This window comes from Kribbella rubisoli (assembly GCF_004217145.1).
Taxonomy (GTDB): Bacteria; Actinomycetota; Actinomycetes; order Propionibacteriales; family Kribbellaceae; genus Kribbella; species Kribbella rubisoli.
Genome location: NZ_SHKR01000016.1, coordinates 285410 through 396754, shown reverse-complemented (window position 1 = coordinate 396754; position 111345 = coordinate 285410). Strand labels below are relative to the sequence as shown.

At 67.7% G+C, this 111345-nt stretch carries 123 protein-coding genes (3 of these 123 cut by a window edge); 67 read left to right on the top strand and 56 right to left on the bottom strand.

The genetic code is table 11. The features are described from left to right. Positions 1-17, top strand: the end of a protein-coding gene (locus EV645_RS34580) for an AraC family transcriptional regulator (protein WP_130448276.1). Its footprint begins 889 nt before the window's first position; 17 of the gene's 906 nt are visible here — the last part of the coding sequence; its start codon lies beyond the left edge, outside the window; its stop codon occupies positions 15-17. On the opposite strand, the gene EV645_RS34575 is transcribed toward EV645_RS34580, so the two are convergent. Continuing rightward, on the bottom strand, positions 1-687 hold the 5' portion of the coding sequence (locus EV645_RS34575) for a TetR/AcrR family transcriptional regulator (RefSeq protein ID WP_130448275.1). It extends 9 nt beyond the left edge of the window; 687 of the gene's 696 nt are visible here — the first part of the coding sequence; its start codon is at positions 685-687; the stop codon falls past the left edge of the window. The genes EV645_RS34580 and EV645_RS34575 overlap by 26 nt on opposite strands. A gap of 96 nt (positions 688-783) precedes the next feature. On the opposite strand from EV645_RS34575, the gene EV645_RS34570 reads away from it, so the two are divergent. Continuing rightward, positions 784-1986: an FAD-dependent monooxygenase gene (locus EV645_RS34570; protein ID WP_130448274.1), complete on the top strand. Its 1203-nt coding sequence runs from the start codon at positions 784-786 to the stop codon at positions 1984-1986. On the opposite strand, the gene EV645_RS34565 is transcribed toward EV645_RS34570, so the two are convergent. Beyond that, positions 1954-2412, bottom strand: a complete 459-nt coding sequence (locus tag EV645_RS34565; RefSeq protein WP_130448273.1) for a PGPGW domain-containing protein — start codon at positions 2410-2412, stop codon at positions 1954-1956. The two genes, EV645_RS34570 and EV645_RS34565, sit on opposite strands and share 33 nt — an antisense overlap. A gap of 20 nt (positions 2413-2432) precedes the next feature. Beyond that, positions 2433-4499: a peptidoglycan DD-metalloendopeptidase family protein gene (locus EV645_RS34560; RefSeq protein ID WP_242000840.1), complete on the bottom strand. Its 2067-nt coding sequence runs from the start codon at positions 4497-4499 to the stop codon at positions 2433-2435. A 155-nt stretch (positions 4500-4654) separates the two neighbouring features. Between EV645_RS34560 and lpdA the strand changes: the two genes are divergently transcribed. Next, the gene (gene lpdA, locus EV645_RS34555; RefSeq protein ID WP_130448271.1) at positions 4655-6052 is read left to right on the top strand and encodes a dihydrolipoyl dehydrogenase; all 1398 of its coding nucleotides are present in this window, start codon (positions 4655-4657) and stop codon (positions 6050-6052) included. 67 nt (positions 6053-6119) lie between these two features. Here lpdA and EV645_RS34550 read toward each other — a convergent pair whose 3' ends face one another. From EV645_RS34550 to EV645_RS34530, 5 genes are read right to left on the bottom strand one after another with little or no spacing between them, the layout of a single operon-like run. Beyond that, positions 6120-6461 carry a cupin domain-containing protein gene (locus EV645_RS34550; protein WP_130448270.1) on the bottom strand — a complete coding sequence of 114 codons (342 nt, stop codon included), beginning with the start codon at positions 6459-6461 and terminating at the stop codon, positions 6120-6122. Positions 6462-6476: 15 nt separating this feature from the next. Further along, positions 6477-6884: a tRNA (N6-threonylcarbamoyladenosine(37)-N6)-methyltransferase TrmO gene (gene tsaA / locus EV645_RS34545; RefSeq protein WP_130448269.1), complete on the bottom strand. Its 408-nt coding sequence runs from the start codon at positions 6882-6884 to the stop codon at positions 6477-6479. Next, the gene (locus tag EV645_RS34540; RefSeq protein ID WP_130448268.1) at positions 6881-7633 is read right to left on the bottom strand and encodes a metallophosphoesterase; all 753 of its coding nucleotides are present in this window, start codon (positions 7631-7633) and stop codon (positions 6881-6883) included. Before EV645_RS34540 ends, tsaA begins: the two co-directional genes overlap by 4 nt. 16 nt (positions 7634-7649) lie before the next feature. Then, positions 7650-8408 carry a metallophosphoesterase gene (locus EV645_RS34535; protein WP_130448267.1) on the bottom strand — a complete coding sequence of 253 codons (759 nt, stop codon included), beginning with the start codon at positions 8406-8408 and terminating at the stop codon, positions 7650-7652. 39 nt (positions 8409-8447) lie between these two features. After that, positions 8448-9965: a PstS family phosphate ABC transporter substrate-binding protein gene (locus EV645_RS34530; RefSeq protein WP_157997229.1), complete on the bottom strand. Its 1518-nt coding sequence runs from the start codon at positions 9963-9965 to the stop codon at positions 8448-8450. Between the two features lie 108 nt (positions 9966-10073). Here EV645_RS34530 and EV645_RS34525 point away from each other — a divergent pair, with 108 nt between their 5' ends. From EV645_RS34525 to EV645_RS34510, 4 genes are all read left to right on the top strand, one after another. Beyond that, on the top strand, positions 10074-11432 hold the full coding sequence (locus EV645_RS34525) for a dihydrolipoyl dehydrogenase family protein (protein WP_130448265.1): 1359 nt from the start codon (positions 10074-10076) through the stop codon (positions 11430-11432). A gap of 45 nt (positions 11433-11477) precedes the next feature. Further along, on the top strand, positions 11478-12497 hold the full coding sequence (locus EV645_RS34520) for an energy-coupling factor ABC transporter permease (protein ID WP_130448264.1): 1020 nt from the start codon (positions 11478-11480) through the stop codon (positions 12495-12497). An 85-nt stretch (positions 12498-12582) separates the two neighbouring features. Then, positions 12583-13341: a cobalt ECF transporter T component CbiQ gene (gene cbiQ / locus EV645_RS34515; RefSeq protein WP_130448263.1), complete on the top strand. Its 759-nt coding sequence runs from the start codon at positions 12583-12585 to the stop codon at positions 13339-13341. A gap of 28 nt (positions 13342-13369) precedes the next feature. Then, positions 13370-14140 carry an energy-coupling factor ABC transporter ATP-binding protein gene (locus tag EV645_RS34510; RefSeq protein WP_130448262.1) on the top strand — a complete coding sequence of 257 codons (771 nt, stop codon included), beginning with the start codon at positions 13370-13372 and terminating at the stop codon, positions 14138-14140. Positions 14141-14235: 95 nt separating this feature from the next. On the opposite strand, the gene EV645_RS34505 is transcribed toward EV645_RS34510, so the two are convergent. Continuing rightward, positions 14236-14928 (bottom strand): GntR family transcriptional regulator, encoded by a 693-nt coding sequence (locus tag EV645_RS34505; RefSeq protein WP_130448261.1) that lies wholly within the window; start codon positions 14926-14928, stop codon positions 14236-14238. Positions 14929-15063: 135 nt separating this feature from the next. On the opposite strand from EV645_RS34505, the gene EV645_RS34500 reads away from it, so the two are divergent. From EV645_RS34500 to EV645_RS34450, 11 genes are all read left to right on the top strand, one after another. Beyond that, positions 15064-16098, top strand: a complete 1035-nt coding sequence (locus EV645_RS34500) for an Ldh family oxidoreductase (RefSeq protein WP_130448260.1) — start codon at positions 15064-15066, stop codon at positions 16096-16098. A 31-nt stretch (positions 16099-16129) separates the two neighbouring features. Next, positions 16130-17359, top strand: a complete 1230-nt coding sequence (locus tag EV645_RS34495) for an iron-containing alcohol dehydrogenase (protein ID WP_130448259.1) — start codon at positions 16130-16132, stop codon at positions 17357-17359. 16 nt (positions 17360-17375) lie between these two features. After that, complete coding sequence (locus tag EV645_RS34490; RefSeq protein ID WP_130448258.1) at positions 17376-18803, top strand: NAD-dependent succinate-semialdehyde dehydrogenase; 1428 nt, start codon at positions 17376-17378, stop codon at positions 18801-18803. A 4-nt stretch (positions 18804-18807) separates the two neighbouring features. Next, positions 18808-19761, top strand: coding sequence for a carbohydrate ABC transporter permease (locus tag EV645_RS34485; RefSeq protein ID WP_130448257.1), 954 nt, complete (start codon positions 18808-18810; stop codon positions 19759-19761). Further along, complete coding sequence (locus EV645_RS34480; RefSeq protein WP_242000839.1) at positions 19751-20605, top strand: carbohydrate ABC transporter permease; 855 nt, start codon at positions 19751-19753, stop codon at positions 20603-20605. The genes EV645_RS34485 and EV645_RS34480 overlap by 11 nt, the downstream gene beginning before the upstream one ends. Positions 20606-20607: 2 nt before the next feature. After that, a complete protein-coding gene (locus tag EV645_RS34475) occupies positions 20608-21690 on the top strand; it encodes a mandelate racemase/muconate lactonizing enzyme family protein (protein ID WP_130448255.1) in 1083 nt (360 codons plus the stop codon). Positions 21691-21711: 21 nt separating this feature from the next. Further along, a complete protein-coding gene (locus tag EV645_RS34470) occupies positions 21712-23031 on the top strand; it encodes an ABC transporter substrate-binding protein (RefSeq protein ID WP_130448254.1) in 1320 nt (439 codons plus the stop codon). A gap of 4 nt (positions 23032-23035) precedes the next feature. After that, positions 23036-24076 carry a mandelate racemase/muconate lactonizing enzyme family protein gene (locus tag EV645_RS34465; protein ID WP_130448253.1) on the top strand — a complete coding sequence of 347 codons (1041 nt, stop codon included), beginning with the start codon at positions 23036-23038 and terminating at the stop codon, positions 24074-24076. Positions 24077-24201: 125 nt separating this feature from the next. Beyond that, a complete protein-coding gene (locus EV645_RS34460; protein WP_130448252.1) occupies positions 24202-24987 on the top strand; it encodes an SGNH/GDSL hydrolase family protein in 786 nt (261 codons plus the stop codon). Positions 24988-25131: 144 nt separating this feature from the next. Then, a complete protein-coding gene (locus EV645_RS34455) occupies positions 25132-26082 on the top strand; it encodes a winged helix DNA-binding domain-containing protein (RefSeq protein ID WP_157997228.1) in 951 nt (316 codons plus the stop codon). Positions 26083-26114: 32 nt separating this feature from the next. Next, the gene (locus EV645_RS34450) at positions 26115-26930 is read left to right on the top strand and encodes an SRPBCC family protein (protein WP_130448250.1); all 816 of its coding nucleotides are present in this window, start codon (positions 26115-26117) and stop codon (positions 26928-26930) included. Between the two features lie 23 nt (positions 26931-26953). Here the strand turns inward: EV645_RS34450 and EV645_RS34445 are convergent, their stop codons facing one another. Then, a complete protein-coding gene (locus EV645_RS34445) occupies positions 26954-27484 on the bottom strand; it encodes a MarR family winged helix-turn-helix transcriptional regulator (protein ID WP_422386660.1) in 531 nt (176 codons plus the stop codon). Between the two features lie 55 nt (positions 27485-27539). Here EV645_RS34445 and EV645_RS34440 point away from each other — a divergent pair, with 55 nt between their 5' ends. Together EV645_RS34440 and EV645_RS34435 are read left to right on the top strand one after the other, a co-directional pair. Then, complete coding sequence (locus tag EV645_RS34440) at positions 27540-28247, top strand: SDR family NAD(P)-dependent oxidoreductase (RefSeq protein ID WP_130448248.1); 708 nt, start codon at positions 27540-27542, stop codon at positions 28245-28247. A gap of 148 nt (positions 28248-28395) precedes the next feature. After that, a complete protein-coding gene (locus EV645_RS34435) occupies positions 28396-29445 on the top strand; it encodes a LacI family DNA-binding transcriptional regulator (protein ID WP_130448247.1) in 1050 nt (349 codons plus the stop codon). Between the two features lie 705 nt (positions 29446-30150). Here EV645_RS34435 and EV645_RS34430 read toward each other — a convergent pair. The 8 genes from EV645_RS34430 to EV645_RS34395 all read right to left on the bottom strand — a co-directional run bounded on the left by EV645_RS34430 (position 30151) and on the right by EV645_RS34395 (position 37156). Beyond that, a complete protein-coding gene (locus tag EV645_RS34430) occupies positions 30151-30504 on the bottom strand; it encodes a YciI family protein (protein ID WP_130448246.1) in 354 nt (117 codons plus the stop codon). A gap of 72 nt (positions 30505-30576) precedes the next feature. After that, complete coding sequence (locus EV645_RS34425; protein ID WP_130448245.1) at positions 30577-31032, bottom strand: carboxymuconolactone decarboxylase family protein; 456 nt, start codon at positions 31030-31032, stop codon at positions 30577-30579. Between the two features lie 36 nt (positions 31033-31068). Next, positions 31069-31851, bottom strand: a complete 783-nt coding sequence (locus EV645_RS34420) for a sugar phosphate isomerase/epimerase family protein (RefSeq protein WP_130448244.1) — start codon at positions 31849-31851, stop codon at positions 31069-31071. 3 nt (positions 31852-31854) lie between these two features. Then, positions 31855-32706 carry a carbohydrate ABC transporter permease gene (locus tag EV645_RS34415; RefSeq protein ID WP_130448243.1) on the bottom strand — a complete coding sequence of 284 codons (852 nt, stop codon included), beginning with the start codon at positions 32704-32706 and terminating at the stop codon, positions 31855-31857. Next, positions 32696-33640, bottom strand: coding sequence for a carbohydrate ABC transporter permease (locus EV645_RS34410; RefSeq protein ID WP_130448242.1), 945 nt, complete (start codon positions 33638-33640; stop codon positions 32696-32698). Before EV645_RS34410 ends, EV645_RS34415 begins: the two co-directional genes overlap by 11 nt. 5 nt (positions 33641-33645) lie before the next feature. Continuing rightward, complete coding sequence (locus EV645_RS34405) at positions 33646-34968, bottom strand: ABC transporter substrate-binding protein (RefSeq protein ID WP_130448241.1); 1323 nt, start codon at positions 34966-34968, stop codon at positions 33646-33648. 8 nt (positions 34969-34976) lie between these two features. Beyond that, positions 34977-36119 carry a mandelate racemase/muconate lactonizing enzyme family protein gene (locus tag EV645_RS34400; protein ID WP_130448240.1) on the bottom strand — a complete coding sequence of 381 codons (1143 nt, stop codon included), beginning with the start codon at positions 36117-36119 and terminating at the stop codon, positions 34977-34979. 11 nt (positions 36120-36130) lie between these two features. Further along, positions 36131-37156, bottom strand: coding sequence for a hydroxyacid dehydrogenase (locus EV645_RS34395; RefSeq protein ID WP_130448239.1), 1026 nt, complete (start codon positions 37154-37156; stop codon positions 36131-36133). Between the two features lie 71 nt (positions 37157-37227). Here EV645_RS34395 and EV645_RS34390 point away from each other — a divergent pair, with 71 nt between their 5' ends. From EV645_RS34390 to EV645_RS34380, 3 genes are read left to right on the top strand one after another with little or no spacing between them, the layout of a single operon-like run. Further along, positions 37228-38118, top strand: coding sequence for a LysR family transcriptional regulator (locus EV645_RS34390; RefSeq protein ID WP_130448238.1), 891 nt, complete (start codon positions 37228-37230; stop codon positions 38116-38118). A gap of 34 nt (positions 38119-38152) precedes the next feature. Further along, positions 38153-39100 (top strand): SDR family NAD(P)-dependent oxidoreductase, encoded by a 948-nt coding sequence (locus EV645_RS34385; protein ID WP_130448237.1) that lies wholly within the window; start codon positions 38153-38155, stop codon positions 39098-39100. Positions 39101-39108: 8 nt separating this feature from the next. Then, positions 39109-39873 (top strand): putative protein N(5)-glutamine methyltransferase, encoded by a 765-nt coding sequence (locus EV645_RS34380; RefSeq protein WP_242000838.1) that lies wholly within the window; start codon positions 39109-39111, stop codon positions 39871-39873. Here the strand turns inward: EV645_RS34380 and EV645_RS34375 are convergent. Both EV645_RS34375 and pyrH read right to left on the bottom strand, forming a co-directional pair. After that, positions 39858-41831, bottom strand: a complete 1974-nt coding sequence (locus EV645_RS34375) for an elongation factor G (protein WP_130448236.1) — start codon at positions 41829-41831, stop codon at positions 39858-39860. The genes EV645_RS34380 and EV645_RS34375 overlap by 16 nt on opposite strands. Positions 41832-41990: 159 nt before the next feature. After that, positions 41991-42698 (bottom strand): UMP kinase, encoded by a 708-nt coding sequence (gene pyrH, locus EV645_RS34370; protein ID WP_130448235.1) that lies wholly within the window; start codon positions 42696-42698, stop codon positions 41991-41993. 117 nt (positions 42699-42815) lie between these two features. Between pyrH and EV645_RS34365 the strand changes: the two genes are divergently transcribed. The 3 genes from EV645_RS34365 to EV645_RS34355 all read left to right on the top strand — a co-directional run bounded on the left by EV645_RS34365 (position 42816) and on the right by EV645_RS34355 (position 45439). After that, complete coding sequence (locus EV645_RS34365; RefSeq protein WP_242000837.1) at positions 42816-43583, top strand: DinB family protein; 768 nt, start codon at positions 42816-42818, stop codon at positions 43581-43583. A 26-nt stretch (positions 43584-43609) separates the two neighbouring features. Further along, a complete protein-coding gene (locus tag EV645_RS34360; protein WP_130448234.1) occupies positions 43610-44194 on the top strand; it encodes a VOC family protein in 585 nt (194 codons plus the stop codon). A 219-nt stretch (positions 44195-44413) separates the two neighbouring features. Then, complete coding sequence (locus EV645_RS34355; RefSeq protein ID WP_130448233.1) at positions 44414-45439, top strand: small ribosomal subunit Rsm22 family protein; 1026 nt, start codon at positions 44414-44416, stop codon at positions 45437-45439. On the opposite strand, the gene EV645_RS34350 is transcribed toward EV645_RS34355, so the two are convergent. From EV645_RS34350 to EV645_RS34335, 4 genes are all read right to left on the bottom strand, one after another. Continuing rightward, on the bottom strand, positions 45436-46185 hold the full coding sequence (locus tag EV645_RS34350; RefSeq protein ID WP_242000836.1) for an SDR family NAD(P)-dependent oxidoreductase: 750 nt from the start codon (positions 46183-46185) through the stop codon (positions 45436-45438). The two genes, EV645_RS34355 and EV645_RS34350, sit on opposite strands and share 4 nt — an antisense overlap. A gap of 82 nt (positions 46186-46267) precedes the next feature. After that, on the bottom strand, positions 46268-47146 hold the full coding sequence (locus EV645_RS34345; protein ID WP_130448231.1) for an AraC family transcriptional regulator: 879 nt from the start codon (positions 47144-47146) through the stop codon (positions 46268-46270). Between the two features lie 6 nt (positions 47147-47152). Beyond that, the gene (locus tag EV645_RS34340) at positions 47153-47572 is read right to left on the bottom strand and encodes a VOC family protein (protein WP_130448230.1); all 420 of its coding nucleotides are present in this window, start codon (positions 47570-47572) and stop codon (positions 47153-47155) included. A gap of 10 nt (positions 47573-47582) precedes the next feature. Beyond that, on the bottom strand, positions 47583-48518 hold the full coding sequence (locus EV645_RS34335) for a helix-turn-helix domain-containing protein (protein WP_130448229.1): 936 nt from the start codon (positions 48516-48518) through the stop codon (positions 47583-47585). Between the two features lie 71 nt (positions 48519-48589). On the opposite strand from EV645_RS34335, the gene EV645_RS34330 reads away from it, so the two are divergent. The 12 genes from EV645_RS34330 (at position 48590) to EV645_RS34280 (ending at position 58357) form a co-directional block, all read left to right on the top strand. After that, entirely contained in the window at positions 48590-49573 is a 984-nt protein-coding gene (locus EV645_RS34330) for an NAD(P)H-binding protein (protein WP_130448228.1), read from the top strand. Between the two features lie 67 nt (positions 49574-49640). Continuing rightward, entirely contained in the window at positions 49641-51212 is a 1572-nt protein-coding gene (locus EV645_RS34325) for a hypothetical protein (protein ID WP_130448227.1), read from the top strand. Positions 51213-51301: 89 nt separating this feature from the next. After that, positions 51302-52213 carry an endonuclease/exonuclease/phosphatase family protein gene (locus tag EV645_RS34320; RefSeq protein WP_157997227.1) on the top strand — a complete coding sequence of 304 codons (912 nt, stop codon included), beginning with the start codon at positions 51302-51304 and terminating at the stop codon, positions 52211-52213. Further along, the gene (locus EV645_RS34315) at positions 52210-52656 is read left to right on the top strand and encodes a DinB family protein (RefSeq protein WP_157997226.1); all 447 of its coding nucleotides are present in this window, start codon (positions 52210-52212) and stop codon (positions 52654-52656) included. The genes EV645_RS34320 and EV645_RS34315 overlap by 4 nt, the downstream gene beginning before the upstream one ends. Before the next feature lie 53 nt (positions 52657-52709). Continuing rightward, positions 52710-53477, top strand: a complete 768-nt coding sequence (locus EV645_RS34310) for a hypothetical protein (protein ID WP_130448224.1) — start codon at positions 52710-52712, stop codon at positions 53475-53477. A 44-nt stretch (positions 53478-53521) separates the two neighbouring features. Then, a complete protein-coding gene (locus tag EV645_RS34305; RefSeq protein WP_130448223.1) occupies positions 53522-53965 on the top strand; it encodes a helix-turn-helix transcriptional regulator in 444 nt (147 codons plus the stop codon). A gap of 9 nt (positions 53966-53974) precedes the next feature. Then, complete coding sequence (locus EV645_RS34300) at positions 53975-54397, top strand: VOC family protein (protein WP_130448222.1); 423 nt, start codon at positions 53975-53977, stop codon at positions 54395-54397. Between the two features lie 25 nt (positions 54398-54422). Continuing rightward, positions 54423-56783, top strand: a complete 2361-nt coding sequence (locus tag EV645_RS34295; protein ID WP_130448221.1) for an ATP-binding cassette domain-containing protein — start codon at positions 54423-54425, stop codon at positions 56781-56783. A gap of 84 nt (positions 56784-56867) precedes the next feature. After that, a complete protein-coding gene (locus EV645_RS34290) occupies positions 56868-57212 on the top strand; it encodes a VOC family protein (protein ID WP_130448220.1) in 345 nt (114 codons plus the stop codon). Next, the gene (locus EV645_RS42020; protein WP_157997225.1) at positions 57212-57355 is read left to right on the top strand and encodes a hypothetical protein; all 144 of its coding nucleotides are present in this window, start codon (positions 57212-57214) and stop codon (positions 57353-57355) included. Before EV645_RS34290 ends, EV645_RS42020 begins: the two co-directional genes overlap by 1 nt. Continuing rightward, on the top strand, positions 57352-57747 hold the full coding sequence (locus EV645_RS34285; protein WP_130448219.1) for a VOC family protein: 396 nt from the start codon (positions 57352-57354) through the stop codon (positions 57745-57747). The genes EV645_RS42020 and EV645_RS34285 overlap by 4 nt, the downstream gene beginning before the upstream one ends. After that, positions 57740-58357 (top strand): HAD family hydrolase, encoded by a 618-nt coding sequence (locus EV645_RS34280; protein WP_130448218.1) that lies wholly within the window; start codon positions 57740-57742, stop codon positions 58355-58357. Before EV645_RS34285 ends, EV645_RS34280 begins: the two co-directional genes overlap by 8 nt. On the opposite strand, the gene EV645_RS34275 is transcribed toward EV645_RS34280, so the two are convergent. Beyond that, a complete protein-coding gene (locus EV645_RS34275) occupies positions 58347-58757 on the bottom strand; it encodes an Ohr family peroxiredoxin (protein ID WP_130448217.1) in 411 nt (136 codons plus the stop codon). The two genes, EV645_RS34280 and EV645_RS34275, sit on opposite strands and share 11 nt — an antisense overlap. A 107-nt stretch (positions 58758-58864) precedes the next feature. On the opposite strand from EV645_RS34275, the gene EV645_RS34270 reads away from it, so the two are divergent. The 5 genes from EV645_RS34270 (at position 58865) to EV645_RS34250 (ending at position 63006) form a co-directional block, all read left to right on the top strand. Beyond that, the gene (locus EV645_RS34270) at positions 58865-59650 is read left to right on the top strand and encodes a helix-turn-helix domain-containing protein (protein WP_130448216.1); all 786 of its coding nucleotides are present in this window, start codon (positions 58865-58867) and stop codon (positions 59648-59650) included. A 49-nt stretch (positions 59651-59699) separates the two neighbouring features. After that, positions 59700-60158 (top strand): GNAT family N-acetyltransferase, encoded by a 459-nt coding sequence (locus EV645_RS34265; protein WP_157997224.1) that lies wholly within the window; start codon positions 59700-59702, stop codon positions 60156-60158. Positions 60159-60623: 465 nt separating this feature from the next. Further along, positions 60624-61139 carry a GNAT family N-acetyltransferase gene (locus tag EV645_RS34260; RefSeq protein ID WP_130448214.1) on the top strand — a complete coding sequence of 172 codons (516 nt, stop codon included), beginning with the start codon at positions 60624-60626 and terminating at the stop codon, positions 61137-61139. Between the two features lie 112 nt (positions 61140-61251). Next, a complete protein-coding gene (locus EV645_RS34255; protein ID WP_130448213.1) occupies positions 61252-61998 on the top strand; it encodes a class I SAM-dependent methyltransferase in 747 nt (248 codons plus the stop codon). Positions 61999-62382: 384 nt separating this feature from the next. After that, positions 62383-63006: a GNAT family N-acetyltransferase gene (locus tag EV645_RS34250; RefSeq protein ID WP_277877135.1), complete on the top strand. Its 624-nt coding sequence runs from the start codon at positions 62383-62385 to the stop codon at positions 63004-63006. Between the two features lie 333 nt (positions 63007-63339). On the opposite strand, the gene EV645_RS34240 is transcribed toward EV645_RS34250, so the two are convergent. From EV645_RS34240 to EV645_RS34220, 6 genes are all read right to left on the bottom strand, one after another. Then, positions 63340-64101, bottom strand: coding sequence for a class I SAM-dependent DNA methyltransferase (locus EV645_RS34240; protein WP_130448211.1), 762 nt, complete (start codon positions 64099-64101; stop codon positions 63340-63342). Between the two features lie 159 nt (positions 64102-64260). Further along, a complete protein-coding gene (locus tag EV645_RS34235) occupies positions 64261-64467 on the bottom strand; it encodes a hypothetical protein (protein ID WP_130448210.1) in 207 nt (68 codons plus the stop codon). A gap of 51 nt (positions 64468-64518) precedes the next feature. Continuing rightward, positions 64519-64812, bottom strand: a complete 294-nt coding sequence (locus EV645_RS34230; RefSeq protein WP_198682051.1) for a helix-turn-helix domain-containing protein — start codon at positions 64810-64812, stop codon at positions 64519-64521. Beyond that, positions 64805-64942: a hypothetical protein gene (locus tag EV645_RS42445; RefSeq protein WP_198682050.1), complete on the bottom strand. Its 138-nt coding sequence runs from the start codon at positions 64940-64942 to the stop codon at positions 64805-64807. Before EV645_RS42445 ends, EV645_RS34230 begins: the two co-directional genes overlap by 8 nt. A gap of 80 nt (positions 64943-65022) precedes the next feature. Continuing rightward, complete coding sequence (locus tag EV645_RS34225) at positions 65023-65757, bottom strand: class I SAM-dependent methyltransferase (RefSeq protein ID WP_130448209.1); 735 nt, start codon at positions 65755-65757, stop codon at positions 65023-65025. Between the two features lie 75 nt (positions 65758-65832). After that, a complete protein-coding gene (locus EV645_RS34220; protein ID WP_130448208.1) occupies positions 65833-66744 on the bottom strand; it encodes a phosphotransferase family protein in 912 nt (303 codons plus the stop codon). Between the two features lie 98 nt (positions 66745-66842). Between EV645_RS34220 and EV645_RS34215 the strand changes: the two genes are divergently transcribed. Next, complete coding sequence (locus EV645_RS34215; RefSeq protein WP_242000835.1) at positions 66843-67700, top strand: phosphotransferase enzyme family protein; 858 nt, start codon at positions 66843-66845, stop codon at positions 67698-67700. A 15-nt stretch (positions 67701-67715) separates the two neighbouring features. Here EV645_RS34215 and EV645_RS34210 read toward each other — a convergent pair whose 3' ends face one another. Both EV645_RS34210 and EV645_RS42975 read right to left on the bottom strand, forming a co-directional pair. Then, positions 67716-68492, bottom strand: coding sequence for a class I SAM-dependent methyltransferase (locus tag EV645_RS34210; RefSeq protein WP_130448488.1), 777 nt, complete (start codon positions 68490-68492; stop codon positions 67716-67718). Positions 68493-68522: 30 nt separating this feature from the next. Further along, positions 68523-69347 carry a GNAT family N-acetyltransferase gene (locus tag EV645_RS42975; RefSeq protein WP_157997222.1) on the bottom strand — a complete coding sequence of 275 codons (825 nt, stop codon included), beginning with the start codon at positions 69345-69347 and terminating at the stop codon, positions 68523-68525. 135 nt (positions 69348-69482) lie between these two features. Here EV645_RS42975 and EV645_RS34200 point away from each other — a divergent pair, with 135 nt between their 5' ends. The 3 genes from EV645_RS34200 to EV645_RS34190 all read left to right on the top strand — a co-directional run bounded on the left by EV645_RS34200 (position 69483) and on the right by EV645_RS34190 (position 71447). Beyond that, positions 69483-69821 carry a YciI family protein gene (locus tag EV645_RS34200; RefSeq protein WP_130448207.1) on the top strand — a complete coding sequence of 113 codons (339 nt, stop codon included), beginning with the start codon at positions 69483-69485 and terminating at the stop codon, positions 69819-69821. Between the two features lie 64 nt (positions 69822-69885). Further along, on the top strand, positions 69886-70209 hold the full coding sequence (locus tag EV645_RS34195; protein WP_130448206.1) for a YciI family protein: 324 nt from the start codon (positions 69886-69888) through the stop codon (positions 70207-70209). Continuing rightward, a complete protein-coding gene (locus tag EV645_RS34190) occupies positions 70206-71447 on the top strand; it encodes an RNA polymerase sigma factor (RefSeq protein WP_130448205.1) in 1242 nt (413 codons plus the stop codon). The genes EV645_RS34195 and EV645_RS34190 overlap by 4 nt, the downstream gene beginning before the upstream one ends. Here the strand turns inward: EV645_RS34190 and EV645_RS34185 are convergent. The 4 genes from EV645_RS34185 to EV645_RS34170 all read right to left on the bottom strand — a co-directional run bounded on the left by EV645_RS34185 (position 71421) and on the right by EV645_RS34170 (position 73930). Continuing rightward, the gene (locus EV645_RS34185) at positions 71421-72149 is read right to left on the bottom strand and encodes a DUF3626 domain-containing protein (protein ID WP_242000834.1); all 729 of its coding nucleotides are present in this window, start codon (positions 72147-72149) and stop codon (positions 71421-71423) included. The two genes, EV645_RS34190 and EV645_RS34185, sit on opposite strands and share 27 nt — an antisense overlap. Continuing rightward, on the bottom strand, positions 72149-72634 hold the full coding sequence (locus EV645_RS34180) for an NUDIX domain-containing protein (protein ID WP_130448203.1): 486 nt from the start codon (positions 72632-72634) through the stop codon (positions 72149-72151). The genes EV645_RS34185 and EV645_RS34180 overlap by 1 nt, the downstream gene beginning before the upstream one ends. A 5-nt stretch (positions 72635-72639) precedes the next feature. Further along, the gene (locus tag EV645_RS34175; RefSeq protein ID WP_130448202.1) at positions 72640-73035 is read right to left on the bottom strand and encodes a tautomerase family protein; all 396 of its coding nucleotides are present in this window, start codon (positions 73033-73035) and stop codon (positions 72640-72642) included. A gap of 139 nt (positions 73036-73174) precedes the next feature. After that, the gene (locus EV645_RS34170) at positions 73175-73930 is read right to left on the bottom strand and encodes an SAM-dependent methyltransferase (protein ID WP_130448201.1); all 756 of its coding nucleotides are present in this window, start codon (positions 73928-73930) and stop codon (positions 73175-73177) included. A gap of 90 nt (positions 73931-74020) precedes the next feature. On the opposite strand from EV645_RS34170, the gene EV645_RS34165 reads away from it, so the two are divergent. Then, complete coding sequence (locus EV645_RS34165) at positions 74021-74452, top strand: MarR family winged helix-turn-helix transcriptional regulator (RefSeq protein ID WP_198682048.1); 432 nt, start codon at positions 74021-74023, stop codon at positions 74450-74452. Between the two features lie 104 nt (positions 74453-74556). After that, positions 74557-75114 (top strand): cysteine hydrolase family protein, encoded by a 558-nt coding sequence (locus EV645_RS34160; RefSeq protein WP_130448200.1) that lies wholly within the window; start codon positions 74557-74559, stop codon positions 75112-75114. Here EV645_RS34160 and EV645_RS34155 read toward each other — a convergent pair. Then, positions 75111-75938: a phosphotransferase gene (locus tag EV645_RS34155; protein WP_130448199.1), complete on the bottom strand. Its 828-nt coding sequence runs from the start codon at positions 75936-75938 to the stop codon at positions 75111-75113. The genes EV645_RS34160 and EV645_RS34155 overlap by 4 nt on opposite strands. A gap of 70 nt (positions 75939-76008) precedes the next feature. Between EV645_RS34155 and EV645_RS34150 the strand changes: the two genes are divergently transcribed. Further along, positions 76009-76941, top strand: a complete 933-nt coding sequence (locus tag EV645_RS34150; RefSeq protein ID WP_130448198.1) for an aldo/keto reductase — start codon at positions 76009-76011, stop codon at positions 76939-76941. A 42-nt stretch (positions 76942-76983) separates the two neighbouring features. On the opposite strand, the gene EV645_RS34145 is transcribed toward EV645_RS34150, so the two are convergent. The 4 genes from EV645_RS34145 to EV645_RS34130 form a co-directional block, all read right to left on the bottom strand. Beyond that, positions 76984-77532 (bottom strand): isochorismatase family protein, encoded by a 549-nt coding sequence (locus EV645_RS34145; protein ID WP_130448197.1) that lies wholly within the window; start codon positions 77530-77532, stop codon positions 76984-76986. A gap of 73 nt (positions 77533-77605) precedes the next feature. Beyond that, positions 77606-77896: a DUF1905 domain-containing protein gene (locus EV645_RS34140; RefSeq protein ID WP_130448196.1), complete on the bottom strand. Its 291-nt coding sequence runs from the start codon at positions 77894-77896 to the stop codon at positions 77606-77608. Then, entirely contained in the window at positions 77896-78606 is a 711-nt protein-coding gene (locus EV645_RS34135) for an alpha/beta fold hydrolase (protein WP_130448195.1), read from the bottom strand. The genes EV645_RS34140 and EV645_RS34135 overlap by 1 nt, the downstream gene beginning before the upstream one ends. Continuing rightward, positions 78606-79553 carry a helix-turn-helix transcriptional regulator gene (locus EV645_RS34130; RefSeq protein ID WP_130448194.1) on the bottom strand — a complete coding sequence of 316 codons (948 nt, stop codon included), beginning with the start codon at positions 79551-79553 and terminating at the stop codon, positions 78606-78608. Before EV645_RS34130 ends, EV645_RS34135 begins: the two co-directional genes overlap by 1 nt. 108 nt (positions 79554-79661) lie before the next feature. Between EV645_RS34130 and EV645_RS34125 the strand changes: the two genes are divergently transcribed. Beyond that, positions 79662-80609 (top strand): helix-turn-helix transcriptional regulator, encoded by a 948-nt coding sequence (locus tag EV645_RS34125; protein WP_130448193.1) that lies wholly within the window; start codon positions 79662-79664, stop codon positions 80607-80609. Here EV645_RS34125 and EV645_RS34120 read toward each other — a convergent pair. Then, positions 80591-81025 carry a GNAT family N-acetyltransferase gene (locus EV645_RS34120; protein WP_130448192.1) on the bottom strand — a complete coding sequence of 145 codons (435 nt, stop codon included), beginning with the start codon at positions 81023-81025 and terminating at the stop codon, positions 80591-80593. The two genes, EV645_RS34125 and EV645_RS34120, sit on opposite strands and share 19 nt — an antisense overlap. 95 nt (positions 81026-81120) lie before the next feature. Between EV645_RS34120 and EV645_RS34115 the strand changes: the two genes are divergently transcribed. Continuing rightward, entirely contained in the window at positions 81121-82023 is a 903-nt protein-coding gene (locus EV645_RS34115; protein ID WP_130448191.1) for an LppU/SCO3897 family protein, read from the top strand. A gap of 4 nt (positions 82024-82027) precedes the next feature. On the opposite strand, the gene EV645_RS34110 is transcribed toward EV645_RS34115, so the two are convergent. Together EV645_RS34110 and EV645_RS34105 are read right to left on the bottom strand one after the other, a co-directional pair. Further along, positions 82028-82453 (bottom strand): nucleoside deaminase, encoded by a 426-nt coding sequence (locus tag EV645_RS34110; RefSeq protein ID WP_130448190.1) that lies wholly within the window; start codon positions 82451-82453, stop codon positions 82028-82030. Further along, positions 82443-83291: an LLM class flavin-dependent oxidoreductase gene (locus tag EV645_RS34105; RefSeq protein ID WP_130448189.1), complete on the bottom strand. Its 849-nt coding sequence runs from the start codon at positions 83289-83291 to the stop codon at positions 82443-82445. Before EV645_RS34105 ends, EV645_RS34110 begins: the two co-directional genes overlap by 11 nt. A gap of 92 nt (positions 83292-83383) precedes the next feature. On the opposite strand from EV645_RS34105, the gene EV645_RS34100 reads away from it, so the two are divergent. From EV645_RS34100 to EV645_RS34090, 3 genes are read left to right on the top strand one after another with little or no spacing between them, the layout of a single operon-like run. Then, complete coding sequence (locus EV645_RS34100) at positions 83384-83851, top strand: Lrp/AsnC family transcriptional regulator (RefSeq protein ID WP_130448188.1); 468 nt, start codon at positions 83384-83386, stop codon at positions 83849-83851. A gap of 12 nt (positions 83852-83863) precedes the next feature. Further along, positions 83864-84703 (top strand): hypothetical protein, encoded by an 840-nt coding sequence (locus EV645_RS34095; protein WP_242000833.1) that lies wholly within the window; start codon positions 83864-83866, stop codon positions 84701-84703. Next, a complete protein-coding gene (locus tag EV645_RS34090) occupies positions 84700-85485 on the top strand; it encodes an SDR family oxidoreductase (protein WP_130448187.1) in 786 nt (261 codons plus the stop codon). The genes EV645_RS34095 and EV645_RS34090 overlap by 4 nt, the downstream gene beginning before the upstream one ends. Positions 85486-85600: 115 nt before the next feature. Here EV645_RS34090 and EV645_RS34085 read toward each other — a convergent pair whose 3' ends face one another. Continuing rightward, entirely contained in the window at positions 85601-86044 is a 444-nt protein-coding gene (locus EV645_RS34085; protein WP_130448186.1) for a MarR family transcriptional regulator, read from the bottom strand. Positions 86045-86112: 68 nt separating this feature from the next. Between EV645_RS34085 and EV645_RS34080 the strand changes: the two genes are divergently transcribed. Beyond that, positions 86113-86907 carry an alpha/beta fold hydrolase gene (locus EV645_RS34080; protein WP_130448185.1) on the top strand — a complete coding sequence of 265 codons (795 nt, stop codon included), beginning with the start codon at positions 86113-86115 and terminating at the stop codon, positions 86905-86907. Here the strand turns inward: EV645_RS34080 and EV645_RS34075 are convergent. After that, on the bottom strand, positions 86897-87325 hold the full coding sequence (locus EV645_RS34075; RefSeq protein WP_130448184.1) for an OsmC family protein: 429 nt from the start codon (positions 87323-87325) through the stop codon (positions 86897-86899). The genes EV645_RS34080 and EV645_RS34075 overlap by 11 nt on opposite strands. 31 nt (positions 87326-87356) lie before the next feature. Next, complete coding sequence (locus tag EV645_RS34070; RefSeq protein ID WP_130448183.1) at positions 87357-88007, bottom strand: SDR family oxidoreductase; 651 nt, start codon at positions 88005-88007, stop codon at positions 87357-87359. Between the two features lie 17 nt (positions 88008-88024). Between EV645_RS34070 and EV645_RS34065 the strand changes: the two genes are divergently transcribed. After that, a complete protein-coding gene (locus EV645_RS34065) occupies positions 88025-88804 on the top strand; it encodes an alpha/beta fold hydrolase (protein ID WP_130448182.1) in 780 nt (259 codons plus the stop codon). Here the strand turns inward: EV645_RS34065 and EV645_RS34060 are convergent. After that, positions 88772-90655 carry a propionyl-CoA synthetase gene (locus tag EV645_RS34060; protein WP_130448181.1) on the bottom strand — a complete coding sequence of 628 codons (1884 nt, stop codon included), beginning with the start codon at positions 90653-90655 and terminating at the stop codon, positions 88772-88774. The two genes, EV645_RS34065 and EV645_RS34060, sit on opposite strands and share 33 nt — an antisense overlap. 50 nt (positions 90656-90705) lie before the next feature. Here EV645_RS34060 and EV645_RS34055 point away from each other — a divergent pair, with 50 nt between their 5' ends. After that, on the top strand, positions 90706-91626 hold the full coding sequence (locus tag EV645_RS34055; protein WP_130448180.1) for a threonine/serine dehydratase: 921 nt from the start codon (positions 90706-90708) through the stop codon (positions 91624-91626). Here the strand turns inward: EV645_RS34055 and EV645_RS34050 are convergent. Next, complete coding sequence (locus tag EV645_RS34050; RefSeq protein WP_130448179.1) at positions 91619-92224, bottom strand: rhomboid family intramembrane serine protease; 606 nt, start codon at positions 92222-92224, stop codon at positions 91619-91621. The two genes, EV645_RS34055 and EV645_RS34050, sit on opposite strands and share 8 nt — an antisense overlap. Positions 92225-92342: 118 nt before the next feature. Here EV645_RS34050 and EV645_RS34045 point away from each other — a divergent pair, with 118 nt between their 5' ends. Then, a complete protein-coding gene (locus tag EV645_RS34045) occupies positions 92343-93542 on the top strand; it encodes a Cmx/CmrA family chloramphenicol efflux MFS transporter (protein ID WP_130448178.1) in 1200 nt (399 codons plus the stop codon). On the opposite strand, the gene EV645_RS34040 is transcribed toward EV645_RS34045, so the two are convergent. Beyond that, a complete protein-coding gene (locus EV645_RS34040; RefSeq protein WP_130448177.1) occupies positions 93484-94890 on the bottom strand; it encodes an APC family permease in 1407 nt (468 codons plus the stop codon). The genes EV645_RS34045 and EV645_RS34040 overlap by 59 nt on opposite strands. A 244-nt stretch (positions 94891-95134) precedes the next feature. On the opposite strand from EV645_RS34040, the gene EV645_RS34035 reads away from it, so the two are divergent. Next, the gene (locus EV645_RS34035; protein ID WP_130448176.1) at positions 95135-96082 is read left to right on the top strand and encodes a helix-turn-helix domain-containing protein; all 948 of its coding nucleotides are present in this window, start codon (positions 95135-95137) and stop codon (positions 96080-96082) included. On the opposite strand, the gene EV645_RS34030 is transcribed toward EV645_RS34035, so the two are convergent. The 3 genes from EV645_RS34030 to EV645_RS34020 form a co-directional block, all read right to left on the bottom strand. Beyond that, positions 96079-96708 carry an HNH endonuclease family protein gene (locus EV645_RS34030; protein WP_130448175.1) on the bottom strand — a complete coding sequence of 210 codons (630 nt, stop codon included), beginning with the start codon at positions 96706-96708 and terminating at the stop codon, positions 96079-96081. The genes EV645_RS34035 and EV645_RS34030 overlap by 4 nt on opposite strands. Before the next feature lie 109 nt (positions 96709-96817). Continuing rightward, positions 96818-97579, bottom strand: a complete 762-nt coding sequence (locus tag EV645_RS34025; RefSeq protein WP_130448174.1) for a YaaA family protein — start codon at positions 97577-97579, stop codon at positions 96818-96820. A gap of 115 nt (positions 97580-97694) precedes the next feature. Beyond that, positions 97695-98639, bottom strand: coding sequence for an aldo/keto reductase (locus EV645_RS34020; RefSeq protein WP_198682047.1), 945 nt, complete (start codon positions 98637-98639; stop codon positions 97695-97697). A 34-nt stretch (positions 98640-98673) separates the two neighbouring features. On the opposite strand from EV645_RS34020, the gene pepN reads away from it, so the two are divergent. From pepN to EV645_RS34005, 3 genes are all read left to right on the top strand, one after another. Further along, positions 98674-101130 (top strand): aminopeptidase N, encoded by a 2457-nt coding sequence (gene pepN / locus EV645_RS34015; RefSeq protein WP_130448173.1) that lies wholly within the window; start codon positions 98674-98676, stop codon positions 101128-101130. 187 nt (positions 101131-101317) lie between these two features. Next, positions 101318-102670: a septation protein SepH gene (sepH, locus tag EV645_RS34010; RefSeq protein ID WP_130448172.1), complete on the top strand. Its 1353-nt coding sequence runs from the start codon at positions 101318-101320 to the stop codon at positions 102668-102670. 194 nt (positions 102671-102864) lie between these two features. Beyond that, positions 102865-103278 (top strand): hypothetical protein, encoded by a 414-nt coding sequence (locus EV645_RS34005; RefSeq protein WP_130448171.1) that lies wholly within the window; start codon positions 102865-102867, stop codon positions 103276-103278. A 133-nt stretch (positions 103279-103411) separates the two neighbouring features. Here the strand turns inward: EV645_RS34005 and EV645_RS34000 are convergent, their stop codons facing one another. Continuing rightward, entirely contained in the window at positions 103412-103795 is a 384-nt protein-coding gene (locus tag EV645_RS34000; RefSeq protein WP_130448170.1) for a winged helix-turn-helix transcriptional regulator, read from the bottom strand. Positions 103796-103851: 56 nt separating this feature from the next. On the opposite strand from EV645_RS34000, the gene EV645_RS33995 reads away from it, so the two are divergent. Continuing rightward, on the top strand, positions 103852-104649 hold the full coding sequence (locus tag EV645_RS33995) for an NAD(P)H-binding protein (protein WP_130448169.1): 798 nt from the start codon (positions 103852-103854) through the stop codon (positions 104647-104649). On the opposite strand, the gene EV645_RS33990 is transcribed toward EV645_RS33995, so the two are convergent. Continuing rightward, positions 104621-105187: a TetR/AcrR family transcriptional regulator gene (locus EV645_RS33990; RefSeq protein ID WP_130448168.1), complete on the bottom strand. Its 567-nt coding sequence runs from the start codon at positions 105185-105187 to the stop codon at positions 104621-104623. The genes EV645_RS33995 and EV645_RS33990 overlap by 29 nt on opposite strands. Before the next feature lie 95 nt (positions 105188-105282). Between EV645_RS33990 and EV645_RS33985 the strand changes: the two genes are divergently transcribed. The 3 genes from EV645_RS33985 to EV645_RS33975 all read left to right on the top strand — a co-directional run. Further along, a complete protein-coding gene (locus EV645_RS33985) occupies positions 105283-106653 on the top strand; it encodes an MDR family MFS transporter (protein WP_130448167.1) in 1371 nt (456 codons plus the stop codon). 77 nt (positions 106654-106730) lie between these two features. Continuing rightward, positions 106731-110525, top strand: a complete 3795-nt coding sequence (locus EV645_RS33980; protein WP_130448166.1) for a discoidin domain-containing protein — start codon at positions 106731-106733, stop codon at positions 110523-110525. 7 nt (positions 110526-110532) lie between these two features. After that, on the top strand, positions 110533-111345 hold the 5' portion of the coding sequence (locus EV645_RS33975; protein ID WP_130448165.1) for a Gfo/Idh/MocA family protein. The gene runs 276 nt beyond the window's last position; only the first 813 of its 1089 coding nucleotides appear in the window; the start codon lies at positions 110533-110535; the stop codon falls past the right edge of the window.

Here is a 111345-nt window from a genome sequence, read left to right as displayed (position 1 = left end):
CACCTTCCTACCGTTGATCAGGAGCTCGAGACCGTCCAGGATCCGCTGCAGACCGAACTCCAGCCCCTGGTTCTCGCTGCCGGCCGCCGTCCGCATCGCAGTGGTCAGGTGCGGAAAGCGCTCAGCCTCGGTGGCGAGGATCTGGGCCAGCGACTCCTGCATGTCCTCTTCGGTGAGGCCTGTGGTGTGACCGGGGAACGTCGTGGACTGCTGGGCGATGTTCCGGACGTGGCTGGTGATGACCAGGATCGAGTCCAGCTGCTCGCCGCCGGTCAGGCCGGTGCCGGTGAGCGCTGCCAGGCCGCGCTCGATCCAGGTGAGCTCGTTCGGTCCGAGCAGGCGGCGGCCGACGGTCGACAGCAGCAGCCACGGATGGCGCATGAAGCCGTCGTACAGATCCATGGTCCAGGTGTAGAGCGCCTCGCGCCACGGTAGGTCCGGGCGGTCCGGTGGGGCGCCCATGGCCAGGTCGCTCATGACTGCGATCAGTTCGGTCTTGCCGGGAACGTACCGGTAGAGCGCCATCTTCGTCACCGGCAGCTCGCCGGCGATCCGCTGCATCGAGACGGCGTCGAGGCCCTCCGCGTCGGCGATCCGGATGCCCGCCTCGGCGATCCCGGCCAGCGTCACTGCCGGCTTCGGGCCGCGGCTCGGCGGCGCGGGCTTGCTCCAGAGCAGCTCAGACATCCTTCGATCCTTTTCGAACTGAAACCGACTTGAACTGTGTCTACCATACACTTTACTGTGTCCGGCAGACACAATTACTGCTCAGGAGGTCGAAGGATGAAGGTTCTGGTATCGGGTGCGAGCGTGGCGGGGCCGTCGGCGGCGCTCTGGCTCGGTCGGGCGGGGCATGACGTGACGGTGGTCGAGATCGCCCCGGCGCTGCGGCAGGGCGGGTACGCCGTGGACTTCCGCGGCGAGGTGTTCACGACGGTTCTGGACCGGATGGGGGTGCTGTCGGACCTGCGCTCGCTGCAGACCGGCGGCAACGCGATGCGGTTCGTCGACGCGTCGGGCCGCCAGCTCATGCGGTTGCCGGCCGAGTTCGCCGGCGGGGAGCTGGAGGTACTGCGGGCAGACCTGTCGCGGGTCCTGTACGAGCACAGCCGGGCGCAGGCGACGTACCGCTTCGGAGACTCGATCGCGAGTCTGAAGGAGCACGCGGACGGCGTGGATGTGCGGTTCGAGAGCGGGCTCGAGGACACGTACGACCTGGTCATCGGGGCTGACGGCATGCACTCCGTCGTACGGCGGCTGGCGTGGCCGAAGGAGCGGGTGGTCGAGCGCCACCTGAACTACTACGTGGGCGGCTGGGAGGTCCCGAACACGCTGGGGATCAGTGGGGACACCCTGATGTACAACGTGCCGGGGAAGCTGGCGAGCGTCGGCGCGGACCGTCGCGACCCGGGGTTGGCGCAGACGCTGTTCGTGTTCAAGTCGAAGGAGCTGACCTACGACCGCCGCGATCTCGACCAGCAGAAGGCGATCCTGCGCGCGCAGTACACCGGTCTGGGCTGGCATGTGCCGGAGCTGCTGAAGGGGTTGCCGGCGGCAACGGAGTTGTACTTCGACTCGATCAGCCGGGTGAGCGTGGATCGCTGGTCCACCGACCGGATCGTGCTGCTCGGCGACGCGGGGTACGGCGCGACGTTCGGAGCCCTCGGGACGGGTACGGCGGTCGTTGGCGCCTACGTGCTCGCGGGGGAGTTGGCCCAGGCAGGCAACAACTTCCGTACTGCGTTCGACCGGTACGAGGCGCGGCTGCGCAAGTCGGTGTCGGCGACCCAGGACGGTAGCCGCGCTGGGTCGTTCATGGCGCCGGCCACCCGGTTCGGGCTGACGGCGCGGAACCGGATCCTCGACATCCCGTTCTTCAACAACCAGATGATCAAGATGGCGCAGAAGATGAGCGAACTGATCGAGCTGCCGGACTACTCGATCGGCGCGGGCTCAGGGCAGGAGGGGAAGCTTGTACAGGAATGACTCCCACGAGTCGGGCAGCCAGCCCGGGACGCCGAGCACGGCCATGTAGAGCCAGATCGCGACGAGCACGCAGAGGAGCAGCGCGAGGGTCCCGAGCGTCTTCAGCCAGGCGGGCTGCTTGCCGGTCCAGGCGGTGAGTGCCTTCACCCAGTCCTTGACGCGGTACAGCAGCCGCTGGGCCCACTCGAACTCGCTGGCCAGCACGGCGAGGCCGGCGATGAACAGCGGGATCCCGCCCGGGCCCGGCAGCCAGCCGGTCAGCGGTGCGGCGATGATCAGCAGACCGCCGAGGACGCCCACGCCGATCCGGTAGAACAGCAGCTTGCGTGGATTCTGGCGAATCCTCCTCCGCCACTCCCACCGGTCGTCCGCAGCATCCAACGTGATGTTGTGATCGGTGCGGTCGGGACTCTCATGCTCGGCCACAACGCCAGCCTACCGGGCAGCTACGAACTGGCCGGGTTGCCGAACTCCCAGTGCCACGGCTCTTCGCGGCTGCCGCCCTGCTCGGCCCAGCCCGGGTGGACCCAGCCGTACGACGGGGCGTGCGACTTCATCCACTGGTATTGGGTGGTGTTGTACTTGTCGATCCCGCCGCAGAGGTCGACGGCCACGCCCCAGCCATGGTTGGAGGTGCCGGGGAGGGCAGCCAGTGACGGCTTGCGCGCGTACAGGTCCACCTGGGACGCGTACGAGCGGTAGGAGTCGGTGATGCACAGCGACTTGCCGAACCGGGCGCGGTAGGCGCTGGAGAGTTGCAGGTACGCCGCGGAGGCGTCGCAGCGGAGCATGTGCCCGCCGCCGATCCCGCACAGCTTGCTCGCCGGGATCATGCCGTTGCTGTAGCCACCCCAGCCGGTGCTCGCCGAACCGGTCGCCAGGAACGGCATCGGGTTGACCGGCTCGCCGCCCAGCCGGACCTCGAAGTGAAGGTGCGGGCCGGTCGTGTTGCCCTCGCTGCCGACGGCACCGATCTGCTGTCCGGCTGTCACTTGCTGTCCGCTGGTCACATCGATCCGGCTCAGGTGCGCGTACAACGTCTCCAGACCGTTCCCGTGGTCGATGCGCACCAGGTTGCCGGCCCATGCGGGGTGCTCCACCGAGACCACGCCGGACGTCACCGCGCGGACCGTCGTACCGACCGGGGCGGGGAAGTCCTGGCCGGTGTGCAAGCCGGTCGACCACATCGACCCGGACTGACCGAACGGCGTACCGATCTCGTAGGTGCCGTCCGGCAGCGGCCACGTCCAGTCGCCCGAGCCGACGTTGTACGACGTCGCGGTGTTGCCGCATCGGAACGCGTACGCGTCGGACGTCCCCACCGGGGCGACCTGCGGCTTCGCAGGCGCGCCGAGGGTCGGACGGAGCGCGGCGTACAGGTTGTCGGGGACGGCGGTGACGACGACCGAGCCCTTGGCCTCGTCGGCGGCGATCATCTCGCCGTTGTCGAGAGCGATGCCGATGTGGACGAGGCCGAGCGACTTGCTGCCCATCACGAGCAGGTCGCCCGGCTGGATCCAGGCGTTGGGGACGGCCTGGTAGTCGGGGTACACCTTGCCGACCAGGTTCGGCAGTGTCGTGTACGGCTGCCACGCGACCCGGGCGGCGCCGAGGCATCCGTATTTGTCCGGTCCGGTCGCTGCCACGCCGTACGGCTTGCCGACGAGGCTGAAGGCCTGGTTGACCGCGCGGATGGTCTCGGCGGACATCACCCGCACGGTGCGGCCGGCGACCGCTGCGGACGCGACACCCGGGACCGGCGTACCTCGGCGGGTCAGCGGCGCGAGTCCGGCGGGGAGCTTGGCCGGGTTCTTGAGCACGGCGGCTGCCGGGGGAGTGATCTTCGCGGACGTCAGCTCGGTCAGGTACGTCTGCCAGCGCGCGAGTGCCTGCTGGTTGCGGACCAGCTGCAGCTGCTTGGACAGCGCGGAGGCGACGTCCAAGTCGGCGGTCTGGTCGGCCATCGCCGCTGACGCATCCGCTGCCTTCTGCTGCACCTGCTTGTTCAGGTCCTGCGCCTTGGCGGCGGCGTCGTTCGCGGCTTGCCGCTTGGTGGTCGCCTCGGACTTGAGCCGAATCGACTCGGACTCGGCCTCCATCGCCGTCCGGTACTGCGAGACCTGCGTGCTGCCGAGCTGCGTGATGGCGGTCTGCCGGTCGGCGATCTCCTGCAGGTTCTCCGCGACCGGGGCGAGGGACCAGAGCATCGACTCGGTGCCCATGACGGTCGGGATGCCCAACTGGTACGCCTGCGCGGTCAGGAGGCCGAGCTGGCGGCGCTCCTCGTCGGCTTTGCCCTTGGAGACCGTTGCGGTGGCCTCCGCCTTCTTCGCGGCCGCTTCGGCGGTCTGCGCGTCCTTCAGCGCCTTGGTGTAGGCGATGGTCGCCTTGGCGAAGTCGGCCTGGACGGCGGCGGCCTCGGCCTGGAGCTGTTCGAGGGACCGGTTGACGTCGGTCACGGAGGCGGGTGGCGGAGGGGTGGGGTCGTCGGCGTACGCCGGCAGTGCGACCACTGCCAGCAGTGTGCCGAAAGCCGCGAATCGCAACCCCCGACGTCTCCCCAGATCCATCGGACCCCCATGCGGAATGTTCCCCGTGCAGCCTCACGCGCACCCCTAGAGTACCCGGGACACGGACCCTGCTGGGGCGACCTATTAAAGTTCACTGCATGGCCTCGCACTTTGACGTTGTTGTCCTCGGCGCGGGTCCGGGTGGGTACGTCGCGGCGATCCGCGCAGCCCAGCTCGGCCTCAAGACCGCCATCATCGAGAAGAAGTACTGGGGCGGTGTCTGCCTGAACGTCGGCTGTATCCCGTCCAAGGCGCTGCTGCGGAACGCCGAGCTGTCGCATATCTTCCGGACGGAGGCGAAGACCTTCGGCATCAGCGGCGAGGTGACCTTCGACTTCCCGACCGCGGTGCAGCGCAGCCGCAAGGTCGCGGACGGCCGGGTCAAGGGCGTCCACTTCCTGATGAAGAAGAACAACATCACCGAGTTCGACGGCTGGGGCTCGTTCACCGACGCCAACACCCTCGACGTGACGCTGAACGACGGCTCGTCGGAGACCGTCACGTTCGACAACTGCATCCTGGCCACCGGCGCGACCACCAAGCTGCTGCCGGGCACCCAGCTGAGCGACCGCGTGGTGACCTACGAGGAGCAGATCCTCACCGAGGAACTGCCCGGCTCGATCGTGATCGCCGGCGCCGGCGCGATCGGTGTCGAGTTCGCGTACGTGCTGGCGAACTACGGCGTGAAGGTGACGATCGTCGAGTTCCTCGACCGGGTCGTCCCGCTCGAGGACATCGAGGTTTCCAAGGAACTCGCCAAGGCGTACAAGAAGCTCGGCGTCGACGTGCTGACCGGCACGCGGGTCGACTCGATCGACGACTCCGGCGACAAGGTCACGGTCACCGTCACCGGCAAGGACGGCGCCCAGAAGACCCTGGAGGCCGACAAGGTCCTGCAGGCGATCGGGTTCCAGCCGCGGGTCGACGGCTACGGCCTGGACAAGATCGGCGTCCAGCTGACCGAGCGCGGCGCGATCGGCATCGACGGCTTCTGCCGGACGAACGTGCCGAACATCTTCGCCATCGGCGACGTGACCGCGAAGCTGATGCTCGCGCACGCGGCCGAGGCGATGGGTGTGATCGCGGCCGAGACCATCGCCGGGCACGAGACGATGGAGCTCGACTACAAGATGATCCCGCGGGCGACGTTCTGCCAGCCGCAGATCGCCAGCTTCGGGTGGACCGAGGAAGAGGCCCGGCTGGAGGGCTTCGACGTCAAGGTCGCCAAGTTCCCGTTCACCGCGAACGGCAAGGCCCACGGCCTCGGCGACCCGACCGGTTTCGTGAAGGTCATCAGCGACGCCAAGTACGGCGAACTGCTCGGCGCACACCTGATCGGCCCCGAGGTCACCGAGCTCCTGCCCGAGCTGACGCTGGCCCAGAAGTGGGACCTCACCACCAAGGAACTGGCCCGCAACGTCCACGCCCACCCCACCCTGAGCGAAGCCCTCCAAGAGGCGTTCCACGGCCTCGAAGGCCACATGATCAACTTCTGATCGGGCTGATCGGGCTGATCGGGCTGATCGGGCGCCGGCGGGGGTTGCTCCCGCCGGCGCCCGATGTCTATTCGCCGACGATGTCGACCGAGATCTCCACGGCGGGCACAGTTCCTCTGTTCTCCAGCCAGTGCAGGGTCTTGCGGTCCTCGGGCCAGCCCACTCCTGGGCCGTAGTCCGTCGATACTCCGTCCCGATGGTCTGTGATCGTGCCCTCCAGGACGTACACGGTCCCCGGTCTTCCCACGTGGTCGTGGACCGGCCCGAACACCCCTCCCGGTGCGATCGTCACCATGCGCATGCGGAGCCGGCGTCCCTCCATCCCGGGAAGCTCCGGACCCAGATCAACGGTGGTCAGGTCCTGTACCGAGACGCCCCGACTCTCCGGCGCCACCTCTTCACCACTCATCCTGCTTTCCTTCCCTCAGCGGTCGGTGATGTCGCCTATGACTGGTTTGACGTCGACGATCGGGGTGCCGTCGAGGGCTTCGAGGTTGTTGACGTGGAGGCGGAGGTTGTCGACAGCCAGGACGGTTACTCGGTGGAGGCCTAGGGGGTTGGGGCGGTCGGGGGAGCGGGTGCTGAAGACGCCTGTGGGTGGACGGGATGGGTCGCTGCGCGGGTGGACCTTCTGTACGGCGCGGTCGGCTCGGTCGAACCAGGTGATGAGGATGAGCTCGTCGCCGGTCTTCACGTCGGCGAGCGCGTCGCGGACCGACTCGTCGAAGACGATCCACGCGTCGGGAGCGCCTTCGTCACCCTGGCGTGGAGCGGCCGCCAGGTCGCGGAGGCTCGACTCGACCCGGGCTACCTGCTGGAGTTCGAAAGTCATCGCGGGTACCTGTAGATCGTTTGGAGGGGTTCACCCGGAGTGTGGGCGTGGAACGCCAGCCCGGGGTGGGCGGTGGGATCTACGACGCTGCCGGTGGTCGCCTTGGAGGGTTCGAAGGGGAGCGGGACGGTCGAGCGGATGCCGGGCGCGCCGCGGACCGTATGGCCGGCGAACGAGGTGACGATCGCGTTGTGCACGTGGCCGGTGAGGATCGCCGTGATCGACTTGCCGGTGAGGACCTCGGCCAGCGCGTCCTGCTCTTCCAGCATCCACTGGTCCATCACCGGGTGGTGCAGCGCAAGCGGTGGATGATGCATCGCGACGAACACCGGCCCGTCGAACGGCTCCCGAAGTACGCCGTCCAGCCAGACCAGCGAGTCCTTCGACAGCAGACCATGACCCGCGCCCGGGACCGTGCTGTCGACCAGGACGAAGCGGGCGATCCCGACCTCGCGTGCCTGGTGGATCGGGTGACCGTCGCCGGGCGACTCGACCAGAGATGCGAGCTGTGCCCGGAGCGGCGCGCTGACGTCGTGGTTGCCGGGCAGGACCAGCACGGGTACGTCGAAGGCCAGCTCGCCGGCGAGTTCGGCGTACTCCGCCTCCAGCCCGTGATCGGCGAGATCCCCGCTCACCAGCACGACGTCGACCGACGAAGCCCGGACGTACGACGTGATCAGCCGGAGCCGTGATCGCGCCTCCTCCGAGCCGTCGAGATGCGGGTCACTGAGGTGCGCGATCACGTACATGTCAGCACAGTACTGGTCAGGCTGGGTGGCGGAAGAGGGTCTGGAGCGGAGCGCCCGGGTTGTAGATGTGGAGTGCCAGGCCGGGGTGCGCCGTGGTGTTGTCGACGAGCCCGCCGCCCGGAGCCGGAGGCTCGAAGGGAAGCGGCGGGGTCGAGCGAACGCCTGGCGCAACCAGGAACGGCAGCCCCGCGAACGTGGTCGCCAGACCGTTGTGCACATGCCCGGCGAGGATGGCGGTGATCGGCTTGCCGCGGAGAACGGCCTCGAGCTCCGGCCCGGAGCGCAGCAGCCACTGGTCGAGGACAGGGTGGTTCAGCGGGAACGGCGGATGGTGGAACGCCACGAACAGCGGACCGTCGACCGGCTCAGCCAGTACGCCGTCGAGCCAGGCGAGCGACTCCGCCGACAGCAGCCCGTGGTCCTCACCCGGCACCGACGTGTCCAGCAGCACGAATCGCGCCCCGCCGACATCGTGCAGCTGGTGCACCGGATGCCCCTCACCCGCCGACTCGACGAACGACGCGAGTCCGGCGCGCAGGGGAGCGCTGACGTCGTGGTTGCCCGGGAGCACCAGCACGGGCACATCCAGCTTCAGCTCCGCGGCGAGCTCGGCGTACTCGGACTCCAGCCCGTGGTCCGCGAGGTCGCCGCTGACCAGCACGACGTCGACCGGCCGTCGGAACTCGCGCAGGTACGACGTGAGCTTCTGCAGCCGCGACCGCGCCTGCTCGGAGCCGTCGAGATGGGGGTCACTGAGGTGCGCGATGACGTACATGGCTGAAATTATCTGCCGAATCGTCCCGGCCCGCTGGCATTATCCACAAAACCCCGCCGGCAGATCGCCGCACGGAACAAGGTCACCCCGGTCGAGCACGGGACGCGCCTGCGTCGAGCGCAGGTAGTCGAGGAACGCGGCCGTCAGCGACTTCGTTGCCGGTGCCTTGTACGTGTAAGCGTGCTCGACTTCCCAGAACTTGTACGAGCGGTCGGCCACCTTGGACGTGTCCGGTACTACGCCGTCGATCGTCACCGGCGTGAGCTGCGGGTACTTCCGGGCGCTACCCAGTTCGGCGTACCCGATCGCGCCGTCGATCTCGTTCACCCGGGTCAGCAGCTCCTCCGTCGTGCCGACCTCACAGCGGTGGTACGACGTTGTCGCGGCGTCGTCGTCCCGTCGGCAGTCGTCCGAGGTGATGCCCAGCTCCTGGTCGCCGCCGAGCACCTTCTCGCGGAACACCAGCCGTGAGCCGGAGGCCGGGCCGACGCGGCTGACCATCCGGATCGGCAGGTTCCGCCCGCCGACCTGCGACCAGTTGGTGACCTTGCCGTTGTAGATGTCGCGCAGTTGGGCCGTGGTCAGGCCGTTCACATCCGCGGCCCGGTTGACGACGACAGCGAACACGACGACCGCGACCGCCTCGCCGCTCAGGCCGGGTGCGTCGACAGCCGGCCCGTCGGACATCGCGATCACCTTGCTCGCCGCGCTCCCGTCCTTGGCACCCAGCGCGCTCAGATCGCTGACACCGCTGCGACTGCCGTTGGCGGCGATCGTGATGTCCGCGTTCGAGCACTCCGCGACGTACGCGCTGCGCAGCTCGGTCATGGTCGGCTCGACCGCCGTGGATCCGATCACCCGCAGCTCGCCCGACGCGCAGTTCCGCGGCGGCTGCAGCACGTCGACGAGGAAGAACGCGACGAGCGCGCCCACCAGCACCAGCGTCGTCGCGCCGAAGATCAATGTCCGCCGGCCCGGGCCGCGCGGCCGCGGTTCGTGGTAAACGCCGCCGTTGGCCCCGCCGGCCAGGTAGCCGGAGTGCGTGACGTCCTTGCCCTTGCCCGACAGCACGAGCAGGAACTTGAAGTGGTCGCCGCGGTTGATCGCGAGCTTCGGCACCGTGACCGCATCTTTGTCGACGTACTCCGCCGGCTTCATATCGGCCTCGAGCAGCTCACCGATGTCCGGCGGGTGTGACTCGACCACCTTCATCCGGACGATCTTGCGGCCCGGGAAGGTGAACTTCACCGCGCCCTGCATGTCCTTCGCCTCGATATCGGTGCCGGTGTTGTCCACCCGCAGCAGCACGATGCTCGGGTCGTGGACCGCCTTGCCCTGGTGGACGACCTCGATGTCGACCATTTCCTTGGCGCGGTTCTGCCGGGGGTGCACCCCGATCTGCGCGTCCACCTGGACCCGGTAGACGAGCCGCTTGCGGCGCCACACGTACCGGTCGAGCAGCCACACGATCGCGGTACCGATCAGCGTGACAAGGGCGATGACCGTCTCGATGTTGATGCTGCCGAAACCAGAGAAATCGAACAACCTTGTCCTCACTTCTACGAGTACAGGACGCTAGTGCCCGGCGGTGAACGGCCGCTTACGCAGTGATGACGCGCCGGGGGGAGACTTGGCCGGGTCCGATCGCTCTGCAAGATTGTGCGCATGGGTGAACAGGTTGACGTGGTCGTGGTGGGGCTCGGAGTCGGCGGCGAGGAGACGGCCGGCCGGTTGGCGCAGGCCGGCCTGCGGGTGATCGGCATCGAGTCGCGGCTGGTGGGCGGCGAATGCCCGTACTACGGGTGCATCCCGAGCAAGATGATGATCCGGGCCGCGAACCTGATCGCCGAGACCAGGCGGGTCGAGGGCATGGCCGGTACGTCGACGGTGCAGCCGGACTGGACTCCGGTGGCCAAGCGCATCCGCGAGGAGGCGACCGACACCTGGAACGACCAGGTCGCGGTCGACCGGCTGGTGAACAAGGGCGCGACCGTGATCAAGGACCGCGCGAGGATCACCGGACCGGGCACGGTCCAGGCCGGCGACCGCGAGTTCGACGCGACCCGCGGCATCGTGATCGCGACCGGCACGATCCCGTCCGTCCCGCCGATCGACGGCCTCGCCGGTACGCCGTACTGGACGAACCGGGAGGCGATCGAGGTCGAGGTGCTGCCCGCTTCACTGCTCGTCCTCGGCGGCGGCGCGATCGGGATGGAGCTGGCCCAGGTGTTCGCCCGCTTCGGGGTGAAGGTGACCGTGATCGAAGGCGCCGACGAGGTGCTGGCGATGGAGGAGCCGGAGTCCGGGGTCCTCGCGCGTGAGGCGCTGGAGCGCGACGGCGTGAGGTTCCTGCTCGGCGCGCACGCCAAGCACGTCGCGTACGCCGGAGACACGTTCACCGTCACGCTCGAGAACGGGGCGTCGGCCACCGGCGAGAAGTTGCTGGTGGCAACGGGTCGCCGGATCGCGACGGCCGACCTCGGGCTGGAGAAGGTCGGGCTCGACCCGAAGGCCCGCCGGATCGAGGTCGACGAGCACGTCCGGGCCGGCGACAAGGTGTGGGCGATCGGCGACGTCACCGGCGTCGGCGTCTTCACCCACAACGCGATGTACCAGGCCGACATCGCGGTCCGCGACATCCTGCAGGAGCCGGACGCGCCGACCGCGAGCTACCACGCGATGCCGCGGGTGACGTTCACCGACCCGGAGATCGGCGCGGTCGGGATGACCGAGCAGCAGGCCCGGGACAAGGGGCTGAACGTGCGGACCGGATCGACCCCGATCCCGGCGTCGACGCGCGGCTGGATCCACAAGGCCGGCAACGAAGGGTTCATCAAGGTCGTGATGGACGCCGACCGCGGGGTGCTGGTCGGCGCGACGAGCGCGGGGCCGACCGGTGGCGAGGTGCTCAGTGCACTCGCGGTCGCCGTACATGCCGCCGTACCTGTGCACACGCTGCGACAGATGATCTACGCATACCCGACGTTCCACCGTGCGATCGGGGAAGCACTCAAAGCGTTGTAAGACAGCTTGTTGCGAATCAGTCGCAACTAGATCAAGAATGTGCGTGTGCATGTTCCTGATGGCTTCTTCAACGCGCCCACGTCCGTCGCCACCGGCCTGATCGCGGCCGGGGCGGTCGGCTTCAGCCTGCAGAGGGCGAGCCGGGAGCTTCGTGAGACCGGTCCGGCGCTGGCCGGTCTGACGGCAGCGTTCGTGTTCGCGGTGCAGATGGTGAACTTCCCGGTCGGCGCCGGGACGAGCGGTCACCTGCTGGGTGGTGCGCTCGCGGCCGCGCTGGTCGGCCCGTGGACCGCCGTGCTGGTGATGGCGACTGTGCTGCTTGTGCAGGGGTTGCTGTTCGCAGACGGCGGTCTGACCGCGCTGGGGACGAACATCACGCTGATGGGGCTGATCACGGTCCTGGTCGGGTACTTCCTGACGCGGGCGCTGCTGAAGGTGATGCCCCGGCGGGTGGGCAGCGTCGTACCGGCGGCGACGGTCGGTGCGCTCGTGTCGGTGCCGGTCGCGGCGCTGGCTTTCACCGGGCTGTACGCGATCGGCGGCGCGGTCGACATCCCGCTCGGGAAGCTCGCGACGGCAATGGTCGGCTGGCACATCCTGGTCGGGATCGGCGAGGCGGTCATCACCGCAGCCGTGCTGAGCGCGGTCGTCGCGACCCGGCCGGACCTGGTGTACGCCGCCCGGCACCTTCAGCAGGACCTCGTCCTGGTCGACGCGGACGGCAACACCTCGACGGTGTCCCCGGACAAGCCGATCGCCGCGAAGCCGGCCGGGCGGTCGCTCGGGATCGGCATCGCGGTCACGCTCGTGGTTGCCGGCGGGCTGAGTCTGTTCGCGAGCGCTCATCCGGACGGGCTGGAGTTCGTCGGCGCCAAGCTCGGATTCGACGGCGCCGCGAAGGACTCGGCTGTCGCGGCCAGCCCGCTCGCCGACTACGGCGTCCACGGGATCGGGAACGCGCAGGTGTCCGGCGCGCTGGCGGGGATCATCGGCGTACTGGTGACGATCGTCGTCGGCCTGGCGATCGCGAAGCTCGCCTCGCTGCGCGCGAACAAGGCATCGTGACGGTACTGATGCCGCGACTCCGTCCCGGCGGGTCACGGGACTGTTGCTCCCGGTCTTCCCTCGTCAATCCAGACCGGGAGGCCCCGTGACCGGCGACGGCCTCCTCGTCGCGGTGGACAGCCCGGTCCACCGGATCCCGGCGCAGGTGAAGCTGGTCGCCCTCTTCGTCTTCGTACTCGCCGTGGTGTCGACACCGGCCGCCGTCTTCTGGGCCTTCGGTGTGTACGCCGGGATGCTCGTGGCTGCTGTTGCCGTGGCCAAGGTGCCGGCTCCCGTGGTCTCGAGGCGGCTCGCGGTGGAGACGCCGTTCATCGTGTTCGCGTTGCTGCTGCCGTTCGTGGCGACCGGTCCCCAGGTGTCCGTGCTGGGTCTGGAGTTGTCGCAGTCGGGTGTGCTCGGCGCGTGGAATGTGCTGGCGAAGGGGACCCTCGGGGTGATCGCAGCGATCTTGCTGTCGGCAACAACCGCGCCGCGGGAGCTGCTGGCCGGGTTGGAGCGGTTGCGGTTGCCTGCGACGCTCGTGGCGATCTTGTCGTTCATGGTCCGCTATCTGAGCGTCGTGTCGGATGATCTGCACCGGATGCGCGTCGCTCGCGAGTCCCGCGGATACATGGGCGGCCGGGTCGGTCATCTGAAGGCGGTGGCTGGGGGAGTGGGGGCTTTGTTCGTGCGCAGCTTCGAACGCGGGGAGCGGGTGCATCTGGCGATGCGGTCGCGTGGCTACACCGGGCGGATGCCGCTGCTGAGCGTGCAAGGTGCATCGCGCGGGCAGTGGATGCACGGGGTCGCGATCTCGGTGGTCGCGGTCGTTGTCGCGGTTGCGGCGAGGATGGTGAGCTCGTGAGTGCTCAAGCGATGAGGGTGGTCCGGCAGTGAGCGGTCCCGCGATTCAGGTCGAGCGGCTGGTGTTCGCCTACCCGGACGGGCGGCAGGCACTGTTCGGCGTCGACTTCACGGTCGAACGCGGCGAACGGGTCGCGCTGCTCGGGCCGAACGGCGCCGGCAAGACGACCCTGGTCCTGCACCTGAACGGCATCCTCGGCTCGGTTGCCGGTGGCACCGGAAGCGGCCGCATCCAGATCGGTGGGACCGGCCTGCACCGTGAGCACCTCGGCGAGATCCGCCGGAAGGTCGGACTGGTCTTCCAGGACCCGGACGATCAGCTCTTCATGCCGACCGTCCGCGACGACGTCGCCTTCGGTCCCGCCAACCTCGGCCTGCGCGGCGCCGAGCTCGACGATCGGGTGCACGAGGCGCTGGTCCAGGTCGGGATGCAGGACCATGCCGACCTGGCTCCGCATCACCTGTCGTTCGGCCAACGCCGCCGCGTCGCGGTCGCGACGGTGCTGGCGATGCGTCCCGAGGTCCTGGTCCTCGACGAACCGTCCAGCAACCTCGACCCCGCCGCCCGCCGCGAGCTGGCGGACATCCTCGCCGGGCTGGACGTGACGCTGCTGATGATCACGCACGACCTCCCGTACGCGCTGCAGCTCTGCGAGCGCAGCCTGCTGATGGACGACGGCCGCATCGTCGCCGACGGCAAGACCCGCGACCTGCTGGGCGACGCCGAGCTCATGCGGGCCCACCGCCTGGAGCTCCCCTACGGCTTCAACCCGCACTCGGTCCCCGGTCCCGAACGCTGACCGCGCGTCCCGCTGGCGGGTTGTTTGCTCGATGGGCAGCTGCAACGTGGCAGCGGTGCAACAACCCGCTATCGGCGGGTTTGTGGAGCGGCCGGTCAGGTAGGGGGTGGCTGGGGGGTGGGGGTTTCGAAGGCTGAGCGGAGACGCCCACGAGAGGCGGTCAGGTGGGCGTGCATGGCTCGGTCCGCCGACTGGGTGTCGCGTTGGCGGATGGCTGTGACGATCAGGTCGTGCTCGTCCAGCGCGTCCTCGGTGACCCTCGAGTCGCGGAGGAGACGGAACAGCTGCAGGTGGCAGTGGAGCTTGGCGAAGATCTCGCCGAAGTAGCTGTTGCCGGTCGCCGCGATCACGGCTTCGTGGAAGTCGGCGTCGGCCCGGGCGAAGGCGCCGTACGACATCGTGCCGGCCTGGTAGCTGCCGCGCATCTCGGATGCGATCTGCGCGAGTTGCTCGACCTCGTCGCCGCGGTGCCGGCCGGCCGCGAGGCCTGAACAGTACGGCTCGATCAGGAACCGGGCCTCGAACAGATCCTCGAACCGCTGCGGCGTCAGCTTGGGTGTGGCGGAATATCCGATCAGATGCGTTTTGGTGACCAGGTCCTCGGCCTCGAGCCGGTTCAGCGACTCCCTGACCGGGGTCTGGGAGACCCCGAGCCGGCGGCTGAGCTCGTCGACGCGGATCCGTTCGCCCGGCTGGATCTGGCCATCCAGCAGGAACTCCTGCAGTCGCTCGTAGACGACGTCACTCATCCGGGGCCGTCCGGAACGCTCCGTGGTGCGCTGGCTCATCTGGTGTCCATCCGTCGGCAGAAAATCATGGATCCGTATTCACAGACCATTGCGAATCGTATCCGATCTGATCTAGCCTCCCAAGACATCGGGCGATGAATACGAATGCAGCGACTCCACCCTGGGATGGTCGACATGCACACAGATCTGCTCACGGCCCAAGCACTGGCCGAACGACTCCTGATCACCGCCGGCGTGCCGACGGACGCGGCGGCCCAGCAGGCCGAGCTCCTTGTCGTCGCCGAGGCGAAGGGGATGCCGTCACACGGTCTGCTGCGTCTGCCGCGACTGCTGCGGCGGTTGGCGAACGGCACCGCGAGCCCGACCCGCAGCGGCTGTCACACGTGGATGAGCCCCTGCTACCTGTCTGTCGACGGTCAGCAAGGACTCGGCCCGGTGGTCGCGGTCCGCGCGTTGGAAGCGATCATCCCGGCAGCCGAGCAGTACGGCGTCGCGGTCTGCTCGATCACGAACAACAACCACCTCGGCATGCTCGGGTACTACGCCGGCCGCATGGCCGACCGTGGCCTGGTCTGCCTCGGCATCACCACCAGCGAGGCGCTCGTGCACCCGTGGGGCGGCACCGAGGCGATGCTCGGTACCAACCCGCTGGCGCTCGCGGTCCCGGCGCGGCCGCCGCTCGTGCTGGACATGGCCACCTCGCAGATCTCGATGGGCAAGGTGCATGACCACGCGCTGCGCGACGTACCGCTGGAGCCGGGCTGGGCTTTGGATGCCGGCGGCAACGAGACTGTCGACCCGGTGGCGGCCAAGGACGGATCGATCGCGCCGTTCGGGGGAGCGAAGGGGTACGGCCTCGGGCTCGGTCTGGGCGCGATGGTCACCTTCCTCACCGGCGCGGCGTACGGCACCGCGGTCGGCGGCACGCTGGACGACGACCACCTGAGCAACAAGGGCGACCTGTTCATCCTGCTGAGCGGCGGCCGCCACTCCGCGACGGACTACCTCGATCAGGTACGCCGCAGCCGCCGGGCCGACCCGGACACGCCGGTCGCGGTGCCCGGTGACGGCGCCCGCGCGCGGTACCAGGAGTCGGTTGCCGATGGCATCGAGATCGCCGACGACCTGTGGCGCGAGCTGACCCGGCTGGACACAGCACGGGACACAGCACGGGATACCGCCCGCCGCGAAGCCGTTCTGGCCGACTGATCCCGCCCAACGACCGGACAAGGACACCACTATGACGATCACCGCCCCTGCCTTCGGCGTGCAACGAGCACCGCGCACGGTTGTCTTCGGCGCCGGCCAGCGCGCTCTGCTCGGTCGCCACGCCGCGGAGTACGGCAGCTCAGCCCTCGTCTGCACCGATCAGCGACTGGCCGCGTCGCCCGAGTTCGCACAGCTGCTCACCGATCTCGAGGACAACGGCCTCGAGGTTCATGTCTGGAGCGACACCTCCCCGGAGCTGCCGACGTCCGACATCGACGCCTGCTTCGACGCGATGGAGTACGCCGGCATCGACGTGGTCATCGGGATCGGCGGCGGCAGCTGCATGGACCTCGCGAAGGCTGTCGCGCTGATGCTCACCCACGGCGGCCCGATCGATCAGTACTACGGGGAGAACGCCGTACCGAGCCCGGTGCTCCCGATCATCGCCGTACCGACCACCGGAGGCACCGGCTCGGAAGTCACGCCGGTCTGCGTCCTGAGCGACAGCCGGCGTGAACTCAAGGCCGGCATCTCCTCGCCGTACCTGATCCCGTCGGTGGCGATCTGCGACCCCGAGCTGACGTACTCCTGCCCTCCCAGCCTCACGGCGAGCGCCGGAGCCGACGCGGTCTCGCACCTGGTCGAGTCGTTCACCGCGATCCAGCGCCCGCCGTCGGCACTCGCCGAGGGTCGCGTGTTCATCGGCAAGAACGTCATCAGCGACTCCTACGCCCGCTGGGGTCTCGGGCTCCTCGCGACCGCACTCCCGATCGCGTTCGAGCACCCGGACGACCAGGAGGCGCGATCCGCGGTCATGCTCGCCGCGAATGCCGGCGGCTACGCGCTGGGAGTGGCCGGCACCGCGGCCGCGCACGCGCTGCAGTACCCGCTCGGAGCCCTGACCCATACCCCGCACGGCGTCGGAGTCGGCGTACTCCTGCCGTACGTCATGCGCTACAACGCGCCCGCTCGCGTCGAAGAGTTCGCCGAGATCGCCAGGCTCTTCGGCGTACCGAAAGCAGGTAACACCCAGCAGCAGGCCCTCGCGGGTATCGAGGCCGTCGACGCGCTGCTGGACCGGATCGGCATCCCGCCGACCTTGAAAGAGCTCGGCCTCGCCGAGGACCAGCTCGAGTACGTCGCCGAACTGGGCCTGCGATCGGCCCGGCTGATCGACAACAACCCCCGCCCGCTCGATGTCGACGCGCTGCTCGAGATCACTCGCGCCGCGTACGCCGGCGACCGAACCGACCCGTTCTGAAACCCGGAGCCATCAGATGACTTCTCCGCACGATCTGTTCATCGACGGACAGTGGCGCCCGGCCGCCGACGGCCGGCGCTTCCCAGTCCACGATCCCGCCGACGGGTCCGAGCTGGCCCAGTTCGCCGCGGCCACCGAGGCAGACTGCCTCGCCGCTGTCGACGCGGCCGCCGACGCGCTGGCCGGTTGGTCGGCCACCCCGCCGCGGCAGCGCTCCGAGCTGCTCCGCGCGACCTTCGACGTACTGACCGAGGAACGTGAGCAGCTCGCCGCTCTCATCACCGCCGAGAACGGCAAGGCGTACGCCGACGCGATCGGCGAGGCGGCGTACGCGACCGAGTTCTTCCGCTGGTTCGCCGAGGAGGCGGTCCGGATCGGCGGCGACTTCCGTCTCTCACCGTCCGGCGACAAGACCATCGTCGTACGCCGGGATCCGATCGGCGTATCGATTCTCGTCACGCCGTGGAACTTCCCGGCCGCGATGGCCACCCGCAAGATCGCGCCCGCTCTGGCGGCCGGCTGCTCCGTAGTACTGAAGCCGGCCAGCCAGACCCCGCTCACCGCGGCGTACGTCGTCGACGTCCTGCGACGCGTCGGCGTACCGGCCGGTGTCGTCAACCTGGTGACGCCGGTGCCGGCCGGCCCCGCGGTGAGCGCGATGCTGCACCATCCCGCCGTACGCAAGCTGTCGTTCACCGGCTCTACCGAGGTCGGACGGGTACTGCTGCACGAGGCGGCCGACCAGGTCGTCAGCTCGTCGATGGAGCTCGGCGGAAACGCACCGTTCGTGGTCCTGCCCGGCGCCGACCTGGACGCCGCGGTCGAGGGCGCGATGGTCGCGAAGATGCGCAACGGCGGTTCGGCCTGTACGGCGGCCAACCGGTTCTACGTCCACGACTCGCTGGTCGACGAGTTCAGCACCCGCATCACCGCGGCGATGAAGGCGGTCACGATGGGACCGGGCGCCGACCGGTCGAACGAGCTCGGTGCTCTGGTCTCGCCGGAGGAGCGCGACAAGGTCGCCGGGCTGGTCGACCGGGCCGTTGCCGAGGGCGCCAATCTGGCCCTTGGCGGTGAGACGTCGAGCGGTGGCGCGTTCTACCCGCCGACAGTCCTCACCGACGTCAAGCACGGCAGCGAGATCAACCAGACCGAGATCTTCGGACCGGTCACCGCGATCGTCGGTTTCAGCGAGGTCGACGAGGCCGTCGCGATGGCGAACGACACGATCTACGGCCTGATCTCCTACGTGTACGGCGATCCCGCGCAGGCGCTCGCGGTCGCGCAGCGGATCGACTCCGGCATGGTCGCGGTCAACCGGGGCGTGCTCAGCGACCCGGCGGCGCCGTTCGGCGGGACCAAGCAGTCCGGCCTCGGCCGGGAAGGCAGCTCCGAGGGGATCCTCGAATTCCTCGAGGAGAAGTACATCGGAATCGAGGTGTAAGGCGATGGCGAACGCCGTACTGCCCACTGTGTCACCGCCGTCGGTCGACGGTCCGTCGGCGACGCGCAAGCGCCCGAAGCAGAAGCCGAAGCGGCAGAACCTGGCCGGCTGGCTGTTCGTCGGCCCGGTGATCTTCGGGGTCCTCTTCTTCCAGCTCGCCCCGGTTGCAGCCTCCCTGGTGGTGTCGCTGACCAACTGGACCGGGCTGAACTCGCCGAAGTTCCTCGGCCTGGGCAACTACAAGGAGCTGTTCACCGCCGACGACACGTTCTGGCCTTCGCTGAAGAACACCGTGATCTTCACCGTGGTCGTCGTCGTACTGACGATCTTCATCGGCCTCGGACTCGCTGTCCTGTGCAACCAGAAGATCAAGGGCATCGGCATCTTCCGGACGCTGTACTACTCGCCCGCGGTCACCAACGTCGTCGCGATCGGCTTCGTCTGGTTCTGGCTGTACAACCCGGACAGCGGCCTTTTCAACTCCACGCTGAAGACGATCGGCATCCACGGGCCGGCCTGGCTGTCCGATACCAAGACCGCGCTGATCGCGGTGATGATCGTCGCGCTCTGGCAGGGCGTGGGTTACCCGATGGTGATTCTGCTGGCCGGCTTGCAGAGCATCGACCAGTCGCTGATCGAGGCGGCGACAGTGGACGGAGCCTCGGCCTGGCGGCGCTTCTGGTCGGTTGTCTTCCCGCTGCTGACGCCGAGCCTGTTCTTCCTCACGATCACGCAGTTCATCACCTCGTTCCAGGTGTTCGGGATCATCTACGTGATGACGTCCGGCGGTCCGAACAACGCCACTTCGGTGTTCATCTTCCAGATCTACGAAGCCGCCTTCGGGCACGGCCGGCTGGGATATGCCTCCGCGATGGGCTGGGTGCTGTTCGTCATCGTCGGTGTCGTCACCGCGATCCAGTGGAGGATGGAGAAGCGGTGGGTGCACTATGACAACTGAGGCCATCCGCGTCTTCAACCGCCCGCCCCGGCACATCCCGCGCCGCGTCGTGCTGATCGTCGTCCTGCTGTTCTTCGCGGTGGTGTTCGCGATGCCGCTGCTCTGGATGATCAGCGCCTCGCTCAAGCCGGAGAACGAAGTACTGCAGTCGCCGCCGACCTTCATCCCGTCGGAGTTCCAGTGGGGCAACTACTCGCAAGCCGGCCACGGCCTGCTGCCGTTCTTCCTGAACAGCTGCAAGCTCGCGGCGCTGAACGTCGGCTTCCTGCTGCTCTTCGCCTCGCTGGCCGGGTACGGATTCGCCCGGCTGAACTTCGCCTTCAAGAACCTCGCCTTCGCACTGTTGTTGTCGACGGCAATGATCCCGGGCATCGTCTACCTGGTTCCGCAGTACATGCTGTTCCGCCAGATGGGCTGGATCGACACCCACTACCCGCTCTGGGTCCCGAACGTGCTGACGCCGGTGTTCGGCACGTTCCTGCTCCGGCAGGCGTTCCGCGGCATACCGATCGAGCTGGAGGAGGCCGCCAAGCTCGACGGCGCGTCGATCTTCGGCACCTTCTGGCGGATCATGCTGCCGCAGGTCAAGCCGGCCCTGGCCGCGGTCGGCGCACTGACCTTCATGGGCTCCTGGAACGACCTCTTCGGCCCGCTGATCTTCCTCAACTCGACGCGGTTGCAGACCATGCCGATCGCGCTCGCGCTGTTCAAGGGTGAGTACTTCACCCAGACCAACCTCATGATGGCCGCCGCGACGCTGACGATCCTGCCGCCGCTGCTGCTGTTCCTGCTGGCCCAGAAGTACTTCGTCCAGGGCATCACGATGTCCGGCCTGAAAGGATAAGTATGCGGATCACGAACATCGAGTCGATCATCCTGCTCGACAAGCTGCACATCGTGAAGGTGCACACCGACGAGGGCCTGGTCGGTGTCGGCGAGGTCAGCCCGATGAACGCCCACGTCTCGCACAGCGTCGTCGAGCAGGCGCTGGCGCCGCTGCTCATCGGCGAGGAGGCGACCGATATCGAGCGGCTGTGGCGCCGGCTCTACACCAAGCCGTACAAGCTCGGTCCCGGCGGCGCACAGCTGAACGCGATCGCGGGGATCGACATCGCGCTGTGGGATCTGCTCGGCAAGGCGGCCGGGCTGCCGACGTACCAGCTCCTCGGCGGCAAGTACCGGCAGAGCGCGAAGGTCTACGCGAGCTCGATGTCGCGCAGCATGACACCGGACCAGGAGGCCGAGCGCGCACAGTCCTTCCAGGAGAAGGGCTTCCACGGCTACAAGATCCACTCCTCGACGCCGTGGATGCACGACGACGGCTTCGACCAGACCATCGCGACCGTGACCGCGGTGCGCAAGCTCGTCGGGGACGACTTCCCGATCCTGGTCGACGTCAACAACGCGTATTACGAACACACCGCGATCAAGCTGGCCCACGCGCTGGAGGACCTCGGCGTGTGGCATTTCGAGGAACCGCTCGCCGCCCACGACTATGCGGCGTACGGACGGCTGGCCGACGCGGTCGACATCCCGATCGCGGCGGGCGAGCAGGAGTACACCACCTGGCAGTTCCGGGACCTGATCCTGGACGGCAAGGTCGACATCCTGCAGCCCGACGTCATCAAGTGCGGCGGTATCACCGAGTTCAAGAAGATCGCGGTGCTCGCCGACACGTTCACCAAACCGATCACGGTGCACAACACGCAACAGACGATCGGTACGTCGGCACACGCGCACCTGTGGGTCAGTACGCCGTCGTGCGTCTACCCGCAGGAGTACAACATCGAGCACAACCCGATCCTCGACGACGTACCGATCTGGAAGAACCCGCTCGTCCCGGTGAACGGCGAGATCACGCCGTGGGACCTGCCCGGCCTGGGCATCGAGCTGGACGACGACGCGGTCGCCAAACTGCGGACCAATTAACTTCAGAGAACAGGAACGACCATGCCCGCATCAGAGATCTCCCGTCGGTCGGTACTCCGGGCCCTCGGCATCGGCGGCGGCGCGCTCGCCGCCGGACTCCCACTCGCCGCTTGCGGCAGCAACGGCAGCGGGGGAGGTGGAGGCGGTGGTAACGCCTCCTGGATGACCTGGGACACCGAGAGCGGTACCCCGATGTACACGATGGCCCAGAACTGGGCCAAGCAGGCCGGCAAGACCCTCGACATCCAGTCGATCCCCGGTGACGACTACGACACCAAGCTCCGGACCGTGCTGTCGTCCGGGGCGGCCCCGACCGCGATCCGGATCAACGACGACTACGTCCGCGGGTACTACGCGGAGGGCTCGCTGCTCGACCTGCGCCCGTACCTGGAGAAGGACGGGATCAAGCCGGAGGACTACTTCCCGGTCGCCTACAACTTCGCCAAGCAGCCCGACGGCGCGCACGCCGCCTGGCCGATCATGACCAACCCCGGCATCCTCTACTGCAACACCGACGCGTTCGCCGAGGCCGGTGTCGAGCTGCCACCGAAGGACTGGGCGAAGAGCGGCTGGACCTGGGACGACTTCCTCGAGGCAGCCAAGAAGCTCACCAAGCCCAACGGTGAGCGCTGGGGTGCGCTGGTCTTCCCCGACAGCTCGCTCGAGACTGTCTTCCCGACCAGCAACGGCGGCGACGGCATCTACTCCAAGGACGCGACCCGGTTCACGCTGGCAGAGCCGCAGGGCACTGAGGCGATCCAGTGGGTCGCCGACCTGTCGCTCAAGCACAAGGTGCACCCGGACTTCGCGACTGTGACGGCCGGCAAGCAGACGCCGAACTGGGCGTTGGCCCAGCTCGGGACCGGCAAGGTCGCGATGCTGCTCGGGCTCACCAGCGGCGTCCCGTACCTGCGCAGCAACGCGAAGGTGAAGTGGGACATCTTCCCGACCCCGATGAAGGTCAGCCGGACCACCGTCAACACGCTCACCGTGCTCGCGATCCCCAAGGCGTCGAAGGACCCCGACACCGCGTGGAGCTTCCTGAAGTACGCCGTCGGCGCGGAGTCCGCGAAGCTGCTCGCGCAGTCGCGCGGGTTCATGCCGGTGGCGAAGAGCTCGTCGGCGCTGTTCGTGCCCGACGACAAGGCGCCGTCGAACCTTGCGCTGGTGACGCAGGCGCTCGGCAGCGCGGTGAACGAGAACTTCAGCCGCTACATCGAACGTGCCCGGACCATCTACCGGCCGGTGCTCGACGACGTGTGGAGCGGTAAGAAGACCGCCGAAGCGGCGCTGGGCGGAGTCAAGCAAAAGGTCGAAGACGTTCTCGCAGGCAAGGGATGACTGGATGAAGATCACCGATATCAGCGTCGAAGTCACCTCCGAACCGAAGGAACACGCGGTCCGCGACGCGATCCAGTTGCTGGACCGCAACGGCCGCACCCGCGTGCAGATCGACACCGACGAGGGCGTGAGCGGCGTCAGTACGACGTACTTCGGTCGCGTCGCGAGCTCGCCCGCGGTGCTGGCCCATCTGATCACCGACCAGTTGGCGCCGGTGATCGTGGGCGAGGATCCCACGATGATCCGTGGGATCCGGACGAAGCTCCAGACACTGACCGATTACCAGGGGACCGCCGGGCTGTCGTCGTACGGCATCTCGGCGATCGACCTGGCGTTGTGGGACCTGCTCGGCAAGTCGCTCGACGTCCCGGTGTGGAAGCTGCTCGGGGCGCAGCGGTCCGCGATTCCGACGTACGCGATGGTCGGCTGGCTGGAGCTGGACGTCGCGGGGCTGGAGAGCGTGTCCGCGAAGGCGATGGAGCAGGGTTTCCGCGGCGTGAAGATGAAGGTCGGCGGCGGGCCGCTCACCGAGGACGTGCAGCGGATCAAGGCGGTCCGGAACATCATCGGGCCGGACGCGCCGCTGATGGTCGACGCGAACCAGGCCTTCGGGTACTCCGAGGCGCTGCGCCGCGGCCGGGTCTACGAAGAGCTCGACTGCCGGTGGTTCGAGGAGCCGCTGCCGGCCGGGGACACCGACGCTCATGTGCGGCTGGCCGAGAAGCTCGACATCCCGATCGCAACGGGGGAGAACCGGTACGGGCAGGCAGCCTTCCGGGACTTGATCGCACGGGGCGGCGTCGGCGTCGTACAGCCAGATCTGCGGCGGGCCGGTGGGTTGACCGACTGTCTGGAGATCGGGTTGATGGCGGCCGGGTTCGGGGTGCCGTACGCGTCGCACGGAGGTGGAGCCCACATCCACGTGCTCGCGGCATTGCCGAACACGATCTACGTGGAGAGCGGACTGCTGCCTTCCGGCGTTCAGCTGGAAGACGGGTGTTATCCGTTGCCGACCGGACCCGGGTTGTCCTCCTGGAACGGCTAGAAGGTCACCGGCACCGGGAATCTACGGTGAATTTGTTACCAGGACCTTGTGTGTTACTCGCCAGTCAGCGAAGGTGACGTTGAGTACTTCAGTCGCCACCCCTCGCTTACAAAGGCGGTCCGCCCATGAAGTCCATCGCCAGTCTGCTGTCCGCTGCGGCCCTCGGCGCAGCGATGCTTCTCAGCCCGGGAGTCGCGCACGCGGCGGCTCCGAATTACGTCGCACTCGGTGACTCGTACGCCTCCGGTGTCGGGACCCGCACCTACATCTCGAGTAGCGGGTCCTGCCAGCGGTCCACCAAGGCGTACTCGTACATCGATGCGGCACGGATCGGCGCCAACCTGACGTTCGTGGCCTGCTCCGGAGCGAAGGTCGCCGACGTCACTGCGAACCAGCTGCCGTCGGTGACCGGCTCGACCAACATCGTCTCGGTCCAGGTCGGCGGCAACGACGCCGGCTTCTCGTCGGTCATCACCGAGTGCGCGAAGCCGTCGTGGCTCGGCGACTGCACCAGCGCGGTGGCCGGCGCCCAGACGATCATCAACAACACGCTGCCCGGCCGGCTGAACACGCTGTACTCCTCGATCAGGAGCCGCGCCGCGTCGGCGCAGGTCGTGGTCGTCGGCTACCCGCGACTGTTCAACGGCACCGATTGCAACGCCGGCACGTTCTTCAGCCCCGACGAGATGACCCGGCTGAACGCGACCGCCGACCTGCTCAACTCCAAACTCGCGGCCTCGGCGAGCGCGGCCGGGTTCACGTTCGTCAACCCGACGACGAAGTTCATCGGTCACTCTGTGTGCGGCAGCCCGGAGTGGATCAACGGCCTGTCGAACCCGATCAGCGAGTCGTACCACCCGAACGTCACCGGCCAGGCGGCGTTCGCCGATCTGGTCCAGCCGGCCCTCTGACCGGCGCTTTTGCGGTGCCGCCCCGGTGCGAACCGGGGCGGTTTCGTATTTCGGGGTGCGGACTCGTCCGGTTCGTGGTGTCATGCTGGGGTGGCGCAGAGGTCTGTTGACTGGTTACTGGCGGCCAGGATGCAGGCGAACTGTTTGGCGCGTCCGGTGAACGAGGCCGGCCCCGGAGGGGTGGCCGACGTCGTACGCCGGACGGGGGGCCTCCAGGCGCAGACCTGGCGCGGAGCCGCGTACGCCGTACGCGCCCGATCGACCGCGACCACGCTCGCCGACGTCACGCACGCCCAGGAGACCGACCGCTCGGTCGTCCGCGGCTGGTTCATGCGCGGCACGCTGCAGCTCGTCGCGGTGGAGGACGCGGGTCCGCTGCTGGGCATGCTGGGTCCGAAGCTGATCAAGGACACAGAACGCCGGTACGGCGAACTCGGCCTGCCCGCGGGCGTCCGCGCTCGCGCGGCCGACGTACTCGAAGAGCACCTGCTGGCGAACGGTCCGTCCAACCGCGCGGAGCTCGCCGACGTACTGGTCGCGGCCGGACTGATCACGGAGCCGAAGGGGCAGGCTGTCTACGCGCTGATCCGGTACGCCGGGCTGCTCGGCCGGGTGTGTTACGGGCCGGGGGAGACGTGGGTCGCCGTACGCGATTGGCTCGGAAAGCCTCTCGAGCTGTCCGGCGACGTGGAGGATCTGGCCCGCCGCTACCTGACTGCCTACGGCCCAGCGACCGCCCGCGACTTCGCGACCTGGTCCGGCCTGCCGGTGCCTGCCGCCCGCCGGGCCGTCGAGGCGGTCGCGACGAAGTCCTTCGAAGTCGATTCCGAGGTGCTGGCTGCGGTCGACGATCTGCCTGGCTGTCGTGAGGTCCGGATGCTGGGGGAGTTCGACGCGTATCTCCTCGGCTATCAGAACCGCTTCCAGCAACTGCCCGCCGCGATCTTCCCCGGCGGCGGCATGCTCCGCCCGGCCATCATCGAAGCCGGCCGGGCAATCGGCTCCTGGACGCACGCCGACCTGTCGGTGGACGTGTTCGACGGTCGGCCGGACCTCTCCGCCGAACTGAAGGACCTGGCTCGCTTCGCCGGTTGATCGTATATGCCGGACCGGGTATATATAGAGGCATGACCGAGACGCTGAGCTCTGAGAACGGCCGGACCGTCCTGCGGATGCGGCGAGACCTGCGGCATCCGGCAGAGAAGGTCTGGCGAGCAATCACCGACCCGACCCAGCTGGCCGGATGGTTCCCGGCGGCCGTCGAGCTGGACCTCAGGCTCGACGGGCCGGTCAAGTTCACGTTCGAAGAAGACCCCGGCGCTCCCGTCGACGAGCAGAGCAGGGGCGTCATCCGCGCATACGAACCGCCTCACCTGATCGAGTACACGTGGGGCGTGGAGGTCCTCCGCTGGGAACTTCAGTCCACCCCGGCCGGCTGCACCCTTCAGTTGACGGCCACCTACGACGACCGCGCCGGCTCGGCCAGCTTCTCCGGCGGCTGGACCCTCTGCTTCGACGCCCTCGAGCGGGTCCTGGGCGACACCGTCCCAGAACGCGACTACCGCGAACTCCATGAACACTTCGCGAAGGTCTTCGGCCTCGATCAGGGCGCTGTCTCCGAAGACGGTGAGCTGCGCTTCGAGCGCCAACTGACGCAGCCGAAGGAGGCAGTGTGGAAGCTGCTGGCCGGCGCGCAGCCCGCGGCCGTCGGCAGTCCGCCGCCGGACGGCTTCGTTGCCAAGGGCATCGATGCCGGGCCGGTCGGCGAACTCGAGGAGCCGGTCCGCCTCAGCTACGGCTCGACCGGCGGCGTTGTGACGTGGGCACTGCGCGATGGCAACGGCGGCGCCCGGCTGGTGCTGACCCAGACAGGCGCCACGGCGGAAGACCTCGCTGCCTGGCGCGACCTGATCGAATCCCTCGCCACTCAACTGGTCCACTAGCTAACGGGCTGCTGCACAGGTCTTCAGTCAGTCGTTGCTTTGGTGACTTCATCCAGGAGGGTTTGGAGTTGGCCGGCTAGTTGGGCGCGGGTGGTGGGGGAGAGGGAGGCGACGAGTTCGGATTCGCGGGTGAGGACCTGGTCGACGGTTCGTTCGATGAGGTCGTGGCCGGCGGGGGTGAGTGCGACCAGCACCGCGCGGGTCCCGTCGTCGGCACCTCGGCGGGTGACGAGTCCACTGTCTTCGGCGCGGGCGACGCGCTGGGAGATCGCGCCGGCGGTGACGAGGGTGCGGCGGGACAGCTCGCGGGTGGTGACTTCGTACGGCGAGCCCGCGCGCCGCAGCACGCTCAGCAGATCGAGCGTCGCCGGATCGACGCCGGCATCCGCGAGCACCCGCCGCCGATCGTCCGCGAACAGCTTGGCCAGCCTCCACAGCGGAGTGACGATCTCGATCGAGTCCGTCGGCGTGCCGGGGCGTTCACGCTGCCAAGCACGGGCGATCTCCGCGGCGGGGTACGGACTCGGGGAGTCGAGCGGGTAGTTGTCGGCCACGAGAACCATGCTACGTTTAGACCTAAACATTTAGACCTAAACGTGAGGTGTCGGGATGAGGACGATCGTGGTGACCGGGGGAGCGACCGGGATCGGGCGGGCGACCGCGGAGCGGTTCCGGGCGGACGGCGACGAGGTGGTGATCACCGGACGGCGTGCCGACGTACTCGAGAAGACCGCGGCCGACCTCGGGGTCAGGGGAGTGGTGTGCGACGCGACGGACCCGGCGCAGATCGAGCGACTGATCCGTGAGTTGCCCGAGCAGGTCGACGTGCTCGTGAACAACGCCGGCGGCAACACCGACTTCGGCCGGCCGGACGGGGATCTCGAGCAGCTGAAGGCCAACTGGCTCGCCAACCTCGAGGCGAACCTGATCAGCGCCGTCCTCACAACCACCGCCCTCGCCCCGCGACTCACCACCGCGGTCGTCCACCTGGGCTCGATCGCCGGCGCCCGCGGACCCGGTTCGTACGGCGCTTCCAAGGCCGCGCTGGCGATGTGGAACGCCGACATCGCCGCCGAGCTCGGCCCGCGCGGAATCACCTCGAACGTCGTCGCCCCCGGCTTCACCGCGGACACCGAGTTCTTCCAGGGCCGCCTGACCGACCAGCGCCGCCAGACGTTGCTCCAGGCAACATTAACCAAACGCGAAGGCCAGGTGGAGGACATCGCCGGCACGATCCACTTCCTCGCCTCACCGGCCGCCCGGCACCTCACCGGACAGGTCCTGCACGTGAACGGCGGCGCCCTGACGACGAGATAGATGTGCAATCTCGACAGGATGTGTCGGTGAGATTTGGCGTCGCGCGCCCCGGGCTGAGCGTCGGGAGTACGCGCCGAGGCGGAGACCTCCTGTCGAGATGGCGATCCACGCTGCGTGACAACGTGTGCCAGGTGTGACAATGGGCGACATGCGTCCCACCGTCAAAGATGTCGCCAAGCTGGCCGGGGTGTCGCCGAAGACGGTGTCGAACGTGATCAACGGCGTCGTCTTCGTGCGACCCGAGACCCGCGCCCGGGTGGAGAGCGCCCTGGCCGAGCTCGACTACGTGCCGAACATGAGTGCCCGCGGCCTGCGCAACGGCCGCTCCGGCATGATCGCCCTCGCGCTGCCCGACCTGCTCCGGCCGTACTCCGCCGAGATCGTCCACCTGGTCGTCGAGCTGGCCCACGAGCGCGGCTGGGGTGTGCAGATCGAGCAGACCGCGGCCGAGCCCAAGCGCGAGTTCGAGCTGATCTCGAAGGCTCGTGCGTACCTGGTCGACGGCCTGATCCTCAACCCGGTCAACCTCGACGACAGCGCGGTGATGTCGGCCGGTCCGCTGCCGCCGGTCGTGCTGATCGGCGACGTCGACCAGGACGTCGTGAGCCAGGTCGCGATCGACAACGTCGCTGCCGCGCGCGATATGACCAAACACCTGCTGTCCCGCGGCTGCCGCCGGATCGCAGTCGTCGGTACGCCGGAAATCCCGCGCGGATCATCCGGCGCCGGCGTACTCGCGGGCTCCGCCGAAGGCCCCGGTACGGCGGCATCGCGGCTCAGGACGACCGGCTATCACCAGGCGCTCGAGGAGGCCGGCGTACCGATCGATCCAGCGCTTGAAATCAGCCTCGACCGCTGGCGTCCGGAGGGCGCGGCGACCGTCGTCGGTAAGTACCTCGCGGACCATGAGCTCCCCGATGCTTTCTTCTGCTTCACCGACTCGCTCGCCTCGGGCGCCCTGTCCGCGCTCTGGGAGGCGGGCATCGCCGTACCGCGGCAGACGCTGGTCGCCGGGTTCGACAACATCCTCGAGAGCCGGTTCATGATCCCGCCACTGACCACGATCGACTTCGACCGGCGCGAGTTCGTCGCGTCCGCGTTGGACCTGCTCGCCGAACGGATGTCCGACAAGGACGCGCCGCCACGCAGGGTGATGATCCCCCACCGCATCATCGAGCGAACCAGCACCGAACGCTAACACCGTAGCTGGGGCAAACGTTGGTTGTTCGCCGCGATCAAGGCATTGCTACCAGTGGCTTCGGTGGTCGGTAGTTGCCTGCAGCACAAGGCGTGGACAAAAGTTTCGGTACGCGGGATTCCGATCACGATCTCTTGAAAACGTCGTCACTCTCAGCAAGGGTTGCCTGATCACTTCCGCGTCGTTTCCGGGTGCGGGGAGGACGGGGAGTGTGCGGTCATGTGACCGCGTCCACCGCCACTCGGGGACAGTTCACGATGAGAAGGGGGAAGTGTGTCAGCGATGAGAAGGCTCGCCGAGCAGTGCCGTGATGTGAGGAGTCACGGCAATGCAGGGCTCGGCCGAGCCGCGATCCAACCGGCGGTCTGCACCGGCATCCACGAGGTGACCTCGTCGATCAGCCCAGTGCGACCGCGACGCGTGGCGATGCTCAGATTGAGCAACGGAATGACGACCACGCTGCGACTCGGCGAGGGTGTCACGCTGCCTGCGCCTGGTAGCACTGTTTTCGTCCAAGGTGGCCGGGGCATGGGTGACCAGCCTGCCTCAGGTGGGGTCATCCTCGCGTCCCGCGAGCTTGTCCGGACGTCAACGGTCTGAGTCAGTGACTCGCCGGTCTCAGGTGTCGACGCCCAGCTGAGGCCGGCAAGTTGTTCGACCTGCCCGCACCATCGAAGCCCTGCCGACCGCACCCGGCAGCGCGATCTACTCAGGGATGGGATCGATGAGTTCCCGGATCTCGATCGGTGAGTACGGCGCCTCCGGCAGCCGCGCGGCGATCTCGGCTGCCCGCTCCAGGCCTGCGCAGTCGACGACGTAGTACCCGGCCAGCACTTCCTTGGCCTCGGTGAACGGTCCGTCCGTGACCGCCGGCACCCCGTCGACCACCCTGACCACCCGCGCGTTCGCGGTGGTGAGGCCGAGGCCGTCGATGAACTCGCCGCTCGCCTCGAGCTCCGCGGTCAGCTTGCGGTGCTGTTCCATCACCTCGTCGATGCCGTTGGCGTGCAGGGTGTTCCACGTCTCGTCGTTCCCGTAGATCAGCAGCATGTATTTCATCGCTTGCCTCCATTCACCCGGGTACGTCGGAGCCCCGGACGTCTTCTCGACATCCGGGGCTCACGTTAGCGACTACCAGGTGGCACCGGCAGGCTGGCGCACGGTGGTGTTGATCCGGTTGAACATATTGGTGAGCGCGATCATCAGCACGATCGCGGACAGTTCCTTCTCGCCGAAGTGCACACTCGCCTCGGCCCAGATCTCATCACTGACCGCGGTCGGGTTGTCGGCCAGCCGGGTCGCGGCCTCCGCCATCTCGAGTGCGGCCCGCTCGGCGTCGGTGAACAGGTCGGAGTCCCGCCACGCGGCGACCTGGTGCAGCCGCTCGTCGGTCTCACCGTTCTTCAGCGCCGACTTGATCCCGCCGAACACGCACGGGGAGCAGCCGTTGATCTGGCTGGCCCGTAGGTGCACGAGCTCCAGGACCTTGCCGTCCGTTCCGGACTGGCCGATCGCCTTGTAGATGTTCTGGATCCCTTTGGTGGCGTCCGGCAGGATCTCTGCGGGGTTGGTCATCCGTGCTTGCATGGGAGGTTCTCCATCAGGTTCGTGAGTGTGTTGATTTCACTGCCTTGACGGATGCTGCGCGGCCGATGTGACAGCGAACCGCAGATCTTTTTCGAGCCGTTCCTCGACCGGTACGGCCGGATCGGAGTACTGACCTGTCAGGCAGATCGGACCGGTGTAGTTGATCTTCTGCAATGCCGCGAAGACGGCCGGCCAGTCGGCGAGTCCGTCCTCGGCCTCGACGAAGTTCGTCTTCCAGCCGCCGTCCGTGCGGAGGTAGTGGACGTTCTTGAGGTTGACGATCCCGAGCCGGTCCGCGCCGAGCTCGAGCGTCACCTCAGGATGGTCTCCGGCCAGTGCATCATGCGCCGCGTCCCACACGAGCTTGTACCGATCGGGCAGTCCTTCGAGCAGTTGCAGTACGCCGAGCGTCGACGACACGAACCGCCCGTGATGCGGCTGTACGCCGACCTGCACGTCGTACCGCTCCGTGAGTACAACGGCCTGCTCGAGCATCGCGCGGTTGCGTTGCACGGAGGCGGCGTACCCGTCGGGGCCGAGTTCGGCCATGATCCGGATCATCGGCACACCGGCCTCGGCGCAGGCGGCGAAGACCTGCTCGGATACGTCGCTGGCGACGCTGATGGGTTCGATGCCCTCGGCCCGCAATTGCGCGGTGAACTTCGGCAGCTCGGCACCGGCGTTCGCCGAGGTGACGTACGCCGTGTCGCGGACCGGGATCTCGGCGCCGCCGAAGCCGATCCCGGCAACGAGCCGGCCGAGCTCGTCGCCGGGAAGGCCGGCCCAGGGCTTGGTGAATACGGACCAGAGATAGGTCATTGTTCAGCGGCCTCCTAGACCACTCATGGTGATGCCTCGGACGAACCAGCGTTGGGTGAGGAAGAACAGGACGATCAACGGGATCGTGGTGACGGTCGCTGCCATCAGCAACAGGTTCCACTGGGTGCCGTTGGTGTCCTGGAAGACCTGCAGGCCCACCGACGCGGTACGGGTCGCGTCGCTGTTGGAGATGACGAGCGGCCAGAGCAGGTTGTTCCACTGACCGATGAACTTGAACACGGCCAGCGTCGCGATCGCCGGGACCGCGAGCGGCACGATCACGCGTACGAACGCCTGCCAGCGGTTCGCGCCGTCCAGCCGGGCGGCCTCCTCGTAGTCACGCGGGATGCCGAGGAAGAACTGCCGCAGGAGGAACACCCCGATCGCGGTGAACGCGTGCGGCAGAATCATCCCGGGCCAGGTGTCGATGCCGTGCAGCTTCGCCACCAGCACGAACTGCGGGATCAGCGTCACCTGCGACGGGATCATCAGCGTGGCCAGGTAGATGCCGAACAGCCAGGTCCGGCCGGGGAACTGCAGCCGGGCGAACGCGTACGCCGCCAGCGCAGCCGTGACTGTTTCGAGGATCGTCGTACCAGCGGCGAAGTAGATCGTGTTCAGCAGGTACTTGCCGAGCGGGACCAGTTCGAAGGCGCGGGTCAGGTTCTCCGGGTGCCAGCTGCTCGGCCAGAACGACGGCTTGGCCGCCATCGACTCCGCGTCGGACTGGAACGCGACCAGGATCATCATCACGACCGGGATCAGCGTCAGCGCGGTGACCAGGAAGCATGCGAAGACGACGAGCTTCCGCTGCAGTGCCTTGTTGGATGCCAGCGGCATCGCTTCAGTTGTCATAGTGCACCAGCCTCCGTTGGAAGAGGAACTGACCGGCGGTGATCACCACGATGAACGCGAACAGCACCAGCGACTGGGCCGCGGCGTACCCCTGGTCGTAGTTCTCGAAGCCGGTCCGGTAGATGTACATGACGAGTGTGGTGGTACGCGTGCCCGGACCGCCGTTCGTCATGATCAGTGCCTGGTCGAAGACCTGGAACGATCCGATCATCGAGGTGACGATGACGAAGAACAGGGCGGGAGAGAGCATCGGCAGGGTGATGTGGCGGAAGCTGTTCCACGGCGACGTACCGTCCACGCGGCCCGCTTCGTAAAGCTGTTGCGGGATCGCCTGGAGGCCGGCGAGGAAGACGACCATGCCGAAGCCGAAACTCTTCCAGACGCTCATCAGGATCAGCGCGGGCATCGCCCAGTTGTCGGAGATCAGCCACGCGGGTCCGCTGATGCCGAACCAGCCGAGCACGGCGTTCACCAGGCCGTCGTGCGGGATGTACAGCCAGATCCAGACGAACGCCACCGCGACCGTGATGGTTGCGTACGGCAACAGCAGGAGCGACCTGAACACGGCGACCCGGCGTACGCCCTGGTTGAGCAGCAGCGCCAGCGCGAGGCTGACGATGATCGTCAGCGGCACGCTGACCAGCGTGAAGTACGCCGTGTTGCCGAGCGCGGACCAGAACGTCGGGTCGGGGCCGAGGCGGGCGAAGTTGTGCAGGCCGGCCCAGGTGGGTGCGCTGAACAGGTTCCAGTTCAGCAATGAGATGACGCCTGCGGCAACGACCGGTCCGGCGGTGAAGATCAGGAAGCCGATCAGGCTGGGCAGGATGAACAGCCAGGCGGTGAGCGCCTCGCGGCCGCGCCAGCGAGGAGTCGGCTTCGAGGTCTGTCGGGAAGGTGCAGGAGTGGTGACCGCAGGTGCGGTATCGACGGCCATCGGGTTCACCCCTTCCTGGCGGTGGCTTGGCGGACGGTGTCGAGGTGCTGGCGCATCAGGATGTCGAGGCGCGGCGTGAGCCCGTTGATCGCGTCCGGGACGCTGACCTGGCCGAGGAACGTGCGCGGCAGGTCCTGGCCGAGCAATTGCTTGACCTGGTTCCAGTTCGTGGTGACGTCGAAGGCGTGACCGCCGGCGAGCTTGCCGGCCAGGATCTCCTGGACGATGCCGAGGTTGTCGGGCGGCGGCTGGAACGCGCTGCCGGCACTGAGCCGGGCAGGGTTGTTGCGGCCGGCCTTGGCGTAGATGTCGAGTGCGCCCGTGCTGGTCAGGGTCTTCATCAGCTTCCACGCGAGGTCGAGCTCGGCTCCTTCGCGCACCCCCGATGGAATCGCGAAGCTGGAGCCCGAGACGCGCGGCTTGCTTCCGGCCGCACCGGCCGGGAACGGGATGATGTCCCAGTCGAACTTCGCCTTCCGCGCGTTGACGACCTGCCACGGGCCGTTCTGCATGAACGCGACGTTGCCCTGCATGAAGTTCGAGAGCGAGCTCTCGGTGACCAGGTTCTTGATCGGCGGGGTGACCTGGTCCTTGACGAACAGGTCGATGACGTACTGCAAGGCCTCCATCGCTTCCGGATCACCGAGCGTGCTGCGGCTGGCGTCGTCGCTCATCACGTTGCCGCCGGCGCAGTAGATCCAGGACACCAGGTCGTCGATGGCCGGCGCGCAGGTGAAGCCGTACTGCTGCCCAGGCTTCGTGAGCTGCTTGCACAGATCGCGGAACGTTGCCCAGGACATCGGTTCGGTCCGGGACGGCAGCGGGATGCCCTGCTTGTTCAGCAGGTCCTTGTTGTAGTACATGACCGTCGGCGCGACGTCGAAGCCGATCGCGTAGGTCTTGCCGTTGAAGCTCCCGATCCGCCGGCTGGTGTCGTAGAAGTCGTCGAGCGAGAAGTCCGGGTCGGCGTCGATCAGGTCGTCGAGCGGCCGGTGCGCGCCACGGGCGGCGTACGTCGGGATCAGGGTGCCGTTGAGCGCGGTCACCAGGCTCGCCGTACCACTGACGAGTTGGAGGTCCAGCTTGGTCGGGTAGCCGGTCGACGGGGTCAGGCTGGCGACGGACTCGACCTTGAGCTGTTGCTCGACGTACTTGCCGAAGTCGTCCCAGACCTTCTTCTCGGCGGCGCTGCTGGACCACATGGACCAGGTCGCGGCGCCGGGCGGCGGGCCGGACGAGCAGCCGGCCACGGTTCCGGCCGCGGCGATCCCCAGACCGGCGAATCCGGTCATCCCGAGGAAGCCGCGGCGGGACATCAATACGGACATGGTTCTCCTCACCGGTAGAGCAGGTCGATCGACTCGGCGCGGATTCGCTCCTCGTCGACCTGAACGCCCAGTCCAGGGGCGGTGGGGACCGTTGCGACGGCCTTGGTGATGCTCAGCCCCTCGACGTACAGATCGGTCAGCAGCTCCGGCCCGTTGAGCTCGGCGGGCAGTGCGAGCTCGAGCTGACTGAACACGTGCAGCGCGGCGGCGAACGCGATTCCGCAGTCGGTCAGGCCGCTGGCGAGAATCTCGAGGCCGCCGGCGAGCGCGGTCTGGGCGGTCTTGAGCGCGTTGCGCAGTCCACCCGACTTGCAGACCTTGACCACGACCAGGTCGGCGGCGTCGAGACGGATCGCACGAGCCAGGTCCTGGGCGGAGAAGCTGCCTTCATCGATCGCGATCGGCAGGTCGATCAGCTCGCGCAACCGGGCCATCGCCAGCGTGTCCGTACTCGGCACCGGTTGCTCAATGCAATGAATCGTGTGGATGCCTGCGGTCCGGTCACGCAGCTGCCTGAGCGCGCTCGGACGATAGGACTGGTTCGCGTCGAGCCACAGCGGCTTGCCGTCGGCAACCTCCGCAACGGTCTCGATCGCAGCGGTGTCGGCATCGAGATCCCCGCCGATCTTGACCTTGTACGCCGCATAGTCCGACGACTGGATCGCGTGCTCGCGTACGGCGTCCTGATCGCCGACCCCGATCGCCGAGCAGAGCGGGATCTCGTCGTGGATCTTGCCGCCGAGCAGCGCATGCACGGGTACGCCGGCCAGCTTGCCGGCCGCGTCGTGCATCGCGACATCGATCGCGGCCCGGGCGAACGGGAAGCCGTTCGACACCGCCGGGCTCAGCCGCTTGGCCGCACGCTGATGGAACAGCTCGATGTCGAACGGCGTGAGCTCGAGCAGGATCGGCGTGAGATGCCGCCGAATCACAACTGCCATCGTTTCGGCGGTCTCGTAGCTCCAACTCGGCAGCGCGCGCTGCTCGCCCCAGCCGATGACGCCGTCCTCGGTGGTGAGCTTCACGAAGATGACCGCGCCGGCCTGGTCGGGCGCCGCGTCGGGGGAGCCGACGGCGCCGCTGCCGAGCACGAACCGGCGCGCGAACGGCACGGCGACCGGGAAGACCTCAACTTGGGTAATGCGTGACATGGCCGTTCCTCTCACGCGGCGATCGACCACGAGGCGGGATCGACGAAGCTCGGTCCGCGCGTGCCGTCGTCGAGCCACTGGAGTGCGTCCTTCAGCACGTAGCCAGCCAGCGCGAGGTGACCCTCGGCGGTGTCTCCGGCGATGTGCGGCGTCAGCAACAGGTTCTGCGCGCTCAGCACCTTCTCGTCGAACTTCGGCGGTTCGGGGTCGTAGACGTCGAGGGCCGCGTAGATCCGCCCGTCCAGCGCGTGTTCCAGCAGAGCCTCTTGGTCGATCGCCGGACCGCGCGAGGAGTTCACCACCACCGCGCCGTCCGGCAGGTTCTCGATCAGGGCGCGGGTGATCATGCCCTTCGTCTCCGGCACGTTCGGGACGTGGATGCTGAGGAACGGCCCGCTCGCGGCATCCTCGAGCGCGGCGGGACGGACGCCCAGCTCGGCGGCGCGCTCGTCGCTGAGGTACGGGTCGTAGACGGCGAGATCGCAGCCGAAGGGCTTCAGCAGGGTGATCAGCGCCCGCGCCGTACTGCTCGCGCCGATGATGCCCACCTTCGCGCCGGCCAGTTCGTGACCGCGGTACTCCGTCTGCTTCCACCCGCCGGCGCGGACGGCGCCGTCGAAGCGGGGGAGGCGGCGCGCCAGCGTGAGCATCGACGCGAGGCAGTACTCGCCGACCGACCAGGCGATCCGCGGGCCTGCCGAGAAGACCGCGACACCCTGGTCGAGGATGGCCGGGTCGATCAGATTCTTGACCGTGCCGGCCGCGTGGGCGACCACCTTCGGGCCGTTTCCGTCCGACCACAGCTCCTTGCCGAGGTGCGGCGTACCCCAGCTGGTGAGGAGGACGTCGGCGCCCTTGACCAGCTCGGGTACGGCGGCGGGGTCGAGCGCCGGCGGTTTCGCCGCGGATCCTGGGCCGGCGGCGTGCTCCGACGTTGCCCAGACCACCTCGAATCGGTCCTCGAGCAGCTGTCGGGTCGCGGCGTCGACGACATCGGCGGCACGTTCGGGCGAGAAGAGGGCGGCGAGTTTTGGCATGGAACCGACGGTAAGCGCGTTCCGTTATGCAGGTCCAAGCCCATTTCTGAATGAACCGATACCGTGTGAGCATGGATCTGTCCCTGCAGCAGCTCCGCGGGTTCGTCGCGGTCGCCGAGGAACTTCACTACGGACGCGCCGCCGAGCGCCTGAATCTGACCCAGCCGCCGCTCACCCGCCAGATCCAGGGCCTGGAGCGCACTCTGGACGTCCGTCTCTTCGACCGCACCGGCCGCGGCGTCCGACTGACCGCGGCCGGTGGGGTGTTTCTCGAGCACGCCCGCCGGGTCCTGGCCCTGCTCGAGGTCGCCCCGGAGGCGACCCGTCGTGCGGCCGACGGAACGACTGGCACGCTGCGCCTCGCGTTCACGGCGATCGGCGCGTACGCCGTACTCGCCGATTTCCTGACCATGGTCGGCAAACGCACCCCCGGAGTGACCGCCGAGCTGACCGAGCTGGTGAGCCCGGCGCAGTTCGAGGCGCTGGCGAACCTGGAGATCGATATCGGGCTCGTGCGGCCGCCGATTCCGGAGCAGTTCGAGTCGATGCTGGTGCACTCCGAGGACCTCGTGCTCGCCGTACCGGCATCCCATCCGCTGGCCGAGGGGGACGGGCCGGTCGCGCTGGTCGATGCGACCGACGACTACATCGGGTACAGCCCGGAGGGTTCGCAGTACCTGCACGACATCTGCGCGGCGATGATCGGGATGGATCGGTACGCCGTGAGCCAGCTCGCGTCGCAGGTGCCGACGATGCTCGCGCTGGTGCGGGCGGGCCTGGGGTGCGCGTTGATCCCGCGGTCGATCATGGCGATGCGCGTTGAGGGTGTGCGGTACCGCGAGCTGGATGCGGCTGACGCGCACTCGGTGACGTTGCACGCGTGCTGGAGTCCGGACAGTCCCAACCCGGCGCTGCAGCGGTTGGCGGAGTCGTTGCGGCAGGATCCGCACCTCGGGACTTGACTTTGAGTGCACTCGAATTCATAGGCTGCTGACCATGGGTGAACAGCACAAGATCGGCTCGGGGTTCGGGCACGACAGCACTGCGGACGAGGTCCTTGCCGGGATCGACCTGACCGGCAAGCTCGCGATCGTCACCGGCGGCTACTCCGGTCTCGGTCTGGCGACCACGAAGGCGCTCACTCGCGCGGGCGCGCATGTCGTGGTGCCGGCCAGGCGGCCGGACGCGGCGCGCGAGGCGCTGGCCGGCGTCGACGGTGTGGAGATCGACGAGCTGGATCTGGGTGACCTCGAGAGCGTGAAGGCGTTCGCGGACCGGTTCCTGGCACCGGGGCGGTCGGTCGACATCATGATCGACAACGCGGCGATCATGGCTTCGCCGGAGACGCGGGTCGGCCCGGGCTGGGAGGCGCAGTTCGCGACCAACCACCTCGGACACTTCGCGCTGGTGAACCGGCTGTGGCCCGCGCTCGTGGCCGACGGCGGTGCACGGGTCGTGTCGGTGTCGTCGACCGGGCACCGGCGGTCCGACATCCGGTGGGACGACCTGGAGTTCCGCAACGGGTACGAGAAATGGCAGGCGTACGGGCAGGCGAAGACGGCCAACGTGCTGTTCGCGGTCCAGCTCGATGCCCTCGGCAAGGATTCCGGCGTACGGGCGTTCGCGCTGCACCCGGGCGGCATCATGACTCCGCTGCAGCGGCACCTGACCCGCGAGGAGATGGCCGGCTACGGCTGGCTCGACGCGGACGGCAATCCGGTCGTCGGTTTCAAGACGCCGGAGCAGGGCGCGGCGACCCAAGTGTGGGCCGCGACGTCGCCGCAGCTGGACGGTCTCGGCGGTGTGTTCTGCGAGGACTGCGAGATCGCGGAGGTGTCGACCGACGACGCTCCCGGCGTACGGCCGTATGCGATCGACCCGGCCTCGGCAGCGCGGTTGTGGACGGTGTCGGCGGAGCTCACCGGAGTGAATGCTTTCGGATAATCTGTGGTGTGACCACTGTTGTTGAGCGGCTGCGCGCATCGGGGTCGGTGTTCGCCGAGGACGAGGCGGCGCTGATCGCCGAGTCCGCGAGGGACGAGTCCGAGCTGGCGGCCATGGTCGACCAGCGGGTGGCCGGGTTGCCGTTGGAGTACGTCGTGGGCTGGGCGTCGTTCTGCGGGTTGCGGATCGCCGTCGACACCGGCGTGTTCATTCCACGGCGTCGTACCGAGTTCTTGGTGGCGGAGGCGTTGCGGGTCACCGCTGCGGGGGCGGTCGTGGTCGACCTCGGCTGCGGCACGGGCGCTCTCGGCGCGGCCGTCGCTGCCCAGCGCGAGGTGACCTTGTACGCCGCCGACATCGAGCCGGCTGCGGTCGAGTGCGCGCGCCGCAACCTGCTCCCGTACGGCGGGATCGTGTCTGAGGGCGATCTGTTCTCGGCGTTGCCGGATCGGTTGCGCGGGCAGGTCGACGTACTGCTGTCGAACGTTCCGTATGTGCCGACGGACGAGATTCGCCTGCTGCCGCCGGAGGCGCGGCTCTACGAACCGCACGTCACCTTGGACGGCGGCGCGGACGGTCTGGCTGTCTTCCGGCGGGTGGCTGCCGAGGCAACGGATTGGCTGATGCCCGGCGGTCACTTCTTCGTCGAGCTGAGTGAGCGCCAGGCGCCGGTCGCGCGGGCGGTGATGGTCGAGCACGGCCTGACCGCCGAGATCGTCGAGGACGACGACCTCGGCGCGACCGTTGTGCACGGCATCTATACGCGCCGCTGAATGTGCAGCAGGTATTCGCGGCGGTGGAGCGGGTCGTGGTCGGTGCGTTGCCGTTCCGGGATCGGGCCGGTGACCGGGTGGTAGCGCTCGAATGCGGACTCCAGGACGCCTTCGCCGCGGGTGAGGGCGGGGAGTTGTTGCTCGAGTTCGTACACGGCGGCCGCGGGGATCTCCCCTTCCAAGGTTGAGGTTTCGGCGGCGAGCGCAGGCACTTGTGGGATCGCTCGGAGGCGGGCGAGAGCCGCGAGTACTGCGCGCGTGGTGTCGGTCGGGATCTCCAGCTGGAAGTGGTGCATCGGCTCGTGCACCGTCGTACCTGCCTGCTGGAGAGCCGTCATCAGGACGAGCGGCGTGAGGTTGCGGAAGTCGCCGGCCGTGCTGGACATACTCTTGTCGAACACCGCGTGGGCATGGCTCTGGCGTGCGGAGTAGCCGGAGTGCGTCATCACGACGTGCGCGTCGGGGATCTGCCAGCCGTGCACGCCCTGGTGCAGCGTTTCACGGACGGTCTCCTCGACAGCCTTGATGAACGCGTACGGCATCGAGCCGAGCTCGACCTCGAGTTCGAAACTCACGCCGGCGTTCACCGGTGCGGGCTCGACCCGCAGGCCGATGGTCGCGAGGAACGGGTTCAGGTCCTTCTTCTTGAACTCGACCGCCGCGCCGGTGCCGACGATCCGCTCGACGCAGATCGTGGTCGTCTCACGGAAGTCGACCTCGATCCCGAACTCGGTCGCCAGCGTCGTCTCGATGACCTCCTTCTGCACCTCGCCGTACAGCGACACGTAGGTCTCCTGGCGGAGGTCGTCCTGACGCAGGTTGATCAACGGGTCCTGCTCGGCGAGTTGGGTCAGCGCGACGCGCAGGTTGCCCTTGTCGGACGGCTTCCGCGCGGAGATCACCGTCTCCAGCGTGGGCGGCGCGAAGTACGCCGTTTCTTCGGAAGTTTCTGGTCGCCGGTTGGCGGAAATGTTCCGGTGATCGCCGATGCGGTCGCCGATCCGGACCTCGGCGAGACCCCAGACCTTCGCGATCCGGCCGGCCCGGACCGTGTTCGACTGCGCGGGGCCGCCGAACACCTCGAGCGCGGTGATCTTCGCTTCGTTGTCGCCGAACCGGATCCGGTCGCGGACCTGCGCCGTCCCGTCGAGCATGCGTACATAGGCGATCTTCTCGCCCGCCGGACCGCGGTCGACCTTGAACACCCTGCCGTCGAGCGGCCCGTCGGTCGTGCGGGCGCGGGGGAGCAGGTCACGGATGCCGTCGGTCAGGGCTTGCGTCCCGGCGCCGGTGATCGCGGATCCGAAGTACACCGGGTGCACCCGCGCTTGGCGGGTCTGAGCGCTGAGCGACTCGTCCAGCGCGAGCGGTTCGCCGTCGACGTACCGCTCGAGGAGATCGTCGTCGCGCTCGGTCAGGACCTCCAGGAGTGCGGTCTCCTGCAGGATCGGCTTGAACGTCGCCTCGGGTGTGCCGAGGTGGGTGGCCTCGCCCATCGGGACGATCGCCGGGGTCAGCTTCGCCGCGATCTGGCGGAGCACACCGTCGTACTGCGCACCCGGTCGGTCGAGCTTGTTGATGAAGATGAGGGTGGGGATGCGCAGGCGTTGCAGGGTCCGCATCAGTACGCGGGTCTGCGCCTGGACGCCCTCGACAGCCGAGATCACCAGGACCGCGCCGTCCAGCACGCTGAGCGCACGCTCCACCTCGGCGATGAAATCCGGGTGGCCCGGGGTGTCGATCAGGTTGACCGTCACGTCGCCGATCGCGAACGAGACGACCGCGGACTTGATCGTGATCCCGCGCTGCCGTTCGAGCGCGAGCGAGTCGGTCTGGGTGCTCCCGTCGTCGACGCTACCGACCTCGTCGATGACTCCGGCGGCGTACAGCAGCCGCTCGGTCAGGCTGGTCTTTCCGGCGTCAACATGCGCCAGGATCCCAAGATTCAGTACTTCCACGCAGCTTCATGTCCTTTGAACAGGTGACAGTCCGATCAGCAACAGACATGAAGCGAGATCGCATGACGGACTCCTTACTAGACACCTGCTCGTACGCCCCGAGTACACCAACTCAGCTCAAGCCACGACAAACCATTTAGCGCACCCCTACAACCTCCGTCACTTGATGAGGGTGCCGAGTTGGGTGCCGTTGACTATGGAGGAGGCGGCGCCGGTGCGGTCGATGTCGAAGACGTGGAGGGGGAGGTGGTGGTCGCGGGCGAGGATGAACGCGGATTGATCCATCACGCCGAGGCCGCGGTCGATGACCTCGGTGTAGGTGAGGTGGTCGAAGCGTTTGGCGTCGGGGTGCTTGTTCGGGTCGGCGTCGTACACGCCGTCGGTGCCGTTCTTAGCGACGAGTAGGGCGTCGGCCTCGAGCTCGACGGCGCGCTGGACCGACGGGTAGTCGGTCGTCGTGAACGGCTGGCCGTTGCCGCAAGCAAGGAGGACGATCGAGCCCTTCTCCAGGTGCCGCAGCGCACGAAGCCGGATGTACGGCTCGGCTAGGTTGTCGATCGGGAGCGCGGTCATCAGCCGTACGCCGTGTGCGCCGAGCGCGGCCAGCCGCCCGCGGAGCAGGACCGCGTTGATGACCGTGCCGAGCATGCCGATGTTGTCCGCCTCGACCCGGTCAATACCCCAGTCGTCGGCCCGGTTGCCGCGGAACACGTTCCCGCCGCCCACGACCACCGCGACTTGTACGCCGGTCGCACGCAACGAGATCACCTCGTTGGCGAGGTGCGTGAGCCGATCACTGTTGAAACCGAACTCGTCGGGGCCGGCGATCGCCTGCCCGGACAGCTTGAGCACGAGCCTGCGGTACATGCCGCTCCGTTCCGATCAGATGGTGTCGTCGTACCGACAACCGCCAGCAGGTCTATCACGGACCTGGGAACACCGGACGTCTTGTAGCCCCGGGAGGTCTCGCGCGAAGGTGGTCCGGTGACCGAGTCCAAGGAGTTCAAGGAGCAGGACCTGAGTGGGGTGCGGTTCGAGGACGTGCGGCTTCGCGACGCGGTGTTCGACAACGTCGACCTGACCGGTGTCACGATCCGTGGCGCTCGGGTGGTCGACGTCTCGATCGACGGGGATATCCACAACCTGCAGGTGTGGGGCGTGGACGTCGTACCGCTGATCGATGCGGAGCTCAACCGCCGGCATCCCGATCGAGCGAAGATGAGCCCGACCGACGCGGACGGTTACCGCGAGGCGTGGGAGTTGCTCGAGCGGTTGTGGGCCGAGACCGTCGAGCGTGCCCGGGCGATGCCGGAGGACTTGCTGCACGAGTCGGTCGATGGCGAGTGGTCATTCATCGAGACGCAGCGCCACCTCGTCTTCGCGACGGATGCCTGGGTACGCCGTGCCGTGCTGGGCGATCCGGCTCCGTGGGACCCGCTCGATCTGCCCCACGACGAGATGTCCGACGTACCGGGTGTTCCGCGCGATCGCGCCGTGCGGCCGTCGCTCGATGAGGTGCTCGCGTTGCGGGCCGATCGGATGGGGACCGTCCGGGAGGTGTTCGCCGGGTTGACCGATGAGCGGTTGAGCGAGCTGACCGTGCCCGTGACCGAACCGGGGTATCCGGAGTCGCAGAGCTTCGAGGTGAGCCGGTGCCTCGGCTGCATCCTGAGCGAGAATGGCATCACCGGATGTACGCCGAGCGCGATCTCGCCGTACTGCGCGAGTAGAACTGTCGGTGCTGTGTTCTAGCCTCGGGTCGGGATCGGAGGTTCGACATGGTGCTCGCCGACTGGCGGAAGATGGTGCAGGCGCAACAGGCGAGGTTCGTGACCGCCTCGTTGGCCGAAGGCGCGCGGTTCGTCCAGGCGGTCGGTGAGGCCTGCTCGGACGCCGATCAGGTGCCTGAGCTGCGGCTCGGAGCGACGTACGTCGACGTCTCCTGCCGGGACGAAGGTGTGGCGGCGCAGATCAGCGCGATCGCCGCGGACCACGGTCTCACTGCAGATCCGGCTGCCGTGGCGCAGTTGGAGATCGCGCTGGACACGGCTGACCTCGCCGAGGTCGGGCCGTTCTGGGCGGCGGTGCTTACCGGGAGCTCGGACGCGTTCAAAGGGAACGACATCATCGACCCGATGGGCCGCGTCCCGACCCTCTGGTTCCAGGGCACCTCTCCGCATTCGGCACCACGACAACGGTTCCATCTGGACCTTTGGCTGCCGCCGGAGGTCGTGCCGGATCGGATAAAGGCCGGTCTCGCCGCGGGCGGCACGGTCGTGTACGACGACGAGGCGCCGGCGTTCACCGTGCTCGCGGACCCGCAGGGCAACAAGGTCTGCTTGTGCACGTCGGAGGGCCGATAAATAGGCCGCGCGATGAGAGCGGCTCTGCTACGGTCGGGTTGAATCCTAGGAGGTGTGTGATGGCTTGCAAGGTTATCCGGTTCCGCACCATCCCCTCCTCTGCTGCCATCTGACAGCTCTTCTCCGGACCGGTTGGTGCGTCGCGGCGTCTGGCCGCGGATCACGTGCGCGCTGAGTTCACCAGCGCGTACTCCGTGCCGATCGAACCGGAGCTTCCGCATGTCCTCCGTGGACACCCAACTTCATGCTGCCCTCGCACGCGCCCTCGACGGCGTCCCGCACCACGAACTACGCCGCCGGGTCGACGCGCTCTCGCACCGCTACCGCACCGAGCAGGTCGACGACACCGCTCCCGCTGTGCGCGACCACCTCGACGCCCTTGCGTACGCCGTCATCCGCATGCCGGCGACGTTTCGCGCCCTGTACGCCGCACTCTCCGCGGCCGAGCGTCACGTAGACGCACCGTTCACCACCCACCTCGACCTCGGCGGCGGCACCGGCGCAGCCGCCTGGGCCGCCGAGTCCCTCTGGCCGCACATCACCACCGAAATCCTGGAACGCCAGCCAGCCGCCATCCACCTCGGCCAACAACTTGCCACAGGCAACCGCTGGCACTGGACCGCCGCAGACCTCCACCACTGGAGCAAACTCCCCGACCCCGACCGGAGCACGCCGGACCCCTGCGAGCCCGCCGAGTCGATCCGGTCGGCCCGGTCGGCCTGGTCGGCCCGGTCGGCCCGGTCGGTGGATCTGATCACGATCGGCTATGTGCTCAACGAGCTGTCCGCCGACACCCGGCGCCTCGTGATCCACGCCGCAACGCGGTCCGCGAAGACGATCGTCCTCGTCGAGCCCGGCACGCCGAACGGGCACCGTCGTACTCTCGACGCTCGCGACCTGCTGCTCGACCACGGGTTCCGGATCGCCGCGCCGTGCCCGCACGAAGGCCGGTGCCCGACCGACTGGTGCAACTTCGCTGCGCGCCTGCCTCGCACGGAACTTCACCGCGTGCTGAAAGACGGCACCCGCAATTACGAAGAAGAGAGGTTCAGCTATGTCGTCGCAACGCGGGCTCCGGTCCGGCCCGCGCCGGCGCGGGTGATCCGCAGGCCGGCCAGACCGAAGGGCCGCGTCATGCTCGAGCTCTGCACGTCAGCCGGCACCGCACAACAGATCATCGTGCCCAAGTCGGATGACGCCTACCGCGCCGCCCGCAGCACGAACTGGGGAGACGCCTGGACTTAGAGCTCGTAACCGCCCGAAGCCTCCACGGTCTGAGCGGTGATCCAACCGGAGTCGGGCGAGCCGAGGAACGCGATGACCTTGCCGAGGTCGTCCGACTCACCGATCCGGCCGAGCGCGGTCCGCTCGGCGATCGGGGGAATCCATTCGGGATGCTCGGAGAACGCGTCGCCACCGAGGCGGGTCCGGGTCACGCCGGGAGCAACGGCGTTGACCCGGATCCCGCGGACGCTCAGCTCCTTCGCGAGGTACCGGGTGAGCACGATCTGCGCACCCTTCACGCTCGCGTAGACCGAGTACCCGGGCGACGGCCGCGCCGACTGGAGCGCCGACGTGCTGGTCGTGTAGACGATCGAACCGTGGTCGGCGATCAGGGGGAGAAGCGTCTGCGTGAGGAAGTACGGACCCTTGAGGTGGACGTTCACCATCTGATCGAACAGTTCCTCGGTCGTCTCCTCGAACATCACCGGAGGCTGCCCGACCCCCGCGTTGCTGACGAGAAAGTCGAACGTCGTCCGATCCCACTGCGCCAGTACGTCGGTCAGCGCCGCCTTGAACTCCGCGAATGTCGACGGCCGCGACACGTCCAGCGGCAGCGCAACCGCCGTACCGCCGTCCTTCTCGATCCGCTCGACCGTGTCGAGGCCGCGTTCGCGGCTGCCGTGGTACGTGACGACGACGGCCGTACCGCGCTTCGCGAGGTCGAACGCCGCGCTCTGGCCGATGCCGGAACTTCCGCCAGTGATCACAGCTACTTGCATAATCGTGCACAACTCCTACTGAGTCAGGAACAGGTACCTCACCAGTAGACGTTCAGCAGCGGGGAAGGCGTTAGATCAATTCTGGCGTCAACTTGCCTGATCCTGCTCGATCGCGGCTCGGCGGCGTACCGAACTCGCGGCGGTACTCGCGGCTGAACTGGGACGGGCTGTCGTAGCCCACGGCGTACCCGGCGCTCGTCACGTCCTCGCCGAGACCGACCACGCGGAGCCGAGCTTCGTGCAGCCGGATCTTCTTCTGGAACTGGATCGGGGTGAGCTCGGTGACCGTGCGGAAGTGCCGGTGGAACGCCGACGTACTCATGCCGGCCATCGCGGCCAGGTCCTCGACCCGGAACGGTTCGGTGTAGTGCTTGCGGATCCAGCCGATGACGCGCGCGACGTGCGACAGGCTGCTGTCGGCGAGCCCGATCTCGCGGACCGCGGCACCCTGCGGACTGCGCAGGAGCCGCCAGAGGATTTCGCGCTGCACAAGGGGCGCGAGTACGGGTGCATCACCGGGCTCAAAGACCAGCCGGAGCAAGCGGATCATCGCGTCGACGAGTTCGGCCGACGCGTGGTCGACCGTGAGGCCGCGGACCGCGCCGCCGGGCTTCTCGCTCGCGTCGAGGAGCAGCGAGGCGATCGACTCCGGCCGCAGCTCGAGCCCGACGCCGAGACATGGCGCGTCCTTCGATGCCTCGACGAAGTGCCCCGTCACCGGCAGGTCCACGGACACGATCACGTAGTCGCCGGCGCCGTACTCAAACACCTGCTCACCGAGCGCCAGCCGCTTCCGCCCCTGCGCCACCAACGCAAACGTGGGCGACGCGAGCCCGGCCGTCGGCGGCGTCGGCGCGTCGACAACCGACAGCAGCAACCCGTCGATCGCGCCTTCACGCCCGACCGCGCCGACGATCAGCTCCCGCAACTCCGCCAAGGCCTGGTCCATGACGAGTCAGACGTGTCCGACCAGTAAACAGAACGGATGCCCCGCCGGATCCGCGAGCACGTAGAGCGGTTCGTCCTCGTCTGCTCCGCGGTCGTACAGCAACCGCGCGCCGAGCTGCTCGGCCCGCTCGCGATGCCGGTGGAGCTCCTCGAGCGACGGTACGGCGTAGTCGATGTGCAGCTGCATCGGCACCGCGGCCGACGGCCAGGTGGACGGCGTCAGCTGCTCGACCTGCTGTACGGCGAGCTGCCGGTTCCCGTCCTCGTCGACGAGCACGAGCCAGCCGGGGTCGTCCTCGGATCCGTCCACCGGCGCCTCGTCCCCGGGCCGGTACCGCAGCCCGAGGAGCGCCCGATAGAACTCCGCCAAGCCTCGCGAATCCACCGCATCCAGCGCGGTGTGCATCCGCCGTGGATAGCTGTCCATGCCGGTCACCTTACGGGCTGTGGAAGGATGTTCTGTAGGTGTTGGGCGGGACGCCTACTACCCGTTTGAACTGACGCCGAAGCGTGGTGGCGGTGCCCAGGCCGGTGGCGGTAGCTACCGATTCGATGCTGTGGTTGGTGGCCTCAAGCAACTGTTGGGCGCGCCGGACGCGTTGGGTCAGAAGCCATTGCAGTGGTGTCTGACCGGTGACCGCACGGAACTGCCGGCCTAGGTGGCGCGGGCTGGTGTTCGCACGTCGGGCCAGGTCGGTCACCGTCAGCGGCTGGTCCAACCGCTCCTGCACCCAGGCGAGCAGCTCCGCGAGCGTGTGATCGCCGCTCACCGGGACCGGCGTCGATACGAACTGTGCTTGGCCGCCGGCGCGATGCGGCGGTACGACGAGGCGCCGCGCGACCGTGTTCGCGACCGTCGCGCCGTGGTCGAGGTGGACGAGGTGGAGGCACAGGTCGACCGCGGCTGCCTTGCCGGCCGCGGTGAGGATGTTGCCGTTGTCGGTGTAGAGGACGTCGGGGTCGACGGTCGCCTCGGGATACCTGGCGCTGAGGGCGTCGGCGTGTCCCCAGTGCGTCGTTGCGCGGCGACCATCGAGCAATCCAGCCGCGCCGAGGACGAAGGCGCCGGTGCAGAGTGACGCGACTCGCGCACCCGACTCGTAGGCGGACCGCACGGCGTCGACGAGCTCGGGCGGTAGGGGTTCGTCGACGTCGGCCAGGGCGGGGACGATGACAGTGTCTGCCTGCGCGAGGAAGCCCAGGTTGTCGTCGGGCTCCACGGTGAACGGACCGACCCGGACCGATCCTGGCCCGCACAGGCGTACGTCGTACCACTCGTCGGACCCGAGCGGCGGGTTGCCGAAGATCTCGTACGCGATGCCGAGCTCGAAGTGCAGCAGGTGCCCGGCGGTCGCCAGCGCGACAGTGTGCATGTCCGAAAGTGTACGAACAGTGTCGTTCCGGACTCTCACGCTGTCTCATGCGGTACGGCGAGACTCGACGTATGAACGCTGTCGTGGTCTATGGAGCAACCGGTCACACCGGCCGGTTCGTCGTCGAGGAACTGCTGCGCCAAGGTCTGCCGGTGATCGCATCCGGCCGGAACTCGAGCGCACTCGAAGCGCTGTGGGACCTGGAGATCCGCCCGGCCTCGGTCGACGATCCGCACGCCCTCGACCAGGCGCTGAAGAACGCCGCCGCGGTGATCAACTGCGCCGGCCCGTTCGCTGCGACCGCGGACCCGATGATCGACGCAGCCATCCGCGCCAGGATCCCGTACGTCGACGTCGCCGCGGAGATCGAGGCCAACGTGTCGACGTACGCCAGGCACAGCGACACCCCGGTCGTGCCGGCGATGGCGTTCTACGGCGGCCTCGGCGACCTGCTGACGACCGCGGCGCTGGGGGAGCGGACCAGCGCCGACGAGGTGCACGTCGCCTACGGACTGACCAGTTGGCACCCGACATCCGGTACGCGCGCCGCCGGCCAGGTCTCGCACGACCGCCGCAACGGCCGCCGGCTCCGCTTCACCGACGGCGCCCTGCAGCACCACGACGACAAGCCGACCCAGGAGGACTGGACGTTCCCGGAGCCGCTCGGCCGGCGTCGTGTGATCCCGGAATTCACGATGGCCGATGTCGTCACCATCCCGAGCCACCTCGCCGTCCCCGAGGTCCGCACCTACATGACGGTCGCTGCCGCCGGCGATCTCATGGACGCGGACACTCCGGCGCCGGTCGCGGTCGACGACGCGGGCCGATCGGACCAGACGTTCATCGTCGACGTCCGGGTCCGGACCGGTGGCGAGGAGCGGCGGGCGACGGCGAGCGGGCAGGACATCTACGCGATCTCGGCCCCGCTCGCGGTGGGCGCCGTACGGCGGATCTTGGCCGGCTCCAGCCGCGTACAAGGGGTGGCGTCCGCCGGTGCGATGTTCGACGCCGCCGACTTCCTCAATGATTTACCACTCACACTCGACCTGTCGTAAATCGATTCCCCGCGGGAGAATGTAGGTCCCCTGCTGACCGCCCATCATCAGCTGGAGGCCGCCCGCCATGCCCGACATCCGTCCGTCCCGTCGTGCCGTTCTCCGCCTGGCAGCAGCCGGTGCTGTCGCCGCGACAAGCCTGACCACGCTCCCGGCGTACGCCGATGAGATCGACTACACCGCCCGTAAGACCTTCGACGACTGGGATCGCCTGTTCCAGCAAGGCGGTCCCGGTCAGCCGGACCAGCCGAACGACAACAGCAACCGTGACGGCCGATCCGGGATGCTCGCGTGGAGCCAGTCGTACGTGATGCTCGGGCTGGTCCGGATGTACGAGAAGTACCGCGACACGTATTACCTCGACCGGCTAATCGACAACGTCGACCAAGTGCTGTCGGTCCGGGACAACAAACGCGGCGTCAAGGACTATCGCGGCCGGTCGCTGCCGGCCTGGCGTGCAGACCACCCGTACACCACGGGTTACGCAACCCTTGCCGACGGCAACGGTCAGCCGCTGCTCGATCTCCGCGAGGCCCTGTCGTACGCCGAGGACACCACGATCACCGTCACGGCCGGGACGCGCCCGGACACGTTCACGGTCCAGCTCGTCAACACCTTCGTCAACCGCACGGTCACACACACGGACCTGTCCCTGGACCCGGCCAGCCCCGACTATGCGGTCAGCCGGATCTACGCGGCCGCGCCGGGATCTCTCCAGCTGACCGCCGTTGATCGCCGGGCAGTCCCACGTGCAGGCGACGTACCCCAGCTCGGCTCGTCCACGATGCACTGCGAGCCAGTGATCTTTGCCGTCCACACCGGCATGATCACGTATCCAATCGCGATCTTCGTGCGGATCGTGCTGAGCTCGCCGGCCCTGCGGCGGCGCTACCTGCGGAAGGCGCTTGAGTACCTGGTCGCCTGCCGGGAGGCGGTCGCGGTCCACGACTGGGAGTACCGCGACGGCGGATACCTGATCTGGCCGAAGACCCAGCCGCTCGCGTACGACGGATGCGAGCAGCCGCTCAATCAATCGGTCGGTCTAGGTCAGACCCTGGTCGAGCTGGCGCTGGCGACCCGCGACCGCGAGTACCCGCGGAAGGTCGCCGCGATGGGCCGGATGCTGGCCGGCCAGTTCACAGTCGACGCCGGCGACGCCTATCTGTGGCACTACTGGCCGACGGGCGGGCGCATTTACGACGGGTTCGTGAAGACCGGAGACCCCGACACCGATGTTTCGGTCTTCACCCCGTCCGGCGGCCCGGCCCGCCAGTTCGAGGACGTCAGCCATGGGGCGATCGACGTCGAGTTCGCCGTACGGGCGTTTCGTGCGCGGCTCGCGTTCACGGCGCAGGACATGGCGCGGATCGCCCGTACGTTCACCCAGAACGTCGTGACCACCGACGCGGACGGCCTGCCCGTCATCCACACCACGGTCGCCGGGACCACGGTCGGTGCGCCCTCGGTCGCGCAGCAGGCGCCGCGCTGGATGCAGGCGAACGCATGGGACCCACGGGTCCACGCGCAGTGCCTAGCCCTCTACAACCGCTACCAGCCGACTCCGGAACGCGACGGCCAGCAGGCCATCGGCTTCGGCTGGCTCCTTGCCAATGTCGCGTACCTCAACTGGGCCCGTTAGTTTCGGGCATGGCATAGCCTGGTTGAGTGGAGGGGACTGAGGTAGGGGTGGGGGGTGCTCCGTCTCGAACTTGGCGGTACGCCGGGATCGTGATCGCCGGATTGTTGCCGTGGGCATGGTTCTTGCTCCGGGACCGGTTCGGCGTGGTGACGGATGTGCTGGCGATCCTGTTGCCGCTGGCGCTGATCGTGGCGTTGCTGGTGGGTGTGCTCGGGCGCCGTCGCCGTGCGGCTGTCGCGTTCGCGGTGTCGACGCTGCTGGTCGGGATCGTCGGCACGGTCGGGCCGTGGATCCCGCACGGGTCGGGGACGGTCGATCCGAGTCGCGCCGTACGGTTCGCCGCGGCGAACATCGGCGCCGGGGAGCTCGAAGGCGCCGACAGCCTGATCGCGCAGAAGGCCGACGTACTCGTGATCTCCGAGATCGGGCAGCCGCTGACGGAGCGGTTGTCCGAGGCGTATCCGGAGCATGTGGCGGACTGGAACGGTCCGGCCGTCGGCGTCTTCAGCCGCTGGCCGATGACGGTGCTCGAACAGCCCGGGCCGGATCTTCCGGGATACGTACTCCGGGTGCATGCGCCGTCGGGCGACTTCGACCTGATCGCCGTCCACGTGCCGAAGCCTTGGTACTCGTCCGGCGGGTCGTCGTACAACGCGCCCGCAGACACGGTTCCGTACGAGACGACCGTCGCGAATCATCACCGGCTGATCGAGCAGATTGCCCTGCGGGCGGCGCGCGACGACCACCCGGTCGTGATTTCCGGCGACATGAACACGACGGACCGCGGCCGCGACTACCGCGTGCTGGCCGATCCGCTGAAGGACGCGATGCTGAACGGGTGGGGCCGGCCGTCGCAGATCGGCCGATGGGCCGCACTGTTCGTCCGGATCGACCACCTGTTCATCAAACCCGGCTGGTGCTCGGACGACACCGGCTGGTTCAAGGTGCCGAAGTCGGACCACCATGGCCTCGTCGCAACGATCGGACCGTGCAAGACGTGACCGAGCTCGAACAGCTGGTGGAGACGCTTGACGGGCTGCGGGCCGGCGTACTGAAGAAGCTGGCCGGCCTGAGCGAGGCGGACGCACGCCGCAGTACGGTCGAGTCCGGGACGAATGTGGCCGGACTGATCCAGCACCTGACCTTCGTCGAGTCGCTGTGGATCGAGGAGGTCGTGGCGGGCGGCAAGGCCTCGCGCGGCAAGCGCTCCATGCAGGTCGACCCCGACGTGTCTCTCACGACGTTGCGCGCCGAGTACAAGGCCGCCTGCGCCGCCTCCAACGACATCATCGCCAAACTCGGCGACCCCGAATGTCCGGTGACCCGCAACGGCAAGACCCACAACCTTCGCTGGGCCGTCCTCGCCGTCATCGGCGAGACCTCCCGGCACGCGGGCCACGCCGACATCATCCGCGAACAACTCGACGGCACCACCGGTCGCTGACCCACCGGCGTGACATCTTGTCGTCGCCGATCTGGGACAACCGAAGGATGCCGATGTCGCAGCCGCACGTCGAGTCAGGCTCGTACCGCAATCCGTCCGACGACGCCTGGTGGCGCCGGGCGCTCGATGCCACTGGAGCCACCATGCAGCTTCATGCCTACGAGCAGAACGGGCAAGAGGTGACCTGGTCCGACGCCGTGATGAACGCGAGCGCCGCGGCGAGTATGGGATGGCGTCAGAACAACGAACGCTGGGCCGACCTTCCGAAGGGTCCGTTGGGCAACCTGGCCGACGGGTTCGCCCAACGGCTCGCCGAGGAGTACAACCGCGACGACAACGTCGGGTACCACATCGACAACACCGACTTCCTGCCCAACGTGCGCGCGTACATGGCGCGCGGTGACATCGACCAGACTCTCGAGTCCGCGGCCACCTCGATCGTCACGTCCGCCGATCCGGGTGAGCGCGGTTCGAAACGGCACTCGCCGGACCCGGACCTGGTCGCCGAGGTGCGGAACGCGATGAGCCAGCGCCTGCTCGAGGGCCGCTACGAAAGCGCGCCCGCGGTCAGGGACGAGGAGCAGAACTTCGCCTACCGCCTCGGGTACGCGACCGCCGACGCCGGTGTGAAGGCGGTCAACGAGGGCATCGCCGCGCATCCCGACCCCGAGCTTGCGCGGAGCGTTCAGCGCGCCCTCGGGGCTCAGGCCGCGCCGCGCGTGACTGTGCCCGGCGAGCGGGCCGACGGTGCGGCCGGACGTCCGGCGAGCGGCGGGGCGGCTGCTGGTACGGCGAAAGACACGTCACCTTTGACTCGCTAGCCGGGCGGGTGACTTCGGTTGCCTGACCTGGCAGGATCTGTACCGTGAGTAGCGGAACGACCGACGAGCAGCGCCTGGCGGATCTGGCGCGGCTGCGGCGTGTGAAGGACCGGATCGACCGGGAGTACGCGCAGCCGCTGGACGTCGACGCGCTCGCCCGTGGTGCGCACATGTCGTCGGGGCATCTCAGCCGCGAGTTCAAGCGCGCTTACGGAGAGTCGCCGTACGGGTATCTGATGACGCGGCGGATCGAGCGGGCGATGATGCTGCTGCGGCGCGGCGGGATGAGTGTCACCGATGTCTGCTTCGCCGTCGGCTGCCAGTCGCTGGGCACGTTCAGCACCCGCTTCACCGAACTGGTCGGCATGCCGCCGAGTGCGTACAAGGACCGCGCCGGCGACGCGACCCTCGGCATCCCGTCGTGTGTCGCGAAACAGGTAACGCGACCGATCAGGAATCGAGAAGCATCTCCGTCGTCCGGCACGTAGTTTGACGCCATGACGAACAACGCGGACATCAAGATTCACGCCAGCTTCCTGCCGCACACCGATCCCGAAGCGTCCGTCCGCTTCTACCGCGACCTGCTCGGCTTCGAGGTCCGGATGGACGTCGGGTACGAGGGCATGCGCTGGATCACGGTCGGCCCGGTCGGTCAGCCGGACACCTCGATCGTGCTCACGCCGCCGGCCGTCGACCCCGGTCTCACCGAGGACGAGCGCCGTACCATCGCCGAGATGATGGCGAAGGGCACCTACGCGACCGTCGTGCTGCAGAGCGACGACCTCGACGGTCTGTTCGAGCGGCTGCAGGCCACCGACGCCGAGGTGATCCAGGAGCCGATGGACCAGCCGTACGGCGTCCGTGACTGCGCGTTCCGCGATCCGGCCGGCAACCACGTCCGGATCAACCAAGCCTCCTGAACCCGTCCTTCCAGAGGAGACACGCATGAGCCGCGACGAACACGTTGCCGACAGCCACGACATGATCCGGGTCACCGGGGCGCGGGTGAACAACCTGAAGGACGTCAGCGTCGAGATCCCGAAGCGCCGGCTGACCGCGTTCACCGGGGTGTCCGGGTCGGGCAAGAGCTCGCTGGTGTTCGGCACCATCGCGGCCGAGTCGCAGCGGCTGATCAACGAGACGTACAGCGCGTTCGTGCAGGGCTTCATGCCGACGCTGGCCCGCCCCGAGGTCGACGTACTCGACGGTCTGACCACCGCGATCCTCGTCGACCAGGAGCGGATGGGCGCCAACCCGCGCTCCACGGTCGGTACGGCGACCGACGCGAACGCGATGCTCCGGATCCTGTTCAGCCGGATCGCGAAACCGCATGTCGGCCCGCCCACGGCGTACTCGTTCAACGTGCCGAAGCGGACCGCGACCGGGTCGATGACCGCGGACAAGGGCGCCGGCGAGAAGAAGGTCGTCCGCGAGCAGGTGTACGCCGGCGGCATGTGCCCGCGCTGCGAGGGCATGGGCTCGGTCACCGACTTCGACCTGACCGCGCTGTACGACGAGAACAAGTCGCTGAACGAGGGCGCGCTGACGATCCCCGGCTACAGCATGGACGGCTGGTACGGGCGGATCTTCCGCGGCTCCGGGTTCTTCAACCCGGACAAGCCGATCAAGAAATACACGAAGAAGGAACTGCACGACCTGCTCCACCGGGAGCCGACCAAGATCAAGGTCGAGGGCATCAACCTCACCTACAACGGCATCATCCCGGCGATCCAGCGGTCGTTCCTGTCCAAGGACGTCGACGCGATGCAGCCGCACATCCGCGCGTTCGTCGAGCGTGCGGTGACGTTCACGACCTGCCCCGACTGCAACGGGACCAGGCTCGGCGCGGAAGCGCGGTCCTCGAAGATCAAGGGCAAGAACATCGCGGACCTGTGTGCGATGCAGATCACCGACCTGGCCGACTGGATCCGCGCGTTGAAGGAGCCCTCGGTCGCGCCGCTGCTCAAGGCGCTGGGTGAGGCGCTCGACTCGTTCGTCAACATCGGCCTCGGGTATCTGTCGCTGGAGCGTCCCGCGGGCACGCTGTCCGGCGGTGAGGCGCAGCGGACCAAGATGATCCGCCACCTCGGGTCGTCGCTGACCGACGTGACGTATGTCTTCGACGAGCCGACGATCGGGCTGCATCCGCACGACATCCAGCGGATGAACGACCTGCTGCTGCAGTTGCGCGACAAGGGCAACACCGTGCTGGTCGTGGAGCACAAGCCGGAGACGATCGCGATCGCCGACCATGTCATCGACCTCGGCCCGGGTGCCGGGTCGGGTGGTGGCGAGGTGGTGTTCGAGGGGACGCTGGACAAGCTTCGTGCCAGTGGGACGCTGACTGGACGGCACCTCGACGACCGGGCCTCGGTGAAGTCGTCGGTGCGTTCGGCGTCGGGCGCGTTGGAGGTGCGTGGAGCTTCCTTGAACAACCTGCAGGACGTGGATGTCGACGTACCGCTGGGTGTGCTGGTCGTGGTGACCGGTGTGGCCGGCTCCGGGAAGAGCTCGTTGATCCGCGGGTCGATCGCTGATCGTGAAGGGGTCGTGGCGATCGATCAGGGCGGGATCCGGGGGTCCCGGCGCAGCAACCCGGCGACGTACACCGGTCTCCTTGAGCCGATCCGGAAGGCGTTCGCGAAGGCCAACGGCGTGAAGCCTGCCCTGTTCAGTGCGAACTCCGAGGGTGCGTGTCCGGCGTGCAAGGGCGCGGGCGTGATCTACACCGAGCTCGGCGTGATGGCGACGGTCGAGTCGCCGTGTGAGGAGTGCGAGGGTCGTCGTTTCCAGGCTGCGGTGCTCGAGTACACGTTCGGTGGGAAGAACATCGCGGAGGTTCTCGCGATGCCGGTGGCGGAGGCGTTGCCGTTCTTCACCGAGGGCGACGCGCGGACTCCGGCCGCTTCGACGATCCTGGCGCGGCTGGCGGACGTCGGGCTCGGGTACGTCTCGCTCGGTCAGCCGTTGACTACGCTGTCCGGCGGCGAGCGGCAGCGGCTGAAGCTGGCGACGCACATGGGGGAGAAGGGTGGCATCTACGTACTCGACGAGCCGACCACCGGTCTGCACCTCGCCGACGTCGAGCAGCTCCTCGGCCTGCTGGACCGGCTGGTCGACGGCGGCAAGTCCGTCATCGTCATCGAGCACCATCAGGCCGTCATGGCGCACGCCGACTGGATCATCGACCTCGGCCCGGGCGCCGGCCATGACGGCGGCAAGCTCGTCTTCGAGGGCACCCCTGCAGAGCTCATCAAGAAGCCGAAGACGCTGACCGGCAAGCACCTCGCGGAGTACGTCGGATAACCGGTCAGGAATCAAGAAGCACCGGCGAGTCGGCGCGACTAACGTGACAGTCAGTAAGCGAAACCCGAATTTGGAGATGCTGAAATGACTTCCACGCAAGGCGTCAAGACGATCCTGCACCCGGTCACCGACCTCGAGAAGGCCAAGCCCGTGTACGCCGCGCTGCTCGGCATCGAGCCGATGGCTGACTCGCCGTACTACGTCGGGTTCGAGGCCGAGGGGCAGCAGATCGGCCTCGTGCCGAACAGCGACCTGACCTCGCCGACGGCCTACTGGCACGTCACCGACATCGAGGCCAAGATCGCCGACATCACCGCCGCCGGCGGCACCCTGAAGGACGCCCCGAAGGACGTCGGCGGCGGCCGCCTGGTCGCCACGCTGACCGACCCGGACGGCAACGTCCTCGGCATCCTGCAAGACCCGTCCTGATGTGCCTGATCCCCAAGCTGTACGTCGCCGCCATCTACGGCGACGTACAGCAACAGGACCCGACCGAATCAGAGGCGGTGCCTGAGGAGACTCCGGCCGACGAAGCCCTCGAACCGATCCTGGTCCTAAGCTCGCTCGTGTGATCGCCCAACTCCAGGTCAACCTGTTCTGCGCCGACGTGGATGCCTGCCTGGCCTTCTACACCCGCCTCGGCCTGACCGAAGCGTTCCGCGCACCGGCGACCGGCCCGATCCAGCACGTCGAGGTCGAAGCCGCCGGTGTCCGGATCGGCCTCACCTCCGCCCAGGTCGCGAACGACCTCGTCGGCCTGGGTGTCGCCGCGTCGAGCACTCCGTCCACCGAGGTGGTCTTCTGGTGCGAGGACGTCGACGACTTCTACGAACGCGCATTGGCCGCCGGCGCGACTCCCGTCGTACCGCCGGTTGATTCACCGGACAAGCGACTCCGGTTCGCGTGGTTTCGAGACCCGGAGGCTCATCAGCTGAAACTCGTGCAGAATCGCTCGCATGGCTGATTCGCGGGTTCGGCATGTGTTGTTCGACGCGGATGGGGTGCTGCAGGATCTGCCGGGTGGTTGGTACGCGGCGATGGAGCCGTATGTGGGGGAGCGGGCGCGGGACTTTCTGCATGAGACCTGGTCGGACGAGCTGCCGATGCTTGCGTGGGAAGGCGACTACCTGCCGGTGCTCGAAGCGTCCCTGACGCGGTACGGCGTCAGCACGCCGGCGACCGAGGTGTACGACGCGGTCTGGAAGAACATCGTGCTCATCGAGGAGTCGCTCGACATCGTGCGAGCCCTGAAGCGCGGCGGGTACGGCGTACATCTCGGGACCAACCAGGAGTGCTACCGCGGCGAGCACATGCGGACGGTCCTCGGGTACGACGATCTGTTCGACGTGAGCTGCTACTCGTACGACCTCGGCGTGGCCAAGCCGGATCCTGCGTTCTTCACCCGGGCCGCGGACCGCATCGGCGCCGACCCGTCGACGATCCTGTTCATCGACGACACCTCCCGCAACATCACCGGTGCCCGCACCGCCGGCCTCAACGCTGAGCTGTGGGACTTCACCCAGGGTCACGACACGCTGGAGGCGATCCTCGCCGAGCACGGCGTCATTCGGTGACGATCTGCACCGAGATGTTGCCCCGCACGGCGCGGGAGTACGGGCAGACGTTTTCTGTTGCTTCGAGCAACTTCTTGCCGGGCTCGCCCTGGAGGTGGTCGGGGAGTTCGACGCGCAGTACGGCGGCCAGCTCGAACCTCCCGTCAGCGGGAACGAGGCTGACCTCGGCGGTGACGGCGACGTCCGAGGCGTCGATACCCCGGGCCTGGGCGACGCGGTCGAGGCTGGTGGAGAAGCACGCGGCCCAGCCGACGGCGAAGAGCTGTTCAGGGTTGACGCCGTCGCCGGTTCCGCCCATCTCTTTGGGGAAAGCGAGCTGAACGTCGAGCTGACCGTCAGCTGTGACGGCGCGGGACTCGCGGCCGGATGAGGTTGCGACTGCTGTATAGGTGGGGTTCATGGCGTCAACGATCCGGGCGCCGGGGGAGAGGTTCAATTACCTCCTTGGTGCAGTTACCTCGCGGGTAATGGCTGGCCGGCCGCGATCCGCCGTACCCTTCAGTTGTTATGACCGTCCTGGAAGAGCCACAGACCGCCGGCGAGCTGCTGCGGTTCTGGCGGGTGCACCGGCGGCTGAGTCAGCTGGAACTGGCGCTTGACGCCGAGGTGTCGACCAAGCACCTGAGCTTCGTGGAGACGGGCCGCGCGCAACCGAGCCGTCAGCTATTGGTCCATCTTTCGAACCATCTCGACCTGCCGATCGCCGAACGCAACCGGTTGCTGCTCGCGGCCGGGTTCGCGCCGATCTACCTCGACCAGCCGTACAACTCCGAGGCCATGCAGCCGCTGCGCGAATCGCTCGGGCGGCTGCTCGACGCCCACCTGCCCAACCCGGCGCTCATCGTCGACGGGCTGTGGAACCTGATCGACGCGAACGCCGCCGCGTCGCTGCTGTGGGCCGGCGTGGACCCCGAACTTCTGAAGCCACCGATGAACATGCTGCGTCTCTCGGTGCATCCAGGCGGCCTGCCGAGCATCTCCTCGATGACGGCTGCCTGCAGTCTGCCGCTCATCCACCAACTGAAACGCCGCAGCCGCGAGACCGCCGACGATGCGCTGGCCGAACTGCTGGACGAGGTCGAGCCCTACCTACCCGACGCCCCGCCGACGGCCCCGGCTCAGCAGCCGATGGTCACCCTCGATCTCAAGACTCGCCTGGGACCGGTCCGTCTCTTCACCCTGATCGCCACCATGGGCGCTCCACTGGAAGTGACAGCCGCCAGCCTCGCCATCGAGACGTTCCTGCCGGCCGATACGACCAGCGCAGAGCGGCTGCAAGAGCTCATGAGCTAAGCAGGAAACGGTTTTCCAGCGGCGGGGGAGCTGGGGGAGTATTGGCCAGGTGGATATTTGCCTCGCAGGTCAGGCCGACGTGGCGCAGCTGGCTCGGCTGCTCTGGCTGAACGCCGCACCCGAGCAGCGCGCCGAGCAATCCGTCGAGGAGTTCGCCGCCGATCTTGCGTCCTGGTGGACCGACAACGACTCGCATTTCGCGTTCGTCGCTCGGATGGACGAGTCCGAGCTCGTCGGGATGGCTTGGCTGGCGATCGTTCCGCGGGTGCCCAGGCCGGGCGCGACGACGCGGCGTTCGGCTGACATCCAGAGCGTGTACGTCGTACCGGAGTTCCGCGGCAACCGTGTCGGATCAGCGCTCGTCCAGGCCGCGGCCGACCACGCGCTGGAACTCGGAGCCGGCCACGTGACTGTCCACTCTGGGCGGAAAGCTGTTCCCGTGTACGAGCGACTCGGCTTCGCGTCGTCCCGCCAGCTTCTCCAGCTCGACGGGGCCCGCGGGTACTAAGGACTGGGGTACCGTCCTCACATGCGGGCCCGATGGGAGGACGACGGAACCGGACGCGGCGTGGGGGACGCCAAGCGGTTGGTCCCTGGCGCGAGTGATCTCCTGGCGGCTTTCCAGGAGCCGCTATGGGTCACTGAGCAACCTGAGGATCATCTGCTGCCGCATGTTGAACGATGGTGTCAGGACGATGGGCGGCTCGCTGTGCGAGCCAGCTCGACCGACGATCAGCACACCTTCATCCTCGACCTCGAGTGGCATGGCGAGCCGACAAGTGTGGGGCACGCACGAGCGGCTGTGTTCTCGCTTATCGGATCGTTCGCTGAAAGTGTCACGTATGTCCGCCAACACCAGAAGGGCTCGAGGACGGGGCTCCAGTTCGAGATCGGAACCGGTGAGCTAGCCCCCGACACAAGATTCCAGCCACACGGCCACACCGTGGTCATCAACGTGGCCGGCGTCGTCTAGATGGCAGAGCCAACTCAGGTAGTCCGCATTCGAGACGCAGCACCCGGCGACAGCGATGCGCTTGCGGAGCTGCGTGCCCGGTCGCGTGCTGTGTACTACGGTGCCGGCGGCCACGAGGTGGCTGCGACTCCTGACGAGAAGTACCGGGAGTCCTGGCGCAAGATGGTGCTGGACGCTCGACTCACCGTCCTGGTAGCCGTCTTGGGTGACGACATCGTCGGTGTAATCACGCTCGATGCCAACGGAGTGTTTCCGACCAATGCGCCTCACGAGACCCGCGTCCGGCTCGTCGGGATCTTCGTAGAGCCAGGCCAGTGGTCGAGTGGCGTCGGTAGCGCCCTGATGACACGCTTCATCTCCATCGCACGCCAGACTGACGCCGTCGGCGAAGTCGATGTCTGGGAACGGAACTCTCGTGCCATCCGGTTCTACGAACGGCACGGCTGGACCCGCGACGGAACTTCACGCCCAGGGCCGGCCGGCGCGGACTACGCCGGCTTCGTACATCTGCCGTAGATCCATGCCTGGAACATGCTTCGGATAACTGGCAGGGATCGGTGGATCAGGGCATCGTCTGCGGCTGCGGGACGAGGTAGTTGGCCCATCGGACCTGGCACACTAGCTCGGCATGACCTCCGAGGCGCAGACCGCCGAGCAGCAACCGGACCACTACGACGGCTTCGCCGAAGCGTATGCGCACGCGAACGAGAACGGCCTGTTCAACAGGTGGTACGCCCGGCCGGCGGTGCTCGACCTGCTGGGTGACGTCGCCGGGCGCCGGATCTTGGACGCCGGCTGCGGTTCAGGGCCGCTCGTCGCTGACCTGAAGGAGCGAGGAGCGAGCGTGGCCGGGTTCGACGCGAGCCCTGCGATGATCCGGCTCGCCCGTGCACGGCTCGGAGACGACGCCGACCTGAAGGTTGCCGACCTGACTCTGCCGCTTCCGTACGACAACGAGGCGTTCGACGACGCGTTGGCTGTGCTCGTGCTGCACTACCTCGAGGACTGGTCGGGCCCGCTGACCGAGCTGCGGCGGGTGCTGAGGCCTGGCGGTCGGTTGGTCGTGGTGGTCAACCACCCGGTTATCCCGCCGGTGATGTACCCCGAAGTCGACTACTTCGCGACCGTGCCGAACTCGGAGGAGTACGACTTCGACGGGGTCTCCGCAACACTCACGATCTGGTACCGCTCGCTGAGCGCAATGTCGGAGTCGTTCACCGCTGCGGGCTTCAGGATTTCTGCGATCAGCGAGCCGCCAGTATCACCGGACACGCCGCCCGAACTGCTGCCCCCGAGCGACACCGACCCCACCCGCTTCATCGGTTTCATCTTCTTCACCCTGGAGGCATCTCCTACCGCCGCACCTGAAATCTGATCGGCCCGGCATGCGGCCCGGAGCCGGTCACTCATCGACATGAGCGAGCGCTCCACGTGAAGACAGCGCCGGGCCGCGCGCGTCGCCTGCAAGCAGGCTGCCCGTCGATGCGGCCGGTAGCACGCCTTCGTGGCCTACTTCTACTCTCGTTGGTTAACTGGCAGGAACGGCAGTTGATGAGCCGGGAGTAGCGCCCGGTCCGCGGCAGGTGAGGGTGCCTGGAGGATGACCTGAACCAGTCCTGCCGGCTCGCGGCTCAGCCAGCTGGCTGAGCTGTCCTCGTCGTCGACGCGGACCCGAGGTTGGCGGCGGTGAGCCCCAGAGGAGGCTCGGCGTAAACTCCGGGGTCGACGTGCAGGGGTCAAACCGGAGCGAAAGGTGCCGATGGACGTGCGTGGAGCGGATGCCGATATTCCGGTGGTGTCGCTCTCGGATGGTGTGGTCACTCTCCGACCGTGGTCGAGAGATGACGCCGGGTTCATGGCGGAAGCATTCGCCGATCCAGCGATCCGACGTTACAACGGGGCCCACGACCGACTCGGCCGGCCGGCTCCGCCGCTCTCGATCGAGGATGCTGAAGCGATCATCGACGAGTTCGCGTCGAGGTGGCGGGCGTTCGGCGCGGCGCAGCCACCATCTGGTGTCGCATTCGCGATCACGGACGCAGCCTCTGGTGGCCTGGTCGGCTGCTGCGGCGTCGATGACTGGTCGAAGGGAGACGTAGCGCAGTTCGGCTACTGGATCGGGCCGGGCGCGCGAGGGCGCGGGTACGCGACTCGGGCGGTGGTTCTGCTCACACGGTGGTTGTTCGAGCTCGGCGCAGCTCGCGCATTCCTGACGGTCGAGGCGGACAATGAAGCGTCGGCTGCGGTGGCCCGCCGAGCGGGGTTCGTGCACGAGGGAACGATGCGCGCACACAGCGTGTGGCAGGGCGAGCGCATCGACGTGATGTGGTTCGCGGCGCTGCCGCACGAATGGACGATGCGCGAGCCGGCCGAACCGACGTGATGTGCGACGCGACCTGCACCGGCGAGCGACGATGAGCACCTGGTGGACGACGTCCGGAGCGCAGAGAGAGGGTCGCGATCAGGGTGCCTGCCCCTACGGAGCAGAAGGGTCGCCCGAGCAGCCTCACTTGCAACCGGCTGCTCCAGGCGGGGGCACGCGGTGAAGTACTCGGTTGCGAGGCTCAGGGTGCATCGATGATGGCAGACTCAATGGTGTCGCGGATGGCCCGCCAGGGGAGTTCCTTGTGGGGCGCGCTGCGCGGCGTGTGCAGGGGCCGCCACACGTCCTCCCCATACACCAGGTGGACTCCGGCGGTGCCGAGATCGCTCAGGTCTAGCGCGTCCAGTCCGGTGCGCAGACGTAGAGTTGGAGCGTTGCATCTGCGGTGAATTGCGCACGGGACCAGTCGCCGAAGCGTTCATCAACCCGCAGACCGCCAAGCGAGAGCAGCAGCGGCAACTCCTGGGGGAAGATGCTCCTGATCTCGAGCGGCGTGACACTGAAGTCGACCTCGGAATCGGTCGAGAAGTACCACCTGCCGCGAGTCACCTGCGCGGCCGCGTCGTAGGTCTCCGCGACATCGACATGGACTACGCCACGATCGGGATCCACGAACGACAATGCGTCGCGCCTGCGTCGAACGCCGTCGGCCTGGGCAAGCATGCGCACGCTCGGGTTGAACACGTCGAAGATGAGCCGCGCTCCGGGCGCCAGGTGCTTTCGCACCGACCGGAAGCAGTCCACCAAGTCCTCAGTTTCATGCACATGAAGCAGTGAATTGGCGGCGATGAACACGAGATCGAACGTTCTTCCCAGGTCGAACTCGCGCATGTCGCCCTGCACCCACTGCACCTCCACGCCGCGCTCGTCTGCCTTGCGCTGAGCTTCGGCAAGCATGTCCGGCGAGAGCTCCAGGCCCATGCACGGATGCCCGTCGGATGCGATCGGGATTAGCTTGTGTCCGGTGCCACTCCCGAGTTCCAAGACCGACCCACCTTGCCGATCGGCCTCGGTCCTATAGAAGTCGACGGCCTGTTCGCCTCCGGGGAACAACCGGTCGTACAACCTCGCGTCCGAGTAGAACTGCTCGCTCATGAGACGCACACTCCTTGCCGGATCTTGGGCAGCCTGCCTCTCGGCCAACAAACACCTGGGCCATTGTCGCGATCAGGCCGAGATCCTTCCACGGCTTATCGACGCGACCGCACATCGGCATGATCGAACGGTCTGCGTGGAGACAGCGCGTGCGGGCGATCAGGCCATCTGGCGTCTGGCTGCGATGTATTGGGAGTACACGCTGTCCGAGCCGATGGCGTGGCGCTCGATGGTGGACGGGTGGTGGCCAAGGGCGTCGGCGATGATCGGCACCGGGCCGAGGGCAACGATCTGGTGATGTCCGCCGCAGCGGCCGCAGGGGACCGGCCACCGGGTCGGATCGCTCGTCTTCCGGGGTCTAGCCATCTTCGTCGTCCAGGACGAGCCGCACGCGGCGCGCGATCGGGTTCCCCGGTTTCACTCCGACGTCCTCGGGCCGCTTCGGCGCGTCCGCGGTCTTCGCTGCGCGCAGCTCGACGTACGGCTCGAACAAGTCGTTGGGCTCGCAGCAGAGGACGTCGCACAGGGCCGCAACGTGCGCGCCGGGATGCGCTCAGGGGTGGCTGTGGCGAGTCGATAGACCTGGCTCTCGGACAGGTTGATGCCGCGCGACTTGAGCAGCGGCATGAGCTCGGTGCTCTTCCAGAGGTTCCGCTGCGCCATCACGGTGCGCAGGTTCCACTTGTAGCCGATGCGGCGTTGCTCAGCCATCGGGATTCGCCTCCTCGGGACGCGCAATGCGGCGGGTGATCATCTTCTGGATGGCTTTCTGCTTGAAGTCGTCACCGACCGATGTGTAGACGCTGGTGACCGACGCGTAGGCGTGGCCGGCCTGTTTCAACTCGTCCTACTTAAGCGCCGATAATGGACATTATGTCAACTAGTAGCCTGCGTACGCCTCAACCGGAGGTCACTGCCTGGTCATCTGTCGCGTTCGGCGCTGATGATCAGGAAGTTCGGCAGCGCGACGTAGGACTCGATAGCGTCGATTCCGCTCTCTGATGCGACCTGTGGATCAAGTCTCGGTTCGCACAGTTCAGTCAGGCGACAGCCGAGACCGACGACCTCGTTGATGTAGGCCGACAATGGCCGGTGGAAATCGGGTGCACAGCCCTCTGGCATCTCGTACTCATCCAGGTACCGATCAAGTTGGTAATGACCGTGATCCCGCCACGTTGGGTAGAGATTCTCAAACGCCGGATGAGTGATCGAGAAGACGAACCGGCCGCCCGGCTTCAGCGCGCCGACGCACGCCGCCATCGCCGACTGCCAAGCGGGTATGGCGAGCAGCACCATGCTGCAGACCACCGCATCGAACGGCTGACCAACCTCCGGCAACGTCGAGAGATCAGCCTGCACGAACCTGATCCCCTGACGCCGCTCCTGCTCGATCTTCTGAGCGCGTGCCAGCAGTGCGGCAGCCGGCTCCACACCAACCACCTCAGCTCCCCCATCGGCCATCAGTCGGCTCAAATAGCCTTCGCCACTGCCTGCATCGAGGACTTTCCGGCCATCGACCGGCCCCAGCATCCGGAGCAGGTTCCCATTCATCAAGTGGCGCTTGGGAAAGTCGCCCTGATCGTCGTACGCCTCAATCGCGTCAATCGGCATCGCCGACCACGCTGCGATCGCCTCTGAGTTACTGATCATTGACATGCGGTCACACCTCTCCGACGACAGATAGGCAGGGACAGCCATGGAACCTACCGCCTCGCCCGGCCCGTTCTGCAGTTAGCGGAGCGCGTTCAGTTCGTCGAGGGCGCGATGGCCGCGCTTGACCACACCTGGAACGACATCGTGGTGCCCGTGACGGATGGGCCACTCGAGCTGCGTAAGGATCTGTGTCGCGGCGAGGACTGCCGCTCCCTCCCAATCGACGAGGTCGAGGATTCTCGTCGATAGGCGCCGTCGGGCACCGTCGAGCGGATCTTGGAAGGTGTGCCACTGGAGGGTGGTGAGATCGGTCGCGCGTGTGCCGCTGCCTGCGTTCCCGATATCCACAACTGCAACGACCGCGCCGTCACGGACCATGACGTTGTCGGGCTTGAAGTCGGCGTGGACCATGTCAGGTGGCTTTGGTGGTGGGGAGCCGTCGGCACACATGAGGCGCAGGCGCTCCACCAATGCCGATACCGCGGAGGAGTAACCCGAAAGCCCGGCGACAGCCCTCGACAGACTCGGAGCTAGGTCTTGCCCAAAGTCCTGACCGGTGGCGAGACGCCAGGCGTACGACCAGTGGTCGTAGGGCTCGGAGGCTTGGCCGGCCTGGAGCTCGTTGATCTCCATCAGCTGCTCAACGAGGGAGGGGGTCAGCTCTGGCGCGGGAGCTGCGTCGACGAAGTCGATCAGGTGCCATACATGTGTGGCTGTGGCTCCCACTCCGAGCCAGGCCGGGGTGGGATAGCCGCGCGTGCGCATGTGCTCGACGATTCTCTGGGTTCGCAACGACTCGTCCAGCTGGTCGGGGCGTGCCCTCGGCCATGCTTTGAGCACTGCATTTGCCCTTCCGGCCAACTCAACGCGCATGGCACCCACATCGAAGCCTCCGGGTAGGCGACCGAGAAGAGTGACCTCTGCCCCGACCACGCCGGCCACGTCGTCCAGAACCCCGGCCGGCAGCCCTTCGGGATGAGTCCTGCACATGCACAGCACTTTAAGCCGTGCTCCCCCGTCTCGCCTGCGGTTTGCCGACGGACCCGATCCCGCCCTCTGGTTGACATGGTTGTGCGGGCTCCAGCAGCATGGGCGCTACGGCGGCGCCGTGGATTGCGCGTATCTTCTCCTCGCCGGCAGACCAGGTCAGCCGGGTCGAGGGCGACGCGGAAATCCTGCGATTCCTGGCTGAGCACAACTTCCCGGCCGAACGCGTCGCGCATGCGGAGCCGGTGTCGGTGTTCAACGGCAGCGGCGTGATCGTGACGAGGTTCGTCGAAGGTGGTCGGCCCGATGCGCCCGAAGCCGCAGTACACCACGAACTCGGGACTCTGCTCGGGCGGTTGCACGCTCTCCCCGCAGGTGATGGCGCAGTCGCCCGGGACGGTGGGTCCGACGAAGCCGGTGGCGGCTTCCACGTTGGACGGCCAAAAGAGGATCTTGCCGCGGCCATGAGCTTCCTGGTCAGCGTCGAGGACGAGGTCGCCCCCGAGGGCCGGGAAGGTTTCGAGTTGCTGCGTGATCGTGTCGAGAACGCCGATGACGCTGAAGGACTCCCCCCGGCTCTGACCCATGGCAACTATCACGCCTGGTCAGCCGTCGGTACGCCGGGAGATCTCGTCATCGTCGGCTGGGCGGGGTCTGGCCGCGGTCCGCGACTACCCGCGCTCGCCTGGCTGCTGACGACTGCGGCAGAGGGCGATCTAGCCCTTGTCGACGCGGCGGCGCGTGGCTACTCCGAGCATGTGCAGCTCACCGACGAAGAAATCCAGAGGCTCCCTGGGATCCTCGGTATGAAACCGCTGTGGCTTGCCTGCATCCAGTATCGGGAGTCTGTCCGCAGCGGGCACACTCCGACCCTCGACGACGGCTGGCCGACTTGGGACGTCGACCGCAACGAGCGCAACCAGCGGATAGCTGCCCGAGCCATCGCAGCGTTTCGGTGAGACAGCCGGACGCGGCTACTGGCTGGGAAGCGGCCGGAGCTTGAAGATCAGGATGCCGAGGTACTTGTTCATCCACGCCTGCTTGTGCGGGTAGCGGAGTCGGGCGTCCTCGGGCAGTTGGGGCTCGAGCGCGGTCTCGACCCACAGCCCGGCCGCACCGAACTCGTTGAGCAGGTCAGAGATCGTGTAGGCACGCTTGGTGAGGGTGATTTGGTCGTTCCAGCCGCTGAGGTAGGAGAACGGGGCGGTGGAGAAATACTCCTCGCCCAGGGAGGTGCCATTCTGTTCGGACCGTTCGACGGCGTATCGGATTGGCTGCGTCCTGGTCAACAGGATGAATCCGTCGTCGGCCAGCATTGCGCGCGCTGCCTGCAGGGTGCGGACCGGATCTTTCGCGTAACCGAAAGACTGCAGGAACAAGATCCGGTCGAACCTGCGACCGGCGAGCCCAGGCAGAGAATCCAGCTCAGAGAGATCTCCTCGGATGAACTCCAAGCCGGGCAGCGGGTCATTGAGGAAGTTGCCACTGAGGTCAACACCTACCGAGGCGGTCGCACCGTCTCCGACCAACTCAGCGAGCTTGCCGCCGTTGCCACAACCGACATCGAGCACTGAGCATCCGGTGATATCACCCAGCAGGTGTCGCTGCGCAGGCCACTCGACAAGCCGATCCAGCGAGTCCTCCCTGGCTCGGGCGCGCTCGTAGTGAGGAGCAAGTTCGAGCCAGGGAGCGCTCGGATCTGCTGGAAGGTCTGTCTGTGCGTCGTCTGCCATCGCCACGAGGCCGACCATAGCTGTCACGCCTGCGACCTCGCACACGGATTACCGGAGAGCTCCGCTGTGGACGTGAATGTGAAGGTGCTTAGAATCCTGGTATTCACCGAGATTCGTCAACACGGCCGCCGCCCCGGTCGTTCTCTCGGTCTCCCCCGCGATCGATTGAACAACCTCGAACAACCGGCGCATCACCTGCTCGTCGGACGAATCCACCGTGGTAAACGACGCAATGTGCTGCTTAGGCACAATGACGATATGCGTCGCCCAGAAAGGCCGCGTGTGATGAAACGCCAGTACCAATTCATCCTCGTGTACGACGTTGAGCCGGCTCGGATCAGGGATCGCCACATCGCAGTAGAAGTCCGTGCCGCTGTACTGAGGGGCCGACCACACCCCCAGCCATTGTTCGGCGTCGTATTCGTGGAAACGGGTTACTTCGGTGAAGCCAAGTTTCTGGGCGAGCCGCATGGACCGGGCGTTGGCGGACTGGGTTGTCAGGGCGACGGCCTCGCCGGGCCGCGTGGTGGCGAACCAATTGAGCGCGGCGGCGCAGGCTTCGGCGGCGTACCCGTGGCCCCAGGAGATAGGCAGGAACAGGTAACCGAGCTCCGTGGACGCCGCACCCGGTCGGTCCGGGTCGCGAGGGTCTAGCGTGACCATGCCGATCATCTGGCCGCCGAGGTCGACGATGAACAAGCCGGGGCGCTTCTTCGGTGTCTCGGGGACGGCGCTCTCGAGCTCGTCGCGGTCTCTGGGGCCGCCGATGTACGTGCCGACGTCCGGAGACGTGAAGAGTTCGATGACCGCCGTACGATCGCGGGCCTCGGGTTCACGCAGTACGAGCCGCTCGGTTCTGATGGGGTCGGTCATGGCGCGCAACCTACCTCCTCTCCCCCGGCGGCGCGGAAAGTTTCTTCAACGAAGATTGTCGGATCGGTGTGCAGGCGTTCGTGGAAGGGGTGAGCGGGCCACCGAGGAGCGCTACGACGGAGGAGTTGATACGGGATGCAGTACCTGATTTCTGTGCTCGACGACGAGAGCGACGAGAGTACTGCCGACGCGGCGGACGGTTCGGGCGACGTCGACGCGTTCAACGAGCGGCTCAGAGCCGACGGGTACCTGGTGTTCGTGGCCGGCCTCGACTCCCCCGCGACAGCCGCCGTCGTGGACAACCGCGGCGACGCGGCGATCTTCACCGACGGGCCGTACGTGGAATCGAAGGAGTACCTCGGCGGACTCTGGATCGTCGAGGCGCCGGACCTCGATGTCGCGCTCAAGCTCGCCGCGGAGGCGTCACGGGTCTGCAACCGCAAGCTCGAAGTACGTCCGTTCGTCGACGAATGAGCCGACGAATGAATCGCGGACCGGATACCGTTTCCGGAGAATTCACCACGGGAGATGATGTGTGATGCAGTTTCTGGTTTCTGTGCTCGACGACAAGACCAATTCGGCCACTCCGGAAGAGATGACCGCCATCACGGCGTTCAACGAACGGATCATCGCCGACGGCAACTGGGTCTTCGCCGGCGGTCTCGCGGCGCCGAGCGCGGCGACGGTCGTCGACAACCGCGCCGGCGAGGCGATCTTCACCGACGGGCCGTATCTGGAGTCGAAGGAGTACATCGCCGGCCTCTGGATCATGCAGGCGGACGACCTCGACGCGGCCCGCGACCTCGTGACCGAGGCGTCGAAGGTGTGCAACCGCAGGCTCGAGGTGCGGCCGTTCCTGTGAGCGATGTCCGGGAGACGATCACGCGGGTCCACCACGAGGAGTGGGCGCGGGTGGTCGCGTCCCTGACCAAGCGTTTCGGCGACCTCGACGTCGCCGAGGAGGCCGCCGCCGAAGCGTTCGCGACCGCCGTCGAGCGGTGGCCGGACGTCGGCGTACCCCCGAACCCGGGCGCCTGGCTGACCACCACCGCCAACCGCAAAGCCATTGACCGGCTCCGTCGCGAGAACAAACGCGACGACAAACACAAGGAGGCTCAGATGTCGTACGACGACCCGCCCGAGCCTCTCGGTGTGATCGACGACGAACGGCTGCGATTGATCTTCACCTGCTGCCATCCGGCGCTCTCGATGGAGACCCGGGTCGCGCTGACGTTGCGGATGGTCGGCGGGCTGACCGTCCCCGAGATCGCGCGCGCGTTCCTCGTGCAGGAGACGGCGATGGGCCAGCGGATCACCCGGGCCAAGGCAAAGATCAAGGCGGCGCGGATCCCGTATCGCGTGCCCGATACGGAGGATCTCCCCCGGCGCGTGTCCGGCGTACTCACTGTGTTGTTCATCGTGTTCAACGAGGGCTATCTGGCGACTGGTCCGGATACGGATCCGGTGCGGCATGAACTGACGTCCGAGGCGATCCGGTTGACGCGGCTCATTCGTGCTCTGATGCCGGACGACGGCGAGGTGGCCGGGTTGCTGGCGTTGATGCTGCTGACCGAGGCTCGTCGTACTGCGCGGGTGTCGGCGAGCGGCGAACTGGTGTCGTTGGACGAGCAGGACCGTGGCTCCTGGGACGCCGCGATGGTGGCTGAGGGGCATCGGCTGGTGCGCGAGCGGTTGGCGGCCGGGGTTGCTCCAGGGCGGTACCAGATCCTCGCGGCGATCAACGCCGTACACACGTCTGCACGGGATGTGCGTGACACGGATTGGTCGCAGGTTGTTGCTCTTTATGGCCAGTTGGTCCGCGTGGATCCGTCGCCGATCGTCGAGCTCAATCGCGCGATCGCGGTGGCTGAGCTGGACGGGCCGGAGGTTGCGTTGGCGACGGTTGACCGGCTGTCGGAGAAGTTGGACGGGTATCACGCATTCCACGCGACGCGGGCGGATCTGTTGCGACGGATGGGCCAGAGCCAGCAGGCGCGCGCGGCGTACGACAAGGCGATCGAGCTAGCCGGCAACACCGCCGAAACGGCCTACCTCACCCGCCGCCGCGACCAGCTAGCCGGCCCTTCCAAACCGAGCTAAGCAATGCCAGACCTGCTTGATGGATTGCCCACGGTGTCCGGCGCGCCCGAGTAGCTCAGGCGTCAACTCCGGACCCAGCGTGCGCGCCAGGTCGACGACGTTCTGCCCGCGGTACGCCGGGTCGAAGTCGTCGGCTGTGGCCCGAAAACCCGGGTGATACTCAACGGCACAACCGAGCCTTTGTGCGGCCTCCTCGACCCGGGTGCCGATGAACGACGGGTCGAGGACTACTGCGTCCACGTCAGTGTCGAAGCGTACGTCGCCGTGGACGTGCGCTTCGACGTAGTCATCAAGATCGTCGCTGCCGGAAACGTCTGCCAACCGGCACAAGCGCTCCAGCAGACCCTTGTCCCCGAAGTGCTCGGGATCCCGCGCAGAATCCGGGAAGCAGAACGTCGACCGGTCTATCGCCTCAGGCTTCAGTCGAAGGTACGACGACCCGAACCGGATCCCGTCGCCGTAAACATCGTCCCGTCGATTCCACACGCCATAAACGGGCCGCGTGACCGGATCCTGCTCGTCGTACTCGCGTGCGAACAACCGACTCTCCCACCGCCACCGGTCGCCGCCTTCGTAGGCTGTTAATCCGCCATTAGAAATCCCAGTAACAAACTGCGACCGATAAAACCCGTCGCTCACCATCGACTCGATCACCATCCGATCACCATGCGGCCAATTGGGGTGGAAATGCAGGGTGATCATCAGAGTGGTCCTGTGACATGGCCGGCGGCGTCGATCGTGATGAACCGCAGTTGTTGATCATGCCGACCGGCCGCCAGCCAGTGGCTGAAGGCGACTGCGGCTGTCGGTGGCATGTCGAGGGTCGTCGGGTCCATCGTCAGCTCGAACCAGCGGAGATCGCCCTCGGTGCATTCGGTGGGGATGGGTGAGTCGGGGCGCAGGTCGGCGGTGAAGTAGTACGTCGTGCGCAGCTCGGTGCTGGTGTCCCGCATCGCGACGTACCGGAGGCTGAAGTTGTCGAGGTGATCGGCGGCGATCCTGACCTCCTCGTGGAGCTCCCGCAGCGCGGCCGCTGTCGGGTCGTCGAGTTCGCCTGGTTCGACGTGGCCGCCGATGCCGACCCAGGAGTCCGCGATCGCGCGGGATCCACGGCGATACAGCAGAAGCACAGTCCCCTGACGAACCAGGAAGACCGACGTCACGTGGCGGGTCGCACGTAGTGTCATCTGGGTCAGACGTTGATGGTGAAGCCCAGGTCCAGGTCGGAGGCTGGGTGGCCGCCTCGGAGGCCCCAGTTGTGGGTGGGGTGGTCTCGGATGAGGATCGTGACGTGGTCCGCGGGGATGTTGAAGGGCTTCAGATTGGCGATCATTGCGGCGTAGAGCGTGCGCTTGGCGTCGATTGAGCGGCCGGCGAAACAGTCGATGGTGACCAGCGTGAAGTACTCGGGCTGAGTCAACCGCGGCGAGCACGCAAACCGGTGCGGCGCGTGGACGATCAGCCGCACATCCTTGTCCTGCGGCGGAATCTGAAATCCGGTGACCACCGCATCATGCACAGCGTCGATCAGCGCAACCTCCTCCGCCTCGGAATACTCCCGCCGCACTTCAATCATCGTGCTTGGCATACAACAAATCCTTTCACTAGCGCGAATATGTCGGTGGCTGCGACCACACTGCTAGCCCATGAAGATCCCACGAGGTGCCGCGGTCGTCGTCGAGGCCGGCAAGGTCCTGGTCGTGAAGCGCTACCTGCGGCTCGGCCGTCTAGCCGCGTTCATTGAGATGGGCGACCAGCCGGGTTAACCCGAGCAGGTCCCCTTGGTCGGCTTCCAGCATTTGTTCGTCGGGTTTGTAGCCGCGGTCTACTTCGGCGCAGGTTTTCAGCCAGAGGAGCCAGTCGGACCAGCTGTTGGGGAGGAAGTCGGCGGTTTGGACGGCGACCAGGTTGGTGCGTTGCCAGAGTTGGTGCCACCAGTCGGGTGGGAGCCAGGTGCAGAGGTCGGGGCCCCAGCGGGACTCCAGGTACGACGGGAGCGTGAGGACCGGTGCCGTACGGATGCCAGGGGCAACGACGCCGAGCGTGCCGCCGGGGCGGAGGAACTGGGTGACGTAGGCGAGGTAGTCGGCGCCCGTGCCGAAGTAGTTGAAGGCGCCGATGCTGACGATCGCGTCGAAGAAGTCGTGGGCGAACGGGAGCTTATGTGCGTCGGACTGGATCGGGTGGACGCGGTCCGCGGCGCCGGAGTCCTGGATTCGTTGCCAGTTCTCGGTCGGGTCGACCCAGAGGTCGGTCGCCCAGACCTCCACGTCGTACTCGCGGGCGAAGAAGATCGACGTCAGCGCGGTACCGCAGCCGAGGTCGAGGACCCGCATGCCGGGCTCGAGCGTCATTGCCCCCATTAGACCCTCCGCGCTCCATAGCGGATGCGGGCCCATGAGGTTGTCGACGATCCACTGCCGGTCATAGGTGTTCGACCGTGGATACCGGTCGAGGGTGAGCGCATCGAGTGCTGAGGACATGGGGTGACGATGCCAGCGTCCCGGAGCGCCGACAACGGAGTTTCGGAGCCAGTTAGTTACGACGAATTAATTAATGTACCGTTAGCATCTGTGACGACACCTGCTGAGGATGCGGCCGCGCTCCGGCTGATCGTGGGCCGCATCGCCCGCAAACTCCGCGCCGCGAAGAACGTCGTGGGCGGCCTGGCGCTGTCCGAGTCCTCCGTGCTGGCCCGGCTGGAGAGCGACGGCCCGGCCTCCCCCAGCGCACTGGCCGAGCAAGAGGGGGTGCGCCCTCAAGCCATGGCAGTCACGCTGGCCGCCCTCGAGGAACGCGGGTTGGTGAGCAGGGAGCCGCACGCCGCCGACCGCCGCCGCGCGGTGATCGCAATGACAGCCGCCGGCCGCAAGATGGCTGCTGATCGGCGTTCCGTCTCCGGCCAGCGCCTCGCGACGGCCATCGAGGAAGAGTTCAGCCAAGCGGAGCGTCGCGAGTTGCAGCAATTGATGACGCTGCTCGACCGGCTGTCGGAGCGGCTGTGACCCCTAGCAGCACAGCAGGACCGACCGCTAGGCGATGACCCTGGTCGCCGCAACCGCCTCGGTGTTGCGCGGCCGCCACCACAAGGCCTGAAAGGACCATCAATATGGCGAACAGAGCTCTGCTCGTGATGGACGTACAGCAAGTGATCGTGGCGCGTATCGCCGGTGAGACCGACTATCTGGTCGGCCTGCGTCGCGCGATCGACGCCGCTCGCGCAGCGCAGATCCCGGTGATCTACGTGGTCGTCGGCTTCCGCGCCGGCCATCCGGAGATCAGCTCCCGCAACAAGTCGTTCAGCGCGATCTCGAGCGGCCAGGGCATGGCCGGGGACGATCCGAACATCGCGATCCACCCGGACGTCGCCCCGCTGCCCGGCGACATCGTGGTCACGAAGAGGCGGGTCAGTGCCTTCACGGGCAGCGACCTCGAGGTGGTGCTCAGGTCGGGCGACATCGACAGTCTCGTCCTCACCGGGTTGGCCACGAGCGGCGTCGTATTGTCGACGCTGCGCCAGGCGGCCGACCTGGACTTCCGGCTGACGGTGCTGGACGACGGCTGTCGCGACTCCGATCCCGAGGTCCACCGCGTGCTCACCGAGAAGGTGTTCCCGCGGCAGGCCGATGTCGTGTCGATCGACGAGTGGGTCGCCAAAGTCAGCTAGCTGATGGCCTCCGCGATCATGCGGTGGCCCTGTTGCTCGAAGGGCTCGTCGCCGACCTCGTAAGCCCAGATGCAGGTGTTGATGGCCTCGCGGAGTTGGGCCCGGTACCAGGCGTCCGGCTCGCGCGGGTCTGAGCCATAGCCGCTCAGGAAGGCTGTCTCCAGCTCGGGGTTCGAGCGGAACTGCTGGGCGGCGAGCCGGGCGAGGTCGGTGTACGCCGGGCGGAGGTCGGCTCGGCCGAAGTCGATGACGCGGATGGTGCCGTTGTCGGTCAGCCAGTTACGCGGCTGCCAATCGCCATGGGTCGGCACGAGAATCGCCGGCGGCGTCGGCCAGCCGGCGATCTCTGCTCGCAGACGCTCGGCCAGCTCCGGCGCGATTCGGTGCTGCTTGCCGAGGTTGGCGAGCGTCCTCTGATTCTCACGGGATTCATAGGCGTCGTCGGGTACGGCGGATTGCTGGTGGAACTGCGCCAGCAGCCCGCCGGCCTCGTCGTACGTCGCCGGCGCCCATTCGGCAGGCGTGCCCTGGACCAGCTCGCCCGGCAGGAACCGTGTCAGGAGGAGCTTGGCCTCGTCGTCCACGTGGACGAACTCGGGCGCCCTCCCCCGTGAGGTCCACGGGGTCAGCCAGTTGCGGTGGGCCCGTATCTCGCGCGCGAGGTGGTGATCGGCCGCATCGCCGGCCTTCGCGATATAGCGCTCGCCGTCGTGCATGAGCTCGAGCACGAGGGTGCCGATGAGACCCCAGCTGTGGTCCTTGACGAGCTCGGCCGACGGCAGCCAGGTGTCGAGGAGAACTTGTTGTCTATCAGTGAGTCCCACGCGCGCAGAATAACGCAGAAAAAGTGCGGGAAAGGTGGACGAACGTCCTTCGAGGATTTATCCTGGCCGAATGCAGAATTCACAGATAAATACGTCTCTACCATTAAACCTATCATCGGGAATTGCGGAAAGCAAGTCGGGCGAATTCTGGCAGCTCGGGGACGTTGCGGTACGGCGGATCGGGTTCGGCACGAAGCGGCTCGCGGGACCCGGCGGTGATGGGGCGGATCTGCAGGAGCGAGCGGTCGCGCTGCTGCGGCACGCGGTCGAGCTGGGCGTGAACCACATCGACACCGCGGCGTTCTATCCGAGTCGCGGCGGCGCGGGGCAGACGTCGTTCGAGAGCCTCGACTGGGCGAACGACGTGATCCGCCGCGCGCTCGCGCCGTACCCGGAGGAGTTTGTGCTCGCGACGAAGGTGGGGCCGACGAAGGACGGGCTGGCGCGTCCGGACGAGTTGCCGGCGCTGGTGGAGCGTGATCTGCGGGCGCTCGGAGTGGACGTGCTGGATCTGGTCAATCTGCGGCTGCACGGGATGAAGTCGATCGCGGAACATTTCGGCGTCCTTGCCGAGCTGCAGGCGAAGGGCATGATCCGGCACCTCGGTGTGTCGAATGTGCGGGTGGAGCATCTTCAGCAAGCGCGGGAGATTGCGCCGGTGGTTGCGGTGCAGAACCGGTACAGCGTGGGATTCGGGCGGGTGAACGACGAGATCCTGGGTTTGTGCGGTGAGCTGGGGATCGCGTTCGTGCCGTTCTTCACGCTGACCGCGGAGTCGCGGGAGGCCGGCGGGGTGCCGGAGTCCGCAGCCGTGCAGGAGGTCGCGGATCGCCACGGCGCGACGCCCGCGCAGATCCGCTTGGCGTGGACGCTGAGCCGGGGCGCGCACGTCCTCGCGATTCCGGGCACGTCGAGCCGGCAGCACCTGGAGGAGAACCTGATGGCAGCCGGCATCACCCTCTCCCCCGGCGACCTCGCCGTCCTCGACGCCGTCTCGGGCTGAGTCAGTGCGCCGGGGCGGCGGCAAGCGTCGCCCCGGCATCGCCTAGAAGGTGACCTCGTCGGTGCTCTGCACGGCGGCGGTGCGGCCCGGCGCCCGGTGGTATTGCCAGTACAGGTTGGTGTGGGCGATCACCTTGTCGGGCGTCGGAGCGCCGTACTCCGAGAGGTTCTCGGTCGTGTGCGCGTCGCCGACCAGCGTGACGTCGTATCCGCGGACGAAGGCGCCGTGGATCGTCGAGCGGATGCACTCGTCGGTCTGGGCGCCGCTCACGATCAGGTGGCCGATTCCGGCGCGGGCGAGGACGTCCTCGAGGTCGGTGGCTTCGAAGGAGTCGGGGAACGTCTTGTGGACGAGCGCCTCCGAGCCGTCGCGGGACAACTCCGGGACGAACTGCCACTGGTCGCTGTCCTTGACGAGGTTCTCGCTCGAGTGCTGGACCCACACGACGGGCACGCCGCCGGCGCGGGCCTTGCCGACCAGGGTGCTGATGTTCGCCACGACTTGGTCACGCTCGTGCGCCTCGGCCACGACACCGTTCTGTACGTCGACCACCAACAAGGCCGTGTTCGGCCGATCAGCCAGCGTTGACATGCCCGCTACCTCCACGCTCTGAATATGTACAGCTTTGACGTACGCCGAACGCTAGACCCGACCGCCGACAGTTTCAGGTCCGCAGCCGCAACCGCACGGTCGGCACGTCGCCGTCATCGAGATCCTCGGCCCGCCGCACCGACGCCTTCACCGGCAGCAGGTACCGCCCGTCCTTGGGAAACATCGACGTGTCCCACGCCGTCTCGCCGATCTCCGCGACGACCGGGATCATCCCCCACCCGTAACTGACAAAGCTCGACTCAGCCTCGAAGTACGCACACTCCTCATCCGGCACCGTAATGAAGTACCAAGGCGCCGGCCCCCGCCAATACCAAATCTCCCCAGCAAACTCGACCTCATCCATCACGCCTCCCGCCACCCGTCCAGCGCCGCCATGAAGTCATCGAGAAACCCGTACCAGACACAATGCCCCGCGCCATGGACAGAACGGACCGAGAATCCCAACTCCTCCAGTTCCCTAGCGCGATCCGCCGACACGTACCGGCTCGGCGCTGCCCTGATCACCAGCGACGGAACCGTCGGCCGACCGACTACCTGCCCGGCATAAGAACGCTCGAGCGCGACCGCCGTGTCCACGTCGAAGTTCGCTGCCGCCTCAGCCTCCAGCCGGCAGTCCTCCGCCGACCAGCCAGGACGCGTGGTGCGCAGACGATGCTCGGTACGGGCGGCCCGGGCTGCAGTGAATCGTTCCCGAAGGCCCATGGCCGGCGGATCTTCCGACGGGTTGTCGAACGGTACGTCGACGTAGACGACTCGAGCCGGACGCAGCCGAGGTAGTGCATGGGAGAGAACGACTGCGCCGAGCGAGTGGCCGATCGCGAGCGACGGTCTGTGGTCGACGGACTCGAGTACGGCGTCCACGAAGAGGTCCATAGTGGCCTCGGGCGCTGCTGGAGAGTTTCCGTGACCGGGCAGGTCCACCGCGATCGCCCGATAGCCGCGCTCCGCGAGTGCAGGACCGACCTGGTGGTACTGCGCGGCGCCGCCGAGCATGCCGTGGACGAGGAGGGCGACGCGATCGCCGGAGCCCCACGCCATGGTGTTCAGCCGCATCAGTCGAGGGTGCTCGCTGTGATTAGGCGTTGGCCCAGGGCTTGGGAGGCGGCTTGGATTTCGGGGCTGCCGAGGATTCGGTAGGGGGCTCGGATCGCGGTGAGGTGGGCGGCGTACCAGTCGGGCTCGTCGGTGCTGGCGAGGAGGCGGGTGTGGGTCTCGTCGATGGGCTCGAGGCGGCCCATGGAGCGTGGGATCCAGCAGGCGGCGTCGTCTCGGGGAGCGTCGATCAGGACTTCGATGGGGTATTTCCAGCCGAGGGCGAGGTGTTCCTCGACGGCTGCCAGTGGATCCAGGTCGGGTGGTGGGGTGAAGTCCTGGGTGAGGGGCTCGACCTTGGTGACCTTGTCGACGCGGAGGACGCGTTGGGAGTCCTTGGCGTGGGACCAGCACAGGAGATACCAGCGGCCTCGGCGTACGACGACTGCCCACGGGTCGACCTCCATCGGCCACTCGTCGTGGTGGCGGCGGTAGTGGATGCGGACCTGCCGGCACTCGGTGCTGTACGACACGAGCGCGGCCGTGATCTCGGGCTCCGGCGTACGGACGCCGGGGTCGGGGCCGCGGGCGCTGACCCGGCGGATCGCGTCGGTGGAGCGGGCGATCTGCTCGGGCAGCACGCGGATGATCTTGCCGAGCGCGTTCTCGACCGGGTCCGCGGCGCCGCGCGGTCCTTCCAGCACCGCCATCACCAGGCCGAGCGCCTCGGTCGTGCTGAACATCAGCGGTGGCAGGCGCAGTCCGCGGCCGACGCGGTAGCCGCCGTACGGGCCGCGGACGGACTCGATCGGGATGTCGGCCTCGCGCAGGATCGCGACGTACCGGCGGGCCGCCCGTTCGGAGACGCCGAGCTTGTCCCCCAACTGGTCGGCCGTGATGCCGGGGCTGTTCTGGATCAGCTCGAGGACCATCAAGGTCCGGGCTGTCGGGCTCACGTCGTACGCCATCGCTCACCATTCCGGAAGGTGTCCGTCCGGAACTGAGGCTAGCGTGCACGTCCGACAGAAAGACAGTAGGGCTCACGACCTGAGCAGTTTGTCTGCGACGATCGGAGTGTGCGCGCAGATCGATTGGTAGCGGTGTTGCTGCTGATGCAGGCTCGCGGCCGCGTGACTGCGGCTGACGTCGCGCAGGAGCTGGAGATCTCGGTCGCGACCGCGCGCCGCGATCTCGAGGCTTTGTCTACGGCCGGTATCCCGGTTTATCCACAGCCCGGCCGCAACGGCGGCTGGCAACTGGTCGGCGGCGCTCGCACAGACCTGAGCGGGCTGACGGCAACGGAGGCGCAGGCGCTGTTCCTCCTCGTCGGTCCCGCGGCGTCGATCGCACCGGAGGCGAAGACGGCGCTCCGCAAGCTGGTACGCGCGCTGCCCGGCACCTTCCGCGAGCACGCGCAGGCCGCGGCCGAGGCGGTCGTTATCGATCCGGCCCGCTGGGGCGCCCACGCGAAGGAGCGCCCGGAGTTGGTCCGCAGCCTGCAAGATGCCGTCGTACGGCGGAACCGGGTGCGATTGGTCTACTCGGGCCGCGGGCATCAGACCTCGGAGCGGATGGTCGATCCGCTCGGGCTCGTGGACAAGGACGACAGCTGGTATCTGATCGCCTGGACCGACCGGGGCCAGCGCACGTTCCGGATCGATCGCGTGGTGGCGGCTCAGGCGACGGACGAGACGTTCGAGCGACCGGCCGGATTCGACCTCTCGACGGCCTGGGGCGAGATCGTCGAGCGGATGGAGGAACGGCGATCGGGGCTGACGGCAACGGTCCTGATGGACCAACGGCACGTCTGGGTGATGCAGGACCGCCTCGGCCGCAACTGCGAGGTCGACGGGACGGACGGCGACCGCGTCCGACTGAGGATCACCGCACCCACTCCCCTGATGATCGCCCAGGAACTGGCCGGCTGGGGCGGGTCGATCGAGGTGCTCGACCCGCCTGAGGTCCGGGCCGAGCTGGCACGTCTCGGCCGGGAGCTCACGGATCGCTACAGCGGGATCATGTAGAGGATGAAGCCGCGGTTCTCGGCGACCTGGTCGTAGAGACGGCGTGCGGTCGCGTTGCTCTCGTGCGTCGACCAGTAGACCCGGCCGCAGCCTCGCTCGCGCGCCCAGTCGGTGACCGCCGCGATCAGCGCTCGCGCCGCACCCTGGCCGCGTGCCTCGGGAGCGGTGAACAGGTCCTGCAGGTAGCAAGAGTCGGGTGCCGTCGTGCTCGCGTGGGTGAGGAAGTGCGTGATCCCGACGAGCCGTCCATCCAACCGGGCGCCGAGGGCGTGGATCTCGGAGTCCTGCTGGAATCTGGTCCACGCCTGATCGAAGAACTCGTCCGGCATCGTGCGGCCGTAGAACTCGTTGTAGCCGGCGAACAGTTCCTGCCAGGCGTCACGGTCGGTAGAGGTCAAGGGGCCGATGGTGAGCATGCCGGGCACTGTGGCATATGAACGGCCGAGTGGACCATTGGTGTGAGTAAGGTGCCATGGTTCAGCGTCTCCCGACCGAGCCTCAGGAACCATTCGTGACCACATCCCCTCCCCAGCCGCCGCAGAACCCGTACTCAGGTCAGCCGGCCGGCTACGGTCCGCCGCCGCAGCAGCAGTTCCCGCAGTACACCCAGCCTGACCAGCAGCAGCCGGGCCAGTACCCGGGTCAGCAGGCTCAGCAGCCGGGCCAGCAGCAGTACCACGGTCAGCCGTACCAGCAGGCCCCCGAGCAGCAGGGGCAGTTCGCGCCCGGGCAGTACCCGAGCCAGCCGCAGTTCGGCCAGTCGTTCCCGCAGCAGGGCGCTCAGCAGTCCTTCGCGCCGCAGGGTCAGATGGCGTGCCGGTTCTGCGGTGGGTACCCGGCGGTCGAGGCGACCGTGCGCGGCCACCAGGGCCTGATCATCCTGATGCGGTTCCTGAAGCTGCAGGGTCCGTTCTGCCGGACCTGCGGGATCGCGTCGGTCCGCGACATGACCTCGAAGAGCCTGTGGCAGGGCTGGTGGGGTGTCGGCTCGTCGATCATCAACCCGATCACGATGCTGATGAACATCGGCCCGATGCAGAAGTTCAAGAGTCTGCCGGAGCCGCAGCCGGGCCCGGGCCGGCCGATGAACCCGGGCAAGCCGCTGTTCCAGCGTCCGGCGATCCTGATGCTGCTGGTGCCGGTCGCGGTGATCGCGCTGATCGTCTTCGCCAACCTGAACTCGACCGAGGCGAAGGCCAACGTCGGTGCGTGCGTGGTGAACAACGGCACCTCGAGCAGCCCGGACGTGAAGGTCGTCGACTGCACGTCGTCCGAGGCCGAGTACAAGATCGTCGGCAAGATCGACGACTCGACCGACGACAGCCAGTGCGACCAGTTCGAGGGCGCCGAGGCGTCGTACGTCTACGAGCAGGGCTCGACGAAGTACACGCTGTGCCTCACCCCGGTGAAGTAGCAGCTCAGACGTAGTACCCGTCCACCGGCACGCGCGCCTCGTCGTACAGCGCAGGTCCTTCCTGCGGTACGGCGGGGAAGCTGCCGGTGGATTTCAACCCGTCGAGCTGCTCGCCGGACAACGCATAGACCACCCGGCCGAGCCCGGAACGTGCGAGCGCGCCGGTGCACATCCCGCACGGCTGGCAGCTGGTGTACATGGTCGTGCCGGACGCGTCGTCGGGCGACAGGTGTTGTGCGGCCCAGACGGCGAGCTTCAGCTCCGGGTGGAAGCTGATGTTGCCTTCGCTGATCGTGGTGTTGTGGTCCTCGGCCAGCACGGTCCCGTCCGGGCCGACCAGCAGCGAGCCGAACGGTGGGTCGCCCGCTTCACGCGCGGTCGCGGCCAGTGCGATCGCGCGGCGCAGGAATCCTTCTGCTTCAGGTGTCACGTCGTCTCCAAGAGTCTCTAGTTGTCGCGAGCGCCTGCCAGGCCGTCTCGGGTCGTTCCGTCTCCGCGGGGTCGCCCTGATAGGGATCGAGTACGACGCTCTGCGCGCCGAGCTCCCGCAGTACGTCGAGGTCCCCGATCACCTGCTCTACCGTGCCTTCGCCGGCGACGCGATTGTCGTCGGGTAGCGGCTGGTCCGTCAGCCGCAGAAGGATGCGCGGCGCGAACCCGGGAACTGGCCGATCGAGCGATGCCGCGACGGTCCGCAGCTGATCCAGACCCGAGCGCATCTGGTCGAGACGCAGACGCAGCGGATGCCACGCCGTACCAAACCGTATGGTACGGCGGAGAGCCGGCGCACTCGTGCCGCCGACCCAGATCGGGATCGTGCCGCCGCCGTAGTCCGCTGTGTCGGCCCACGCGCGCCGTAGTTCGGCCAGCAGTTCGTCGGTGTCGCGTCCGCGCCGGGCATGCTCAGCGCCGAGTGCTTCGAACTCCTGCCGCGCCCAGCCGACACCGACGCCGAGCACGAGCCGGCCGCCGCTGAGCTGGTCGAGGTTCGCGGCCATCCTTGCCACGAGCAACGGATGCCTGTACGGCGCGATCAGCACCGTCGTCCCGAGCCGGACCCGCTCCGTGATGCCGGCCAGCCAGCTCAGCGTCGTGAACGGCTCGTAGAACGGCGCCGGGTACTGCTCGGCCACATCCGGCGTGATCACGACGTGGTCGGACACCATCAGCAGGTCGTACCCGAGTCCTTCGACCACGCGAGCCCAATCCCGCAGCCGCGCAGGATTCGTCCCCGGGCCGAAGTTCGGCACGTTCACCCCAAGTTCCACACCCTCAGGCTATCCAGGCAGTGACCGCGTTCTGAAGAGATTCTTCCCGGCGTACACCCCGAGCGCCGGGGAATCGCCGGTAGATTTGGCATGTGACCGAGACTCTCGATTCGACCGACTGGGCGATCCTCAGCGAACTGCAGGAGGACGCCCGGATCTCGCTGACCGAACTCGGCCGGCGGGTCAGCCTGAGCGCGTCGGCGACGACCGAGCGGGTCCGCCGCCTGGAGTCGATAGGTGTCATCACCGGTTATCGCGCCGAGGTCGACCTGACCAAGGTCGGCTACCCGGTGCTGGCCGTCGTACGGCTGAAGTACCCGGGCAACAAGCACGAGCCGCTGCACCGGCTGCTGGCCGAACGGCGCGAGATCCTCGAGTGCCTGCGGACCACCGGCGACGACTGCTACACGCTGAAGGTCGCCGCGGCGTCGATGCCGCATCTGGAGGAGCTCGTCAACGAGCTGACCGACTTCGGGAGTACGACGACCAACCTGGTCTACTCGCAGACGCAGCGGTACCGCGGACCGGAAAAGCCGATGACCGAGCCCATCCGGGAATGAGAGCGTTGCCGGGTGCTGACCGTCCTGGGGATCAACGTCTCGCCTGACCTGCTGGACCGATGGGTGGACTGGCTCGCGCCGGACCAGCAGCCGTTCTTCGTCACGAAGAAGCAGGCGACCGCCTGGAAGCTTGACCCCGACGACCGCGAGCCATCGCCGGAGGAGCGTGACACCTACCGGACCTACAACATCGACCGCCGGGCCGCGCGGACCGTTTGGCTGAGCGAAGCGGCGTACGACGAGCTGCCGAAGGCGACCCGAGCCGCGCTCGTGCGCGCGCAGGTGAACCACGGGCGTGGGGCGGTGCCGACAAACCGGAAGTGGGCGGATGTTGTCGGGGCAGCCGGACGGCAGCAGGCGGACGGGCACCGCTTCGTCTGGTGGAAGTCGCTGTTGACCGAGCCCGACAAGGTGCTGCCGGAGATCGTCAGTGAGGACCTTGGGCCGAGCAGGCACGCGGAGGTTCGCACGTGGCCCAAACAGCTCGAGCGGGTGCGGGAGTTGGCAGGCACGTTTCCGGACGGGAGTGGGCCGAACTGCTTCGGGACCGTGATGGCGGCCTGCGGAGTCGAGGGCGCGGAGAGCGTGTGGATGCTGCGGGAACCGTTCGAGGAGTGGCTCGCGAACCACACCGAGCGCGGCGGACGGGACGACGTACCGGGCACTGTGTTCGTCTGGCGCGACACGGGGTCGCGGGTCCAGCACGCGGCGGTGACCATCGGCGACGGGTGGATGTTGCACAAGCCGTCGCAGTCCTGGATGACGCCGCGGAAGGTCCGATCGGTCAGCGAAGTCAAACGCGCAACGCGGACTGCCGGATGGCGGCTGGAACGTCATAGAGTTGTGGGGTGAGGTTGCTCGTCACTGGGGCCACCGGTCTCCTGGGGCGTGAACTCCTGCTCTGCGCCGGAAAACAAGCGATTGACGTCGTACCGGCGTACCACTCGAAGGCTCTGCCGGGCGGAGTGCAGCTCGACGTACGGCGGCGGGACCAGGTGCGCGACGTGATCCGCAGCGTGCGTCCGGACGGCATCATCCACACCGCTTACCGGCAGGACGACTGGGCGACGACTGCGCATGGCGCGGTCAATGTCGCGCTGGCTGCGGACGGTGCGCGGCTCGTGTTCGTGTCGACCGATGCGGTGTTCGGTCCGCGCAAGACGGCGTACCGCGAGCACGAGGCGCCGTGCCCGGTCACGCCGTACGGCGCCGCGAAGGCAGCCGCGGAGACAGCGATCCACGCGATAGCCCCGGATGCGGTCATCGCGCGTACATCGCTCATCATCGGGTCGGACGGCCACTCGGAAGAGGAGCAGCGCGTACGACGGTTGGCCGCCGGCGAGCCCGGAGCGTTCTACACGAGCAACATCCGCTGCCCGATCCACGTCACAGACCTGGCGTCGGCGCTGCTCGAACTGCTGATGTCCGACCTCAACGGCATCATGCACGTCGCCGGTCCCGAGGCGCTGAGCCGGCTCGAGCTCGGCCGGCTCATCGCGATCCGCGACGGCCTCAACCCGGAGGCGCTTCCGTCCGTCCGGGGCGAACCGTCGGAGATCCAGCTCGACAGCCGGCGGACCCAGGCGGTGCTGCGGACCCGCCTCCGCGCAGCCAGCGAGTTCCTAGCCGCCTGACCACACTCCGCCGCAGATCCGTACCCGTCTGAGGGGTTGACCCCTCAGGTGGTCGGTTGACCCCTCGCATGCCGGGGGGACAACCGACCACCTCAGGGGTTGACCCCTCAGACGGTCAGAACCGGTTCGGTAGCAGGTCGCGGGCGAGTTGCTCGAGGGCGTGCGAGACCTCGGCGATGCGGGCCGGGTCGTCGGTGCCGAGGGCCTCGGCGAGCGCTGGCTCGATCGTGGTGGCGCGAACCTGGGCCAGCCGGTCCGAGACGCCGGGCGCCTGGCTGACCAGAGCACGCCGCCGGTCGGCGGGGTCGGTGGTGGTGATCACCGAGCCGGCCTCCTTCAGCCGGGCGATCGCGGTCGACACCTGGCTCTGCGGCAGACCGGTTCGCGCGGCGATCTCCCCCACCGCGCTCTCCGGGTGACCGGCGATATCGCTCGCGACGATCAGCACCATCCGCGCGCTGCCGGCGTACTTCCCCGCTCCACCGGGAGGCTCCGGTAACGCGTCCTCGCCGATCTTCATCAGCGCCCGTCCGAGCAGGAAGAGCTCCACACCGTTCACAGCCCGGAATCTACATCAACTCAGATACATCTTGATTGATGTATCTATTTAGATGTAATCTCCGAGCCATGACGATCCTCGAAGTTCCCGGCGCCGTCCTCCACTACCAACTCGAAGGCAACGGCCCGCTGCTGCTGATCTCGCAGAGCGGTGAAGGCGACGCCGACCGCACCGTCGACCTGGTCGGACATCTCAAGGACGAGTACACAGTGCTCACATACGACCGCCGCGGGCTCTCCCGGAGCCGGCTCGACCGCCCAGCGACGATGGCCGACCACACGGACGACGTACACCGTCTGCTCGCCCACCTCACCGACGAGCCCGTGGCGATGCTCGGCTGCAGCCTCGGCGCCGTGATCGGTCTGCATGTCGTTGCCGACCATCCGGGCCAGCTCCACACCTTGATCGCGCACGAGCCGATCGCGCCGTGGCTGCTCGCGGACCCCGAGCCGAAGCGGCACCGCGACGAGCTCGCCGAACTGCGCGATCACTACCTCGCCAACGGACTGCAGGCGACCGTCCCGGAGATCGCACGCTCCCTCGGCATCGACCCGTCGAACGGCGAACCGAACCGCACCGACTTCCCGATGGACGCCAACCGGATCGCGAACTTCGACTACTTCATCCGGCACGACTTCCTCGCCGCCGCAGACGACCCGGAAGCCGATCTGACGACCGTCAGCGCGCGCATCATCCCGGCAGCAGGTACGACGACGCCGCGCACCGTCTTCGACTACCAGTGCGCCGAAGCGCTCGCCGCGAGGCTCGACCAGGAACTACAGCTCTTCCCGGGCGGCCACAACGGCAACCTGAGCCACCCGAAGGCCTACGCGGCCAGGCTCCGGGAAGTGCTCAGTCGTTGACGGTCGTCGTCACCGGGGTACCGAGCTCGACCGTCCGGCTGACCGTGCAGAGCCGGTCGTGCGACATCTTCACCGCGCGCGGCAGCGCCTCACGGGCCTTGTCTCCGTCCTCGCCGTCGGGGAAGTGCACGACGAACTCGACCGCGAGGTTCTCCATCCGGTTGCCCTCCTCGGCGTCCCGGACCTTGTCCCCGCGCACGACAGCGCTGAACTCGGTCGGCTCGGCGCGGCGGCTGACGACGATGTCGACGTCGATCGCCGAGCAGGTCCCGATCGCGGCCAGCAGCAGCTCCACCGGGGTGAAGTCGGTGTCCGCACCGCCGGAGCCGACCCGGATCGTGCCGCCGCGGGCGTTGCGCACCTCGTAGCTGCTGTTCGCCACGCGCTCGAAGGTCACCTGGCGGAGTGTGTCTGCCATATCCATCACATTTCTGTTGCTTGTGGCAACTTCAGAGGGACTCGAGGGCCTCGTTCACCGGCGTGTCACCGGCGATGAGCTCGAGCGTCCGGCCGATCGAGGCCGGGGTGTCGCAGAGGCCGGCCAGCACCAGCGCGACGTCGCCGCGGCTGATCCGGCCGCGGCCGGTCTTGTCGGCGAGCAGGACGTTGCCGGTGCCGGGGTCGTTGGTCAGACTGCCCGGCCGCAGGACGGTCCAGTCGAGGTCCCGCGCGCGCAGGTCCTCCTCGGCCGCCCACTTCGCCCGCAGGTAGACGGTGAAGGTCTCGTCATCGGTCAGCGACGGCGCCTGGTCCGCGCCCATCGAGCCGACCTGGATGTGACGCCGTACGCCGGCCTGCTGGGCCGCGTCCGCGAACAGGGCGGCCGCACCGCGGTCGACCGTGTCCTTGCGTGCGTTCCCACTGCCCGGACCGGCGCCGGCCGAGAAGATCGCGACGTCCGCGCCGGCCAGGACCTCCGCCACCGCCGCCGCGTCGGACTGCTCGAGGTCGAGTACTGCGGCCTGCCCGCCGGCCGCGGCGATGTCCGCGGAGTGGTCCGGGTTGCGTACCAGCCCGACCACCTCGTGACCGTCACCGCTCAGCAGCTTCGTCAGCCGCAGCGCGATCTGTCCGTGTCCACCTGCAATGACGACTCGCATACCAGCAGACTATCTCTGTGCCACACGCATCAACGATTGACGGGACGAGGATCGCCTACCAGGTTCGGGGCGAGGGGCAACCACTTGTGTTGCTGGCGGGGCAGTCGAACAACCACACCTGGTGGGATCCGATCCGCTCCGACTTCCAGGGACACCAGACGATCACCCTCGACTGGAGAGGGACAGGCGAGAGCGACAAGCCCGACGAGGTCTACAGCACGGTCGGGTTTGCAGACGACGTGGTCGCGGTGCTGGACGACCTGGAACTGGACAACGCGTACGTCTACGGAACGTCGATGGGCGGCCGGGTCGCGCAGTGGTTGGCGATCAATCATCCCGAGCGCGTCAAAGCACTGGTCCTCGGCTGCACGTCGCCGGGCGCGGCCCACGGGTACGAGCGAAGCCAGGAGATCCGCAAAGCGCTCGCCGATCCAGCGCGGACCGATCGCGTGCTGCTGGAGCTGATGTACACACCAGGCTGGCTCGCCGACAACCCCGGTCCGTACTACGTACTCGGCGACCAGAGCATGCCGTCGTACACCAAGCGCCGGCATCTGGTTGCCAGCAACAAGCACGACGCCTGGGACGGCCTCCCGAGCATCACGGCGCCGACCCTCATCCTGCACGGTTCCGACGACATCTTCAGTCCCGCCGCCAACGCCCAACTCCTCGCCGACCGCATCCCCGGAGCGCGTGCCGAGCTCATCGACGGCGCTCGGCACGCCTACTTCCACGAGTTCCGGTCGGTCGCGAGTCCGGCGGTCCTATCCTTCCTGGCTGCGCAACACCGGGCGTAGAGCGTCCAGTACCGCGGGATCCTCGATCGTCGACGGCACCGGCTCGTCCCGCCCGTCGGCGATCCCACGCATCGTCCGGCGCAGGATCTTGCCCGACCGGGTCTTCGGCAACGCGTCCACGACCGACACATCCCGGAACGCCGCCACCGGCCCGATCTCCCGGCGTACGGCTGCCACCAGTTCGTCGCGGAGCGTCTCCTCGCTCACCGAAGCGCCTGCCTTCAGAACGACGAGCGCCCGCGGCAGCTGCCCCTTCAACGGATCGTGTACGCCGATCACCGCACACTCCGCGACGGCAGCGTTCGCCGCGACGACCGCCTCGATCGAACCGGTCGACAACCGGTGCCCGGCCACGTTGATCACGTCGTCGGTGCGGCCCATCACGAAGATGTACCCGTCCTCGTCGATGAACCCGCCGTCGCCGGTCAGGTAGTACCCGTCGTACTCCTTCAGGTAGCTGTCGATGTAGCGCTGGTCGTCGCCCCACAGCGTCGGCAGTGCGCCCGGCGGCAGCGGCAGCTTGATCGCGATCGCGCCCTCCTGCTGCGGCAGCAGTTCCTTGCCGTACGCATCGAGGATCTGCACGTTCCAGCCCGGCATCGGCACGGTCGCCGAGCCCGGCTTGGTCGGCAGCGGCTCGAGCCCGCGCGGGTTGGCCGCGATCGGCCAGCCGGTCTCGGTCTGCCACCAGTGGTCCACGACGGGTACGCCGAGATGCTCGTGCGACCAGTGGTACGTCTCCGGGTCGAGCCGCTCCCCCGCCAGGAACAGCGTCCGGAAGCTTTCCATCGGGTACTTCGCCAGCTCGGCCGCCTCCGGGTCGACCTTCTTGATCGCGCGGATCGCGGTCGGGGCGGTGAACAGGGCCTTCGCGCCGTGCTCGGAGATCACCCGCCAGAACGCGCCGGCGTCCGGCGTACCGACCGGCTTGCCTTCGTAGAGGACGGTGGTCGCGCCGACGAGGAGCGGGGCGTAGACGATGTACGAGTGGCCGACGACCCAGCCGACATCGGAGGCGGTCCACCAGACATCGCCCGGGCCGATGTCGTAGACGTTGCGCATCGTCCAGGCGAGAGCGACGGCGTGGCCGCCGTTGTCGCGGACGACGCCTTTCGGCTTTCCCGTCGTGCCGGAGGTGTAGAGGATGTAGAGCGGGTCGGTCGCGTCGACCTGGACCGGATCGGCGGGCTCGGCCTTCGCGGTGAGGTCGGTCCAGTCGAGGTCGCGCTCACCCAGCGTGGCCTCGGCCTGTGGGCGCTGGAGCACGATCGCGTGCTCGGGCTGGTGCTGCGAGATCCGCAGGGCCTCGTCGATGATCGGCTTGTACTCGACTACCCGCGTCGGCTCGATGCCGCAGGAGGCCGCGACGATGACCTTCGGGGTTGCGTCGTCGATGCGGGCGGCCAGCTCGCGTGGGGCGAAGCCGCCGAAGACCACCGAGTGGATCGCGCCGAGGCGGGCGCAGGCGAGCATGGCGACGACTGCTTCCGGAACCATCGGCAGGTAGACGACGACCCGGTCACCTTTGCCGACACCGAGCGATGCCAGTGCGCCGGCGAATCGAGCGACCTCGTCGCGCAGCTCGGCGTACGTGAAGGTCGCGCCGGTGCCGGTGACCGGGGAGTCGTAGATGAGGGCGGTTCGGTCGCCGTTGCCTGCTTCTATGTGGCGGTCCAGGGCGTTGTACGACGTGTTGAGTACACCGTCGGGGTACCAGCGGTAGATCGGGGCATCGGTGGCATCGATCGCGCGGGTCGGTGGCCGCGTCCAGGAGATAGCCTCCGCCGCCTCCAGCCAGAACCCGTGCGGGTCGTCCAGGCTCCGCCGGTAGCTCTCGTCGTACGCGCCCATTTGGATAGCCTCCGTCCGTCAGCTGTCCTCCATCGTGGCAGGGTTGAGCTATGACGGTAAGTCTCGATGACGTGCGGCAGGCGGCGGAGCGGATCGCAGGGCGGGTACGCCGTACGCCGGTGATCGAGGTTGCGCCCGGCCTCACGTTCAAGCTCGAACTGCTCCAGCACACCGGGTCGTTCAAGCCGCGCGGCGCGTTCAACCGGCTGCTCAGCGCCAAGGACAGCGGCGAACTGACCGGTCAGGGCATCGTCGCCGCCTCAGGTGGCAACCACGGTCTCGCGGCGGCGTACGCGGCGCGGGAGCTCGGCGTACCGGCGCGGATCTTCGTCCCCGAGACGACCCCGGCCGCGAAGCTCAACAAGCTGAGGACGCTCGGCGCGGACGTCGTACAGGTCGGCAGCGAGTACGCCGAGGCGTACCAGGCAGCGCTCGCGGCGCAGGACGAGTCCGGCGCCTTGCTGGTTCACGCCTACGACCAGCCGGAGGTCGTCGCAGGCCAGGGCACGGTCGGCCTCGAGCTCCTCGAACAGGCCGGCATGTTCGACACAGTCCTGGTCGCCGTCGGTGGCGGCGGCCTGATCGCCGGCATCGCGACCGCGATCGGCGACAACGCGCAGATCGTCGGCGTAGAGCCCGCCCTCGCGCCCACGATGCACCGCGCGCTCGAGGCGGGCCGGCCAACCGACGGCCCGGTCGGCGGCGTTGCAGCCGACTCACTGGGCGCTCGCCGCCTAGGCGACCTCGCTCACACCGCAGTCCAGAGCCATCACGTGCAGTCCATCCTGGTCGAGGACGACGCGATCGTTGCCGCCCGCAAGCAGCTCTGGCACGAACACCACCTCGCCACCGAGCACGGCGGAGCAGTTGCCTGGGCCGCCCTGGCTTCGGGCGCCTACAAACCGGCGGCCGGCGAAAGGGTCGTCGTGGTCGTCTGCGGCTCGAACACGGACCCAGGCACGCTTATTTGACGCGTCGTTTGTCGTCGGCCAGCACCCACGCCGCGAGCAGACCGGCGATGCCGCCGCACAGGTGACCTTGCCAGGAGATCCCGTCCTGCGGCAGCAGGCTGGTGAGCAGAGCGCTGCCCCACACCATGATCACGATGATCCCGACGACCACCTGACCGAGCCGCCGGTTGAACAACCCCCGCACGATCAGGTACGACGCGTACCCGAAGACCAGCCCGCTCGCGCCGATCGTGATCGTGTTCGGCGGCGAGATCAGCCAGGTGCCGAACCCGCCGATCACCGTCACGATCGCGGTCACCTGGAAGAGCCGGGTCGCGCCGCTGATCGCGATGATCGCGCCGAGTGTGACCAGTGGCAGCGTGTTCGAGATCAGATGGCCGAACCCGAGGTGCAGGAACGGCGCGGTCAGGATGCCGATCAGGCCGCGCGGCTCCCGCGAAATGATCCCGTACTGATCGAGTGAGCCGTTGGTCGCGGTGTCGATGACCTCGCTCAGCCACATCAGACCGAGCAGCGCCGCGAGCAGCTTCAACCCGCCGCCGATCTTGGCGGTGTCCACACTCCGTCCGGACCGTTTCGCCGGAATCTGCGAGCTCATGTCTCAACCATGCCGTACTCCCCCAAGTCTCAGCCCGTGACAGGCGCGGCGACAGCGGACAGTGATCTCTGAGATACTCCGAGTGGCCTTGGGTGAGGGGGCCGAGTGAGGGGAAACGATGCCGATTGCTGTCTATGTCCTTGGCCTGAGCATTTTCGCGCAGGGGACGTCCGAGCTGATGCTCGCCGGCCTGCTCCCCGAACTGTCGGCCGACCTCCACGTCACGATCCCCCAGGCCGGACTGCTGATCTCCGCGTTCGCGCTCGGCATGCTGGTGGGCGCACCGGTTCTCGCCGTCGTCACGCTCACCTGGTCCCGCCGTACGGCGTTGCTCGCATTCCTGGCCGTGTTCGTGCTGACCCACGTGGCCGGCGCCCTGACGCCGAGCTACACCGTCCTACTCATCACCCGCATCGTCGGCGCCTTCGTGTACGCCGGATTCTGGTCGGTTGCAGCTGTCACCGTGATGGCGCTGGTCGACACCGACCGCCGCGCCCGAGCGATGAGCATCGTGACCGGCGGCCTCACCGTCGCCACGATCGTCGGCCTGCCGCTCGGCACCGTCCTCGGCCAGCACTTCGGCTGGCGCTCCGCCTTCTGGACCGTCGCCATCCTCTGCACCTTGGCCATGTCAGGCGTCCTCGCCACGGTCCCCGGCGATCGCCCCGATCCGGCGACCGCGCCACGACTCGGCGATGAACTGCGTGTCCTCGTCAACGCCCGCCTGTGGCTCGCGTTCGCCACAACGGCCCTCGTCACCGCCACGATCCTCGTCGTCTTCAGCTACCTGGCCCCGCTGCTGATCCAGACCACCGGGCTGACGCCGGGCGCGGTGCCCGGCGTCCTGGCTCTCTACGGTCTCGGGTCGTTCATCGGCATCAACCTGGGCGGACTGTTCGCCGACGCGCTGCCGTTTCACACCTTGCTCATCAGCATCACTGGGCTGATCGGCCTGTCAGCGCTGCTCGCAATCACAGCGTCCAAGCCGGCTCTGGCGATCGCGGTGATCGCCCTGCTCGGTGGCTTCGGCTTCGCCGCCAACCCCGCCCTGAACGCCCGCGTGTTCAGCCTCGCCGGTGACGCGCCGACGTTGGCGACCGCGACCAACTTCTCCGCGTTCAACGTCGGCATCACCATCGGGCCGTGGCTCGGCGGCTTGGCGATCGACGCCGGCGCGGGCTACCCCGCGCTCGGCTGGATCGCCGTCGCCACCGGGCTCGCGGCCCTCGCGACGGTCCTGCTCGCGGCGTTCCTGCCGGTCAGTTCACCGGGCCTTGCGGGTCAAGATGCGACGGATCGAAATCGGCGTGCCGCTTGAACACGTACTTGTTCAGCAGCCACGTGAGCGCCCACAGCGCGACCCCGACGAGCATCAGCCAGCCGGCGATCTTGTAGTCCGCCGACGCCCGCCCGGACAACGGGCTGGCCAGGTACACACACAGCACGACCCCGAGCACCGGCAACGCGGTCGGCGCGTTGAAGTGCTTGTGCTCGACCTTGTCCCGCCGCAGCACCAGCACCGCGACGTTCACGATCGCGAACACGCACAGCAGCAGGAACGCCGTCGTACCGCCGAGCGCCGCGAGGTCGGCGTACCCGATGAGGACGAACGCGAGCAGCGTGGTGAACAGGATCGCGATGTACGGCGTACGCCGCTTGCGGAGGACGCGACCGAGCGGACCGGGCAGCACCTGCTCGTGCGACATCCCGTACAGCAGGCGGCTCGCCATCAGCATGTTGATCAGTGCGGAGTTGGCGACCGCGAACATGGTGATCCACGCGAACACCTCGAGCGGGAACCCGGGCGCACCGGCCTGAACGACCTTCAGCAGCGGAGTCGCGCCCTTGTTCAGGTCGTCCGGTGAGACCAGCGTGACCGCGGAGATCGCGACCAGCACGTAGATGACGCCGGTGATGCTCAGGCCGATCAGCATCATCTTCGGGAAGATCTTGACCGGGTCCTTGGTCTCCTCGGCCATGTTCACCGAGTCCTCGAAGCCGACCATCGCGAAGAACGCCAGCGCAGTCGCCGCGGTCACGGCGCTGAACGGCGACTCGCCGTCCGGCACCTTGAAGTCGGTCAGCCGTGACGTGTCGCCGTCGCCGCCGATCAGCGCCCACGCGCCGATCCCGATCACGATCAGCAGACCGCTCAGCTCGACGCAGGTGAGGACGACGTTCGCCTTCACGCTCTCGCCGACGCCGCGCAGGTTCACGAGCGCGATCAGTGTCATGAACGCGAGCGCGGTGATCATCAGCACCGCGCCGCGGTCGGGGTCGATATGCGCGGCGGAGAAGAAGTTCGCCGCGAAAGCCTTCGACGCGCTCGATGCCGAGGTCAGACCCGAGCACATCACCGCGAACGTCAGCAGGAACGTGAGGAAGTGGATCCCGAACGCCTTGTGCGTATAGACCGCCGCGCCACCGGCCTTCGGGTACTTCGTGACGAGCTCGAGGTAACTGGTCGCGGTCAGCATCGCGACGACGAACGCACACAGGAAGGGCAGCCAGACCGCCCCGCCGACCTCGCCGGCTACCTTGCCGGTGAGCGCGTACACGCCGGTGCCGAGGATGTCTCCGACGACGAACAGGAGCAGGAGTCCCGGCCCCATCACCCGCTTCAGTTCCGGGCGCTCACCAGTCTGCGGTACGGCTGTATCACTCATCGTGGCTCCCTCACATCAGTGCGTCACGAGGTTCCATGGTCGCATCTGAGAGCCGGCTGAGAAGGGCGGGCGCGCGCGTTGAGGCTTGACCAGACGTCCCCTGTCCGATCCGCGCGCGCCCAGCACGTCAGGCATACCCCACCGCGGGGGTATCCGCACCTGCCCGGAGCCTGACGTATCCCGGACATGTCGCGAAGTCGCCAAACCGGTCGAGACGGTCCAGTGGACGAGATAGCCTGATCGGATGCTGGAGACGGTTGGGGTCGAGCCGCCTGATGAGGAGGCCTACCGCGCGCTGCTGTCGGCGCCCGGATGCGATGTCCGCGAGCTCGCCGAGCAACTCGGCCGCGACGAGCAGGACCTCACCGAGACCGTCGGCCGGCTCGGGAAGCTCGGACTACTGACCACTACCTCCGACGACCCGGTCCGCCTGCTCCCGACCCGTCCCGACGTCGCGGTCGACGCCTTGGTCGCCGTACGCCGCGCTGAGCTCGACCGTGTCCGTGCCGAGGCGCGAGTCATGCTGACCGAGCTCCGTGCGCAGGAGCAGCACCGTCCGGAGAACCTGGTCGAGGTGATCGTCGGTCAGGAAGCGATCGCGGCCCGGTTCGCACAGCTGCTCAACGGGACAGGTCAGCAGCTCCTCGTCCTCGACCGGCCGCCGTACGCGTCGCAGCCGGGCGACTCCGATCCCAAGGTGCGCGGACTGCTCGGCGACGGAGTGGTCGTGCACGGCATCTACTCCCCCGACTCGCTCGACATCCCGGGCGGCGTCGACGAGGCGTACAGCGCGGCCGATGCCGGCGAGACGTCCCGGGTACATCCGCAGGTGCCGATGAAGCTGGCCGTGTTCGACGGGAAGATCGCGCTACTGCCGCTGGCCGTGGATCAGTTGGTCGACAGCGCGCTCGTCGTACATCCGTGTGCGTTGCTCGACGCGTTGATCGAGATGTTCTGGCTGCTGTGGGATCAGGCCGTGCCGGTTGTCCCGTCGGCAAAGGCCGACCCGACGGACGCGCGGCTCATGACGTTGCTGGCGGCCGGGTTCAAGGACGACGCGATCGCGCGGCAGCTCGCGCTGAGCAGCCGGACCGTCGGACGGCGCGTGGCCGAGTTGATGGAGACGCTGGGCGCGCGGACCCGGTTCCAGGCCGGCATTCACGCCCAGCGCCGCCATCTACTGGAGGACTAGCAAGTGCCGAGCATCTGCTGGAGAGCGGTCTTCTCGGTCGACTGCAGCGACAGCTTGTAGGTGTACTTCACCCAGATCCAGTACCGCGCGTAGATGCAGTGCACCGCGGCGTTCGTCGGCTGCCACTCCGACGGATCCCGGTCGCCCTTCGAGCGGTTGCTCGAGGCGGACACCGCGATCAGCTGGGAGATCGTCAGGTTGTTCGCGAACTCCTGACGCTTGGCCTGCGTCCAGCCGCTCGCACCTGACTTCCACGCCTCGGCGAGCGGCACGATGTGGTCGATGTCGACGTCCGACGAGTCGGTGAACGTCGTCTTGTCGTACACGCTGTACCAGCTGCCGGCGGTCGGCTGGCAACTGCTGTCGACCTTCACGCCCGTTCCGTCGCGCTTCAGGACCTCTTCGCGGGTGTCACAGCTACCCGACTGCGTGATCCAGTGCGGGAACTTGTCGCGGCTGTAGCCGGTGGTCGAACCCTCCGTCTTCACGGTCAGGCTGGCCAGCTCGGTGGCCGCAGTGCTCGCCGACGGCGGGGTCGGGGGAGACGCCAGCGCCGGTCCGGCGCTGAGGGTAAAGGCCGCTGTCGCAGCTAGTGCTGTGACGGCAGCAGTGATGGAGCGTCGCATCGGTCAGGCCTCCGAGGGTTAGGGCGGATCCCCCCTGACGTTGCTGCCCTTCAGCCTTCCCCGATCACGCGCTGCAGGAAACCACTCACCAGTTACAGTCCAGTGAACGTCAGTCGTGTTCGACGACGGTCAGCGTCCAGCCCGACGAGGCGCGGTCCAGCTCGGCGTTCCAGCGTTCGCCGATCAGCTTGTGCAGCGACTTCGGCGTACCCGGGTCCTTGCCGGACTCGAGCAGGTGCCGCGCGACCAGGCCGCGGGTGTGCTTGGCCATGTGGGAGACGACCGTGCGGACGCCGTCGCGTTCGCGGACGACGTTCACCGACACCCACTTGTCCGCCTGGTCGCCGGTCGGGCGCCAGGCCGCGACGTACGTCGACGAGCGGCAGTCCACGATCACGCCGTCGACATCTTCGAGGGCCGCGCTCAACGGGTCACGCCAAACCGATGCGAGCGGCCCGTGGCCCGGCAGCGTCGTACCCATCGAGAGCCGGTACGGCGGGACGCGGTCGGCCGGTCGTAGCGCACCCCACGCGGCTGAGATGACAAGCAGCCGATTCGCGGCGCGACGCTTGGTACCCGAGGACATGGTCGAGTAGCCGAGGGCGTCGTACAGGACACCGGAGTACAGCTCGGAGACAGGTACGGACGGCTCCGTGCGCCAGCGGGTGTTGCGGTCGACCTCGTGCTGCAGCGAGGCACCGACATCCAGTACGTCGAAAGCGTCGGAGGAGGCGGAGACCTTCGCCAGTGTCTCGAGGACCTGCTCGCGGACCGGGTTCAGCTCCGGGAAGGACAGCGTGCCGAAGTCGACGGCACGGCCGCGGGACCGTCCGGTCTTGCCTTCGGACGGCGGCAGAAGGATCAGGGTCACGGGGCCTCCCGTCCAGGACTGAGGAGCGCACGGCGCGAAGCGACCGGAGCGACGAGGGAAGGACGGGAGTTCCAGCCCCGTGACCCGCCGCGCCGGAGGCGTGGCATCAATACAGTCACGTGAGCTCGTCCAGGGCGGCGAGGTCGGCGGCGGTCGGGTCCCAGGAGCCGGCCGCGACGTTCTGCGCGATCTGCTCGGGCTTGGTGGCGCCCGCGATCACCGACGCGACCGCAGGCTGCGCGGCCAGGCCGCCGATGGCGACGTCGATCATCGTCAGGTCGCGCTCAGCCGCGAACGTCTCGAGCGCCTCGAGCTTGTCGAAGTCCGCCCGCGCCAGCCGCTCGGGCTGGGTCGCGAGGCGGGTCCCGTCCGGTGCCGTCGTACCGCGCTTGTACTTGCCGGTGAGCAGACCGGAGGCGAGCGGGAAGAACGGCAGGATGCCGACGCCGACGTGCTCGCAGGCCGGCACCAGCTCGTCCTCGACGTCGCGGTCGAGCAGCGAGTACTGGTTTTGAGCGCTGATGAAGTGCTCGAGACCGTTCGAGCGGGCGGTCCAGTCCGCGTCGACGACCTGCCAGCCGGCGAACTGCGAGCTGCCGATGTACCGGACCTTGCCCTCAGCAACTAGTTCGGACAGCGCCGCCAGGGTCTCCTCGATCGGCGTCACCGGGTCCGGGAAGTGCAGCTGGTAGAGATCGATCCAGTCCGTGCCGAGCCGCTGCAGGCTCGACTCGACCGCCTTGCGGATGTACCGGCGGGAGCCGCGGACACCCCAGTCCGGGCCGTTCACACCGCCGAGGTCACCGCCGAACTTCGTCGCGATCACGACCTCGTCCCGGCGCGAACCCAGCGCCTTCCCGAGCAACTCCTCGCTGAATCCGTGCTCGCCGCGGTAGATGTCCGCCGTGTCGAACAACGTGATTCCCGCGTCGACCGCGGCGTTCACAACGGCGTCCGTCCGGCCCGCATCGAGCCGCCTGCCGAAGTTGTTACAGCCCAGTCCCACCACGCTGACGGTGAGACCCGAGTCGCCCAGCTGCCGGTACTCCATATCGCCCATGTGCCCAGCCTAATCTCGGCATACAGTGGCCCTCATGCCGAGTCTCACCGTCGACGGCGCCCGCACTCGGGCCGCCGCGCTTTCCGTCCAGTCGTACGACGTCGATCTCGACCTCACCCAAGGCGAGAAGACGTTCGGATCCACCACCACGATCAGGTTCCGGGCGACGAGTCCGTCGACCTGGCTGGACGTGAAACCGGACGAGCTGACCTCGGTCACGCTCAACGGCGTGGCCGTCGACGTGGCCGGCCTGAACGACGGACGGCTCGAGCTGACCGACCTGCAGCCGGAGAACGAAATCGTCGTCGTCGCCTCGATGCTGTACTCGCACGACGGTGAAGGCCTGCACCGCGCGGTCGACGCCGCCGACGGTCTCGCCTACACGTACGCGATGTCCTTCCTCGACGCAGCTCCGCGGATCTTCGCCTGCTTCGACCAGCCCGACCTCAAGGCGCCGTACCGGATGACGGTGACCGCGCCGCAGGAGTGGCTGGTGCTCGGCAACGGCGCCGCGACCCAGGTCTCCCCCGGCCGCTGGGAGCTCGCCGAGACCAAGCCGCTCTCGACGTACTTCGTCACCGTGGTCGCCGGGCCGTACCACCAGCTCACCGACTCGCACGACGGCATCGCGCTCAGTGTGGTCTCGCGGCAGTCGCTGAAGGAGGCGCTCGACCGCGAGGCCGCGGACATCTTCGAGGTCAGCAAGCAGTCCTTCGACGCGTACCACCAGATGTTCGGGTACCGGTACCCGTTCGGCGAGTACCACCAGGCGTTCGTGCCGGAGTTCAACGCGGGCGCGATGGAGAACCCGGGCTGCGTGACGTTCCGCGACTCGATGGTGTTCCGCTCGACCGTCACCGACGGCGAGCGCAGCAGCCGGGCGCGGACGATCGTGCACGAGATGGCGCATCAGTGGTTCGGCGACACCGTGACGATGAAGTGGTGGAACGACCTCTGGCTGAACGAGTCTTTCGCCGAGTACATGGCGCACCGGGTCTCGACCGAGGCGACCCGGTACACCGACAACTGGATCGACTTCGCCTACATCCGCAAGTGGTGGGGCCTGCAGGCCGACCAGCGGTCCTCGACCCACCCGATCGCGGCCGACGCGGTCAAGGACGCGCTCGCCTCGCTCGACGACTTCGACGGCATCTCGTACGCGAAGGGCGCCGCCGTCCTCAAGCAGCTCGCGGCGTACCTCGGTGACGACGTGTTCCTGGCCGGCGTGAACGCGCACATCGCGGCGAACGAGTTCGGCAACGCCACCTTCGCCGACCTGGTCGCGAAGTGGACCGAGGCCGGCGCGGTCGGCCTGGACGACTGGGCGCAGGCCTGGCTGCGGACTCCCGGCGTGGACACGATCACCGCGTCGCGGACCGCGACCGGCATCAAGCTCGAGCGCAAGGCGCCCGAGGCCTACCCGGCTTCACGACCGCACAAGCTGACCGTCGGCGGGTACGACGCGGACGGCCGCGGTACGACGGTCGACGTACTGATCGACGGCGACGAGGTGGAGGTCGACCTCGACCCGTCGTTCGCGGTGATCATCCCGGACGCGGGTGACGACAGCTGGGCGAAGATCCGGCTCGACTCCGACAGCCTGGCCAACCTCGCGACGGTGCTGCCGAAGATCGGGAACGGCGTGACGCGCGCCGTCGTACTGAACAGCATCCGGGACGCGGTCGCCGACGTCGAGCTGGACCCCAAGCTCGCCTTCGAGGTGCTGCTCGCGGTGCTGCCGACCGAGACCAGCGACATAGCGGTGTCCTCGATGACCTCGTGGGCGACGCTGAACCTGCTCGGCGTCTGCCTGCCGTACGAGCCGTACCGCGGCCGGCTGGCCGACGTACTGGCGGAGCGTCTGCGCACCGCGCCCGCGGGCAGCAGCCTGCAGCTCGCGGCGAGCCGGTCGTACGTGCGGCACAGCGACGACGCCGACCGGCTGCAGGGCTGGCTGGCGGGAGTCGACGTACCCGAGGGACTGCTGATGGACGCGGACCTGCGGTGGACCGTGCTGTTGCAGCTCGCCCGGCTCGGTGCGATCGGCGACGCCGAGATCGACGCCGAGCTCGAGCGGGACTCGTCGTCCGAAGGCATCGTGCACGCGGCGCGCTGCCGCTCGGCGCTGCCGACGGCCGAGGCCAAGGAGCGTGCCTGGGCGCGGATCATGACCGACGCCGACATCGCGAACTACGAGCTGTACGCCGCCAGCGAGGGCTTCTGGCACCCGGCGCAGCTCGAGCTCACCGCGCCGTACGTCGAGCGGTACTTCGCCGAGATCGGCGGCACCGAGAAGCTCCGCTCCGGCTGGGTGATCGCGACCACGGCCAAGCTCGCCTACCCGCGCTACACCGTCGAGCAGCGTGTCCTCGACCGCTCGGCCGACCTGGTCGCGGACGACGCGGTCGCGGCCGGCATCCGCAGGTCGGTCGGCGACCTCGCCGACGACCTGAAGCGTGCGCTTGCGGTCCGTTCGGCCTTCGGGAACTGATCAAGAGTTAGCTGTCACACCGTGTTGTGACTAATGTGACTGGTGTGACCAGGAGGACCCTGGTGACCAGGCAAGATGTGATTTCGTGACGTAACCTCCACAATGACCGGGCGGCACGGCGCGCCGGTCTTGGTCAGGCCCAGCGTCCGGGAGAGACTGTCTAGAACCGCACAGGAGAACAAGGTCAATGCGCGAGGCGAGGCTCGTCGGTCTGAGCCAGGATGGGAAACAGCTCATCCTGGCGATGGCAGAGACGGGTGAGGAGTTCGCCGTACCGGTCGACGACCGGTTGCGTGCGGCCCTCCGCGGAGACCGTGCCCGACTCGGCCAGCTGGAGATTCAAATGGAGAGCGCGCTGCGCCCACGAGACATCCAGGCTCGTATCCGCGCCGGCGAAAGTCCCGAGGCGGTCGCTGCCATCGCCCAGATGCCGATGGAACGCGTGATGGCGTTCGCCGGCCCGGTCCTGGCCGAGCGCGACCACATCGCCAGCCTCGCGCAGCGTGCATCGGTGCGTCGTCGTGGCGGCGGGGACGCGCCGACCCGGAATCTCGGTGCGTGGGTGACCGACCGGCTGCGGACCCGTCACGTCGACCCGGCCTCGGCCGAGTGGGACGCGTGGCGGCGCGAGGACGGTCGCTGGGCCGTCCGCGTCTCGTACTTCGTCGAGTCCGAGGACAGCGTCGATTCCGGGGAAGAGCAGAAGGTCGAGAAGATCGCCATGTTCGCGTACGACGCCCCCGGGCGGTACGCCGTGCCGGACGACGACGAAGCGCGCTGGCTGGTCGGTGAGCAGGCCCAGGTGCTGCCGACGCCCGTCCAGCCGCAGCCTGGCGAGCGTCGGCTGGCCGCTGTCGCGGACATCGACCCGCTCCTCGCGCCTGACCACGGCGCTGACAGCTACGAGGCCGGCTTCGAAGACACCGTCGGCCTGCGCCGCCGAAACCACCCGGTCTCCCGCGAGAACGCGGAGCCGCCTCGCGAGACCCGCGACTTCGTGCGTGAGTCTCGTGAGCTCCACCGGGACATCCCTCGGGAGGCCACTCCCAGCAACCGTGAGCCGGAGCGTGGGCCGCGCCGCGTGCACTCAGTGCCGAACCCGGACGAAGAGCCGACGTTGATCGACGTGCCTGTCGACCCGCCGCCGGCGCCTCGCCCTGCAGTCCGCGCGGTCGAGCGCCCCGCCGACCCGCCGGCCTTCGCCTCCCCCGCAGCACCTGACGAGCCCCCTGCAGAGGCTCGCCAGCCACGTCCGCAGCAGCCTGCCCCGGCGCAGCCCCGCCATACCGAACCAGCAGCTGCCGAGACGCCTCGTCAGGCCGAGGCCCGTCGGCCTGAGCCTGCCCGCGAGCCGGAGCCGGCACCGCACATCGAGCCCGATCCGGTTGTCGAGGCCCCGCAGCCTGCTGCAGCCGAGGCCGCCGAGCCTGCCGCCACGGAAGAGACTCCCGCCGAGCCGAAGAAGAAGGCAGCCCGCCGGGGCAAGCGCGCGAGCGTCCCCAGCTGGGACGAGATCATGTTCGGCAAAAAAGCCGACTGACACATCACGGACCGTCGTCCCAGATTGCGGACGGTGTTTGCCGCTGGACCCGCGGTCCTGCCATGATCGTCCGCATGCAGATGCTGTGTTGTTGCTGTTGTCAGTGTTGTCACTGACGCGCGCCGAGTTCGGCGCACGAGGCCCTGCCCCTTTCCGTGGCCCGCCCGCCGACACAGCACTCACAGGAACTTCGCATGAATCTCCCGGCTCTCGCCGACCTGCTCGCGTCTCGTGGTCTCCGGCTCCTCCCCGGTTCGTACGCCGTACCGGTCGAGCTGCTCGTACAGTTGCCTGACGCAACGATCGCCCGGTTCACCGCCCGCGGTACGACGCTCCGCCTGCGCAGCTACTCCCCCGACGCGCTGACCACGATCATGATCCCGGCCGAGTGCGGCTGCGGCGACCACCACCCGCAGACCGGCCCCGCCCGGGTGACGCTCAGCCGGTACGCCGTACCGCTGTCCGACCAGGCCATCGACGGCGAGCTCGAGTTCGGCTGGCAGCACCACGAGGCCGGCGCCCTCCACCTGGCCGACGCCCTCCCCCACTTCTTCACCCTCCTCACCACTCACCAGACCCCCGTCCGCCACCTCGTCGGCGTCGCCTAACCCCCAACGCGAGGGGATATCCCCTCGCGTTGGGTGTTCTCCCCCTGCACACCACCGCAGAACCCCCATCACGAGCGGATATCCCCTGGCCTGAGTCTGGGGTATCGGGCGGGCGAAGGGGTGGGGTGGGGGGTTAGGGGCGGCGGTTGGGGGGCTGGGTTGTGTCGAAGTGGGTGCGGGCCTTCTCGACTTCCGTCAGGTTGGGGGACCAGTCGGCGAGGGCGTGGAAGAGCGGGGCGAGGCTGCGGCCGAGCGGGCTGATCTCGTACTCGACGCGCGGTGGGACTTCGGCGTGGTACTCACGGGTCACCAGGCCGTCGCGTTCGAGTTGTCGCAGGCGCTGGGTGAGGACCTTCGGGGTGATGACGCCGATGCGGCGTTCGAGCTCGACGAACCGCTGACGGCCGTACTCGTTGAGCGTCCACAGGATCGGGGTCGTCCACCGGCTGAAGACCAGGTCGACGACCGGAGCGATCGGACAGGCCTGCACCGGCTCAACTGCTGTGGTCTCGTTCACAAACCCAATACTATCCTCTAGGTACCTAGTATCCCGAGGCCAGTAGCGTCCTCCTCATGATCGTGATCACCGGAGCAACCGGCAACGTAGGCCGCCCACTCGTCCAGTCCCTGATCGCCGCCGGCGAAGACGTCGTACCCGTCTCGCGGCACGGCGAAGGCCATCAGGCCGACCTGACCAAACCCGAAACCCTCGAGCCCGTACTCGACGGCGCGAAGGCCGTCTTCCTGCTGACCTCCGCCGACTTCCTGGCCGGCGGCAACCTCGAAGGAGTCGTCGACGTCTTGCGGGCCGCAGGTGTCCCGCGCGTCGTCCTCCTGTCCTCGCAGGGCGTCACTACGAACCGCCATCCGTCCATCCACGAGGACGCGGTCACCGGGTCCGGCCTCGAATGGACGATCCTGCGCCCGGGAAACTTCGCCAGCAACGCATTCCAGTGGGCCGATTCCATCCGTACCCAACGCGCGATGGCGGCACCCTTCGCCGACGTCGCACTGCCGGCCGTCGACCCAGCCGATATCGCCGAGGTTGCCGCAGCAGCGCTACGCGACCCGGGTCACGCCGGCGCCATCTACACGCTGACCGGACCGGCCGCGATCTCACCGCGCGAGCAGGCCGAGGTGATCGGGACAGCTGTCGGAGAACCGGTCCGGTTCACCGAACTGACCCGCGACCAGGCACGAACCGGGATGCTGAGCTTCATGCCCGAACCGGTCGTCGAAGCCACGCTCGACGTTCTCGGCGCACCGACCGCCGCCGAGCAGCAGGTCAGCGCTGACGTGACCACAGTGCTCGGGCGGCCGCCCCGGACGTTCGCCGACTGGGTCAGCCGGAACGTCCAGGCCTTCCGCTGACCAACGGCAGGAAGACGTCGTCGACGAGCGACGTGAGTGCGGAGGCCGGCAGCGGATCGCGGGCGAACAGCATCTCGTGCCGCAGCAAGTTGGTGGGAGCGGTGAGCACCCGATCGGGCAGGTCGTCCGTCGGGATCTCACCGCGCTCCGCCGCTCGCTTCACGATCGTCGCCATCACGCTCGTCATCCGCGTGTAGATCTCCGGATCCAGGTCCGGAGCCTCGGCCAGTAACCCGTGCACGACGTCAGGCCCGAGCGTCGCGAACCGCTCGGCCATCAGTCGCAGTACGCCGAGCACGTCGTCGCGCAGGCTCCCGGTGTCCGGCACGTTCTCGACGATCGAGCCGGTGCGGTGCCGCATCGCCGCGATCACCAGCTCGGCCCGGTTGCGCCAGCGCCGGTACAGCACCTGCTTGCCGGTATGCGCCCGGGCCGCGACGGCCTCCATCGTCAGCCGGGCGTACCCGGACTCCATCAGCTCGTCCCAGGCAGCATCGAGCAGGACGCCCTCGAGCTCCGCACCCCTCCGACGCTCCATGAATCCAACTCCTCAAAAAGAGACCTTGCGTCTCTTATGCATCCGAGCCTACTCTCAAACCGTAAGAGACGTACCGTCTCTAAGGAGTCTCTCGGATGACAACCGCACCCACCACGGACCGCCTCGACCGGGCGGTCCTCAAACTCGCCGCCGTGCTGGTGCTCGGCGCTCTTGCGCCACTGCTCGACAGCACGATCGTCACCGTCGCGATCCACACCCTCGGCATCGAGCTGCACACCTCGGTGTCGACGGTCCAATGGGTCAGTACGGCGTACCTGCTGGCGCTCGCGATGGCGGTCCCGATCACCGGCTGGTCGGCGAATCGCTTCGGCGCCAAACGCATGTGGATCATCGCGCTCGCGTTGTTCCTGATCGGATCGATGCTCTGCGGCGCGGCATGGAACATCGGCTCGCTGATCGCGTTCCGCGTGCTCCAGGGCATCGGCGGCGGACTGATGCTGCCGATCCTGCAGACGCTGCTCCTGCGCGCCGCCGGCCGCGAACGCATCGGCCGCCTGATGGCCGTCGTCACGCTGCCCGCGCTGGTCGGCCCGATCCTCGGCCCGGTGATCGGCGGCGTACTCGTCGGCCACCTGGACTGGCGCTGGATCTTCTACGTCAACGTCCCGATCTGCATCGCCGCGATCTTCTTCGCCGTACGCGAGCTCAAACCCGATCCCGAGCCCACCGCCGCAGCTCTCGACGTACCCGGTCTGCTGCTGATCTCTCCCGCGCTGGCCGGCATCATCTACGGCCTCAGCCAGGTCGGCGACCACGGCTTCGGTAACGCCCGCGTCCTGGTGCCACTCGTTCTGGGGATCGTGCTGCTCGCAGTCTTCGCCCTCCGGCGGGTCAAGGAGCCGCTCATCGATCTCGCGCTGTTCCGCACGAAGTCCTTCACCGCGTCGACCGCACTGATGTTCCTTACCGGCTTCGGCCTGTACGGCGCGATGCTGCTGCTCCCGCTCTTCTACCAGCAGGCACGCGGCGAGACCGTGACGGCTGCCGGGCTGCTGCTCGTCCCGCAGGGCATCGGCAGCCTGATCGCCCGCACGGCCGGCGGACTGACCGACCGCTACGGTCCACGCTCGGTCATCCTGGTCGGCATCGTCCTGACCGCCCTCGGAACCATCCCGTTCGCCTTCACCGGTACGGCGTACTGGGTGCTGGCGATCGCCCTGGTCGTCCGCGGGGCCGGGCTGAGCGCGGTCATGCTCGCGGTGATGGTCGGCGCCTTCCGCGATCTCGAGCCGGCGCAGATCCCGCACGCAAGCAGTACAACGCGGATCATGCAGCAACTCGGGGGCGCGTTCGGTGCCGCGACGCTGGCCGTCGTCCTGCAGAGTCAGCTCACCGTCCATCCGGTATCGACCGCGTACGCACACAGTTTCGCCTGGGCCGTCGGGTTCACCGTGATCGCCGCACTCCCGGCCCTTTTCCTGCCCGGGCGCCGGGCTCTTGAATAAGTAACACGCTTGGTTTAACTTATCCGCGCAGCGGCTCTAGCTGTGTACTTCCGGTCCGCCACCTGGAGGTTCCACGCATGCTCAGACCTGTCCTCGCGCGGGTTCTCCCCGCCGTTCTTCTCACCGGCGTGCTCGCCGTACCCACGGCGCACGCCGCCACGATGTATCCCAGCGGGGTCGGCGCCGATCTCGGCCCGACCCCGACCACCCTTGGCATCCAGCCCGCCGCCGGCGACGACCCGGCCGGGCTGCGCACCGGCACCGAACAGGGCCGCACGTACTGGCAGACGAACCAGGCGGCCGGCACCGGCTACCTCGAGTTCGACGTCGACCACGATTACGTGGACGAGATCGGCACCGACGACGTCCTGGTGACGGTGACCTATCTCGACAGCGGCTCCGGCACCCTCGACCTGCAGTACGACGCCAAGGCCAACCCGCAGCAGGACGCCACGGACATCCAGCTGACCGACACCGCCACCTGGAAGACCGGCGTCTTCTCGCTCACCGACATCGGGTTCACCAACCGCCTCGGCGACGCCGACGTCCGCGTCTCCGGAGGCAGCGCCGACATCACGCTCGCGAGCCTGCGGATCAGTACGGCGGGCGCCTCGGTCCAGCTCGGCGCGACGCCGGTGCAGAACGGCATCAGCCCGCGAGCCGGCGACGACGCGTCGCACCTGATCACCGGCGTACAGGACGGTCGCGCGTACTGGCAGACCGACCACAGCGCGCCGTCGCCGGGGACGAACTTCTTCTACATGAACGTCGCCGACACCTACCTGTACGACAACCGCAGCCTGGTGCTGGTCAGCATCGACTACTTCGACGAGGGCAGCGGCCAGTTCGGCCTGCACTACGACTCCCCCGGCGACACGATCCCGGAGAAGTTCAAGAACTCCGAGGTGATCCGGTACGGCGACACCAAGACCTGGAAGACGTACACGTTCGCACTGCCCGACGCGGTGATGACGAACCGCTCGAACGGCGGCGACTTCCGGATCCACAACGGCGACGGATCGGTCGACCTCAAGGTGGCCGCGGTCCGCGTCGCCAAGGTCGCGACCACGCTCGACGTCACCGAAGGACTCGTGGACCTGATCGGTCAGGCAACACGCACCGAGAAGGCGGCACGCGAAGGCACGCGGGACGGCCAGTACCCGGTCGGCAGCCGCGCCACGCTGCAGGACGCGATCGACGACGCTCAGGCGGTCGCATCCACTCCGGGAGTCACCGACGTGCAGGTCAAGGCTGCGCTCACGACGCTGCAGGCGAAGCTCGACGCCTTTACCGCGTCGATAGTGGACACCAACTTCGCACCCAGCGGCACCGCGACGGCCAGCAATGGGGCAGCCGCCACCGTCAATGATCGGGATGACAGCACTTCCTGGAGCGGTGGCGCTGACTCGTGGCTACAGATCGATCTGATTAAGCCGCGGCCGGTCAACGACGTACGGGTCGAATGGGCCGAGGCCTACTCCCCCGACTACACCGTGCAGGTCTCGAACGACGGCAAGAAGTTCACCAGCGTCGGCCGGATCGGATCACCCGGCGGCAACCAGATCAGCCGGACCCGGTTCGCGACCACGAGCGCCCGGTACGTGCGGGTCGCGATGACCGGTGCCGACTCGTTCATCGTCAAAGAACTCCAGCTCCGACTCACACCGGTCGTCACCCCGAGGCCAAAGCTCGTGCAGACCAGCAACCCGACCGAGGACGGCGTCATCGCCGACTTCGACGCCACGCGGTACGGCGCCGACCGCACTGGCCGACGTGACTCCACCAAAGCCATCCAGCAGGCGATCTACGCCTGCCAGGACGCGGGTGGCGGCACGGTCTGGCTGCCGGCCGGTCAGTACAAGGTGACCGACACGATCGAGGTCCACGCGTTCTGCAGCCTCCGTGGCGACCACGGTCAGAAGCTCGGTACGGGCACCGTGATCATCGCGGATCTGCCCTCCGGCGACGACGGGCCGAGCCTGTTCCGGATCGGCGGCAGCGCGGGCGTCCTCGGCGTCACGACGTACTACCCGAACCAGAGCGCGACGAAGCCGGTCCCGTACGGCTACACGTTCGAGATCCCCGGCGGCGCGTGGATCGGCAACGAGAACTACATGATGTCGACCGTCTCCGACGTCACCATGCTCAACTCCTACCGCGGGATCGGCGTCAGCACGATGCCGAACGACCACGGCAATGCGCCGAGCTCCGGCCAGGTGCACGAGTCGACCACGATCCGCAACGTGAACGGTACGGCGCTGTTCGAGGGCGCGCGGGCCTACAACGGCGCCGACGTCGGCACCTGGGAGAACGTTGCCTTCAGCAACTCGTACTGGTCGTCCGCACCGAAGGCCTTCAACCCGCCGTCGCGGCAGGCGCTCGACACCTGGACCCGGGCGCACGGCACCGGTCTCGTGCTCGGTGACCTCGAGTGGGACCAGTTCTACCGGATCAGCGTCTCCGACTACCTGGTCGGCATCCACATTGTCGCAGGTCAGCGGGCGCAGTTCACCGGCAGCTTCCTCCAGCCCGACGTACGCCGGACCGGGACCGGCCTGCTCGTCGACGTGATGGACGACCGGTGGGGCCTGACACTGGCCGGCGGACATGTCGACGGCGGGATCACCAACAACTCGGCCGGCTACGTGAAGATCACCGGCACCGAGGTCAGCGGCGCTGTCTCGGGGATCGTCCACAGGATGTCCGGCACGGCACCGACGTACGACCAGAAGCCGCTGCCCAAGCCGGTGCAGAAGCTGTACGTCGTGGATGCGCCGCACGGGGTCGGGTACTTGCCGGCCGCTGACGCGACGCGGGACGTCCAGAAGGTGCTCGACCGCGCCGGACGTGAGGGCGGCGGCATCGTCTACCTGCCGGCCGGGTGGTACCGGATCAGCACGCACCTGTCGGTTCCGGCGAAGGTCGAGCTGCGCGGCGCGTCCGCCGTACCGAACCGGGACCAGGGCGGGGCGAGCGGCGGGACCGTTCTGCAGGCCTTCGAGCGGAACACCGACACCGCGCTGATCACGCTCAAGAACCGGGCCGGTGTGCGCGGATTGCGGGTCTTCTACCCGGAGAACAACCCGGCCAATGGCGTCGTGCCCTATCCGTACGCGATCCGCGGTACGGCGGGCGGGAACTATGTGATCAACGCCGGCTTCCCGAACGCCTGGGACGGGATCGACCTCAGCGGCGACAACGTCGTCGTACGCAAGGTCGCCGGCGCGTTCTTCGACCACGCGATCTCGATCGGCGCGGGCCAGGGCGGCCGCGTCGAGGGCGTGCTCTCGAACGGGAACGCGGTCACGCGGGTCGGGTACCAGCAGCCGTACTGGATGAACGAGGGCAACATATTCGAGCTCGTCATCGACAAGTACATGCGCAAGGCGGCGAAGATCGTCACCGTCGACGGCGCCCGTGGGCTGACGTTGCTCGACGTGTTCGCGTACGGCTTCCACGACGGGCTGGTGGTGAACTCCGGCCAGGTCGACGCGTTCAACCTCGGCACCGACAACCTGGGCACCGACGGGCACACCATCCAGGTGGTCCGCGGGGACGTCGAGGCGACGAACCTCGCCCGCTACAACGGCGCTACGCTCAGCGGTACTGCGACATTGCACAACGTGATGGTGATCAACGTCGTCCAGCGCAGCATCTCGGTGCAGGCCGCCGGGAACGGCACGGCCACGATCGCCGGAAACGAATCCGAGCCGGGGAAGTACGAGGTCGGCGCGCAGGTGACCGTGACGGCGACGCCATCATCGGATAGCGTTTTCCAGAGTTGGACCGTGAACGGGACCGTGGTGTCGACAGCGCCGTCGTACACCTTCACCGTCAGCACGGACCAGGTTCTGACCGCGAACTTCCAGTAGGAGCGAGATGGCTGACACACAACAGCAGGTCGCGATCGTGGGCTGCGGCATCATCGGCAAGCGCCACGCGGCGACCATCGCGCAACGGCCGGACGCGATCGTCACCGCGCTGGTCGACCCGGACGCCGCCGCCCGGGAGGCGGTCCTGGCGCAGCTGACCGAGGCCGGTCAGCCCGAGCCGAAGCAGTACGACGACCTGACCGCGGCGCTGAGTGGGTCGGATATCTCGCTCGTCGCGATCTGTACGCCGAGCGGTATGCACGCGGAGCTGGCCGAGGAGGCGCTGAACGAGCGCAAGCACATCGTCGTCGAGAAGCCGATCGACGTCGACCTCGGCCGGGCCCGCCGCCTCGGTGCGGCCGCCGCCCGGGCCGCGGGTCAGGGCGTGCAGTTGTCGGTGATCAGCCAGCACCGGTTCGACGCCGGCAGCGCGGTGATCAAGGAGGCGATCGACGCCGGCCGGTTCGGGCAGCTGACGTCATGCGTCGCGACGGTCGCCTGGTGGCGGAGCGACGAGTACTACGCCTCGGCCGGCTGGCGCGGGACATGGGCGCAGGACGGCGGTGGCGCGCTGATGAACCAGGGCGTGCACACCGCCGACCTGGTGCTGTGGTTCATGGGCCGCCCGGTCAGCATCCAGGCGCAGGCGCTGCGGGCGGCACACCACGCGATCGAGGTCGAGGACACGGTAGTCGCGACAATCACCTTCGAGAACGGCGCAGTCGGCACGCTGCACGCGACGACCGCGGCGTACCCCGGCGGGCGGACGCGGGTGTCGGTCCACGGGACCAAGGGCGGCGCCGAGGTCGAGGACGACCTC

Coding starts and splice junctions, on each gene's coding strand:
- EV645_RS34120 (WP_130448192.1), bottom strand. CDS start 81,025: ATGCTCACCATCGGCCCCTTGACCTCTACCGACCGTGACGCCTGGCAG.
- EV645_RS34270 (WP_130448216.1), top strand. CDS start 58,865: ATGACCGTCCTGGAAGAGCCACAGACCGCCGGCGAGCTGCTGCGGTTC.
- EV645_RS34535 (WP_130448267.1), bottom strand. CDS start 8,408: ATGTACGTCATCGCGCACCTCAGTGACCCCCATCTCGACGGCTCCGAG.
- EV645_RS33985 (WP_130448167.1), top strand. CDS start 105,283: ATGACAACCGCACCCACCACGGACCGCCTCGACCGGGCGGTCCTCAAA.
- EV645_RS34525 (WP_130448265.1), top strand. CDS start 10,074: ATGGGTGAACAGGTTGACGTGGTCGTGGTGGGGCTCGGAGTCGGCGGC.
- tsaA (WP_130448269.1), bottom strand. CDS start 6,884: ATGACTTTCGAACTCCAGCAGGTAGCCCGGGTCGAGTCGAGCCTCCGC.
- EV645_RS34415 (WP_130448243.1), bottom strand. CDS start 32,706: ATGACAACTGAAGCGATGCCGCTGGCATCCAACAAGGCACTGCAGCGG.
- EV645_RS34180 (WP_130448203.1), bottom strand. CDS start 72,634: ATGACACTACGTGCGACCCGCCACGTGACGTCGGTCTTCCTGGTTCGT.
- EV645_RS42020 (WP_157997225.1), top strand. CDS start 57,212: ATGTGCCTGATCCCCAAGCTGTACGTCGCCGCCATCTACGGCGACGTA.
- lpdA (WP_130448271.1), top strand. CDS start 4,655: ATGGCCTCGCACTTTGACGTTGTTGTCCTCGGCGCGGGTCCGGGTGGG.
- EV645_RS34040 (WP_130448177.1), bottom strand. CDS start 94,890: ATGAGTGATACAGCCGTACCGCAGACTGGTGAGCGCCCGGAACTGAAG.
- EV645_RS34275 (WP_130448217.1), bottom strand. CDS start 58,757: ATGAACCCCACCTATACAGCAGTCGCAACCTCATCCGGCCGCGAGTCC.
- EV645_RS34395 (WP_130448239.1), bottom strand. CDS start 37,156: ATGCCAAAACTCGCCGCCCTCTTCTCGCCCGAACGTGCCGCCGATGTC.
- EV645_RS34160 (WP_130448200.1), top strand. CDS start 74,557: ATGGCGAACAGAGCTCTGCTCGTGATGGACGTACAGCAAGTGATCGTG.
- EV645_RS34470 (WP_130448254.1), top strand. CDS start 21,712: ATGCCCGCATCAGAGATCTCCCGTCGGTCGGTACTCCGGGCCCTCGGC.
- EV645_RS34185 (WP_242000834.1), bottom strand. CDS start 72,149: ATGATCACCCTGCATTTCCACCCCAATTGGCCGCATGGTGATCGGATG.
- EV645_RS34235 (WP_130448210.1), bottom strand. CDS start 64,467: ATGGCTAGACCCCGGAAGACGAGCGATCCGACCCGGTGGCCGGTCCCC.
- EV645_RS34485 (WP_130448257.1), top strand. CDS start 18,808: ATGGCGAACGCCGTACTGCCCACTGTGTCACCGCCGTCGGTCGACGGT.
- EV645_RS34035 (WP_130448176.1), top strand. CDS start 95,135: ATGCTGGAGACGGTTGGGGTCGAGCCGCCTGATGAGGAGGCCTACCGC.
- EV645_RS34330 (WP_130448228.1), top strand. CDS start 48,590: ATGAACGCTGTCGTGGTCTATGGAGCAACCGGTCACACCGGCCGGTTC.
- EV645_RS34385 (WP_130448237.1), top strand. CDS start 38,153: ATGGGTGAACAGCACAAGATCGGCTCGGGGTTCGGGCACGACAGCACT.
- EV645_RS34500 (WP_130448260.1), top strand. CDS start 15,064: ATGCACACAGATCTGCTCACGGCCCAAGCACTGGCCGAACGACTCCTG.
- EV645_RS34345 (WP_130448231.1), bottom strand. CDS start 47,146: ATGGACCAGGCCTTGGCGGAGTTGCGGGAGCTGATCGTCGGCGCGGTC.
- EV645_RS34335 (WP_130448229.1), bottom strand. CDS start 48,518: ATGCACACTGTCGCGCTGGCGACCGCCGGGCACCTGCTGCACTTCGAG.
- EV645_RS34475 (WP_130448255.1), top strand. CDS start 20,608: ATGCGGATCACGAACATCGAGTCGATCATCCTGCTCGACAAGCTGCAC.
- EV645_RS34340 (WP_130448230.1), bottom strand. CDS start 47,572: ATGGACAGCTATCCACGGCGGATGCACACCGCGCTGGATGCGGTGGAT.
- EV645_RS34130 (WP_130448194.1), bottom strand. CDS start 79,553: ATGGCGTACGACGTGAGCCCGACAGCCCGGACCTTGATGGTCCTCGAG.
- EV645_RS34550 (WP_130448270.1), bottom strand. CDS start 6,461: ATGAGTGGTGAAGAGGTGGCGCCGGAGAGTCGGGGCGTCTCGGTACAG.
- EV645_RS34030 (WP_130448175.1), bottom strand. CDS start 96,708: ATGCGACGCTCCATCACTGCTGCCGTCACAGCACTAGCTGCGACAGCG.
- EV645_RS34450 (WP_130448250.1), top strand. CDS start 26,115: ATGACCGAGACGCTGAGCTCTGAGAACGGCCGGACCGTCCTGCGGATG.
- EV645_RS34300 (WP_130448222.1), top strand. CDS start 53,975: ATGACGAACAACGCGGACATCAAGATTCACGCCAGCTTCCTGCCGCAC.
- pepN (WP_130448173.1), top strand. CDS start 98,674: ATGCCGAGTCTCACCGTCGACGGCGCCCGCACTCGGGCCGCCGCGCTT.
- EV645_RS34400 (WP_130448240.1), bottom strand. CDS start 36,119: ATGTCACGCATTACCCAAGTTGAGGTCTTCCCGGTCGCCGTGCCGTTC.
- EV645_RS34490 (WP_130448258.1), top strand. CDS start 17,376: ATGACTTCTCCGCACGATCTGTTCATCGACGGACAGTGGCGCCCGGCC.
- EV645_RS34175 (WP_130448202.1), bottom strand. CDS start 73,035: ATGCCAAGCACGATGATTGAAGTGCGGCGGGAGTATTCCGAGGCGGAG.
- EV645_RS34220 (WP_130448208.1), bottom strand. CDS start 66,744: ATGTGCAGGACTCATCCCGAAGGGCTGCCGGCCGGGGTTCTGGACGAC.
- EV645_RS34310 (WP_130448224.1), top strand. CDS start 52,710: ATGTCGCAGCCGCACGTCGAGTCAGGCTCGTACCGCAATCCGTCCGAC.
- EV645_RS34420 (WP_130448244.1), bottom strand. CDS start 31,851: ATGACCTATCTCTGGTCCGTATTCACCAAGCCCTGGGCCGGCCTTCCC.
- EV645_RS34280 (WP_130448218.1), top strand. CDS start 57,740: ATGGCTGATTCGCGGGTTCGGCATGTGTTGTTCGACGCGGATGGGGTG.
- EV645_RS34075 (WP_130448184.1), bottom strand. CDS start 87,325: ATGGCAGACACACTCCGCCAGGTGACCTTCGAGCGCGTGGCGAACAGC.
- EV645_RS34410 (WP_130448242.1), bottom strand. CDS start 33,640: ATGGCCGTCGATACCGCACCTGCGGTCACCACTCCTGCACCTTCCCGA.
- EV645_RS34140 (WP_130448196.1), bottom strand. CDS start 77,896: ATGGATGAGGTCGAGTTTGCTGGGGAGATTTGGTATTGGCGGGGGCCG.
- EV645_RS34255 (WP_130448213.1), top strand. CDS start 61,252: ATGACCTCCGAGGCGCAGACCGCCGAGCAGCAACCGGACCACTACGAC.
- EV645_RS34070 (WP_130448183.1), bottom strand. CDS start 88,007: ATGCGAGTCGTCATTGCAGGTGGACACGGACAGATCGCGCTGCGGCTG.
- EV645_RS34210 (WP_130448488.1), bottom strand. CDS start 68,492: ATGGTCGGCCTCGTGGCGATGGCAGACGACGCACAGACAGACCTTCCA.
- EV645_RS33980 (WP_130448166.1), top strand. CDS start 106,731: ATGCTCAGACCTGTCCTCGCGCGGGTTCTCCCCGCCGTTCTTCTCACC.
- EV645_RS34150 (WP_130448198.1), top strand. CDS start 76,009: ATGCAGAATTCACAGATAAATACGTCTCTACCATTAAACCTATCATCG.
- EV645_RS34405 (WP_130448241.1), bottom strand. CDS start 34,968: ATGTCCGTATTGATGTCCCGCCGCGGCTTCCTCGGGATGACCGGATTC.
- EV645_RS34540 (WP_130448268.1), bottom strand. CDS start 7,633: ATGTACGTGATCGCGCACCTCAGTGACCCGCATCTCGACGGCTCGGAG.
- pyrH (WP_130448235.1), bottom strand. CDS start 42,698: ATGTACCGCAGGCTCGTGCTCAAGCTGTCCGGGCAGGCGATCGCCGGC.
- EV645_RS34360 (WP_130448234.1), top strand. CDS start 43,610: ATGGTGCTCGCCGACTGGCGGAAGATGGTGCAGGCGCAACAGGCGAGG.
- EV645_RS34145 (WP_130448197.1), bottom strand. CDS start 77,532: ATGTCAACGCTGGCTGATCGGCCGAACACGGCCTTGTTGGTGGTCGAC.
- EV645_RS34050 (WP_130448179.1), bottom strand. CDS start 92,224: ATGAGCTCGCAGATTCCGGCGAAACGGTCCGGACGGAGTGTGGACACC.
- EV645_RS42975 (WP_157997222.1), bottom strand. CDS start 69,347: ATGACCGACCCCATCAGAACCGAGCGGCTCGTACTGCGTGAACCCGAG.
- EV645_RS34460 (WP_130448252.1), top strand. CDS start 24,202: ATGAAGTCCATCGCCAGTCTGCTGTCCGCTGCGGCCCTCGGCGCAGCG.
- EV645_RS34390 (WP_130448238.1), top strand. CDS start 37,228: ATGGATCTGTCCCTGCAGCAGCTCCGCGGGTTCGTCGCGGTCGCCGAG.
- EV645_RS34425 (WP_130448245.1), bottom strand. CDS start 31,032: ATGCAAGCACGGATGACCAACCCCGCAGAGATCCTGCCGGACGCCACC.
- EV645_RS34080 (WP_130448185.1), top strand. CDS start 86,113: ATGACGATCCTCGAAGTTCCCGGCGCCGTCCTCCACTACCAACTCGAA.
- sepH (WP_130448172.1), top strand. CDS start 101,318: ATGCGCGAGGCGAGGCTCGTCGGTCTGAGCCAGGATGGGAAACAGCTC.
- EV645_RS34295 (WP_130448221.1), top strand. CDS start 54,423: ATGAGCCGCGACGAACACGTTGCCGACAGCCACGACATGATCCGGGTC.
- EV645_RS34250 (WP_277877135.1), top strand. CDS start 62,383: ATGGACGTGCGTGGAGCGGATGCCGATATTCCGGTGGTGTCGCTCTCG.
- EV645_RS34480 (WP_242000839.1), top strand. CDS start 19,751: ATGACAACTGAGGCCATCCGCGTCTTCAACCGCCCGCCCCGGCACATC.
- EV645_RS34435 (WP_130448247.1), top strand. CDS start 28,396: ATGCGTCCCACCGTCAAAGATGTCGCCAAGCTGGCCGGGGTGTCGCCG.
- EV645_RS34170 (WP_130448201.1), bottom strand. CDS start 73,930: ATGTCCTCAGCACTCGATGCGCTCACCCTCGACCGGTATCCACGGTCG.
- EV645_RS34495 (WP_130448259.1), top strand. CDS start 16,130: ATGACGATCACCGCCCCTGCCTTCGGCGTGCAACGAGCACCGCGCACG.
- EV645_RS34325 (WP_130448227.1), top strand. CDS start 49,641: ATGCCCGACATCCGTCCGTCCCGTCGTGCCGTTCTCCGCCTGGCAGCA.
- EV645_RS34465 (WP_130448253.1), top strand. CDS start 23,036: ATGAAGATCACCGATATCAGCGTCGAAGTCACCTCCGAACCGAAGGAA.
- EV645_RS34200 (WP_130448207.1), top strand. CDS start 69,483: ATGCAGTACCTGATTTCTGTGCTCGACGACGAGAGCGACGAGAGTACT.
- EV645_RS34230 (WP_198682051.1), bottom strand. CDS start 64,812: ATGGCTGAGCAACGCCGCATCGGCTACAAGTGGAACCTGCGCACCGTG.
- EV645_RS33990 (WP_130448168.1), bottom strand. CDS start 105,187: ATGGAGCGTCGGAGGGGTGCGGAGCTCGAGGGCGTCCTGCTCGATGCT.
- EV645_RS34260 (WP_130448214.1), top strand. CDS start 60,624: ATGGCAGAGCCAACTCAGGTAGTCCGCATTCGAGACGCAGCACCCGGC.
- EV645_RS34440 (WP_130448248.1), top strand. CDS start 27,540: ATGAGGACGATCGTGGTGACCGGGGGAGCGACCGGGATCGGGCGGGCG.
- EV645_RS34060 (WP_130448181.1), bottom strand. CDS start 90,655: ATGGGCGCGTACGACGAGAGCTACCGGCGGAGCCTGGACGACCCGCAC.
- EV645_RS34195 (WP_130448206.1), top strand. CDS start 69,886: ATGCAGTTTCTGGTTTCTGTGCTCGACGACAAGACCAATTCGGCCACT.
- EV645_RS34240 (WP_130448211.1), bottom strand. CDS start 64,101: ATGAGCGAGCAGTTCTACTCGGACGCGAGGTTGTACGACCGGTTGTTC.
- EV645_RS34570 (WP_130448274.1), top strand. CDS start 784: ATGAAGGTTCTGGTATCGGGTGCGAGCGTGGCGGGGCCGTCGGCGGCG.
- EV645_RS34505 (WP_130448261.1), bottom strand. CDS start 14,928: ATGAGCCAGCGCACCACGGAGCGTTCCGGACGGCCCCGGATGAGTGAC.
- EV645_RS34215 (WP_242000835.1), top strand. CDS start 66,843: ATGGGCGCTACGGCGGCGCCGTGGATTGCGCGTATCTTCTCCTCGCCG.
- EV645_RS34045 (WP_130448178.1), top strand. CDS start 92,343: ATGCCGATTGCTGTCTATGTCCTTGGCCTGAGCATTTTCGCGCAGGGG.
- EV645_RS34225 (WP_130448209.1), bottom strand. CDS start 65,757: ATGTCAATGATCAGTAACTCAGAGGCGATCGCAGCGTGGTCGGCGATG.
- EV645_RS34005 (WP_130448171.1), top strand. CDS start 102,865: ATGAATCTCCCGGCTCTCGCCGACCTGCTCGCGTCTCGTGGTCTCCGG.
- EV645_RS34020 (WP_198682047.1), bottom strand. CDS start 98,639: ATGGGCGATATGGAGTACCGGCAGCTGGGCGACTCGGGTCTCACCGTC.
- EV645_RS34055 (WP_130448180.1), top strand. CDS start 90,706: ATGACGGTAAGTCTCGATGACGTGCGGCAGGCGGCGGAGCGGATCGCA.
- EV645_RS34290 (WP_130448220.1), top strand. CDS start 56,868: ATGACTTCCACGCAAGGCGTCAAGACGATCCTGCACCCGGTCACCGAC.
- EV645_RS34355 (WP_130448233.1), top strand. CDS start 44,414: ATGTCCTCCGTGGACACCCAACTTCATGCTGCCCTCGCACGCGCCCTC.
- EV645_RS33995 (WP_130448169.1), top strand. CDS start 103,852: ATGATCGTGATCACCGGAGCAACCGGCAACGTAGGCCGCCCACTCGTC.
- EV645_RS34430 (WP_130448246.1), bottom strand. CDS start 30,504: ATGAAATACATGCTGCTGATCTACGGGAACGACGAGACGTGGAACACC.
- EV645_RS34135 (WP_130448195.1), bottom strand. CDS start 78,606: ATGCGGCTGAACACCATGGCGTGGGGCTCCGGCGATCGCGTCGCCCTC.